At 40.3% G+C, this 87,278-nt stretch carries 61 protein-coding genes and 2 tRNA genes; 42 read left to right on the top strand and 21 right to left on the bottom strand.

The genetic code is table 11. The annotated features are described in order from the left end of the window. Positions 1–278: 278 nt before the first annotated feature. The 4 genes from mltB to MB14_RS18660 all read right to left on the bottom strand — a co-directional run bounded on the left by mltB (position 279) and on the right by MB14_RS18660 (position 3,648). Positions 279–1,253, bottom strand: coding sequence for a lytic murein transglycosylase B (mltB, locus tag MB14_RS18675; protein WP_062594311.1), 975 nt, complete (start codon positions 1,251–1,253; stop codon positions 279–281). A gap of 68 nt (positions 1,254–1,321) precedes the next feature. Further along, positions 1,322–2,548 carry a hypothetical protein gene (locus MB14_RS18670; protein WP_062594309.1) on the bottom strand — a complete coding sequence of 409 codons (1,227 nt, stop codon included), beginning with the start codon at positions 2,546–2,548 and terminating at the stop codon, positions 1,322–1,324. A 2-nt stretch (positions 2,549–2,550) separates the two neighbouring features. Next, entirely contained in the window at positions 2,551–2,850 is a 300-nt protein-coding gene (locus MB14_RS18665; RefSeq protein ID WP_062594308.1) for a hypothetical protein, read from the bottom strand. A 105-nt stretch (positions 2,851–2,955) separates the two neighbouring features. After that, positions 2,956–3,648, bottom strand: coding sequence for a LiaI-LiaF-like domain-containing protein (locus MB14_RS18660; RefSeq protein ID WP_062594306.1), 693 nt, complete (start codon positions 3,646–3,648; stop codon positions 2,956–2,958). 135 nt (positions 3,649–3,783) lie between these two features. On the opposite strand from MB14_RS18660, the gene MB14_RS18655 reads away from it, so the two are divergent. The 6 genes from MB14_RS18655 (at position 3,784) to MB14_RS18630 (ending at position 10,540) form a co-directional block, all read left to right on the top strand. Then, positions 3,784–3,867: transfer RNA gene (locus tag MB14_RS18655), tRNA-Leu, on the top strand. A 367-nt stretch (positions 3,868–4,234) separates the two neighbouring features. After that, positions 4,235–7,162 (top strand): COG1470 family protein, encoded by a 2,928-nt coding sequence (locus MB14_RS18650; RefSeq protein WP_132644146.1) that lies wholly within the window; start codon positions 4,235–4,237, stop codon positions 7,160–7,162. Between the two features lie 12 nt (positions 7,163–7,174). Beyond that, positions 7,175–8,011 (top strand): fimbrial biogenesis chaperone, encoded by an 837-nt coding sequence (locus MB14_RS18645; RefSeq protein ID WP_062594302.1) that lies wholly within the window; start codon positions 7,175–7,177, stop codon positions 8,009–8,011. Between the two features lie 162 nt (positions 8,012–8,173). Then, positions 8,174–8,767 carry a hypothetical protein gene (locus MB14_RS18640; RefSeq protein ID WP_053225118.1) on the top strand — a complete coding sequence of 198 codons (594 nt, stop codon included), beginning with the start codon at positions 8,174–8,176 and terminating at the stop codon, positions 8,765–8,767. A 109-nt stretch (positions 8,768–8,876) separates the two neighbouring features. After that, complete coding sequence (locus tag MB14_RS18635; RefSeq protein WP_062594300.1) at positions 8,877–9,431, top strand: hypothetical protein; 555 nt, start codon at positions 8,877–8,879, stop codon at positions 9,429–9,431. A gap of 56 nt (positions 9,432–9,487) precedes the next feature. After that, positions 9,488–10,540, top strand: a complete 1,053-nt coding sequence (locus MB14_RS18630; RefSeq protein ID WP_062594298.1) for a M42 family metallopeptidase — start codon at positions 9,488–9,490, stop codon at positions 10,538–10,540. Between the two features lie 55 nt (positions 10,541–10,595). Here MB14_RS18630 and MB14_RS18625 read toward each other — a convergent pair whose 3' ends face one another. From MB14_RS18625 to MB14_RS18600, 6 genes are all read right to left on the bottom strand, one after another. Next, a complete protein-coding gene (locus MB14_RS18625; protein WP_062594296.1) occupies positions 10,596–11,309 on the bottom strand; it encodes a hypothetical protein in 714 nt (237 codons plus the stop codon). Continuing rightward, complete coding sequence (locus MB14_RS18620; RefSeq protein ID WP_062594295.1) at positions 11,309–14,305, bottom strand: HsdM family class I SAM-dependent methyltransferase; 2,997 nt, start codon at positions 14,303–14,305, stop codon at positions 11,309–11,311. Before MB14_RS18620 ends, MB14_RS18625 begins: the two co-directional genes overlap by 1 nt. A gap of 196 nt (positions 14,306–14,501) precedes the next feature. Further along, positions 14,502–14,873, bottom strand: coding sequence for a fluoride efflux transporter CrcB (crcB, locus tag MB14_RS18615; protein WP_221405522.1), 372 nt, complete (start codon positions 14,871–14,873; stop codon positions 14,502–14,504). Continuing rightward, a complete protein-coding gene (locus tag MB14_RS18610; RefSeq protein ID WP_132644147.1) occupies positions 14,870–15,313 on the bottom strand; it encodes a hypothetical protein in 444 nt (147 codons plus the stop codon). Before MB14_RS18610 ends, crcB begins: the two co-directional genes overlap by 4 nt. Positions 15,314–15,316: 3 nt before the next feature. Beyond that, positions 15,317–15,910 (bottom strand): acyl carrier protein phosphodiesterase, encoded by a 594-nt coding sequence (locus MB14_RS18605; RefSeq protein WP_062594291.1) that lies wholly within the window; start codon positions 15,908–15,910, stop codon positions 15,317–15,319. A 49-nt stretch (positions 15,911–15,959) separates the two neighbouring features. Further along, positions 15,960–18,437 carry a DUF5916 domain-containing protein gene (locus MB14_RS18600; protein ID WP_132644148.1) on the bottom strand — a complete coding sequence of 826 codons (2,478 nt, stop codon included), beginning with the start codon at positions 18,435–18,437 and terminating at the stop codon, positions 15,960–15,962. Positions 18,438–18,732: 295 nt separating this feature from the next. Here MB14_RS18600 and MB14_RS18595 point away from each other — a divergent pair, with 295 nt between their 5' ends. Beyond that, complete coding sequence (locus MB14_RS18595) at positions 18,733–19,428, top strand: class I SAM-dependent methyltransferase (protein ID WP_062594317.1); 696 nt, start codon at positions 18,733–18,735, stop codon at positions 19,426–19,428. 120 nt (positions 19,429–19,548) lie between these two features. After that, the gene (locus tag MB14_RS18590; RefSeq protein ID WP_062594287.1) at positions 19,549–23,553 is read left to right on the top strand and encodes an AAA domain-containing protein; all 4,005 of its coding nucleotides are present in this window, start codon (positions 19,549–19,551) and stop codon (positions 23,551–23,553) included. Here the strand turns inward: MB14_RS18590 and MB14_RS18585 are convergent. Genes MB14_RS18585 through recQ form a run of 4 tightly spaced genes read right to left on the bottom strand, consistent with a single transcriptional unit; the run spans position 23,550 to position 28,753 of the window. Continuing rightward, positions 23,550–24,020, bottom strand: coding sequence for a gliding motility lipoprotein GldH (locus MB14_RS18585; RefSeq protein ID WP_084376154.1), 471 nt, complete (start codon positions 24,018–24,020; stop codon positions 23,550–23,552). The two genes, MB14_RS18590 and MB14_RS18585, sit on opposite strands and share 4 nt — an antisense overlap. Next, positions 24,017–25,207 (bottom strand): PSP1 domain-containing protein, encoded by a 1,191-nt coding sequence (locus tag MB14_RS18580; RefSeq protein ID WP_062594283.1) that lies wholly within the window; start codon positions 25,205–25,207, stop codon positions 24,017–24,019. Before MB14_RS18580 ends, MB14_RS18585 begins: the two co-directional genes overlap by 4 nt. Before the next feature lie 34 nt (positions 25,208–25,241). Continuing rightward, positions 25,242–26,531 (bottom strand): phosphoribosylamine--glycine ligase, encoded by a 1,290-nt coding sequence (gene purD, locus MB14_RS18575; RefSeq protein WP_062594281.1) that lies wholly within the window; start codon positions 26,529–26,531, stop codon positions 25,242–25,244. A gap of 32 nt (positions 26,532–26,563) precedes the next feature. Beyond that, the gene (gene recQ, locus MB14_RS18570; protein WP_062594279.1) at positions 26,564–28,753 is read right to left on the bottom strand and encodes a DNA helicase RecQ; all 2,190 of its coding nucleotides are present in this window, start codon (positions 28,751–28,753) and stop codon (positions 26,564–26,566) included. Positions 28,754–28,834: 81 nt separating this feature from the next. Between recQ and MB14_RS18565 the strand changes: the two genes are divergently transcribed. Together MB14_RS18565 and MB14_RS18560 are read left to right on the top strand one after the other, a co-directional pair. Continuing rightward, entirely contained in the window at positions 28,835–29,806 is a 972-nt protein-coding gene (locus tag MB14_RS18565) for a KpsF/GutQ family sugar-phosphate isomerase (RefSeq protein ID WP_062594277.1), read from the top strand. 1 nt (position 29,807) lies between these two features. After that, a complete protein-coding gene (locus MB14_RS18560; protein WP_062594275.1) occupies positions 29,808–30,878 on the top strand; it encodes a mannose-1-phosphate guanylyltransferase in 1,071 nt (356 codons plus the stop codon). Positions 30,879–30,953: 75 nt separating this feature from the next. Here the strand turns inward: MB14_RS18560 and rlmB are convergent, their stop codons facing one another. After that, a complete protein-coding gene (rlmB, locus tag MB14_RS18555; protein WP_084376152.1) occupies positions 30,954–31,697 on the bottom strand; it encodes a 23S rRNA (guanosine(2251)-2'-O)-methyltransferase RlmB in 744 nt (247 codons plus the stop codon). Then, positions 31,697–32,851, bottom strand: coding sequence for a GWxTD domain-containing protein (locus MB14_RS18550; RefSeq protein ID WP_062594271.1), 1,155 nt, complete (start codon positions 32,849–32,851; stop codon positions 31,697–31,699). The genes rlmB and MB14_RS18550 overlap by 1 nt, the downstream gene beginning before the upstream one ends. A gap of 166 nt (positions 32,852–33,017) precedes the next feature. Here MB14_RS18550 and MB14_RS18545 point away from each other — a divergent pair, with 166 nt between their 5' ends. Then, positions 33,018–33,791 carry a class I SAM-dependent methyltransferase gene (locus tag MB14_RS18545; RefSeq protein ID WP_062594269.1) on the top strand — a complete coding sequence of 258 codons (774 nt, stop codon included), beginning with the start codon at positions 33,018–33,020 and terminating at the stop codon, positions 33,789–33,791. Between the two features lie 29 nt (positions 33,792–33,820). On the opposite strand, the gene MB14_RS18540 is transcribed toward MB14_RS18545, so the two are convergent. After that, entirely contained in the window at positions 33,821–36,790 is a 2,970-nt protein-coding gene (locus tag MB14_RS18540) for a glycosyltransferase family 117 protein (RefSeq protein WP_062594267.1), read from the bottom strand. Between the two features lie 195 nt (positions 36,791–36,985). Beyond that, positions 36,986–37,630 carry a hypothetical protein gene (locus tag MB14_RS18535; RefSeq protein ID WP_062594265.1) on the bottom strand — a complete coding sequence of 215 codons (645 nt, stop codon included), beginning with the start codon at positions 37,628–37,630 and terminating at the stop codon, positions 36,986–36,988. A 128-nt stretch (positions 37,631–37,758) separates the two neighbouring features. On the opposite strand from MB14_RS18535, the gene MB14_RS18530 reads away from it, so the two are divergent. The 11 genes from MB14_RS18530 (at position 37,759) to MB14_RS18480 (ending at position 46,560) form a co-directional block, all read left to right on the top strand. Next, a complete protein-coding gene (locus MB14_RS18530; RefSeq protein ID WP_132644149.1) occupies positions 37,759–38,961 on the top strand; it encodes a tetratricopeptide repeat protein in 1,203 nt (400 codons plus the stop codon). 86 nt (positions 38,962–39,047) lie between these two features. Continuing rightward, the gene (locus tag MB14_RS18525) at positions 39,048–39,530 is read left to right on the top strand and encodes an Lrp/AsnC family transcriptional regulator (protein ID WP_053223876.1); all 483 of its coding nucleotides are present in this window, start codon (positions 39,048–39,050) and stop codon (positions 39,528–39,530) included. Positions 39,531–39,540: 10 nt separating this feature from the next. Then, positions 39,541–40,044 carry a phosphoribosyltransferase family protein gene (locus MB14_RS18520; protein WP_062594261.1) on the top strand — a complete coding sequence of 168 codons (504 nt, stop codon included), beginning with the start codon at positions 39,541–39,543 and terminating at the stop codon, positions 40,042–40,044. Between the two features lie 65 nt (positions 40,045–40,109). Continuing rightward, positions 40,110–40,943, top strand: coding sequence for a mechanosensitive ion channel family protein (locus MB14_RS18515; protein WP_062594259.1), 834 nt, complete (start codon positions 40,110–40,112; stop codon positions 40,941–40,943). 76 nt (positions 40,944–41,019) lie between these two features. Beyond that, complete coding sequence (panB, locus tag MB14_RS18510; protein ID WP_062594257.1) at positions 41,020–41,838, top strand: 3-methyl-2-oxobutanoate hydroxymethyltransferase; 819 nt, start codon at positions 41,020–41,022, stop codon at positions 41,836–41,838. 112 nt (positions 41,839–41,950) lie between these two features. Further along, positions 41,951–43,177, top strand: a complete 1,227-nt coding sequence (gene icd / locus MB14_RS18505) for an NADP-dependent isocitrate dehydrogenase (protein WP_062594255.1) — start codon at positions 41,951–41,953, stop codon at positions 43,175–43,177. Between the two features lie 52 nt (positions 43,178–43,229). After that, entirely contained in the window at positions 43,230–43,859 is a 630-nt protein-coding gene (locus MB14_RS18500; protein ID WP_062594253.1) for an LON peptidase substrate-binding domain-containing protein, read from the top strand. A 6-nt stretch (positions 43,860–43,865) separates the two neighbouring features. Next, positions 43,866–44,333: an NADH-quinone oxidoreductase subunit A gene (locus tag MB14_RS18495; RefSeq protein ID WP_062594251.1), complete on the top strand. Its 468-nt coding sequence runs from the start codon at positions 43,866–43,868 to the stop codon at positions 44,331–44,333. Further along, entirely contained in the window at positions 44,333–44,860 is a 528-nt protein-coding gene (nuoB, locus tag MB14_RS18490; protein WP_053223883.1) for an NADH-quinone oxidoreductase subunit NuoB, read from the top strand. Before MB14_RS18495 ends, nuoB begins: the two co-directional genes overlap by 1 nt. Next, complete coding sequence (locus MB14_RS18485) at positions 44,857–45,342, top strand: NADH-quinone oxidoreductase subunit C (protein ID WP_062594249.1); 486 nt, start codon at positions 44,857–44,859, stop codon at positions 45,340–45,342. The genes nuoB and MB14_RS18485 overlap by 4 nt, the downstream gene beginning before the upstream one ends. Continuing rightward, positions 45,343–46,560 carry an NADH-quinone oxidoreductase subunit D gene (locus tag MB14_RS18480; RefSeq protein WP_062594247.1) on the top strand — a complete coding sequence of 406 codons (1,218 nt, stop codon included), beginning with the start codon at positions 45,343–45,345 and terminating at the stop codon, positions 46,558–46,560. A 16-nt stretch (positions 46,561–46,576) separates the two neighbouring features. Here MB14_RS18480 and MB14_RS18475 read toward each other — a convergent pair whose 3' ends face one another. Then, a complete protein-coding gene (locus MB14_RS18475; RefSeq protein ID WP_062594245.1) occupies positions 46,577–47,314 on the bottom strand; it encodes an SH3 domain-containing protein in 738 nt (245 codons plus the stop codon). 72 nt (positions 47,315–47,386) lie between these two features. Here MB14_RS18475 and MB14_RS18470 point away from each other — a divergent pair. The 10 genes from MB14_RS18470 (at position 47,387) to MB14_RS18425 (ending at position 58,862) form a co-directional block, all read left to right on the top strand. Then, positions 47,387–47,459: transfer RNA gene (locus tag MB14_RS18470), tRNA-Lys, on the top strand. A gap of 247 nt (positions 47,460–47,706) precedes the next feature. Continuing rightward, positions 47,707–48,516, top strand: coding sequence for a glutamate racemase (murI, locus tag MB14_RS18465; protein WP_062594243.1), 810 nt, complete (start codon positions 47,707–47,709; stop codon positions 48,514–48,516). 132 nt (positions 48,517–48,648) lie between these two features. Further along, entirely contained in the window at positions 48,649–49,746 is a 1,098-nt protein-coding gene (locus MB14_RS18460; RefSeq protein ID WP_062594242.1) for a complex I subunit 1/NuoH family protein, read from the top strand. Then, a complete protein-coding gene (locus tag MB14_RS18870; RefSeq protein WP_084376150.1) occupies positions 49,743–50,774 on the top strand; it encodes a 4Fe-4S dicluster domain-containing protein in 1,032 nt (343 codons plus the stop codon). The genes MB14_RS18460 and MB14_RS18870 overlap by 4 nt, the downstream gene beginning before the upstream one ends. A gap of 3 nt (positions 50,775–50,777) precedes the next feature. Then, on the top strand, positions 50,778–51,305 hold the full coding sequence (locus MB14_RS18450) for an NADH-quinone oxidoreductase subunit J family protein (RefSeq protein WP_062594239.1): 528 nt from the start codon (positions 50,778–50,780) through the stop codon (positions 51,303–51,305). After that, positions 51,295–51,597, top strand: a complete 303-nt coding sequence (gene nuoK, locus MB14_RS18445) for an NADH-quinone oxidoreductase subunit NuoK (protein ID WP_053223890.1) — start codon at positions 51,295–51,297, stop codon at positions 51,595–51,597. Before MB14_RS18450 ends, nuoK begins: the two co-directional genes overlap by 11 nt. After that, entirely contained in the window at positions 51,594–53,732 is a 2,139-nt protein-coding gene (gene nuoL / locus MB14_RS18440) for an NADH-quinone oxidoreductase subunit L (protein ID WP_062594237.1), read from the top strand. The genes nuoK and nuoL overlap by 4 nt, the downstream gene beginning before the upstream one ends. 4 nt (positions 53,733–53,736) lie before the next feature. Further along, positions 53,737–55,452 carry a complex I subunit 4 family protein gene (locus MB14_RS18435; RefSeq protein WP_062594235.1) on the top strand — a complete coding sequence of 572 codons (1,716 nt, stop codon included), beginning with the start codon at positions 53,737–53,739 and terminating at the stop codon, positions 55,450–55,452. After that, the gene (locus MB14_RS18430; RefSeq protein ID WP_084376149.1) at positions 55,449–56,960 is read left to right on the top strand and encodes an NADH-quinone oxidoreductase subunit N; all 1,512 of its coding nucleotides are present in this window, start codon (positions 55,449–55,451) and stop codon (positions 56,958–56,960) included. The genes MB14_RS18435 and MB14_RS18430 overlap by 4 nt, the downstream gene beginning before the upstream one ends. Before the next feature lie 9 nt (positions 56,961–56,969). After that, the gene (locus MB14_RS18425) at positions 56,970–58,862 is read left to right on the top strand and encodes an amidophosphoribosyltransferase (protein ID WP_062594232.1); all 1,893 of its coding nucleotides are present in this window, start codon (positions 56,970–56,972) and stop codon (positions 58,860–58,862) included. A 23-nt stretch (positions 58,863–58,885) separates the two neighbouring features. On the opposite strand, the gene MB14_RS18420 is transcribed toward MB14_RS18425, so the two are convergent. Beyond that, positions 58,886–60,169 (bottom strand): DUF3472 domain-containing protein, encoded by a 1,284-nt coding sequence (locus MB14_RS18420; RefSeq protein WP_084376148.1) that lies wholly within the window; start codon positions 60,167–60,169, stop codon positions 58,886–58,888. Between the two features lie 462 nt (positions 60,170–60,631). On the opposite strand from MB14_RS18420, the gene MB14_RS18415 reads away from it, so the two are divergent. From MB14_RS18415 to MB14_RS18370, 10 genes are all read left to right on the top strand, one after another. Continuing rightward, on the top strand, positions 60,632–62,620 hold the full coding sequence (locus MB14_RS18415) for a histidine kinase dimerization/phosphoacceptor domain -containing protein (protein ID WP_165899507.1): 1,989 nt from the start codon (positions 60,632–60,634) through the stop codon (positions 62,618–62,620). After that, positions 62,620–63,345: a LytR/AlgR family response regulator transcription factor gene (locus tag MB14_RS18410; protein WP_062594228.1), complete on the top strand. Its 726-nt coding sequence runs from the start codon at positions 62,620–62,622 to the stop codon at positions 63,343–63,345. Before MB14_RS18415 ends, MB14_RS18410 begins: the two co-directional genes overlap by 1 nt. 460 nt (positions 63,346–63,805) lie before the next feature. Beyond that, entirely contained in the window at positions 63,806–78,679 is a 14,874-nt protein-coding gene (locus tag MB14_RS18405) for a BspA family leucine-rich repeat surface protein (RefSeq protein ID WP_062594226.1), read from the top strand. 11 nt (positions 78,680–78,690) lie between these two features. After that, the gene (locus MB14_RS18400) at positions 78,691–80,322 is read left to right on the top strand and encodes a PorP/SprF family type IX secretion system membrane protein (RefSeq protein WP_062594225.1); all 1,632 of its coding nucleotides are present in this window, start codon (positions 78,691–78,693) and stop codon (positions 80,320–80,322) included. A gap of 241 nt (positions 80,323–80,563) precedes the next feature. After that, on the top strand, positions 80,564–81,625 hold the full coding sequence (locus MB14_RS18395) for a DUF8744 domain-containing protein (RefSeq protein WP_132644150.1): 1,062 nt from the start codon (positions 80,564–80,566) through the stop codon (positions 81,623–81,625). Beyond that, complete coding sequence (locus MB14_RS18390) at positions 81,585–82,868, top strand: pyridoxal-dependent decarboxylase (RefSeq protein ID WP_311316245.1); 1,284 nt, start codon at positions 81,585–81,587, stop codon at positions 82,866–82,868. Before MB14_RS18395 ends, MB14_RS18390 begins: the two co-directional genes overlap by 41 nt. 69 nt (positions 82,869–82,937) lie before the next feature. Continuing rightward, positions 82,938–84,158 carry a sensor histidine kinase gene (locus MB14_RS18385; RefSeq protein ID WP_062594221.1) on the top strand — a complete coding sequence of 407 codons (1,221 nt, stop codon included), beginning with the start codon at positions 82,938–82,940 and terminating at the stop codon, positions 84,156–84,158. Between the two features lie 175 nt (positions 84,159–84,333). Further along, entirely contained in the window at positions 84,334–85,845 is a 1,512-nt protein-coding gene (gene atpD / locus MB14_RS18380; protein ID WP_062594219.1) for a F0F1 ATP synthase subunit beta, read from the top strand. 5 nt (positions 85,846–85,850) lie between these two features. Beyond that, positions 85,851–86,099 carry an ATP synthase F1 subunit epsilon gene (atpC, locus tag MB14_RS18375; protein WP_053223906.1) on the top strand — a complete coding sequence of 83 codons (249 nt, stop codon included), beginning with the start codon at positions 85,851–85,853 and terminating at the stop codon, positions 86,097–86,099. Positions 86,100–86,204: 105 nt separating this feature from the next. Further along, on the top strand, positions 86,205–86,795 hold the full coding sequence (locus tag MB14_RS18370) for a 2OG-Fe(II) oxygenase (RefSeq protein WP_062594217.1): 591 nt from the start codon (positions 86,205–86,207) through the stop codon (positions 86,793–86,795). Positions 86,796–86,801: 6 nt separating this feature from the next. Here MB14_RS18370 and MB14_RS18365 read toward each other — a convergent pair whose 3' ends face one another. Continuing rightward, positions 86,802–87,209: a TonB-dependent receptor plug domain-containing protein gene (locus tag MB14_RS18365; RefSeq protein ID WP_062594215.1), complete on the bottom strand. Its 408-nt coding sequence runs from the start codon at positions 87,207–87,209 to the stop codon at positions 86,802–86,804. Positions 87,210–87,278 lie beyond the last annotated feature (69 nt).

Genomic DNA, 87,278 nt, shown 5'->3' with positions numbered 1-87,278 from the left:
AAGGCCATCGCCCGCATGAAAGAAATCAGGAACGACACCCGATTCAAAAACAGCTGGGTGCATATTGTGAGGTTGAGTAGGTAAAAAGGGAAACCTAACAGACGCAGAAGAGGGATTACGTCAAAAATGGTGTAGTCCCTTTTTTTTAATCATTCACAATGAGCACTATAAAGGCACAAAAAACCCTGATCAGTTTAGATCAGGGTTTCTCTAGAAAATAGCCATGGCAAGTTAATATTGCTGCGAGTCATTTTCTCAATAGTACTTTCTCTGATTTCTTATTCAGCCTTACCTTTTTTAGCTTTGACAGCTTCAGCCAACTGATAAACCGCCATGGCGTAAAGTGGGCTATGATTGTAGCGCGTAATTACATAAAAGTTATTCATGCCAAACCAGTGTTCTTCTCCTTGTTCGTTTTCAAGAATAATCATAGTGGCAGGGCTATTGGCATTTAACTTTTCGACTGGCTGAAAACCAATAGCGGTATAGTCGCTTACTTTGTTTTTAGGTTTAAGTACCTGTTTATTTAAGTTAGTGATTTTGCGAGTCATAGTGGCCTTTGAAGTTATAGGCTCACCTTTCTCCCAACGATGCACTTTCAGGTAATTGGCTACCGAAGTAATGGCATCTTCTGGCGAATTGATTAAATCTCTTGTGCCGTTTTCCTCAAAACTTTTGGCATAGGCACGGTAACTAGTAGGCATAAATTGGCTGTATCCCATCGCCCCCGCATAAGAGCCTTTTGTGGTTTCAATGTCTAGTTTTTCTTCCTTAGCCAATATTAAGTAAGCTTCGAGTTCAGAAGTGAAAAACTTGGAGCGTTTAGGGTAACCGAAAGAGAGAGTGTAAAGAGCATCTAGTACTTTGTAGCTACCTTTAATTCTTCCGAAGTAAGTTTCTACTCCAATAATTCCTAGGATGATATGTTCTGGAACACCAGTGTCGGCACTCACTTTTGCTAAAGTTTCACCGTGTTCTTTCCAAAACTCTACCCCTGCGTTAATGCGTTCGTCAGTAATGAATATTTTTCGATAACGCCCCCAAGTCATGGTGCCTTCTGCTGGCTTCGATATTTTCTCAATAATATCGGCTTGATAGGTAGCCTTATTTAGAATGGCGTTGATTTCTTCGATCGGAACATTATTCTTTTCAGAAAATGACTTGGCAAAGTTGGCAACAGCAGAATCATCGATTTGAGCGAAAGCGCCAAACGAGATAAATAAAAGAGCAGTGAAAGTAAATGATTTGATCATGTTCGAATTTAGGCTTTTTCGAACTTCATTTACAAATTTAGAGCCAGAGAAAGATTTGAAGCAAGGCTTTACTTACCTGATCCCAACACCGATTCTAAATCGGCCAATAAACCAATCGTCAAATTGCTATCCGAGAAGTTATTAACATCCACTTGACCGTCTTTGTATTTAAACAGAGTTTTGAATGGTGACTTTGGAATGTCTACACCCAAGGCAATACTGTAATTGATTTTCAATTTCTGATCAGGATTAATGGCTTCGCTGAAGTCATAATAAGTGTTTGATTCTATAATGATAGAATAGTTATCGAATACAGGAATGTTATAATAAAGGTTAGCAAATACTTGACCAGATAGTTCGTTGCTAGATTCTGCTCCAACCCTCATGTTATCAAATTCTTTGTATACTTTTCCTCCTATATTCAGTACAGGCTTTAACCTAAGCCTATTGCTACCGTAGGTAAAATCGACCAAATTGCCTATAAGTTTTTCATAAGAGAAGTTGAAAGCCATTCTTCCGTTAGTGAAAGCTTGATTGCCCTCTACTCCAAATCTAGCCATCATTTGGGCTTCACTTGCTCCCGAAATATCAAAGTTTAAAGGGTAGATGTATAGGTAATTCAGTGAGTCTTTGGCATTGGTGCTTACTCTTCCTTTGGCATAAAAGACTAACGGTTTTTCATTACCTGCCTTACCTTTTGAGAGGTGATAAGACTGATGAAAACTGAAGTCTGCATTCAACTCCATTTTATTGATATCGCTTTCGCTTTTAGGGGTAAAACTCCAGTTGAATGAATTATTTGCATAAGCATATTCACCACCAAAAGCCCCAAAATAGGTTTCCATAAGGTCATCGGTAATCAAAATTTTTCCTAATGATTGGGCTTCTAGACTGGTTTTAGGAATGACTAGAGAACCCGAATTAAGGGTTAGAGAAATGTCAGAATTAGAGCTTAAATAAACATTACTTCCTAAATTTTGGAGCAACACTAAGTCAGATTTGCTCACCTTGGTTAATTCTACCTGAATGGCATTATTTTGAAAACGAGTTTTTACTTGGGCATCGGGGCTATTCAATAAAACAGGCTTGCCATTGGAGTAAAAGTTGATAGAATTTTTAATTGAATCATAAACAACCAATGAACGGATTTGATTAATAGGCGAACCGTTTCCCAAGTTGGAAATCACAATATTTACAGAAGGAGTTAAAGGAGTATTAACTACCGTAGTAAACGAATATTGGGCTTGTAAGCTAAGCCCAAAACATAAGGAGAGAATAATAAAGAGCTTTTTCATGATTAACGGGGGCCTGTGCTGTAGTTGTTTGTGGTATAATCAATGCAATCCTTCACGGTTGCCCAACCCGAAAAAATAGAAGGGTTCAGGATAATATCATACATGTATTGCGGGTAAGGAGTGCCTCCATCGGTAACAGGTATACCATTTAAGGTAGACTTTATCTTGTTAAGAAATACGGATTGGTGGGTAGGCTGGAAGTTGGTGAAGCTGAAATCCTCAATATCTCCGGTAAAATCGGCAACTGATAATAACGCAGGCTGAACCACCTGACTTTTGATAATATCCCTTGTTAATGACATGGTTGGCTGAGTTTGTGTGTCACTAATTTATAAATAAAACTTTAAGTTTTATTCGTTCAAGGAATAATTAACATTTAGATATTATGGAATGGGTAGTTGGCTTTTTTAGTTGGTAACTTCAGCTCCGCCAAAAATTGCTGTGCCGCGAATCAAAAGCTCTTTGTTTCCATCGGCCTGCGGATCTATCAGTTTTCTCTTATCCGACATTCCTCCAAAGATACCAGTGACGCTTACCTGTACACTCCAATCTTGAGGTACACGAATTTTCGAACCGCCAAACATATAGAATACATCTATTTCATTTCGGCCATCGGCCAGTTTGGCTTGGGTAAGATCAATCGTTGAGCCTCCAAAAATTGCGGTTAAGGAGCCACCTTTGAAATTGGAGCTATTGACTACCTTATCTCCACCACCAAAAATGGCTGTGTCATTTATTTTATTGGCATCTAAGTTTCCAGTATTTGGGTCGTATCTATCGTCTTTCGTTTCCTTATTTCGGTTTACAATGGCTATGCCAGCAACTACAAATACCAAAGGCCATAAATCAAATATGCTAACATCAAGGTTGAACCACTCATCAAGGTTTAACAAAACACCAATTCCCATAAGTATTCCGCCTGTTTTTACATTCTCTTTGTTAAGAATCAGAATGGCGCCAACAATAATCAAGATGTTTTCCCATTGAAAAATATATCGCCTGTAGTGCCACGAAATAATGTCGAGGTTATCTAATAGAAATACTGTACCGATCAATATAAAGATCAGTCCTACAATGGCATTTCTGTTCAGGTTGTTCATAAAAGCGATTTTTCAGAGTTTAAATGTAGAAAGGTTCCTGCCTATTTACAATTCGATTACATGCAAATGGTTTAGGCCTCTGTTTGAATTGAATCAAAACTTATCTACTTTTGCCATCCCTAATTTAAAAACCATGCGCACGTGGTGAAATTGGTAGACACGCCACCTTGAGGGGGTGGTGCATTAAGTTGTGTGGAAGTTCGAATCTTCTCGTGCGCACTCAAAGCCCTGATTTTATCGGGGCTTTTTCTTTTTCTATACTCCACTATTAGGGCTTTTCTTATTAGAGAAAATACAGACTAAATGTATTGTATTATCATATCATTACATTATTAAATCTAACAGGAATTTCTATGGAATGGGGTGCATTTACTTACTATTTGCTAGAGAGGGAGCCTAATTTAGATTTAGGCAGCGAAAAAATAATTTGATTTCACAGTTCTAAAAACGCAATTGGTAGTTAAAAATGCCCATTACACATTCTAAAGGCATTTTTCAACGAAAAGGTAAGTGCTTTTATTGTAGGAATTTCGAGAGAGTTTTCTATCTTTGACCATTACCTAACACCAAACGTGCTAACTCAATTGTGATCAACTGCTCTCTCAGGCTGTGGAGATTATTCTCCGTTACTGTGATTGGCGTACTGTTTCTGATAATTTGTACACAAACAAATGCTCAAACCAACAGTGTAGTCGCCAATGGATTCACGCTGACCTTTGTGAATGGAACTACCATTGGGTCGGTTGATGAAGTTGCCACTAACGTTCTTCGCGTAAAAAATGGCACTTCCCGAAGAGTAACTTTTAGCTTAGATGTTTCATCACCCGCAGGCTGGTCTACCCTTGCTAGCCGAGATAAGAATTACACCGTTGCCGCTAACGATTCTATTTTTATTCCAGTCCGTATTATCCCACAAAAAAATGCTGAAGGAAACGTAAATTACTTTGTAAATGCCTCCGCTGTTTCAAATCAAAATATATTACTGGCAAGCACGCCTTGGAATTTAGAAATCAAGAAATTCTCGCAATGGAGGGCCAATGTAGTAGATAAAGTGGCATATTTTCCTTCAACTGGCGATAGCACAAGTTTTAGGATTAATTTCACAAACACTGGCAACTCCAATGAGGATGTGTATGTGTTTTTTTCACCTCCGGTAAAAGTGAATATTACCGACAGCCAAGGTAATCCAATAGCCGAGAATGCTTTTTCGATGAACCTACCCGTTGGGGTTGATACTACTTTGCGATTTATTGCAAAACTGGCTAATGGAAAGGAGAAAGAAGATTTCTTTTCAGCTAAGCCAATGATGGAACAAGAGACTGACGAAGGAACTTACCGAGTACAAGTTCAAGTGAAAGACAATTCTGGCGGAAGTGCCAGTTCTGGCGGTAGAGTAGAGCTCTTAAGACTGGGTAATGAAATAAAGGCTGAAAGCGAAGAGGGTAATTCAAATATACCGATTACCATGGAGTTTAATTCTTATAATATTCTTTCACAATTCACAAACTTCAGTCTCGATCTTTATGGAGATACTGATTTAGCTTTAAACAAAAACCTCAGATACTACTACCAAACAATCATTTCGAACAGTGCTTACACTGGCACTCAGTTTTTAGGCTCATATCGTTTTGTTCAATATAGTACTCCCAAATACCAAGTAGCGGCAGGTGATATTGGAGATAACATGGAGATTCTACTGAATGGAACAGGGATTAAAGGCAATTACAGGTATGATAAATTTAATGTTGGTGGAATTTACGTTAGACGTCAACAAAATGGAAACCTTGAAAATTACCTCACAAATATTGGCGCTAGAGTAGGGTATAATGGAGGAAAGGGAATTCAGCTAGAAGCGCAGGCGGTTAGCCGAAAAGATGAGTTTAATGATATTGATGGAAGTTTGGCAACCGTGGAAGGGAGTTACAGAATAAGCCAAAGCCAGAGATTAAGTGTAAATGCTGGCTTTAGCCAAGAAAAGCATACCCAAAGCACCAATCCTTTTGAAACCACAGGCTATGGTTTTGGAGCTAGATATACGGTAACCTATAAGGGTATTAGTTTGGCATCTCAGGCCAGGTTAAACAGCCCTAACTTTTTATCGCAATACAGAGGAACCACTTCACTTAATGTAAATTTAAGATACCCATTTAAAGACGGTCAGTTTTTCAGCTTAAAAACAGATTTGAACTCAAGAAATGCTGAAATTTATAGCAAGGGCTTTCTTTTCCCTAAAAATGAATTTAAAAGAAACGTATACGAATTTCAATATGGCTGGAGTACCGAAAGCGGTAATTTCGTACTGTTCCCGCGAATTCATGACGATGAAGTTTTAGGCATTAAAACCTTTACTACAGGCGGGGGTGTTCTTTTTTCAAGTAACATGCAATCAAAATTTAGAATCTACTCTCGGTTCTATACTGGTTTTACCAAAGCAAAAGATTATGATGTAGATCCTTATTTAGTTGCCCGTTGGGAAAACACACTCCGTTATAAAAACCTCAATGTAACCGCAAGATATTATTATGGACCATATAATGTTTTAGATAACCTTAGGGTAGTAGAAGATGGTATCAACCCTCAGTCTGCTTACATTTCAGCTTTTGCCAATCTTAATTTCCGAAAAGCACGCCTTTCAGTTCGGCCTACTTTCAATGTTGGCTATGAATCAGTTCTAGCTCGTGTTCGCAGTAATTTCAGCCCTATGCTGACTTACTACTCTAAAAATGATTTTCAGTTTACCTTAACAGGCGAACTTTTCAGGATTAATCAAGGAGAAAGCCCGCTACCAAGTGTAAATGCTTTAGGCGATGGCGTTTTCAATACTTATACCCAAAGCAATTTTTTATTACGTTTTGGAATCAAAAAAACATTCAATGTTAAAAGGCCAGGTAGCAAGAGCCATGATTTGGAGGTTGTAGTGTTCAAAGATTTGAACGGAAATAACAGAAGAGATGTAGGGGAAGATTTTGTTAATGATGCCTTAATCACTGTTAACGATATGGCCTTAATGACTAATGATCAAGGGGTAGTGATTTTCAAAAACCTAACCCAAGGTGAGTACAAAATAAAATCGGATGTCTTGTCAAATGTAGAAGGTTGGTTTAAAGGAGATGGCCAAACCGTACTACTAGACAACGACCGCACTATTTTTATTCCTTTAAAACGTGGAGTACAAGTAAAAGGAAATATCATTCTTCAACAAGCCCAGTATTCAGCCCTTGGAACTGATGGAATGAACCTTTCAGGTATTCGAGTAAATATGACAGATAATCTAGGAAACAGTTATTCTGCTTTAAGTGGCCAAGGAGGAGAGTTTAATCTCTATGTTCCTTTTGGCTTATATACCCTTAAGGTGAACGAACAGGCCGTTGATGAACAGTTTCAGTTTGCTCAAAGTAGCTATACCCTAAATGTGAACAACGTAAATGTAAATTATCAGGTGACTTTTTACCTGATAGAAAAATCTAGAAGGGTGAATATTAAGAAATTCGACAATAAAGAAGACAATAAATAAATTGATGAGCTCATGAAAATTGAACGTAAATCAAAAAACAACAAACTGATTACTAAGTTGGCAATGGCCTGCTTACTTATGTTTGTGGTTTTTGAAGGCTATGGTCAAAAAATATCTACCTCACCTACAAGGCTGAATTTTAAAGTTTCACCTGGCGGAAGTGGCCGAGGAAGAATTACGGTATCCAATAACTCAGAAGAAACACAAACCTTCCAAGTAGACTTTGGTGACTTTGATGCTACAAGAGCAGGTAAAAGTCAGTTTTTGCAGAAAGGAGAATTACCTCGTTCATGTGCGGAATGGCTGAGCGCTGACCCTGCTTTTTTCGAATTGGCACCAGGCGAACAGCAAGAAGTAATGCTGGCTTTGGATGTGCCTCAAGATTCAACCGCATTAATGGCGCGCTGGGCGGTTGCTTATATTCGTATTGCCAATGAGCGTCAAGCACAACAGAAGGATAGTGACGGTTTGATTGTTAATTTAAATCAGTCGTATCGTTTTGGAGTGTACGTATTCCAAACTCCACCAAGTGTAACTTTTTCAAAAGGCGAAGTCATCGATTTTACGCATAAAGGAGAAGAGCTGGTATTGCGACTTAAAAATACCGGTGAAACTTTTCTTAAATGTAATTCCTATGCTGAAGTGACTAATCTTGGTAATGGAGAAACAAGACGTTTGGAATCTAAAAACTTTACCGTTTTACCCGCGAGCAATCGAGATGTACACTTTCAGATACCAAAAGATTTTCCGCCAGGCCGATATTCGGTACTTGGGGTATTAGACTACGGTAACCGAGACGAAGTGGCTGCTGCCGAAATTGAAATTACTATACCCGAAAAGGGTAAATAATTCTTTCATGGAAAAAATATTCACAGATAAAATCTGCCTTTCAGCCTTTCAGAGAGGTGTTTCTTTTAAAAATAAAGAAAAATTTCTTGTGAATAGTTTTAGATATGAAAATAAGTCCATATATTCACCTGTCAAAACTTTTAACCTAAACATTAAATACTCATGAAAAAAGTTGCTCAACTGAGAGTGCTGGCTATTGCCGCATTACTCGCTGTTACATCCGCTTTTCAAGCGAATGCTCAAGTCTTACCAGACGACAATGAATTCGTTTATGTAGCTATGGATCTTCAAGGTGTTCTTGATTTAACATTGGCTACAGATCCTAACGTGGAATTCACGTTCAACACAATCCCTAGTTATGTTAATGGTATTATTAAGCCAAACGTTACTGAACTTAGAGTAGAATCTACTGTTCCTTGGGATTTGTACGTACAAGCAGAAACTACTAACTGGGCTCAGTTACAAGCTTTCTCTAGTGCTGGTACTTCTACTGTTCCTTCTACTTTGTTAGAGGTAAGAGTAATTGATGGTGCTGGTACTTCTGCACTTACAAACTTTACTTCTCTTACCGATACTAGGTTAGATATTGTAGGAACTGTTGGTGCTGGTGACGGTATTGCTGCGGGTACTTACTTAACTACCCCAGATTCACACTTTTTCAGAGTAGACTACAGAATTGTACCTACTTTGACTGCTCAGTATCAAGCTGGTTTTTATGGCTTGAACGTGATTTACACACTAGCAGAAGATTTATAAGAAAGAAATTACTTTTTACTAAGACGTAGTAAAAGTTAGTTCGATTTATGTTGATTGGTAAAAAGAGGTAGCATATTGCTACCTCTTTTAATTTTATATACTTTTATACATGGTTAGAGGCTGGTGCTTCATATTTTTACTTTCACTTATCTCCTCTTTTGCTCGATCTCAAAGCCTTGACATCAACATTACAAGAGGGACAGACCTCAATTTTACTTTTAACACCATCCGGCAATACAACAATGGAATTATTCTAGCCGGAGCAACCGAAATTACAGTGGAATCTAGCGCTCAGTGGGATTTATATGTTGGCGCCCAAACCAATGTTCCAGGCAGATGGGATTTACTCGATTCTTACTCTAGTGCAGGCACTTCAAATGTTCCTGTTTCAATACTTGAGTTGAGGGCTTCTAGCCCAGGAGGAACCTCTCAACAGACTGCCTTTTTTCAGTTACAAGACAATTCGTCTCCTATTTTTCTTATTGGTTCGGCTGCCGATGATCCGCTGACGGCTAGTGGCATAGGTGCAAATGCTCCTGGCGACCCTAATAGCAATGCTTTTACACATCGGTTCAGAATTGATTATAAACTAACGCCTACTATGGGGTATAGCGCTGGTGTTTATTCTATGACGGTAGTGTTTACACTTGCCGAAGACCTTTAAATCCCTTTTTCTACTTTTAATTTAGCTCTATATTCGTGCATAAAATTGTACGTCATATGAGCATTAATGTATCCCTTCTGAAGAAAATTTGCGAAGAGGCTGGAGCGCCTGGTTTTGAAAAGAGAATTCGCGATTTGGTAATTAAAGAAGTTTCCCCTTTGGTAGATGAGTTGTCGGTAGATAATATGGGCAATGTAATAGCCATTAAAAAAGGAGTAAATAATCCTGAAGGGAAAAAGGCCATGGTGGCGGCTCATATGGATGAAATTGGTTTTATAGTAACCCATATAGATGATAATGGCTTTGTGCGTTTTCATACATTAGGTGGCTTCGACCCAAAAACCTTAACTGCCCAACGTGTAATTATTCATGGAAAAGAAGATGTGATTGGCGTAATGGGCAGTAAGCCTATTCATGTAATGTCGGCTGAAGAGCGTACTAAACTGGCCAAGCTATCAGACTATTTTATAGATTTAGGTAGACCTAAAGAGGAAGTAGAAAAGCTTATATCAATTGGCGACCCAATTACTAGAGAAAGGGAACTGATTGAAATGGGCGATTGTGTTAACTGCAAGTCCATCGATAATCGTGTTTCTGTTTTTATTTTGATAGAGGCTTTGAGAAATCTGAAAAACCAGCCTTATGATGTCTACGGAGTATTTACTGTACAGGAAGAAGTGGGCTTAAGAGGAGCAAACGTTTCTGCTCATACTATTAACCCCGATTTTGGTTTTGGTTTAGATACTACAATTGCCTTCGATTTACCGGGAGCGCAACCACACGAAAAAGTGACTGAATTAGGAAAGGGTACGGCCATCAAAATTATGGATGCTTCAACCATTTGCGATTACCGTATGGTGGAATTTATGAAGCAAACTGCCAATGCCGAGAACATTAAGTGGCAACCCGAAATACTTACTGCTGGTGGTACAGACACAGCAGGTGTTCAGCGTATGGGTAAAAATGGAGCTATTTCTGGAGCAGTTTCAATTCCAACACGTCACTTACATCAAGTAATTGAAATGGCACATAAAGATGATATTCAAGGATCAATTGACTTATTAATTGCTTGTTTAGAGAGTTTGGATGGCTATGATTGGAGTCATTAGCAGATGCTTTCTTATACTAAGCGTAATTTGGAATTGACTGACTCAGGGTTTAAACTTAGTCTACCAGAGTTATCCAAAAATGTAAAAGTTTGATTTTATCAGTTTTCGATTTTGCAGGAAGTCGAATATTATCAGATTGAAATTTTGCTAGTTGGTTACCGTTCTGAACAGTCAATCTTCTAAGCTTATCATCAACAATCCATTCACCCTGAGATGTTTTAACAAGCTCCTCAATCCAATCGTTGATTTGTAGAAACCAAAAGTCAAAATCTTCTTTTTGTACATATCCAATTATAGCTGCATACCCAAGCCTTTTGCCATGAATACCTTTCTTGAATCGTTCAATGCCACCAGTAGGTTTATCATGACCAATTACGTATTCCTTTTCTCGATTTTGACCAGGCGTTGGAAGCCTTTTTGCCTCAATGGAGAAAAACGAGTCAAACTCAGCATAGTTCCGATCTCCAACGGTGATTTGTTCTTCTCGTGAAAGAGTGCCTATATCTATTTGTGGACTCATTCCTGAACTGTGATTTTCTACATTCTCATGATGAAAGAAAAAGGGGTAAGGTCCAGCTACTCGATTAAAGTACTTACAAAGTTTATCAGTCAACGCTTTTTCACTTGCAGTAATTTCCCCTTTAACTTTCTCCGAGAAGCCAGAAAAGTGAGTTTCAATGAATTCAATAACAGCCTTTATGGATGCGTCAATTTCAACTCCTTCTGAAAGGTTTCCATTACCGATATTTTCAATTCGATCTGCTAACATCAATACCCCTGTTTTCTAAGGTCTGTAAATGTTTCGTCTGCATCTCGTAGAGCAATCGACTGGAGCCAATAGCGAAGCTTCTTAGGCTTAATCAGGTAAATGACGTTCCCCTCATACATTCTCACAATGCGGGTAAGTCTTAAACTTGCATTGAGGTTTTTTCTTACCAAAGCCTCAAGATGACTTTCGGCTTCATCAGCGTTGGAAAAGTCAATGTCAGGTTTGTTTTCACCGAAATAAAATGGGTAACAGATATAAGAATTGGTTTCGAAGTAATCGTGTGGTTTAATTGAAGGATAAACCTTTGATAAAATCCCACAATAGATTTTTGCAAATTTCTTCAGATCAGGAGTAGAAGCATCTTGAATTGATATTGCTGAGTTTTCTCCTTTTTGTTTGAATTCAATGAGGTAATCAACGGTATCGTCAATAAGAATTTTCTCTTGGGTAGAGAAACTTAGATTATTGTCTTCTGAATATGGTAGATTATCAATATCTCCTTTTAGAATAGAGGTTGACTTGTTAACCATGAATCTTCCAGAGATAGCGGCTAGATAAAACAAGTAAAACTTATTGTTCTTAAGTCTATCAGCAATTCTTATTAATTCGGAGCTTTCTGATGCATGGATGCCAATAATTTGGGATTTGAAAGATAAAAAATCATTGGAAAAATCTATAGGAATAGAAGTTTTACCGGCTACTTCTCCAATAAGCAGGTGTGGTGGTTCAAAAATTTCAGGTCTTTTTACCCAGTCACGTAAAAAATGTGTATCGCTCAAATTGTCGATTTTGGTCTCATCAATACCTTCATCTTTTAAGCCACCTTTCAATAGAGTCTTTCTACCTGTTAAAAATTTTGCTGTTGTAAACTTTTTATCAAGTTTTTGTAGCCTTTCTTGCTCTGATGGATTTAGCCCATCACTTAAACTTTGTAATCTTAGAAGTTCAACTATTTCTGATTGCTTTCCGGTTTTAAAGCCTTCCCGTATTACCCAATTATCATTTTCAATTTTTTTAGATAAATACTGTCCCAATGTTCGATCATGCTTAAATCTGCTCACAAGCTGATGTACTCTGAATCCCCCAATAAAATTTGATTTCCATATGAGAGGATCGTTTAAAGCTAACTGCCTCGGAACATGGTGAAAATCATAAGTGTCCAATTCAAAATAAAGCTTCTCTTTGTGAGGTTTGGTTCTACGTGCGGTAATATGTAGCACACCTCTTTCTTTAGCTTTTTCATTCTTAATGAAAATTGCAGCGGTGGCAACATCGCCATTTTTACCAAAAAGGATTCTACTGATATGCGTGAAATCTATTACCTGAGGAATATTATATTTCTCAAATAACAGTCTTCTAAAATCCGTTGATGAATTGTTATAAAGAAGTGGGCCAGATGGTTGAATCAAGCAGACTAAACCCAGTGGCTTACAAAGTTTAACTGATTGCTCAAGAAAAAGAAGTGACACCTGATTATCAGGTAATTTTATCTGTTTGGCCTTTTTAGATGAGTTTTTATTTACCTCTGATTCATTTCTTTGTAGTAGCGCCTTACTCTCAATAATTTTTGCAGGTTCTGTTAAGCTTGAATCAAATGGTGGATTGCCAATGATCAGATCAAATTCTTGTTGCAGTTTATTTGATGCTAATACATTAAAGAAGTCGTCATGAATAATATTTCGCTCATGAAGATTGTCAAATTTTAAATCTTCCCAGATTTGTAAAGGGGTTAACTCATCGCACAGGGCTAAGCTTAAACTGAAAATGGTCAAGTCAGCGGCATCTTTGTTCAATTCAACTCCAAAGATGTTTTCCCTGAGTAAACTTTTGAGCGTCTCTAATGATGGTCTGTCCCAACCATTATTTCTTCGCCATCTATGAATTAGCCTTCTATATGCACCTACAAGAAAAACTCCGGATCCACATGCTGGATCGAGAATTTTAAAGTCAGTAGCATCTGACTCTAGAGGCATGGATTCATCAAGGAGGAAATTGACTAAAAATGGAGGCGTGTAAACTACACCTCGTTGCTTCCCCAGAAATTCTTCATAGATATTACTAATTAGCTCTACTGGTAGATCATTAAACGAATAAAGTTTCCACAATACCCGTTGAAGCCCTTCTGCCTCACCTTCTAGAAACAAGCCAAATCTACTTAGATCAGCGGTTTTTAGGAACTCTCTGTCATCATGATCTACCTGAAATATTCCTCCATTGAAATGTTCTGCCAAGAAATCCAAAAGATTTAGATATGCTCCCTTCTTTTGAAAAACATCAGTAAATTTCTCTCCGTTGGGAATAAACTTGCTGAAAAAGTTACTTGGAAATACTTTTCTGCCTTCCTCGTCCTCGCGCTCTTCCAAATACCTTACAAGGATAGAGGTCACCATTACCTTTCTAGCAATATTGGCCGGTAGGACTTTCGTTTTGATGATGTCCCGTAATGCTTGCTTTAATTCAGTAAGTAATTTCTCATATGCGCTATTACTAAACTTAAACTGCTTGCTATACTTTGAGTCCTCCCAGAATGTTCCATTGTCAAAAGCCCTTCCAGAGAATTCATCATATTCTTGTTGAACAGCTTTAGAAACATCTGCAGCTAACTTTATAACCTTTAAGGGCTTATACTTTAGTTGATTTCCTTCCGATGGTCTTTCAAAACAATTAAAGATTCTTATGTCTTTTTTTGTAAGCACAAAGAACATTGGAACCTGAGCGGAACTGTAAAGTTGTTTGTGTAACTGAGTTAGCTCTTGTTCCTCAACCCCAATCTTATTTGTGAAGTCATAAATGAAAATTTGGGGGATTGAAGGTCTATTTTGAAACCTCCTGAAATACACAAAATCGGCTCTGTATTTCTTGGCGTTTTCAAGAGCTAAGTATTCTTCAGGAGCTATGTGGCCTTGATGGTTATGAACAGAGACAAGGCCTGAGGTATGATTGGAATCTCCAATCATTTCTAATTTTTTTAGCCCTTGCTCTAACATCTCATTCATAATGTGTAAAAATACTAAAATATATAGTGTTTATGACTATTTATTTTAGTAATCACAGTTTTATTTGAAACTCAGGTAAATATTAAAACCCAAAATTCGCTTTTCGAGAAACAATGTTAAGATAGTCCTTTTAAATTGTTTATTGGACAAGTTTGACAAATTCTAGAATTAGTCTTCGGTCATCCAAAATTACTAATCACTTCGCCAACTTCAAACCCAAGTAAGCAGCAATCATTCCCGCAAAAATACTGGCCGCTATATACAATAGTGCTTGTAGAGGTTTATTCTCAAGTAGGAACGTGTTGCCCTCATAAGCAAAGGTAGAAAAGGTGGTAAACCCACCACAGAACCCAGCAATAAGCAAAAGGTTGATTTGAGGAGAAAGGAGTTTTTCTTGTGTGGCCCAGCCCATCAATAGACCGATAAGGAGGCAGCCTGCAATATTTACTACAAAAGTACCGTAAGGAAATAAATTTGGGTATTTAGAATGAATAGTGTGTTGAATTACATACCGTAAGGCACTTCCTACTGCGCCACCTAGAGCTACAATGAGTGCGTTTTTCATCATTCTTTTACCTCTTTTTTGGGCGCCTTCTTTTTAATGTATTTGTATACTTTATCGTAATCGCTATTTTCTTGATTCGATATTTTTACGTAGCCTTTGTTTATGAAAACCAACTTCAGTTGCTTGTATTCAGTTTTATTAGTGTGAATAATAGTTTCTTGCCACGCCCCTAATTCAGATATTTCTTGTACAGATTTAAAGAACCTGAAAGGGTAATAAACATGAATCTGGTCGTAGCCAATTTTCAATACTTTATAATTGAAAATAAGCTTATAGAGCATGATGGAACAAACCACCAATAAAAAGCCTAATAGAATATACCTCCATGTACCCGATGGCTCTGCTAAAATTTGGCGCATAAAGTAAAGTGCCCCGATAACGGAAATTAGAGTGAAAACCGTTAGGGAAAAGATAGTCTTACGTTTGGGCTTAGAAATAATCATGTGTTACGAATTAATCAAATCTTCTCTGAATTCGCTAATGTGTAATTGAATGTCGGGGAAAAATAGCCTGAATTCTTCTTCGAACATCGAATAATTTCGTGTTAAGTCCTGAATTGATTCATCCATTTTCGAATCGAATTTGGTTCTTCTAGACAAACCTAAAAGCGCACGGTGAATTCCTTTTATTTCGGCATATGCCAAGAGCCAATTATTCGAAACCATATAAGGTAACATGTGTTGAGCACGAGAAGGCATTTGGTTTTGAAAGGCCAATAGTTGCTTAAAGTGATTTTCAGAAAAAGTTTTCAAATCATCGGAATGAAATTCGCTAAAGTTCTTGGCCAAAAAGTGGTCGTAGAACATGTCTACAATAACCCCAGAATAATGCCTGTACTTTTCCGAAAGACGTTTTTTGCTCTGGCTTACCACCTCATGCGAATCAGTAAACCGATCAATTTCACGATGAAGCAATACACCTTTGGCAATATCAGGTTCGTAGTCTTGGTATTGGCTTCCTTTCACAAAATCGCCTAAAAAATTGCCAATGGCTATTTTTGAGTGTGATCCTGAGAGATATAAATGTGCTAAATAATTGATGACCTTTTTATTAGGTCAGTAAGGTAACCACTCAATACTTGAATTACAATTAGCCTTTGGTGAAGATGTTTTTAATGTTCAAATAGTCGATAAAATAAACCATTCTAATGGTAATTGAATCCACATTTGGTGCTCCAAAAGTGTTGTTGAAGTTATCGAAGAAACGCAATTGAGTATCATAGTCGTTTGTACCTATGCTTCTTTTCCAAATAGCTTTAATTTCAGAACCGGGGGCAAATTGCCAATTGTATTCCATGTCTATATTAAAGGCATTGTAGTTTCTATTATCAACTAGTTCTCCTGAATCGATACCAGTGTAGTTTGTAGCTATGAGTTCGTCATCTTCAGTAAGTTCATAAAACTCTTTATAGTCTACACGACTCCAGTAGTGCCTCACTCTAAGCGTAAGCCCCATTCTATTGGTGAAAATGTAACTGCCGTTTAATGTATTGGTGAAGTTTCTTACTTCTCTTCTACCAAAAATTACAGACTCTAAATCACCAGTGCTACTATTGTAAAGCCTTCTAGCATATCCTCTTTCGTTGTCGCGGCTGCTTACGTCTATATTATGACTGATTTCAGCTCTTTCGCCAATTCTAACTCTCGCTGATAGATTTCCGGAGATGTCTTCTTGATCCCAGTCGGGCCTTCTTCCATACCTTAAGTTGGCCGACATTCGTACTTGCTTACGGCTGTCGGTATTTATATTTATTCTTCCACTATAATTACTTGGTTTTTTGAAAACATAGCCCGAAACCCTAGATTCAAAAAAGTCATTACTTATTCCTGGGCTTTGGTTGAATTCGGTACTTAGGCTCCAGAAGTTTTTAAGTTGTCCGTTAACATTTACGCTATACCTCCATGTAGAAAATTCGTGTGGTTCATATAGCTGTTCGTGGTTTGCGTTCAGTCTTATTCTGTAATTGTTAAATGCCCCAACTGGGCTAAATTGATTGAATGAGAAGTTTGCCCCATGTTCAATTTGGTTAGACTGGCGTAAAAAACCTAAATCGTTAATGTCGTAAGTGTCTGATTCAACATTTCTATTGATGCCATACTGAAACTGTCCTCGATTCTTATTAATACCAATATTGTATTTAATTCCTCCTTTGGTGCTCTTTATGTCATCTGAATAAGAAGCCACATTGCTATAGCCAAAAAAGCCTGAAGCACGCCAATTCCTATTGGCATCGTTAAGCGAAAAATTGAAGGCTGTTACATTAGCGTCATCTCCATTTTTTGCCCTTGTTACATTCGTATTCGTAAGTGTTACACTTGAGTTATTCTTTAGGTTTTGATCGAGAACAATGACGTTAAAATTGGTGAGTGGGTCTGCTTCCACCTGGGTTTTTTCACCGGTATCAATATTCTCTACTTCTAAATAAGTAGGTTTGGTAATGGCATTAAAGAACCCAATTCCCAAGCCTTTATTAGTTCGGCCTGTAATTTTACTCGCATTAATAAGCTGCGCGGCATCGGGTGAATAAACAACCGATTCCTTGTCGTTTAGCGCTCGGCTACGGTGGCCAAATGTGCCGCCTATTCTTCTAGAATAGAACAAACCAGCTTTATTAAAAAGCTCAACCCCTTCGGTAAAAAACGCTCTGTTTTCGTCAAATTTAACTTCGAAAGGACTAAGGTTAAGTACTTGTCTATCAGATCTTACTCCGCTAAAATCTGGAATAAGGGTCATGTCCAAAGTAAAGGCATCATTGATTCCGTACTTTATGTCCATACCTCCATTCAACCTTGGGTTGCTCATGCCTACTTCCGTAGACCTGTTTACAACTGTTGATACATAAGGGTATAAAAATAATCGGGTAGGAGGTTTTATATTCTTGATGTTTTTTATTACTCCAGCCTGATTTAAATAACCAGAAATTTCAGGGTCGATCGGACTCCAATAGGAGCTTTCATTTAAGGAAGTATTTTGGCGCATAAAGTTGATGCCCCAGTTCTGAACATCTTGAGAACTGAACCTCAATACCGCATAGGGTATTTTCATTTCCACAGTCCAGTACTCATCGCTAATTTTTACCGAAGAAAGCCAAACAGCATTCCAGCCTGAGTCGTTTCTCCAAATGCTTTCGTTGCCACCGTTGGAATAGCGGGTATCGTATTGAACACCAGCAACAGTAACGAAAATTCCTACGCCATTGAGCCCAGCATTATAAGGGTCAAAGCTCACGCCAAAATAATCAGAATTACCAATGTTGTCACGGTTAGTCAATAGGTTAAAAACGTCTTCTCTTTTGTCGTATAGCTGAGCTACCACATAAATTGCTTCATCATCATAAAGCATTCGCACTTCTGTCTTTTTGCTGGATGGCATTCCCGGATTTGGACTGTTTTGCACAAAATCCGTCACTAATGGGGCTAAACACCACACATCTTCATCCATTACACCATCTATGGTGATCTTCTCATTAGTTCTTACCGCCTCAAATGATTTCCGCTCCTGCTGAGCGTTTACACTTATTGACCAAACTAATACCAGAATTAAGGTCGTTAACTTATTGAAATTCAATGCTTTTTTGTTTGTATGTAATAACACACAAAGGTGGGTATTGTTGGTAGACTTATAAATTCAAATTATTTACGCACCTCATTTTTTGGTGTGAATGGTTTTGGTACACTAATTCCTGAGTTTAATTATATATGATTATTGTGTTCAAAAATGTGAATATCAGAAAGGATAGTCTTCAAAACTGAAACTATAAGAGCCTGCATGTGCGGACAAAGAAGAATAGAAGAGGCCAATTTTTATTGTGATGAAATTCTGAATATTCAGTCCTTTCATTTTCTTAATGTACTTTTATGCCATGGATGTTTACGGAAAGGCACTCAACGATTTTCACGCTGGAGTAGAAGATCAATCTCTCATACTTAATACCTCTTATGGTGAGTCGGAAGAAATGCCTGTTTGGTATTTTTTTAGAAGCTATGAAGAGATGCCAGAAATGGAGCAAATGGCACTTTCTATTGCCGATGGCGACATCCTGGATGTGGGTGCAGGAACAGGATGCCACGCCTTAGTATTGCAACAAATGGGTAAGAAGGTTACCGCTATCGATACCTCAAGCCATGCCGTAGACTTAATGAAAAAAGATGGCCTGAAAAACGCCATTCAAGCGGATTATTTCAAATTCAACCAAAAGAAATACGATACCATAATTCTACTGATGAATGGTATAGGCATGGTGGGTAAACTCAACCGATTGAAAACATTTTTAGATCATGCCAAAACCTTATTAAAACCTGAAGGACAGTTGATTTTTGACACTTCAGACATTAAATATTTGTATGAGGGACAAAATATACCAACGGACAAATACTATGGCGAAGTAAGCTTTCAATACGAATACCAAGGCGAAAAAGGGGAGTGGTTTGATTGGGTATATATTGATGAAGATACCCTTGCCGACATTGCTGAAGAGTGTGGTTGGTTTTTATACTACCTCCATAAAGACGAAAACGATCAGTATTTGGTCAGAATGATTCCTAAGGAATACAAATAATTCTTATCTAGACTTTTTTTATTGATGCTGGAAAGAATAAAATGCTTTTCCCAGCATTCTTTTTTTGAATAAAGAACCACCGATTTTACCCGAACCAAAGACTAATTCTTAAATTCGTTTATGCAGCACATTTTGCAATCCTACCTCAGGCGATTGACAAACCTTTCAGCGAACAACCGCTCGCTGGTGTTGCTCAAGCTTTTGTCCGATCAGTTCATCGATCTCCACGATTTTGATCATATGGACTTAAAGCCTTCTTTTCGGATTATAGAAGATATTATTGCCCAGAAAACCTCCATTCCGCTTATTCCAAATTCAGACGCTAGAGATGCGCGGTCTAACCAGCTGGCTACCCGATTGAGAAAAGTGAAAAGGAGGGAGCAGTTCCTTTTTGATGAAACAGGAGGAAAGGATTTGTATGTTGGTTGGCCCTTTGTGCAGGGCAAATTTAACGATGGCTCCATCGTTCGAGCCCCACTTATTTTCTTTCCAGTGAATCTGGAAATGAAAGACAATGAGTGGAGTCTAAAGCCAAGAACGGATGTGAACGTAACATTGAACAAAAGCTTTTTAATGGCTTATGCCCATTTTAATAATGTAAGCCTTGATGAAGATTTGCTCGAAAGGTCTTTTGATGATTTTGAAAAGGGAAGTACCGTGTTCAGAACCAGCCTGTATGATTTGCTCGAAGAAAGCAAAATCAGTATTCGATTCGGAAGCGCTATTTATGCCGATAAACTGAATCCATTTGCTGAATTTTCAAAAGCTGGATTTGAAAAAGATAATGACCTCGGTAAACTCAACTTGGTTTCAGAAGCTGTATTAGGCATTTTTCCTCAAGCCGATTCTTACCTTATGCCAGATTACGAACATATGCTGGCCAATCTAAAAGTGGATTCGCTGGAAGAATTCTTCGCTCAGAAAAACCTTTCAGAACAAAATGACTTTGGAGCCGACTTTGATCCGTACCGATACTTTCTGGATAAGGTAAAAGAAGAGGAAACTTTCACTCCTTTCAGAAAGGATGTCTTTCAAGAAAACGCAATCAAGGCGGTTAAAAAGGGAAATTCAATTGTAGTGCAAGGGCCTCCGGGTACCGGAAAATCACAATTGATTTGTAACCTGATGGCCGACTACATGGCCAGAGGAAGGAAAGTACTTTTGGTAAGCCAGAAACGAGCGGCTTTAGATGTGGTATATGAACGCCTTAAAGCAAAGGACATCACTGATTTTGTTGGCTTGGTGCATGATTTCAAGAATGATCGGAAAGAGATTTACTCGAAAATTTCGAACCAAATTTCTCGACTGAATGAATATAAAAGGAACAATACCAACTTAGACGCCATTCAACTCGATCGTGCGTTTAAGCAGGCCAGCCGAACCATTGATGATGTAACCGATACACTCGAAGATTATAAGAAGGCGCTGTTTGATGACACCGAAAGTGGCCTTTCTGTAAAGGAATTGTACCTCACTTCTGACCCCGAAATGGAGTCCATTCCTTTGGTGCAAGAGTACAACCAAATTGATTTCCGAGGCAATCAGTTTGAAAAGGAAATGACGCGTTATTTTGAGTATGCGCAGAAATTAAATGTGGAGGGGCATCCTTGGTCTGAAAGGGTTGACTTCTCTTCTTTTAAGGTTCAAGACCTCAAGAAAATGCTGGAATACCTAGATGAGATTCCTGTAGAAACCAGTCGATTGGCAGGGGAAGTGTCGGCCATAGTGGAGGAAAAGGTAGATTATGACACCTGCCGAAGAATGGCTGAAAATTTAGACAAGCTCAAAGACTTTAATGAATACCTGAAAAACGAAAAGATTTATGCCCTGCTAAAACCCATGATTGGTGTTCCGAATAAGGAGAGCGACTTGCTTTGGTTGGCCAACAATAGGGTTTTGATCAATAAATGTTTTGAAGGCGAAGGGGTAGAGAAGAGTTTAGAAACCAAAGCACTTGGAGAGGTTCAGACTTTATTGAAGAAAAGGGCAAATGCTCGAAGATCGATTATTAGGTCTATTAAGTGGAGTTTTTCCAAAGAGAAAATCCGATTGGCGAGAATTCTTGTGGCCAATGGGCTTTCCAATACCAAGGAAGATTTCAAAATTCTAGATCAACGCATTGATAACCGCTTGAACCTGCAACATCAAATTACAAAAATCAAATCGGTTGTTTGGATCGAAGCGGTGCCTAATTCTTTTCAACAGGAAGATTTAAATACATGGATTGATCAGCTAGAAATGGCACTAAGGGCCAAGTTGATTTTTGCTTCCTTTACTAATTTCAAAGAGTATTTCCCTGTAAATAAACTTACAGCCAAAGAAATAAAGTCAAGAATAAAGGCCATTCGCACCACCCTAAAGGATTTACCCAAAAAGAGGGAAGCGTGGAATAAGTATATTCTTCCGGTGCAGATAGACCAGCTGCTTCTTCCTTCCGATTTTCTTTCCCAACTAAAGCGAACACTCAAGCGCGATTTCGATTCTATCTGCGAGATGGATCAAATCAAAAGCTCATTAACAGAGGCTCGGCTTTCTGGGCTTAAAAGGTTGGAAGAATTGGGCACAAGAACCACTGCAGAATACATCGCCATTTTCGATAATAGCTTGCGCTTGGCTTGGATCGATCATATTGAAAGTAAACATCCGATTTTGAGGTCGGTATCTACTTTAAAATTTGAGCAGATGATTAGCGATCTTCAGGATGCCGAGGCGCAGAAACTGGAAACGAGCACTCAAATTTTGCTTCAAAAAGCGAGAGAAAAAACCTACGAGCCTGCGGAGTACAATCGCCTGAACAATATGATCACCTATCGGGACCTTGAGCATCAGGTAAATAAAAAGCGACAGATTTGGCCTTTGAGAAAATTGATCAATCATTTTTCGGAGGATATTTTTTCTTTGATGCCTTGTTGGATGGCCTCACCAGAATCCGTTTCGGCCATTTTTCCTATGGAAAGCTTTTTCGATTTGGTCATTTTTGACGAAGCCAGTCAGTGCTTTTCAGAAAGGGGCTTACCTGCTATTTATAGAGGAAAGCAATTGGTCATTGCTGGCGACAGTCAGCAATTGAGGCCGAATGATTTATACAGAGTAAAGTGGGAAGAAGAATCGGAGGAGATGGCACTGGAAGTAGAATCGCTTTTAGAATTGGCAAGCAAATTCTTAATGCAAGTGCAGCTTCAAGGCCATTACAGAAGTCAGTCACTGGCTTTGATTGATTTTTCGAACCAACATTTCTATAAAGGCAAGCTTCAGATGCTTCCTCATTTTAATCAAATCAATGATTCGAAACCTGCCATTGATTTCATCAAAATGGATGGGCTTTGGGAAAAGCAAACCAATATTCTTGAAGCTGACAAAGTAATTGAATTGCTCCTTCAACTCAAGAAGAGTGACACATCTAAATCGGTAGGGGTGGTTACTTTCAATGTGAGCCAGCAGCATTTGATTCAAGATAAAATTGAAGAGCACGGACTCAATGATTGGGAAGGGCTTTTTGTGAAGAACATCGAGAACGTTCAGGGGGATGAACGTGACATTATCATTTTCTCCACGGCTTACGGGCGTGATGTGAAAGGCAAAATCAACCTACATTTTGGCAGCCTCAATATGGCTGGCGGAGAGAATCGGTTGAATGTGGCCATTACAAGAGCGAAGGAAAAGGTAATGATTGTAACTTCTTTACTGCCAGAAGAAATGAAGGTAAGTCAGTTAAAAAATGAAGGCTCAAAGCTACTCAAGGCTTATTTGGAATATGCCAAAAAAGTATCCGAAGGCGAATATGAACCCACTGTCAATACCTCAAAAGCCTTTGGCCAAGATTGGTATTTGAAAAATAAACTGAAAGATTGGGAGAAAGACTTCCCCATAAAATTCACCGAGGAACTTCCTTTTGCCGACCTTTCTTTAAAGTGGAGGGGGAAATACAAAGGTGTTTTAATGACAGACGATAACGTATTTTATGAAAGCGCTACGGTTAAGGACAGTTTTGTTTACAAGCCATTTCTATTAGAGTCGAAAGAATGGAAATACAGGTTTGTGCATAGCCGAAATTTTTGGCAGAACCCTCAAGTCGTAAAAGAGAATATAGGCCGTTTGGTGGAGGCGGTTCAAGAATCAAACTAATTCGCAGCTTCCTCCACCCGAACCCCCACAGATGGAATTTCCTGCAAGTTAGCTTCGCGCATATATTGGGCTACTTTTATTTTGTAGGCCCCTGTTTTGGGAAAGGTGTAGGCAGGAAGAATCTCTATTTCGTGTTGAAAAATGCTATTGCCTTTGCCAGATGGCTTTCCTGTAATGGGGTCAAACAATTGAATATTGATTAACTCAGACTTGATTTCTGTGCCTTGTTCGTTCAGCAAGTAATAAGTGAGGTAGAGGTTTTGAGATTTAAAATCAATTGAATTACGAACGTTCAACAGTATTCTTTTGGGTTGGCTGTCTTCAATTTTAAACTCGAATTCAGGTATGGTATCCATATTCCAGACGGCAGCCTCAAAATCATACACCTCTTCGTAAATTTTGTACCGATCGCAGGCGCTTAATGCGGCCACCAAAGTTAACAGGCAAAGCCATTGTACTCGTCTCATTTTTCTGGCCTGTTATTTTTGTTCTTATTTCGGCTTCTATTCTTGTTACTCCTATTTCTGTTTTTGGAGTTAAGGTTTCTCTTTTTACCTCCTGGATTATTTGTTCCCTTGTCTTTTTGCTTGAACTTTTTGTCCATTTTTTCAAGGTCGCGGTTAATGCCCACATCGCTCAAATCTTTAATCTCAAGTTCGTCTAAGGTCAGGGTTTCAGGAATCACCCCTTTTTCATTCATTTCTTTTATCTCAGCCACTCTATGGGCATCAATAGGGTGCCAAGTGTTTTCGCCATCGTAGCCAAACCACATGATTTTTCTGAAAATGTCTGTTTTTTGAAGCTTGGCATCTCCTACCTTAGTTTTTAGCTTGGTCACTTCTGGAATATCTTCCAAAGCTTCCATATAAGTTTCAAGCTCGTAGTTGAGGCAACACTTTAGTCGGCCACACTGCCCAGAAAGTTTGCCCGGGTTTAAGCTTAGGTTTTGGTAACGAGCAGCACTGGTGCTCACACTTTTAAATTCGTTCAGCCAGGTAGAGCAGCACAATTCTCTTCCGCAAGAGCCTATTCCGCCCAAACGACCCGCCTCTTGCCTAAGGCTGATTTGTTTCATTTCGACACGGATTTTGAATTCACTGGCCAAAACTTTGATCAGTTCTCTAAAGTCAACGCGATCTTCTGCTGAATAGTAAAAAGTAGCTTTTGTATTGTCTGCCTGAAACTCAACATCGGTGAGTTTCATGTTCAGTTTCTGGTCTTGAATAATTTGACGAGTACGGAACATGGTAGGCATGTCGCGCTTTCTTACGCTGTCATATTTTTCAAGGTCTTTGAGCGTAGCTTTTCGATAAATCTTCTTGATTTCATCGTTGTTGGCTACTTTTTTCTTTTGCATTTGGAGCCTTACCAGTTCGCCCTGCATAGAAACATAACCCAAATGGTGGCCACTTGGTACATCTACAATAACGGCATCGCCAGTAACAAAATCTATGTTATCTGTATTACGGAAGAATTCCTTTCTGCCGTTTTTGAATCTAACCTCTACAATATCGAAAGTGTCTACAGCGGGCATGTCCATATTGGACAGCCAGTCGAAGACATTCATTTTGTTACAACCCCCGGTTGAACAGCCTCCGTTATTGTTGCAGCCAGAGACTTCCCCTTCGGTACTTACTCCACAACTACAGCTCATATATTATATTTAAGACCTTTCGGCCGTTAAATCGTTATTTTAATAATTTCAAAATGTCTTGGCCAATATCGGTTCTGTGATATTCGTCTTGCCAAGAAATTTTGTTCACCCCATTATACGCATTTTCAAGGGCTTTTTCTACCGATGCGCCCATGCCTGTAACCGCCAATACTCTACCGCCATTGGTCAATACTTGGTTAGAAGCGTTCAGTTGAGTTCCTGCATGAAAAACAGTGGCCTCATTTACCATTTCAATTCCTGAAATTTCTTTGCCTTTTTCATAAGCTTCAGGATAACCGCCTGCCACCATTACCACAGTAGTAGCCGTTTGAGGGCTAACACTGAAGCTCTTTTTATGGAGAGTTCCATTGGCTGAACCTTCTAAAATCTCTAATAGATCAGAGTCGATTCTAGACAATACGGACTGCGTTTCGGGGTCGCCCATTCGAACGTTATATTCAATTACGTAAGGCTCACCTTCCATATTCATTAAACCGATGAAAAGGAAGCCTTTGTAGTCGATGCCTTCTTGTTTCAAACCATTGATGGTTGGCTTAATCACTCTCTCTTCTACCTTAGTTAAAAACTCTTTGGTAGCGAAAGGGACAGGTGAAATGGCACCCATTCCTCCAGTATTTAAACCCGTATCTTTCTCTCCAATGCGTTTATAATCTTTGGCCTCGGGAAGAATTTTATAGTTAGAGCCATCGCTCAATACGAAAACTGACAGCTCGATTCCGTGTAAAAACTGCTCAACTACTACGCGACTTGATGCTTCACCAAACTTGGCATCTACCAGCATTTCTTTTAGCGTTTCACGAGCGTGTTCTGCGGTTTCGGAAATAATTACTCCCTTACCTGCAGCCAAACCATCAGCTTTTAACACGATAGGTGTTGGGTGACTCGAAACGTAATTGAGTCCTTCTTCCAGGGTGTCAATAGTAAAGGTTTTAGACTTTGCAGTTGGAACCCCATGGCGATTCATGAAGTCTTTCGAGAAGTCTTTACTGCCTTCCAATTGAGCACCAGCGGCTCCTGGCCCAACCAATAGCACATTCTTAAGCTGACTGTCTTTTTCAAAATAATCACGAATGCCATTTACCAAAGGGTCTTCTGGCCCAACAACTACTAAGTCAATCTGGTTTTCTATTACAAATTCACCGATGGTTTTAAAATCGGTTACTTTAATATTTACGTTTTCGGCAATGCTTGCTGTACCTGCATTTCCAGGGGCAACAAACAGTTTATTACAACGTGGGCTTTGCGAGATTTTCCAAGCAAAAGCATGTTCGCGTCCGCCACTGCCCAACACAAGAATGTTCATGAAATTTGAAGTTTTTGAAGCGGTAAAGGTAATTAATTTGCGTATTCTGAATGGAATTTTATTCTCACCAAACGAAGGTCTTCTTCAGAAACGTCTTCATCTGCGAATTCCTCAAGCGCCAACTGAATATCATCACTTTCAGCATTTAAGAAGTAATCGAGAATGTCTTCTTCACGATCTTCATCCATGATTTCTTCCAAATAGTAATCAAGGTTAAGCTTGGTGCCTGAAAAACAAATAATTTCCATTTCGTCCAACAAAGTCTCCATGGTCCAGCCTTTCATATCAGCTACTTCTTCCAGATCAATTTTTCTATCGATCTGCTGAATGATATAGATTTTGTTTTTGGATTTAGAACCAGACGATTTGATCACAACCACATCTTCCGTATCAATGTCGTTGTCTTCAACGTACTTATTGATGATTTTAAGGAATGGCGCGCCAAATTTTTTCACTTTACCCATTCCAATGCCATTTACATTGCTCAGTGCTTCTTCCGTAGTGGGATAAGTGGTAGCCATTTCTTGTAAAGATGGCTCTTGAACAATGGCGTATGGCGGTAAATCATGTTCTTTGGCTACTTTTCGTTGTTCTGCTTTTAGCAAATCAAAGAGTACTTTATCGTACGACTGACCAGTAGTGGTTTGGTGGGTCACTTCATTGCCATCATCTTCGCCCAAGTCTACATCACTAAAATCGTGATCTTTAGTGAGCTTAAATGAATATGGGTTTTTTAAGAAGTCTTTTCCTTTTTGCGTAAGCTTTAAAACTCCAACATTTTCAATGTCTTTGGCCAAGAATTCATAAAGTAAGGTTTGGCGTACAACAGATTTCCAGAAACTTTCCTCTTGGGTTTTTCCGGCTCCAAAAACCGGAAGCTTGTTGTGCTTATAGCTTTTAATATACTGATTCTGAGAGCCTCGAATTACATTTACAATGTGTCCTAAGCCAAACCTTTCGTCCGTTTCGGTTACAGCCTGAATGGCTGTTTTGATATAATCTTGCGCTTCGTATTCTTCGCGCTCATATTTACAGTTGTCGCACATGCCGCTTTCACGACATTGGGTGTCATCGTATTCTTCGCCAAAATAGTGGAGCAATTGTTTTCTCCTACACACTGTCGATTCCGAGTAATAACTCATTTCATCGAGCAGAATTTTGGAGTTTTCTTTCTCAGTAACTGGCTTGTCTTTGTTGAATTTCTCCAGCTTCATAATGTCTGAATAGCTGTAGAACATTATGCACTGACCTTCGAGGCCATCTCTACCCGCACGACCAGTTTCTTGGTAATAGCCTTCAAGTGATTTTGGTACATCGTAGTGGATAACAAACCTAACATCGGGTTTGTCAATTCCCATTCCAAAAGCAATGGTAGCTACAATTACATCTACTTCTTCATTAAGAAAATCATCTTGGTTTTTTATTCGAACCTCAGGATCGAAGCCTGCATGATAAGGTCTGGCGTTAAAGCCGTTTACTTGAAGAAAGTTTGCAATTTCTTCTACTTTTTTACGACTAAGGCAATAGATAATTCCCGATTTGCCTTTGTTTTCCCTCATGAACTTGATCAGTTGTTTTTTGATCGATTTCTTGGGTCTAACTTCGTAATAAAGGTTTTCGCGGTTGAATGACGACTTGAAAAGGTCGGCCTCTTCCATTTGCAGGTTACGCTGAATGTCTAGCTGTACTTTTGGAGTAGCTGTAGCGGTAAGCGCAATAATGGGTAAATCTCCTAACTGATCGATTATACTTTTAATTCTGCGGTATTCTGGTCTAAAGTCATGTCCCCATTCAGAAATACAGTGGGCTTCATCAATGGCCGCAAAAGAAATGTCCGCTTGCTTAAGAAACTCTACGTTTTCTTCTTTAGTAAGCGACTCTGGTGCTACATAAAGCAATTTTACTTCTCCAGCGAGAACTGCTTTTTTGAGTTTGTTGATCTGACTTTTTGTTAAAGTCGAATTCAAGAAACGGGCATTGATTCCCACAGCATTCATTTGATCTACCTGATTTTTCATCAGGGCAATCAAAGGCGATATTACAATGGCCGTTCCAGGCCTAACAATCGCTGGTAACTGATAACACATTGATTTACCCGCTCCAGTGGGCATAATCACGAAGGTATTTTTACCTGCGAGAATATTTTTTATGACTGGTTCTTGGTTGCCTCTAAAGGTATCGTAACCGAATACTTCTTTTAATTTTTTTCTTAATTCCTCCACACTTCCTATAAATATATCCAGTTTTAAAAAACGTTTGAGCGAATCCTTATCTTTGTCGCGTATGTTTCAAACGCCATTAAGTTGAAATTAGCAAAAAATATTCAAACTACAGCCAAAAATACTCTTCTCAAAGAAGCGGACGCTATTAGACAAATTTCTGAATTCATTGACGAGGGTTTTGAAGCCATCGTTTCATTGATTCTAAAATTAGAAGGAAGGGTGGTTATAACGGGGGTAGGAAAGAGCGCTATTGTTGCAAATAAGATTGTAGCGACCTTAAATTCCACAGGAACGCCTTCTCTTTTTATGCATGCCGCAGACGCCATTCATGGTGATTTGGGAATGGTACAACCAAATGATGCTGTAATTTGCATTTCCAAGAGTGGTAACACACCAGAAATAAAAGTGCTGGTTCCGCTAATAAAAAGAACGGGAGCAAAACTTATTGCCTTGGTGAGCAATCTGGATTCTGACTTAGCTAAACAAGCAGACCACGTATTGAATGCCACAATTGATAAGGAAGCTGATCCAAATAATTTGGCCCCCACCACCAGTACTACTGCGCATATGGCTTTGGGCGATGCCCTAGCTGTTTGTTTATTAGAGTGTCGAGGGTTTACCAGCGAAGATTTTGCAAAATACCACCCCGGAGGGTCATTGGGAAAACAGCTCTACTTGAAAGTAGAGGACATTTATCCTAAAAATGGTTTACCAATTGTGAAAGAAACAGATTTGGTAAAAGAGAGCATTCTTGAGATTTCTAAGAAACGTTTAGGGGCAACAGCCGTTGTGGATAATAATGGAAAACTGACGGGGATTTTTACTGATGGAGATATCAGGCGAATGATCGAGAAAGACATGAGTTTTGAGCACAGGACTGTGGCCGAGGTAATGACTAAAAACCCTAAAACGATAGTAAAAGGAGAATTTGCTTTGCGAGCCATGAACCAAATGAGAGAACATTCAATCAACCATTTGGTAGTTTTAGATGATGCTGAAAGTATCGTTGGGTTTATCCATATTCAGGATTTGATAAACGAAGGAATAGTATAGCATGGAACACAATTATGTAGTGATTATGGCTGGTGGCATTGGAAGTCGCTTCTGGCCGTACAGTCGTGCGAACAAACCCAAACAATTTTTAGATGTTTTGGGCACAGGTCGTACTTTGCTTCAAATGACTTACGACCGATTTTTGGCCGTATGTCCTGAAGAGAATTTCTACATAGTTACCAACAAGCGTTACCACGATTTAGTAAAAGAGCAGCTTCCCCTGCTTTCTGAAGACCAAATTCTTTTAGAGCCAATTGGAAGAAATACCGCTGTAGCTGTGGCCTATCCGGCTTTTAAAATCAAGAAAAAAGATCCAAAGGGAATAATGATTGTGGCGCCTTCAGACCATGTGGTTTTTAAGGAAAACCTGTTTAATAAAAACTTAAGCACGGCAATAAAAGCGGCAAGTGGATCTGATAAATTGATTACACTGGGCATAGTTCCCACTAGGCCTGAAACGGGCTATGGCTATATTCAGTACCATTCTAGCCCTTTGAAAAAGGTGAAAAAAGTAAAAACATTTACTGAAAAGCCAGAGCTTGAATTGGCTCAAAAATTTGTGGAGAGTGGTGATTTTGTATGGAACGCAGGAATTTTTATATGGTCTGTAGAAACTATAATTGCGGCTTTACATGAACACCTCACTGACTTAGCAATGATTTTTGAGGAAGGTAATGATGCTTACTATACCCCAGAAGAGCAAAAATTTATCAATAGTGCTTATGCTCAATGTAAGAGTATTTCCATTGATTACGGTATTATGGAAAAGGCCAGTAATGTTTTTATGGTGAAAGGCACTTTTGATTGGTCAGACTTGGGGAGTTGGGATTCCTTGCATGAAATTAAAGCCAAGGATGACAACGGTAATGTAGTAGATGCAAAGGCGCTTTTATACAACTCTAAAAATTGCTATGTAAAAGGCCCAACCGATACCTTAATTGTTGCGCAAGATTTAGATGGCTACCTTATTACGCAAAGTGATAATGTAGTGCTCATTTGTAAGAAGGATGCCGAGAAAAAATTCCGAGAATTTCTACACGATGCTAAAGCCAAAGGCGAAGAGTTTAGCTAGAGTTAAGTACTTAGGTCAAACAAAAATGGCTACTCTATATCAGGGTAGCCATTTTTGTTTTTATAAAACGAGCGCTTAACCGCGCTGTCTCACTACTTCGTATAAAACTACGGATGTTGCTACCGACACATTCAGCGACTCTATATTTCCTTTAATAGGAAGTTTACAAAGCTGATCGGCAAGCTTTAGATACTCAGGCGAAATGCCGTCTTCTTCAGAGCCCATTAACAAAGCAATAGGAACGGTAAGGTCATGTTGGTAAACCAAATCAGAGGCTTTTTCGGTACAGGCTAAAACGGTGATTCCGTTATCACGAATTTCTCTAAGGGTGGTTTTTAAATTATCGGCTCGGCAAACTGGAATAAAGTTTAAAGCACCTGCAGAAGTTTTCATGGCATCGCTACCCACTTGTGCATTTCCTCTCGATGGAATTACAATTCCATGGGCGCCTACACATTCTGCTGTTCGGGCAATGGCTCCAAAATTTCTGACATCGGTAATACGGTCTAATACAATCAAAAGAGGCACCTCACCTTTGCTGTAAGCTTCAGAAATAATATTATCTAATGATGCATATACTACTGATGAAACAAAGGCAACTGCTCCCTGATGGTTTTTTCGCGTAATGCGGTTCAGTTTTTCAATGGGTACTTTCTGAACCGGAATATTGAAGTCGCGCGCAGCGATTAACAATTCGGTGGTAAGTTCGTTTTTAACGTCTTTTTGTAGAAGTAGCTTATCTATTTCTTTACCAGCGTTTATGGCTTCGATTATTGCCCGACTTCCGTAAATGAAGTCATCTTTAGGTTGGTCTATCATCATTCAATTACTTTTCCGCTACGCCAGCTGGTCACAGCATCTACCCACGATTCTTTAAACTTACTTTCTCTAATTAAACGGTAAGTCAAAAGGTTATTTTCTTCTGAAACGATTTCGAAATTAAAGCGTATTCGGCCTCCATTTGGAGCAGCATATACCCATAATTCTTGTTCTTCATTACGGAATACTTGCAATGGGTTTCCGTAAATCTGGTATACCATTCCTCGATCGGTTTTCCAACCTTCTTTATTAGAAGTGAATAAATGGGCCGATTTTCGAAGTCTCCTGTAATAGTATTTCACAAAATCTTGGGCTATTCTTCCTCCATTTGAAATTCGAGTGGTAACAAAATTTTCGAAAGCCGACCGTGTATCTCTGGCAGTCCTCAAGGTTTTATATTCATCGTTGGTAGTAATAAAAATCAAAGGCTCCACCAACCTTTCAAACTGACCGAAGTACGGAAAAAAAGGATCAGTTACCAGAACTCCTAGGGTATTTGATGGATCCGTAGCTTCATTTATGATGTAATATCCAGGGGTTGAAAATTTCAGAACTTCATTTTCAACTGCGCCATACAAGGTATCAATCTCTATTTTAGAAGGAACTTGTATTCGCCCTTCATCAAAAGGAGGAATGGCAACCGCTTGATTATTGATCACGCCTTCTATTTGATATTTTCCTTCATTTCCGAAAACATTCACCAGCCTTACCGACTGATCTAGGTTAATGAAACGAGAGAAATAGGGTACATTTCTTTGTGCCTCAAAAATAAGGAAGGGTTGATTTTGAGTGCTTCTGCTCCTTTCAATCGGTATGTCGATCAAAAATTTTCTGCCTCGTAAAATATTGTTGACTTCTAATATAATGAGGTTTTGGTCAGCTGTTTTTTCAAATTCAAATGAATAAATAAACTCGCGGAAGCCTGTGGCTACTAATGTAGCAGAATCTAATCTGGTGGTAGAGTTTACGTGCTTTTCATCAATGTAGCTATCACGAACATCGTATTGAATTTCGTAATCACTAATTTTAACCACCCCGCTATTCAGAATAAAGCGAACATATACTTTTACTTTATTGCCGTTTTGGGCGAGTCTGTGGTCAATTAAAAATTCATGATCTGGGTTGTACAGAAAACTAACGTCTGCTGAACTCATTCGGCTTTGAGAATATAGCCACTGAACGCAGATTGTAAAAATTAAAGTGAATACGAGCCTTTTCATGCGGTGTAAAACTGACGACAAATGTAATCAAATTGTAGGGAATGCTGACTTGATTAGCTCATTGTAAGCTAAATGGTTTATTTTTGGGCAAAAGTTAAGCATGGCTACCTACACAACTGAAATCGCTTCAGACAAAATTGCATCTGATAACCCTATACATCAAAGATTATTAAGGGCCTATTATTTGGCTGTACCTTATATAAAGGGAGATTTATTGGAGTTAGGTTGTGGCGAAGGACGTGGTGTAGAACTGCTAGCGCCTTTGGGAGATAGCTACGTGGCTTTAGATAAAATTCAATCTGTAATTGACGAACTGAAGGGTAAATATCCTAAGCTAGATTTTCGTCAGGCAGTGTTTCCACCTTTTTCTGATTTAGCCGATAATAGTTTCGATTCTATAGTTTCGTTTCAAGTGATTGAACACGTAAAGAAGGATAAGGAGTTTTTGAAAGAAATCTACCGTGTGTTAAAACCAGGTGGTAAAGCCGTTTTGACTACCCCAAATATTAAGAAAACCCTGACCAGAAATCCTTGGCATGTGCGCGAATACACTGCTCAACAGTTAACGGATTTGGCTTCTGAAATTTTTACTAAAGTGGAAATGAAAGGGGTAACGGGCAATGAAAAAGTAATGGCTTATTACGAAGAAAATAAACGAGCGGTACAACGAATTACCCGCTTCGATATTTTCAATTTGCAATACAATTTGCCAGCGCCTTTACTTAGAATTCCTTACGATATTTTAAACAGACTGAACAGAAACAAGCTCAATAACGGAAACACAAAGCTTGTAAACGAAATCAGTCAGGAAGATTATCCCCTGACTGATGATGCAGATACTGCATTAGATTTATTTTTGATTTTAGAGAAATAACCGATTTCTCGGCTATTTCAATTCTTTATTTAGAAGTTACTTCTATCCATGGACAGCATAGTGTTTTGTCCATCGAGCATCTCTCTTAATCGTGCGGCTTGTTCTGGGTAGCCATATTGGCTAAAGATGGATTGTAAGTACTGAAGTCCATTTAAGTACTTTCTGAACTCGTAATCATAGCGCATCTTCTTTTGATGATAAGTAGCCATTTCGTTAAACATTTCGGCTATTTCCATCCCCATGGCAAGTGCTTTTTCTTCTTCGCCAATATTTAAATAAGCTTGAACAAAACTTACAGAAGCAATATCGTAAGGAAGCGACTCTTTAGGCATTACTTCCATACCATAGTCCAAAACAGTTTTTGCTCTGGTAGTATCCCCCTCAGTAATTAATGCATCCGCTAAGGTGGTAAACATAGACCTGTGGTTTTGAGCAAAACCTCTGTAGTCTCCGTTCAGGTTCGTACTTGGGTCGTCTAATCCCCTAAACTGGAACTTGTTCATCACATTATCATACATCAAATCTGTATTCACAATTTCTCTCATGCTTCCTGGTTTTTGGACAGGAAGAAGTCGATAGGCCATACCTTCTTGCACTAAGTAGTCATCCAAATCGAATGGAACCGAGCTTACCGAAGTGTAATTGAAGTAGATTGGTCTTTCCCAGTTATTGGTTGCAATCAAATCAAGCATCATCAGGTGCGCTTTCTCTAAGAAGTTCTCGCCTTGCTTAAAAGTAAACGTCATTCTATCCGTCTGATATTTCTTAAGACTGTTCGGGATAACTCCAAGTTTTTCTACTTGTGTGGAATCTACATTAAGGAAGAGTGAACGGGCTGGAACTGTATTGATTACTGTGCCTGAGCCAAGCTGCCTTTGAATCACTGGGCTCTTGCGCTGTACTAAGGAAATATAATCCTTTAGGTCAATCGCTTTGCCTTTGTATTGAGGGCGTTCGTCTACATATAAATAGTCGTTTGTGCCTTGACGGTAGCTTTCAATATCTAAAGAATAAGGGAAAGCCTCAGAGTCGTTCATTTTCACCTTGGTTTGGTCTACATACCAATCGGTGTTATAGTAACTCAGTACAATTACACGCACATCAGTTCTAAAGCCTTCTACTTCTTGTACATACCAAAGCGGAAAAGTGTCATTATCACCTCCAGTAAATAGTATGGCATTTGGAGCACATGAAGCCAAGAAGTTTCTTGCCGAATCTACAGAGAAGAACCTTCCAGTTCTGTCATGGTCATCCCAGTTTTCAGCGGCTAAAATAATTGGCGAAACTAGGCATAGCGCCAGCGCACCATAAGCTAGAGCCTTGCCGCGTTTCATTGCAGCACTACCAATGGCCAATACCGCAAAACCAATCCAAATAGCAAAGGCGTAGTACGAACCCGTGTAAATATAATCTCGTTCTCTTGGTTCTATTGGTGGCGAGTTCAGGTAGATTACTAGGGCCAATCCCGTAAGAATAAAGAACATCAGCGTAGCCGAAAAGCGTTTTGGGTCTCGGTTAAATTGAAAGAAGAAACCTATGAGGCCGAGAATCAACGGAATCATATAATACTGATTCCTCGATTTATTATTCTTAATAAAATCAGGAACATCTTTATTGCCATCAAAAGCGGTTAAGTAATCTGCATCTTGAATGTCGCTTTCCCTTCCAGAAAAATTGAACATAAAATAGCGCACATACATGTGCCCAATCTGATGCGAGAACATGAAAGCCAAGTTGTCTAAGAAAGTTGGTTTTTCACCTTCTCTCAAGCCAGTAATGGCCATATATTTTTGAATATGGGCAGGGGAAGAACTGTACATTCTTGGTAGAAACGTTGACCAAGCATCGTCATAGGTGGTTTCTACTTTATAATCAGAGATTTTGTACTCGTCATTATCTTTATAATATATAGGAGCACCTTGCTTTGTTTGTGGTTGTGGTGCATTGTAATATTGACCGTAAAGGAGAGGTCTGCTACCATACTGTTCTCTCTTAAGATAAGAGATGAAAGTCATTACATTTTCAGGATTGTTTTGGTCAATCGCAGGGTTGTCTTTAGAACGAATAAGGATTACCGCATAACAAGAATAACCTATCAACACAAAAGTGATTCCTAAGATCAAGGTGTTTAGGGTAACGTATTCTTTTCTTCTGGTCCATTTCAATCCAAACACAATGGCGGCAATGAGTAGGGCAATCATAAATAATGCGCCCGAACCAAATGGCAAGCCAAAGGTATTTACGAAGGTAATCTCAAACTTTCCGGCTAGTGTTGGAAGTCCAGGAATGATAAAGGAGTTGATGAGCATTACCAAAAACAATGAAATGCCCATTGCCGCGAAAGCACCTTTCCAAGTTGGGTTTTCGTATTTTTTGAAATAATAGATTAAGCCTAAAGCAGGTAAAGTAACCAAGCCTAAAAGGTGCGCACCTGTAGAAAGCCCAAGCATATAAAAGATCAAGACAATCCATTTATTTCTTCCACTTTCATCATCTACAATTTCCCATTTAAGCATGGCCCAAAACACAAAAGCGGTAAAGAATGAAGACATTCCATATACTTCGCCTTCTACTGCCGAAAACCAGAATGAATCAGTAAAGGCAAAGCTCATGGCGCCAACTACGCCTGCTCCAGCAAGTAATATTTTCTGAACATTGGTTTCGTTGCCCAACTCAGCATTGATCAATTTTCTGCCCAACATCACGATGGTCCAATACAGGAAAAGCACCGCAAAAGCACTAGAAACAGCACTTACCATGTTGATCCAATAAGCTACTTGAGTTACATCGCCAAAAGCAAAAAATGAGAACATTCGCCCAATAAGCATATAAAGTGGCGCGCCTGGAGGGTGAGAAACCTCTAGTTTATAGGCAATGGCAATAAACTCTCCTGAATCCCAAAAGCTCGCGGTTTCTTCGAGAGTCAAAATATAAACGATCAACGAAGCTATAAAAACCGCCCACCCAGTGAGATTATTGAATTTCTTAAAGTCTGTCATTTCAGTATTTTTAATGGCGAGTTCATTTCATAAAAACCAGAATGAACCAAGCGCCATGCGCAATTATAAACCTATTAGCAGGGCGTGAAATTAGTAAAATTTAGATTGTAGAAGGGTTAAATTTTATTAATACGGTGAATGGCAAGTTGCAATGTGAACTTGGGGCTGAAAACCGATCGAGTTTCGCAGTCCATTTTATTTATACACGCCTAAGTAAAACCAAAGCCAAAGCAAGAAAAGCGGAACATAAGAAGTGAATACAATGGCGTTGGCAATCGACTTCTTTTTGCGCGCAGCAAAATTAATTCCGTAGGTAAGCAGTATCCAGTAGCCCACTTCAAAAACATTGAGAGCCGAATTTACATACCAATACTTTTCGGGTACTTCTTCATGATTAAAGAAGTTCATATAAGACAAAGGTTCAAAAGCCTTTACATCCCAATAAGTAGGATCGGTATCAATAAAAAAGAACCAAAGAATAGTGAGTATTTCAGGTATGAAAAATATCATTTCAGCAAACATGGCAATCTGCCAGCATTGTTTGTAGCTCACTCTATACCCCCATAAAAAGCAGCCTGTCCATAAAATGAAGCCAATGAGCGTAAACTTCCATGCGTAAACCAAGGGCACGCCAATATATTTTAGCCCGGCAATTGCCTGAAAAACAAGCAGCTCCATGCCGTCCATAAACTTAAAAGCATTGATTTCGCTGATAATAAAAGTTTGTTGAATAAAGAGAAGTAGAAAAGAAATAACACAGATCAATATGAACACCATCGTTTTATTGATGGAAGTGTATTCCTTCATTTTTACTTCTAACGGTGTATATTCTCTTGGCATGGCAAAACAATTTCGACAAATCTACGATTAATGGCTAAAAGCAATAATAAAATTAGTTAAGCGTATTGTGAATCGACTGTGTGGCAGTACTTTTGCGCGTCTGTTGCACATAAATCAATTTGAAGGTTTTGAAGAAGGTAATTATAGGTGTATTCGTACTGTTTTTAGCGGTGCCGAATGTGATAAATGCGCAGGTTCAAAAGGAGAAGGTTTTGGGCGATACGGCCAAGTATCTGTTGCTCAACATGAACCTTCAGAAGGAAATTACAGATGCAGTTGACTATATGTATAACTTCGATTTTCGTAAAGCGGAAGTTGAGTTCAATTGGATAAAATACAATTTCCCAGAACACCCCCTCGGTTATTTCTTATATGGAATAAGTACTTGGTGGCAAATGATGCCCAATTTGGAAAAGGAATCTCCACTAGGAGATGAATTTTTGGCCCATATGGATACGGCTATAGCCAAGGCAGAAGCCATGATAGAAATTGATAAGGATAACATAGAAGCGAATTTCTTCTTAGCGGGTTCTTATGGTTTTCAAGGTCGATATCATTCTGAAAAAAAGAATTGGGGAAGAGCGACTAACGCAGGAAGACTTGCGCTAAAGTATTTAGAAAGAACACACGGCAACGAAAGTTTCAGCCCTGAAATCCTTTTTGGAGATGCCCTGTTCAACTATTATTCAGTTTGGATTAGAGAAGAATATCCGCTTTTAAGGCCTGTGTTGTTTTTCTTCCCAAAAGGCGATAAAAAGTTGGGCGTTGAACAAATGAAAACGGTAGCGACCAATGCTTTTTATACCAGGGTAGAGGCCATTTATTTTTTAATGCGTATCAAGGCATTTGAGTTGAACGAAACATTCGATGCCCTCAGATGGGCTGAATACATGAATGAGCAATACCCAAACAATCCGTATTTTCATCGCTTTTATGCCCAAATGCTTTATACAGCGGGTCAATTTCAAGATGCCGAAAGAGTTTCACTCGAAATTATGAGCAGAATAAAGGATGGTAGGATAGGCTATGAGGAAATGAGTGGCAGGTATGCCAGCTTCTTTTTGGCAGATATTAATCGGAAGAGAAACGAGTGGGATAAAGCAGAAGTTTATTATCTCCAAACCATTGCCTATTCAAATGCGTTGGAGCTTGAGGAATCTGGTTATCATATCTATTCCTTACTTCACTTATCAGAATATTATGTCCAAGAACAGCGGTACGATGAGGCCATACCTATGCTTGATAAAATAAGAGACAATACCAAGCGTAAAGAGGACACCAATAAAAAAGCCAGAGAGCTAGAAAAAGAAATTAAAAAGAATAAGCGTTGAAAATACTCCGTAGGTGTAATTTCATATTGCTTTTATTTTAACAAATAACTAGTATGCCGAATATTATTTCGTAAAAACACTTAGTAATGGGTCAAAATATCAAACTCGACAAAATTGACAGAAAGATCTTAGAGATACTTCAGTCTAATGCAAAAATTACCAATGCACAACTTTCCAAAGAAATTGGATTGTCTCCCGCTCCAACCTTAGAGAGAGTAAAAAAACTTGAGGTATCGGGAATCATCAAAAGTTACCACGCAAAACTCGATACCGATAAAATTGGTCTTGGTGTGAGCACCTTTGTATATGCTACTCTAAAGGGCCATAACAGGGGAAATATTGATGTTTTCTTAGAAGAGATTAACAAAATAGATGAAGTTATAGAATGCCATCACGTAACAGGTTCTGGCGATTTCGTTCTAAAAGTGATTGCTGCTGATATTTCAGCCTATCAAAAACTAATGCTCGAGAAAGTAAGCGATATATCTGTGGTAGATAACTTGCAGTCTATGGTCATACTCTCTACTTTTAAGGATAGCAAAGTAATGCCTCTATCCTCTACGGAGTAGGTAAAAGTTTATGTCAAAAGAGAAGAAGCAAATTTTAGATAAAAGCCAGATTGAACAAAAAATCAGGCGAATGGCCTACGAAATCTATGAGCAAAACCATGAGCTCAAAGAGATTATTTTGGTAGGAGTAGCTGAAAATGGGCTCAAAATTTCTTCAATGTTAAAGAAGGAGATAGAGTCGATTTCAAAAATTTCGGTACATGTGGCGAGGTTGAGCGTGGAAAAAGATGCTCCGGTACAGCCTCAGGTGCAGTTTTCTGACTTTCCTCAAATTGATCAGTTTACTATGGTTCTTGTTGATGATGTAATGAATTCAGGAAGAACCATGATTTATGCCCTCGATCCCTTCTTGAAAATGGGGGCAAAAAAAATACAAACTGCGGTTTTGGTAAATAGAAGTCACAAACGTTTTCCGATTTCGGTAGATTATAAAGGCCTTGAACTGGCCACTACCATTCAAGAACATATACAAGTGAATTTGACGGACTCTGATTTCTCCGCATATTTGTATTGATTTTTAATACACAGTCTAAGTTCAAGTTAGACCAGTAAAACCTTAAACGACTAATAAAAAACAAAATGGAATCTGATTTACAAGAAAGTGTAAAAGGAGTATGGGACCTTATAGTGGGTTATGTAGTAAGCTATGGCCTTCAGGTCTTGGGTGCGTTAATAACCCTAATAGTTGGTGTTTGGATAATCAAGCGACTTGTAAAGCTTGCTCATAAAACACTAATTAAAAGAGAGACTGACCCGATATTAATCCCAACCTTAGTGGGGGTAGTTAAAGTTGGTTTATATGCGGTTTTACTTTTTGCAGTTGTTGATCAAATTGGAATTGAAACCGCAAGTTTCTTGGCTGTTTTTGGTGCGGCTGGTTTAGCTATTGGTTTAGCGCTTCAAGGCAGTTTGGCCAATTTTGCTGGCGGAATTTTAGTATTAACACTTAAGCCTTTTAAGGCAGGTGATTATGTAGAAATAGACGGCACAGGAGGTTCAGTAAATGGAGTTTCTATTATGAATACTGTACTGAAAACACCCGATAATAAAACTATTTTCCTGCCTAATGGAAAAGTAGCAGGCGCCAATATTGTTAACTTCTCTATGGAAGAAAATCGTAGATGGGACAAGGTTTTTGGAATTGGATATGGAGATGATTTCGAAAAAGCTAAAGCCATTATTTTGAAAATCATAGAAAGTGATAGTCGCTTTTTAAAAGAACCAGCCCCAATGGTTAGGGTAGGAAATCTAGGAGACAGCAGTGTAGATATTACGGTGCGTGCTTGGGTAGAAACTCCTGAATATTGGAATGTAAACTGGGATATGATAGAGAAGGTGAAAAAAGCATTCGATGCTGAAGGAATTTCGATTCCTTTCCCACAAAGAGATGTACACATCTTCAATGAAAAATAACCGTAGATAGCCATCGCTATACTTTGCAAAACAAGAAGGGGTAAATGTTTATATTTACCCCTTTAATTTTATCGACATGTCAATACACAAATCGGAAATAAAGAAAATTACTACGCACCAACTTCAAGCCATGAAAGACCGTGGTGAGAAAATCTCCATGCTTACGGCTTACGATTACTCAATGGCTTCTTTGGTGGATGAAGCGGGTATAGATATAATACTCGTAGGCGATTCCGCCTCGAATGTAATGGCGGGACACGAAACTACTTTGCCAATTACACTTGATCAAATGATCTACCACGCCAGTTCTGTGGTAAGGGCTGTAAAGCGCGCTTTTGTAGCAGTTGATATTCCCTTTGGTTCATACCAGGGAAACAGTTCAGAAGCTTTGCGTTCTGCCATCAGAATTATGAAAGAATCTGGTGCACACAGTGTGAAAATGGAAGGCGGTGCCGAAATTAAGGAATCGGTCACTAGAATCTTGAGTGCGGGTGTTCCTGTAATGGGGCATTTGGGCCTAACACCTCAGTCTATTTATAAATTCGGAACCTATTCTGTAAGGGCAAAAGAAGAAGAAGAAGCTGATAAACTTATTGAAGATGCTAAGCTTTTAGAGGCCTGCGGTTGCTATGCAATCGTGCTCGAAAAAATTCCTGCCGAACTCGCCAAACGTGTTTCTGAAGAAATTAATATCCCAACCATTGGTATAGGGGCTGGTCCACATGTAGACGGTCAGGTGTTGGTAATCCACGATATGCTGGGCATTACCACCGAGTTTAAACCGCGTTTTTTAAGGCAGTATGCGGATTTGGGTACCACAATTAAAGATGCGGTGACCAATTACGTGAAAGACGTAAAAGCAAAAGACTTTCCTAACGATAAGGAAAGCTATTAAAAGCAGGTGTTTAAATTGAAGGGAAAGTCCAAATTGAGGAACTTTCAACCTAGATAATTTCTTACCTTAGCACGATTAACTCAAATTACGAATCAAATAACCGTTTAACGAAATGAGCGAACAAAAAATAACCATTAGTAACGGGGTTCTAAATGTACCCAACAACCCTACAGTTCCATTTATTGAAGGAGATGGCATTGGTGTAGATATTTGGCCAGCTGCCCAAAAGGTTTTGGATAGCGCTGTAGAGAAAGCTTACAGTGGTGCGAAAAGCATAGCTTGGAAAGAAGTTTTGGCTGGAGAAAAAGCCTTTAACCAAACAGGCGAATGGATGCCAGCTGCTACGCTAGATGCTTTTAGAGAGTATTTGGTAGGAATTAAAGGTCCATTAACTACTCCAGTTGGTGGCGGAATTCGTTCATTAAATGTTGCCCTTCGTCAAGAATTGGATTTGTACGCTTGTGTTCGTCCGGTAAGATGGTTTGAAGGAACACCTTCTCCAGTAAAAGAGCCAGGTCTTACTGATATGGTGATTTTTAGAGAAAACACTGAAGACATTTATGCAGGTATTGAGTTTGAAAAAGGAACTGAAGACGCTAAGAAATTAAATGATTTTCTAAAGTCAACTTTTCCTAAAAAATTCGACAAAGTAAGATTCCCTGAAACTGCGGGTTATGGTTTAAAACCAGTTTCAGAAGAAGGAACACATCGTTTGGTGAAAAGCGCCATCGATTATGCTTTCGAACAAAAAAGAGATTCTGTTACCCTAGTACACAAAGGTAACATCATGAAATTTACCGAAGGTGCTTTCAAAACTTGGGGCTACGAATTGGCTAAAAATAGCTACGGAGCTAAAGATTATGAAGGTGGACCTTGGCAGATCATTGAAAAGGATGGGCACAAAGTGATCATTAAAGATGTGATTGCCGATGCATTCCTTCAGCAAATCCTTTTAAGACCGGCTGAGTACTCAGTAATCGCCACATTGAACCTGAACGGGGACTATGTTTCTGATGCCTTGGCTGCCATTGTTGGCGGTATTGGTATAGCACCAGGTGCCAACATTAACTACATGACAGGGAATGCAATTTTTGAAGCGACCCACGGTACGGCTCCAAAATATGCAGGTCAGGACAAAGTGAATCCAGGTTCAGTAATTCTTTCTGGTGCTATGATGCTTGAGTATTTTGGCTGGCAAGAAGCGGCTAATTTGATTTACAAAGGTTTGGAAGCTTCGATTGCGAAAAAGCGAGTAACCTATGATTTCGAGCGACTGATGGACGGAGCAACACTCCTTAAATGCTCTGAATTTGGAGATGAAATAATTAAGAATATGTAAAACAATAAGCCCCGAAAGGGGCTTTTGTTTTTTCATACCAACCAATTGTATAATGGAAGAATTTCTCCCCTTTTTTCCTTTAAAGCTTGTCGTTTTTCCAGACGAAAAACTCAACCTTCACGTTTTTGAACCTCGTTATAAGCAGCTGATTAACGAATGTATAGCCGAAGGCAAAAGCTTCGGTATTCCTGTATTCGACACAGGGATTATGGAGTTTGGTTCTGAAATGATTGTTGAGAAGGTGGTTAAAAATTACGCCAACGGAGAAATGGATATTGTGACCCGCTGTACTCGGGTTTTCGAATTAGTTACTTTTCAAGAAATGGTGGCAGGAAAACTCTATGCAGGAGGAAAAGTTACTTTTATAGAGAACAATAAAGATGGAGAAATCGAACAATGGTCTCGATTAAAGGAGCTGGCCGCGCAATTGGTTGAGATTCTGAGGATGGATCATAAGCTCAATGTTGCGGATTTGACAGAAGAATATGAGCTGGTTCATAAATTGGGCTTATCTTTGGAACAAGAATACGATATGTTGCAAATGGAAAACCAGTCGCAGCGATACGAATTTTTGATCAGACATATGGAACTAGCTATTCCATTTGTGAAAGAAATGGAGCGCGCCAAAGAGCGCATCCAGTTAAATGGTCATTTCCAGCATATCGACCCATTGAAGTTTTAAATTAGAATGATAGAGCCTAACCTTACAGAATTCGGAACGGTATTGATTTTTATTTTAGGCGCCATCACCTTCGTGTCGGTAGGGCTTATTGCGGCCAGTATTATTCGCCCCAAAAAACCTAATTACGAAAAACTGACTACTTACGAGTCGGGTGAAGAAACCATTGGTACGGCTTGGGGACAGTTCAATATCAAATTTTACATTGTTGCCATTATCTTCTTGCTTTTCGAAGTGGAAATCATCTATCTATTTCCTTGGGCTGTAATTTTTGGAGATCAGGAATTGATCCAAGGCACTGATTATACTTGGGCTTGGTTCGCCATTACAGAAATGTTCATTTTCATCTTTATATTGGCTTTGGGTTTGGCTTATGCTTGGCGAAAAGGATATTTGGACTGGGTAAAGCCAGTCAACCGAGTTTCTGATTTCAAATCGCCAATTCCTGCAGAAGCATATCAAAAGTATAAAGACTAATGGGGCTTTTAGATCGAAACATACAGAAAGGTGGCATTGTCATTTCAAAGTTGGATGACCTCATCAACTGGGCACGACTGTCTTCCATGTGGCCTATGGCCTTTGGAACGGCCTGTTGCGCCATAGAATTTATGGGCGCTCAATCTACCCCCTATGATTTGGATCGGTTTGGTATTGTGCCTTTCGCAAGTCCGCGCCAAGCAGATGTAATGATTGTGGCGGGTACGGTCACCTTCAAAATGGCCGACCGTGTAAGAAGACTTTATGAGCAGATGGCTGAACCACGTTATGTCGTGTCCATGGGCTCATGTTCTAATTGTGGAGGCCCGTATTGGGAACATGGCTACCATGTAGTAAAAGGAGTAGATAGAATAATTCCTGTTGATGTGTATGTGCCGGGCTGCCCACCAAGGCCAGAAGCTTTGATTGGTGGTTTGCTGAAGCTTCAAGAAAAAATAAGGCAAGAAACCATTGTGGCACCAAAAGCCATTGAAAAGTTGTTGGAAAAGAAAGCCAAAGTAGCATGAATTTCGAGCAAATCTTAACCCATATTAAAACCAGTTTAGGAGAAGGAGTCATTCTTTCTACGGATGAAAATGCTTCGCCAAAGGCCATTATTATTCATGCTGAAAACTTGGTGGAGGTCATGGGTTTTCTTCAGAAGGATAATCAACTATACTTCGATTCGCTTTCCTGTATTACTGGCTTAGACAACGGCTCAGAAGCTAATACAATGGAGATGATTTATAACCTCTATTCTATTCCTTTCGATCACCATTTGATGGTGAAGGTAGAATTGTCAAGGGAAAAACCAGCCATCGATTCGCTTTGTGGTTTATGGAAAACTGCCGATTGGCAAGAGCGTGAAGTCTACGATATGTACGGTATTCATATCAACAATCATCCTGACCTGAGAAGGATTTTAATGCCAGCCGATTGGGAGGGTTTCCCGCTTAGAAAAGACTACCAAGAACAAGAGTACTATCGCGGAATTAAAGTAGAATATTAAGTGGCGAATCAGGTACAATATATTTTCGATCAGGAGAATTTGCGCAAGTCGGCTCCTCAAAAATTCAAGTCAGAAGATTTGAAAAGAGAGGAGATGATCATCAATATTGGCCCGCAACACCCTTCTACCCACGGGGTACTTCGTTTAGAGGTTTTAGCCAAAGGTGAAGAAGTTATTGAAGTGGTTCCTCATCTCGGTTACCTACACCGCTGCTTCGAAAAACATGCAGAGAAACTGCCTTATAATCAGATCATTCCTTTTGTAGATCGAATGGATTATTTGGCCGCAATGAACACCGAACATGCTTACGCAATGGGCGTTGAGCGCATGTTGGGTATCGATAAAATTATTCCAAAACGGGTAGAATACATCCGCGTTTTAGTAGCCGAATTGAACCGATTGGCCTCTCATTTTATTGCGCTAGGTTCCTACGGAATGGACATTGGTGCGGTTACCGCATTTTTCTGGATGACCCGCGACAGAGAGCATATTGTGCGTTTATTGGAGTGGGCCTCTGGTGCGCGAATGCTTTACAATTACATTTGGGTGGGTGGCTTGTTTTACGATTTGCCCGTAGGTTTTGAAGAAAGATGTCTTGAGTTTACTACTTACTTAAAGCCTAAAATAAAGGAGCTAGAAAGAGTAGTCATCGACAATAAAATATTTATTGACAGAACCGCCAATGTGGGCGTATTGCCTGTCGATTTAGCGATTAATTATGGCATCACTGGTCCAATGCTGCGTGGCTCTGGCCTGAAGTATGATTTACGAAAAGTAGATGGCTATTCAGTTTATCCAGAAATAGATTTTGATATACCTGTAGGCAAGGGCGAAGCCGGAACTCTAGGTGATTGTTGGGATAGAACTTGGGTGCGTGTTCAAGAGTGTTACGAGTCGGTAAAGATTATTGAGCAATGCTTAGAAAAACTAACAGGCGAGCATAAGAGAACCCGTGATTTCGATCCGCGAGCATTGGCGCCTAAGAAAATTAGACCTAAAGCCCAAGACTTCTACATTCGAGCCGAAAACCCAAAAGGTGAAACTGGCTTTTTCTTCCGTGCCGATGGAAGATCTGACGTGCCATTCCGTTGCAAAGCACGTGGTGCAAGTTTCGTAAACCTGTCTATTATCAATGAGCTCTCAAAGGGAGGTTTAATCTCCGATTTGATTGCGGTAATTGGTTCAATTGATATTGTTTTGGGAGAAGTAGATCGCTAAAAGGATGATTCACTCCCTAAGGCAATTCTTTAAGGTTGTTTTCCCTGATATAAGCCCGGCTGTTTTTCCATTTAATTTCAACCCAAATGTCCTTTTGACCCACAATTTCTACTTTGTGGCCTTCACCCGTAATTTCGATTAAATCGGCTCCAGCAGAAGGGCCACTCATTAAATAAGCATTGGCCGAAGTGATAATGCCTTTGGTAGCCAACTGCGAAAAGTTAAGCAAATAGGTGGCAAGTAAAAGCGTAAAAGCCAAGCCTATGGTAAGCCCGGCTGATCTTTCTTCAAGTTTTTTCTTCCTTTTCAAAATCATACTTAGAATAAGAACACCCAATGCAAGAGACACCAGCACAAAGTAATTCCGGTTTTCATCAAAGAACTTTAAAAAGAGGTTGAAGTCGTTCGTAGAGTAGCCTTCCAGATTATTTTGCTGCGCCATTTCATTCATTTTGGTGAGCACTTTTTTATCTGAAGTGAGCTTGTAATAGTTGTTCAAAGTGTAAAGAGCATTCCCTAAATCCTCTAAACTCTCATATATAAATGCCATCTTTAGGAGCATAGCAGGTGATGCAATCTGCTCTTCTCTCGCAATTTTTTCGTAGATGGTGAGTGATTGCGTATAGAGCTTCTTTTGAAACAAAGAATCTGCAATTTTTAAATCATTTGTAACTTCTTGAGAATAAGAAGGTTCTTGGAAATATAGAAGTCCCAGAAAAATGAATATCAGAATTTTAAAATTTCGCTCTTGCATTTAATTATTTACCTCTTACCTTTGCAGTCGCAATTAAGGAAAACGACCTTAATACAACAAGAAAAACATTTTGATTTGGTAGCTCAGTTGGTAGAGCATCTCCCTTTTAAGGAGAGGGTCCTGGGTTCGAGCCCCAGCCAGATCACTTCCTAAAGTCTCAGCGAAAGTTGAGACTTTTTTTATGCCCCTACTTCTTTGCTTGGTACTCGTGTTTTTTCCATGATTTAGCATCCCTAAAGATAGTAAGGCAAATGGCAGTCTACTTGCCTTTCACATTATTTAACGGCTGGTAAAAAAATAAACGGTCGGATTCCCTTCCTTCAGAAAGCCAATAATAATTTAGTGGAGCTGCGTTAAGTTTTTATTCGAAACAAATACCTTAGCAGTTATACATGACAAAAAATCAACCCATAGGAATTTTTGATAGCGGAATGGGAGGTCTTACCGTGGCGCATGCGGTAAAAAACCTGCTTCCCAATGAACAAATCATCTATTTTGGTGATAGTGCTCATTTACCTTATGGTGATAAGTCTGCAGCTACCATTCAGGCCTATTCGGTAAAAATTTGTGATGTGCTGCTGCAACAAGGCTGTAAGGTGATTTTGATTGCCTGCAACTCGGCTTCTGCGGCCGCTTATGAGCTCGTTAAAGCTTATGTGGGTAGCAAAGCACAAGTGCTTAATGTAATCGACCCTGTGGTGGCTTATGTGGCCGAGAAATACAATGACGAAGCTAACATTGGTCTGATAGGCACAAAGCAAACTGTGGGCTCTGGTGTTTATGAACGAAAGCTAAAAAGTGAAAACCTAAAAATTAACTTTGGAGCTTTAGCAACACCGCTTTTGGTGCCTATGATCGAAGAGGGCTTTTACAAAAATGATATTTCAGAGCAAATCATCAATCAGTACTTAGGAAGGGAAGAACTTGAAGGGATTGAAGCCTTGATTTTAGGTTGTACGCATTATCCTTTGATCAAAAAGCAGGTGTCGGCATTTTTTCAAGATAGAATCGAAGTGATTGATTCTTCCACCATAGTAGCCCAGGCTTTGCAAAATATGCTCCAAGAAAGCGACTTACTTGCCAATGAACGCTCTGGAAAGAACAGATTTTTGGTTTCTGATTTTACTCCTTCTTTTCAGGCTGCTGCCGAACTCTTTTTTCAAGAGGAAATCAAATTGGAGAAACACGTTTTGTGGGAGTAATTAGGTTAAAAAGGAAACATAAGTGAGGCTTGTTCTGAGTTAATAACTGATATCCTACACCACTTGTAGACTTTACTTTACGACTTAACGAATTATATACTTTCTTTGCAGTGAACAAGGGAAATTCGGATCGTGTACGCATTTTTATTCTTTTTAAATTTTGTGCTCATCTATACCATTTTTGCGGTGTATGCGGAAAGAAAAATCTCTGCATTCATTCAGGACAGGTATGGCCCAATGGAAACGGGCCCTTATGGTTTGCTCCAAACCGTTGCCGACTTGCTCAAATTGCTCCAAAAAGAAGATATTGTTCCTTTAGCAGCCGATAAAAGAATCTTCAAAGTAGCTCCACTCATCATTTTTACTTCGGTATTTGCTGGTTTTGCGGTGCTTCCGCTCACATCAGATTTTGGTGGTTCTCAAATCGAAACGGGAATTTTCTACTTGTTGGCCATCGTTTCGCTAGATGTGATTGGTATTTTAATGGCAGGTTGGGGTTCCAACAGTAAGTATGCCCTGCTGGGCGCCATGCGTTCTGTGGCTCAAATTATTTCTTATGAAATTCCGTTAGGGCTGTCCGTGGTTTGCGTCATCATGGTTTCTCAGTCGCTGAACTTACAAGAGATCGTTTATCAGCAAGGGATATTTATCAATGCGATAGACCCGAATGCTCAGAACTTCCTTTTCGGCATTAAGGCTTTAGGGATTGAAACCACTCATATTGGCGGCTTCCTGACTTGGAACATTTTCAGAATTCCATTTTTCTTCTTGGCTTACCTTATCTTTTTCATTGCCTCTTTGGCGGAAGCCAACCGTGCTCCCTTCGATATTCCAATTGCAGAATCGGAGTTGGTCGCTGGTTTCCATGTAGAATACTCTGGCTTTAGGTGGGCCATGATCATGCTTTCAGAATATGGTATGATGCTCTTGATTTCATTTTTGGGCGCAATATTATTTTGGGGTGGTTGGAACACTCCCCTGCCCAATATTGGTTCTGTGGCTTTGGCCGATTGGACCAGTGGCGAACCTGGCACGATTGCGGGACATTTATGGGGCGCATTTTGGTTGGTGTCCAAGGCTTTGCTTACCGTTGGTTTGCAAATTTGGATCCGCTGGACTTACCCTAGGTTAAGGCTAGATCAGCTTATGAATTTAAGCTGGAAATACCTGACTCCGGGCGCTATAATTTTGGTTTTGGTGAGTGCTTTGTGGAGATTGCTGATGATATGAGTAAGTACTGGAAAAATATCGCCATTGCTACAAAAACCTTGAAGGAGGGGCTCAAGGTTACTTTCGAGCACATGAAGGATGCGACTACTCAACGCGATATCTTGTATGTGGATGATGAAAATTACTTTGAGAAACAGAACGGAATTTTCGCCACACAATACCCTAAAGAAATTATTCCGGTGCCCGACAATGGGCGCTATAAGCTCCACAGTGAAATAGAAGACTGCATTGTCTGTGACAAGTGTGCTAAAATTTGTCCTGTAGACTGTATTGACATTGAGCCGGTAAGGGCGGTAGAAGAAATCGGGAAGACTTCCGATGGCACGCCAAAACGTATTCATGCCGCCAAATTCGATATCGATATGGCGAAATGCTGCTTCTGTGGCTTGTGCACTACCGTTTGCCCTACGGAATGCCTCACCATGACCAAGGAATACGATTTCAGTGCTTTCGATTTTGCCGAGCATAACTTTGCTTTTGGCGAAATGACACCGTTAGAGATTCTGGAGAAAAAGCAGGCTTTAGAAGAGTTCAACAAAAAGAAGGAAGAAGAGAAAGAGAAGATGGCAGCTTTGGCTAAAAGCAAACCAGCTTCAGCAACGGCTGCAAAACCCGCAGGAGTAAAGCCTGCTTTCAGGCCTAAGCCAATGAAGCCAAAGGCGGCTACAACTCCTACCGAAGAAAAAAAGGATGATGCACCTAAGCCAGTAAGGCCAAAAGTGGTGATGAAACCAAAAATTCAGGTCAAGAAAACAGAGGATTCAAAGGAAGAGGCTAAAGCAGGTGAGGCTCCAAAAGCTGCGAGGCCGAAAATCCCGATGAAGCCCAAAATTCCTGCGGCACCTAAAGCTGAGGCTTCGGAAGAAAAGCCTGTGCAACGTGTGGTGATTCGACCTAAAATTCATGTGAGGAAGAAAGAGGAGGAGGGTTCTTCGGAAGAAGCCAAGCCAAAACCTCGTCTGATAATGCGGCCAAAAATCCAGCCGAAAAAAAAGGATGATGAAGATAAAAATGAGACGAACGATTAACGGATGCCAATAGAGAACATTATATTCTATGCGTTTTTAGGACTTACGGGTCTTTCGGCATTGTTTATTCTCTTGTCGAAGAATATTCTGTATTCGGCATTTGCGCTGATCGCCACCTTTATTGGAATGGCGGGCATTTTCGTTTTGCTCGGTGCTGAATTTGTGGCCATTACCCAAATTTTGGTGTATGTGGGAGGTATTCTCATTTTGATGGTTTTTGGCATTATGCTCACCAACCGTCTATCGCAAGCCAAAGTGGAGACCGAGGTGTACAATAAGTTTTTTGGAATTTTAATCTCGGCCGGACTATTTTATATTCTGGCCAAAGCCATTGAAATGGCAGATTTTGCCAATATGGGTTGGATGAAAAATGCGCCTTCGGCACCTTCTAGTGTACAAGATTTAGGAATGAAAATCATGACGGATTATGTGCTGGTTTTTGAAGTCATAGGCATTTTACTTTTGCTCGCTTTAATTGGCGCTGTGCGCATTGCAGGAAATACAAGAGAGGAGGGAACCGATGCCGCTTAATACGATTTTACTGTTGGGTGCTGCCTTGTTCTGTATCGGTTTGGCCGTTGTGGTTACTCGTAAAAATGCCATTGCCGTTTTGATTGGTATTGAACTCATGTTGAATGCTGCCAACTTAAACTTAGTTGCTTTTAGCCGTTTTGATGCGGTAGAGTTGCAAGGCCAGATCTTTGCGCTTTTCGTCATTACTGTAGCCGCTGCCGAAGCCGCTGTTGCACTGGCAATCGTGATCAAAGTCTATCAACATTTCCAAACGGCCAATCTGGATAAAATCAATGAACTGAAAGGATGATTGATTTGAACGACATTATATCGACCACGGAATTTAACCCTCTGATCTATTGGGTCATCGCTTTGATGGCCATTCCGTTACTGTCGTTTTTCACAACCACTTTCCTAAAGAAAATTGCGCCCGTCTGGGGCACGATGTTATTGGGAATTAACCTTTTGATTTCTATTTACCTGGCTTCGCAATATTGGGACACTACTGGAGTCTCAATTCGCGGCAATTGGTTTAGTATTGGCGATACGCAACTCACTTACTCTTTCCTCATCGACCAACTGGCGCTGATTATGCTGGTGGTGGTCAACTTTATTTCAGTATTGGTGCATTTCTTTTCTATGGAATACATGCGCCATGATGAGAACAAGTCCCGTTATTTTGGTTTGCTTGGCCTGTTTACCTTCTCCATGTTGGGCATTATTCTGTTTTACGATTTGCTCTTCATTTTCATTTTTTGGGAACTGGTGGGTTTGTCGTCTTTCCTGCTTATTGGTTTTTGGTTCGAAAAGAAATCAGCTTCTCTAGCGGCTAACAAGGCCTTTATTATGAACCGCATTGGTGATTTAGGTTTCATCACTGGTTTGATGATTCTCTATTCGCAATTTCAAACTTTCGATTTAGAAGGCATAAAATCATTGACGGTACTCAGCAGTATTGAAGATGGAAATTGGGTGGCAGAATATTTCAAGAATGGCGAATTAGTCAGAAACAGCCTCGATGGCCGATGGCTCAGTGCAGCAGGAATTGCGCTGTTTTGTGGGGCCGTAGGTAAATCGGCTCAATTCCCATTACAAGTCTGGCTTCCCGATGCGATGGAAGGGCCAACGCCAGTTTCAGCTTTGATTCATGCGGCTACTATGGTGGCGGCAGGTGTGTTTATGATCGCCAGAATCTTTGTGATTTTAGATGCTCAGGCATTGGAGGTTGTAGCCGTTGTAGGTGCCATTACTGCTTTTATGGCTGCTGTTGCAGCTTTCTCTCAATTCGACATTAAAAAGGTTTTGGCCTATAGCACCATTTCACAATTGGGTTATATGGTTTTGGCCATGGGCGTGGGTGCTTACACCGCTGGACTTTTCCATTTGGTAACACATGCCATGTTTAAGGCAGGACTTTTCTTAAGTGCAGGAACCATCATTCACCAACTGCATCAGCTTGAGGGCAAGGATGTCAATTTCGATCCGCAAGACATGCGTGTGATGGGGGGGCTTCGGAAGTACATGCCAGTCACTTTCGTTTGCTTTTTGATTTGTGCATTGTCCTTGGCGGGTTTACCAGGTTTTTCTGGCTTCCTTTCAAAAGATGCCATTTTACTAAACACTGCGGTGTGGGTTGATGAAAAAGGAGGAGGCTTCTATTTTATTGAAGTGCTTGCCTTTGCCACGGTATTGATCACTGCTTTCTATACTTTCAGAATGATCTTCTTAGTGTTTACGGGTGGTTTTAGGTTACCTAAACTTATCCCAGCGAACGCTACGCTAAAGCCTTTAAAGGAAGGGAATGTGTTCTTGAAATTGCCAATGGTGTTATTGGCGATTGGTTCTCTGAGTGTAATTTTTGGTTTCGCGATGATGGCCGAAAATACTTGGTTTTATAGCCTAATTCAAGACCCAATTTTCTTGGTGCCGGAAAGTTATGCGGCATTCAACCTTATGGATTTGCCTCGTGAATGGTTCGAAAATTTGCATTTTCAGGTGGTAGCCATTTCAATTGGTTTGGCATTGTCGGGGATTATCATCGCCTATTTCTTATTCAAGCCAGGAGCAAAATATTCAGCTTCTTTTGCAGAAAAGCGCGAACCAATTGGTTTAGTTGGTCAGATTTCATTTTACCACTGGTATCAGAATGCGCTTTACGAAAAAGTTATATTGAAATTCATATTGTGGAAGGCGAAGCGTATTGCTTGGTTTGACCGTGTGATCTTAGACGGTTTCATCAATTTTATCGCCAAGTTTCAGGTGGTGTTTGCGCACCTCATTGCTTGGTTCGACAGGAATATCATTGATGGATTCGTACATTTGACGACTTATACCACAGGGCGGGTTGGGCAACTGACACGTTCGGTGCAGTCGGGTAATGTACAAGTATATATTATGGCTGCTTTGGCCTTTTTAATACTCATGTTAATCTGGCTTCTATTTTAGTGAAATGATAGAAAATCTTTTAACCTATATCATATTTACCCCGCTACTTGGAGCGCTTGTGGTCTTGTTTTTACCACAGTCTAAAACCAGTAGCTTCAAATGGGTTGCTCTTGGCGCATTGGGTGTTACACTTGTGTTATCCGTATTGGCAGTTACTAGTTTTGATGCTTCGGTAGAAGGACTTACCAATTCCGAAGATCAGCTTCAGATGGTGGATAAAGCCGAATGGTTTTCGGTGGAACTGGGTTCCCTCGGTAAATTCTCTGTCGATTATTTTGTAGGGGTTGATGGATTAAACCTGTCTTTATTGCTTTTGGCAGCCATTGTGCTTTTTATTGGCGCCATTTCTTCCTTTGGAATCAAACAAAAACAGAAGGGCTATTTTGGGTTGTACTTACTACTTTCGACTTCTGTTTTAGGTTGTTTTGTAGCGCTAGATTTCTTCCTTTTCTACCTCTTTTTCGAGTTTATGCTTTTGCCCATGTATTTCCTTATCGGAATTTGGGGCGGGCCAAAAAGAGAATACGCTGCCATTAAATTCTTCCTTTACACACTAGTCGGTTCTATTCTAATCCTGATTGTCATGATCGGACTTTACAATTCGGTTTACGATCCAGTAAAAACAGGTATGGAAGCAGGAGTGATTGAAAATGTTTTAGAGGCTTCTCCGGACATGATCAGTAGTATACAGTATGCGGTACAAGCTGGGCAAATGGAAAGTGAAAATATTGTGAAGTCATTCAACATGATTTCAATGGCGGATGATGCCAATTACCTGCCTGATTCATTTTTAGGTAAGAACAGTTATGGTGAAATTTTCGGCCAATCCGCCCGATGGATGGCATTCTTAGCCTTGTTGATCGGTTTTGCGATTAAGCTTCCGGCATTCCCATTCCATACTTGGTTACCCGATGCACACGTAGAAGCACCAACCGCAGTTTCGGTAGTGCTGGCAGGAATCCTCTTGAAAATTGGAGGTTATGGAATTATTCGGACGGCCTTTAGTTTCTTCCCTGATAGTGCATTTCATTATTCGTGGCTGATCGGCTTTTTTGGCTTGTTCTCCATTTTGTATGGCGCAATGAACGCTTTGGCGCAAAAAGATTTAAAGCGATTGATCGCTTACAGTTCCGTTTCTCATATGGGCTTTGTGCTACTAGGTTTAGCCGCCATGACAGTGGAGGGTGTCACTGGCGCGATTTATCAAATGTTCAGTCACGGATTAATATCGAGTATGCTCTTCCTTTTAGTAGGTGTATTGTACGATAGAACCCATGACCGTGGAATCGAAAACTATGGTGGGTTGGCTTCTAAAATGCCGAAATTCACCATTTTGATTACCATCGCTTTCTTTGCTTCCCTTGGACTACCTGGCTTCTCAGGCTTTATTGCCGAACTGATGGTGTTTATCGGAGCGTTTAAATCTTCAACCGTAATTGGCGCCATTCCATATTGGATGCCAGTGGTGGCTACTTTGGGTTTAGTATTAGGCGCAGGCTATTATTTGTGGACACTCCAGCGAATGTTCTTTGGCAAGTTTTGGGTGAAAGACAAGGCTTGGAGAGAGGTTTTGGTGGACTTAAATGCCAGAGAGTATGTGATGTTGGTTCCATTGGTAATCCTGATCATTTGGTTCGGTATTTACCCTGCCACTTTACTCGATCTCATCAATAACTCAGTGGAGGGTTTTACGCAACTTTTAATCCTTTCGGTTGAATGATGTTGCTGCAATCCAATATGGCACTCGGGCTGAAGGAACAAATTCAAGGCATTTCGGCTGATATTGCTTGGTTAGCGCCAGAAATTACTTTGGTCATCACAGCTGTGCTTTTGTTGATTTACGATCTGATTTTTAAGGAAAACAAGTCTGTTGGTTTGGCTGCCATTGCCTTTGTGGGCATGGCCTTTTCATTGGCTTTACTTATAGCTGGTTGGGGAAATGTTGAAGGAGATAGAATGCTTATGGGCGGAATGCTCCGTCTGGATGGAGCAGCTATCTACTTAAGAGCACTTTTCAGTATTGGCGGAATGATCGGTTTGGTGATGATGCTTCGCTGTAAGCAAAAAGAGAAGTTCTTTAAATCAAGCGAAACGCTATTGCTATTCTTCGGCTTGGTGTTGGGCACTTTCTTGATGACCATGTCCATTAATTTTTTAATGGTTTATGTGGCCATCGAACTGGTTTCTATCTGTTCTTATGTGCTCACGGGGCTTTTCAAAAGCAAAAGAAATTCTGAAGCAGCCATGAAATATTTGCTGTTTGGCGCTGTTGCTTCTGCGGTAATGATTTACGGAATGAGTTGGCTGTATGGCTTTACAGGTACATTAGATTTTACTTCAACTGCCTTTGCAGAAGGCATTTCTCAAGTAGCAATATTGCCGCTTTCATTGGCTTTAATAATGACGATTGGGGGCTTTGTCTTCAAACTAGGCGCCTTTCCTTTTCATATTTGGTCACCCGATGTGTACGAGGCCAGCCCAACACCAATTGTGGCTATTTTCTCTTCGTTACCGAAATTGGCAGCCTTGGCCATTTTGTTCCGCTTTGTGGCAAATCTTGATATAACCATAATTGATTGGCAGATATGGCTAGGCATTATTGCCATTGCCAGCATGACGGTGGGTAATTTTTCAGCCCTTTGGCAAAAAGATGTTAAACGAATGTTGGCCTATTCTTCCATTGCCCATGCGGGTTTTCTCTTGGTGGGAGTTTTAGCTTTTTCTGAAAGTGGATCAACTTCTGCTTTGTTCTACGGAAGTATCTATCTGTTAATGAATTTTGGGGCTTTCTTCTTAGTTCAGTTATTCGAAAATAATGAAGGCAAAACTTCTTTTGATGTCTTTAAAGGAATGGGCTCCAAAGTGCCCTATTTAGGAGTGTTGCTTCTTATTGTAATGATTTCGCTAACGGGCCTTCCACCTATGGCCGGGTTCAATGCCAAGCTTTATATTTTCTCAAGCCTTTGGGAATCTTGGCAAACAGTAGACTCTTCCATTTTAATTTGGGTTTTAATTTTTGGCTTGTTGAATACTGTTGTTTCTCTCTTTTTCTATTTAAAAATACCTTATTACATGTTTTTTAAAACTAGGGAAGAGGTTGAGAACCCTGTAATAGGAAGCTTAACTGATAAAATACTGGGCACTATTTTGGTTGCGCCCCTGTTATTGTTATTCTTTAAATCAGATTGGTTGTTGAACGTTTTGAATAGTATTAACTTTGCCCTTTGAATCGACTAAATGAGCGAACAGATTAAACACGAGTGCGGGATTGCTAAAATCCGTCTCAGAAAACCCCTCCAATACTACATCGACAAGTATGGCTCAGCCACCTACGCCATAAGTAAACTCTACATTATGATGCAAAAGCAAGCCAACCGTGGTCAAGACGGGGTTGGAGTGGCAAACATCAAGATTGGCGTAGACCCTGGAACCCGATACATTAGCCGTTACAGAACTATAAGTCAGCAGCCGATTACGAATATTTTTGGGAAAATTTCGAAGAAATTTGAAAAGGCCCAAAAGAAAGAAGGCTACAACCCTAAAGATGCCAAATGGCTGAAGGATAATATGGGTTTTACGGGTGAAGTTTGGTTAGGTCACCTTCGTTATGGAACACACGGCAAGAATAGTATTGAAAATTGTCACCCATTTCTGAGACAGAATAACTGGAGAAGCCGAAATTTAGTAATGGCGGGTAACTTCAACATGACTAACGTTGATGAGCTTTTCGACCTACTCCTAAAATTGGGACAGCATCCTAAAGAAAAAACCGATACGGTAACGGTAATGGAAAAGATCGGCCATTTTATGGACGAGGAAAACCAACGAATTTTTGAGAAATACAAAAAGAAAAAGAGTAATACCGAAATTACCGAGATTATAGAAAGTGAAATGAATATTCAGCGCGTGCTGAAGCGTTCATTCAAAGATTTTGATGGCGGTTACGCCATGGTAGGTTTGTTAGGGCATGGGGCATCTTTTGTGGTGCGCGATCCAAATGGAATTCGTCCAGCTTTCAAGTACATTGATGATGAAGTGATCGTAGTAGCCTCTGAAAAACAGGCCATTAAGGCCGCTTTCAATGTAAACTATTCCGACATTTCTGAAGTGGAGCCAGGACATGCCTTGATCGTACACAAGGATGGTGAATGGGATGAAGTGCCGATTATGAAGAAGCGTGAACTTAAGGCTTGTTCATTTGAAAGAATATATTTTTCAAAAGGTACCGATCCAGACATCTATCAGGAAAGGAAGGAACTTGGTAAGCTATTAATTCCTCAAATATTAAAAGCCGTTAATTTCGATTTAAAGAATACGGTTTTCTCTTATATACCCAATACTGCAGAAATTTCTTTCTTGGGTATGATGCAAGGGGTAGACGAATACCTGCTTCGCAAAAGAAAGGACATTATTATAGATGGCAAGCCGCATATTGATGATTTAGAGGAGCTGTTAAGCTTTCAGCCTCGGGTTGAAAAACTGGTAATTAAAGATGCCAAACTGCGAACGTTTATTGCTAGTGATGAAAGTCGCGACCAACTGGTAGCCAGTGTGTACGATACTACTTACGAAGTAATTAAGAAAAAAGTAGATACGATCGTAGTGGTAGATGACTCGATTGTTCGAGGAACTACTTTGGAAAAAAGTATTCTGAAAATGCTCGATTTGCTCGAGCCTAAAAAGATTGTGATTGTTTCTTCAGCACCTCAAATTCGCTACCCAGACTGTTATGGAATAGACATGTCTAAAATGAAGGAGTTTGTAGCCTTTAGGGCAATGCTTTTGTTGTTAGACGAAAAGTATGGTAAAGGTCATAATGAGCTTGAAAAAGCCTATGAAATGGCTGCGAAAAACATCGACAATAAAGAGCAGGTCAATTATATCAAAGGACTTTACGATCAGTTTAGTGATGATGAAATTTCGGCCAAGATTACTGAAATTGTTCGTCCTAAAGACATGAAAGCTGAGTTGGAAGTGGTTTATCAAACTGTTGACAACTTACATAAGGCTTGCCCTAACAATGCAGGTGATTGGTATTTTACTGGTAACTATCCAACCTCAGGTGGTCATCGGGTAGTGAATAAATCATTTATGAATTTCTACGAAGGAAAAGAAGGAAGGGCTTATTAAGCCCTTTTTTTATATCCGGTTTTTTAAGGCAACAAGCTAAAATCAATTTTAGGAGCCACTCGCAAAGGTTCACGTTCAATCATACTGTCAATGGTTGTCCAGCCAGTAAAGAAGCCACAGTTCTTCATAAAGAAAGAAGTGCCCTCTGCTCCACCGGTATAGTCCATTCTAGATTCTTTTCTGGCCGTAGCATCAGCGGTAAACTTTGCAGTGGTCATTTCATGCCAGTTGCCTTTAGTGTCATACACCCATTGGTTTGAGTAGAGTCCTTTCCTTGTTTGATTACCCGTTTCGGTATGGAAATTCTCTAAGAATGAATGTGGCCTTTTTACATAAGTATCCGTTTTAGGTCTTCTAAAAGAAGCAATCAATTCCCATTCTCCAATTTCAGGGGCAAAGAAATAGGCGGTATAATCAGTATTGTTATTTTCTGCTGGTTCAGCTTTTAAAAGAAAGCGATAGCTCGTCCCAGTCTTCCACATGTATTTGCGATAACTCTGTCCGCCTGATCCTTCATTGCCAAACTCGCCAGTATAAACACCATCACCATTTTTCAACATTTTAATCTGTTGGTCTTCAGGAATTTCTTTTGGATTATCGGTTTTAAACGGACTCCATACCGAGAAGAGGATCCTTCTTTCGTCAGCGCCATTCACTTGTATTCCAAAATAGCCTTCTGCAAATCCATTGGCCATAAAATAACTGCCCAATACATCTTCGCCTTCGGGTACATTGATTTCATTGTAGAAATAAAGCACGTCCGATGCCGCTTCGGGCACCTGATATGTCAGATGAACAGAAGGGCCTCTTCGCCCCCAATAAAAATCATCTTTGACGAAATATACTTTTCCTTCTGTAGCAGCCCCGCCAATTAGTATTTCAGAAATATCTATCGGTGTAGCGTTGTCATCTCCTGTGATTTCGAGCGTATGATAGCCCGGGTTTTCAATATTGAAAGTGGCAATTGAAACTAGTTCGAGTTCAGTATTGGAGAGTTTTACGGTTTTCCTTTCACAATTGAAACTGACATTTAAGGTAGTAGTGTTGGCCGCCTTTGCCTTCATCCCAATTTTTATTTCACCAATTGACTCAGTATAAAAATAGGTTTTTGCTGCGCTTTCATTTGGATTCCAGTCTTTCACACCATTATCAATTAGCGTCCTATCTTGCTGAGAATCCAGTCCTTCAACCCATGTATTTCCCTTAGTAGGTATGGCAATAGGTAATTCTTCTGCCGTGAATCTTTCGGCTTTTGGGGCGCATCCCACTGTGAAGAGAAGTAGTAATGCCAGAATTGATTTTTCCATGTGTCTATTATTAGGTTCTGAAATTAATATTTGATTACGAGTTTAAAAATGAAACTTACTATTTCAGTAAAGGCTCATCGTGATGTCTCCTTTCAAATAATGATTGAACTCAATCTCCCAATTTATTTCTAAGTAGCACTTGTTTCTATTTTCAAAGTGAGTGATCAAATAATTATAAAGGTTATAATGGTCTCGTAATGTAGTTTAGATAAGTATGTGTAAATGCTAATTCTTATTCGTTTTTAAAATGACTAACCTTTATGATGTTGAGCAACGAAAAAAAATGAGCTCTTCCATTTACAAAAATGAAATGTATCTTGAAATGGAATTCAAACTAGACTACTAACCATGCCTTTCTCTTTGAAGACATATTTAAGGGTATTTTGCTTTTTATCTTTATTGCTACCCTTCTCTAGCCTTTCTCAGAACCTGGATTCTCTTAGAGCAACGATTAGTGCTGATATGCACGATACCTTAAAAATCCAAACCTATTTAGAGTTAGGCAAGGCCTTTGAAAGAAATGATTTAGATTCAAGTTTAAGTTACTTGGATGAAGCCCTGCAGATTTCTGAAAGGCATTTTAGCGAGTTTCCGCAATTCAAAGGCTTTGTATTAAGGGCAAAAGCAGCAGCCTATTTGGCCAATGGAGACGAAGAATGTTTTGAGTACTACCTAGAAGCAATGGCCGTTTTTGAGTCTCTTGGGTGGAATGAAGAGCTGACACTGACACAGTATGAACTGGCAAAAGCTTATGATAGGGCATCACAATTTGATAATGCTATTGAGCAATATGAAGCGGTAATAAACAGAAATATAGAAGACGGTACTGAAGTTAGAATGGCTGCCTCTTATAATAATACAGGCTTGCTTTATTACTATTTAAGAGAGCTGGAAAAAGCTTCTGGAATTTTATTGGACGGAATTCGATATGTAAAAACAACACCAGATACTGTTAACCTCAGGGCCTTTTACATGAATTACGGTTTGGTACTGAAGGAGCAAAACAGATACGAATTGGCAAAGCAGTACATGCAAAGGGCTTTATTGATTAATGAGGCAATTGGAATCAAGGGGCAAGTAGCATTGGCCTATACCAATATTGGTCAGTTATTGATCAAGCAAGATAGTCTGGATAGGGCCTTTGAATCGCTCACAAAAGGATGGGAGATTTCAAAAGAAATTAATACTTCTGGTTGGCCAACGGCAGACTATTATAGGAATGTATCCACAATTGAATTTTATAGAGGAAACTATCAGCAGTCGCATGATTACATAGAGAAATCTGTGGCCAATCTTCCCGAAGGAACAGCCCCTCAGTCCAAAGGCGATGTTTATGGCAGTCTGGTGGAGAAAAAGCTGGTTTTGGCTGATTCTGTTTTTGCCAATAATCCAGCCAAGCAAAGTCAACTATGGAATGAGGCTTTGCCTTATGCCATAGAAGGATGGGAGTTGGCCAAACAGTCAGAAGCAGGTAATGTACGATATCGGTTGGCCTTGGGGCAAGCAAACCTTTATGCTAAGTTGAAGGATTACAAAAAAGCCTTTGAGTTTGGTAAACTGGCCTTAGAGATATCTCAAGATATTAACGATCAGGCCAAAACAGATGCCATAGCGCGTATGTCTGCCGAGTTTGAAACACAGCGAATTGAAGCGCAAAACAATTTACTTCAGGAAACCCAAAAACGACAAACAGCTCAGTTGAAGCAACAGCGATATCTCATTGCAGGTGCTCTGGTAGTATTGTTATTGATAGTTGCTATTATGCTTATTATTCAACGTAATGGACTTAAGCTTAAAAAGGCCAATGCGCAAGTAGAGAAGTCGTTGGAGCAAAAAGAGCTATTATTAAAAGAGATTCATCACAGGGTAAAAAACAACTTGCAAGTAGTTTCCAGTTTGCTCGATTTACAGTCGAGGGGAATTGAAGATGAAAAGGCCCTTTCTACGTTTATGGAAGGACAAAATAGAGTAAAGGCCATGGCGCTTATACACCAAAAGCTTTATCAAAACGAGGATTTGGCGACAATAGATTTTGCTGAATATGCGGAGCAGCTAATGACAGAACTAGCATCTATTTATGCTGGCTCTGCAAAAGTTAAAGGGTCCGTTAAATCTGCTCAGAAAGCTAATTTCGACATAGATACTGCTATACCATTAGGACTCATCTTGAATGAACTGATTTCAAATGCCTACAAATATGCCTTCCATGAAGGAGATGGGGAGTTAAGTATTTCGATTGAAGATTTGGGCAATGGGAAACATCAGTTGACAGTGAGTGACTCTGGCCTAGGTCTGCCGCAAGATTTCGACTTCACTAAAGCTAAAAGTTTGGGACTAAGATTAGTTAGGAGACTATCCAAACAGCTTTATGGTTCGGCTGAATATTATTACGAGCAAGGCAGTAAATTTATCATTACTTTCACCGATACATTAGAGAGAAAATCGGTTTAATGAGTCAGGTTAAAATCTTAGTTGTTGAAGACGAAATTGTAATAGCAGATAACATCTGTCTAATACTGGAAGACCTAGGTTATGAAGTTTTAGAACCAGCCATCAACTACGAGGAAGCAATAGAAACCATTGAGGCTGAAAAGCCCGATATCGCCATTCTGGATATTCAACTAGGAGGGAAGAAGGATGGAGTGGATCTGGCCTGGACCATTAAAGAACAGTTTGATTTTCCATTCATTTTCCTCACTTCCAATGCCGATGCAGGCACAATTGAACGAGTAAAAAAGGTTGCCCCTCCTGCTTACCTCGTTAAGCCTTTCAAGAAAGACGACCTTTATACTTCCATTGAGTTAGCCCTTCATAAATATGCTGAGCAAAAGAGTCAGACTAAAGTAGATGAAGAACTGCTCATCAAAGATGCCATCTTTATCAAGGAGAAAAATCTCTTTCATAAGATTAAACTAGAAGACATCCGTTTTCTAAAGAGCGATCATGTTTATGTGGAGGTTTATACGATTAAAGATCAAAAACACCTCATTCGTGGTAGCTTGACTGACCTCTCAGAAAGACTGCCCAATAATTTTTACCGCACCCATCGCAGTTTTACCATCAATGTGGATCATATGGACGCTATCAACTCAGCCTATGTATTGATGAATGGTGAACAAATCCCTATAGGAAAAAACTATCGTGACGACCTCCTGAAGAAGATTCGCGTGGAGTAAGCTCTTTACCGTCATCGCGAGGAGAAAGTTTGACATGTCAAACTTGTGACGTGGCAATCCGCCTCTTAAGAGCAGTGTAGTACAGAACTAACAACCTCACTGAACCCGTCATTGCGAGAAACCAGCTTCGCGCAGCAGAAGGTTGTGACGAAGCAATCTCCTGCTTTGTTGTGAACTGAGTCAAATTAGGTGATTGCTTCGGTCGTGCCTTCCTCGCAATGAACGAAACCCCGTAGGGATGTTCTACTTAGAACAAAAAAACACCCATTCAGAACAATTTCAGGTTTCTAAACTAACACTTCATTAACATCACATTCCCATTAGGGAACCTCAACACTGTCAACACTGATTTTGATCAAATAGATTTCTTTAGAAGACTTTCTTCCTCTCTATGGGAAGAGGTTTATCAACCATCCGCGCTTTCAGAACAAACCAGCCATAGTTCAGAACATAATTTTTCATGCGCGAAAAACTCAGAGTTTATTCGCTTCCAACTATTGAATACCGAAACATCAACTTTATGAGACGCTCAACTAATACCTCTTCAAAGAGTTCAAAGAATAATGGAGTCATCTATTCTTTTTTTGGACTTCTGTTATTCTTAAGCTTATCCATTCTTCCTATTACAGCAACTGCACAGTTTACTGAGCAAATAGGTCAGGATGTAATAGGGATAGGCGAAAGAGGGGAGCTGGGAGATGTTGTAAAATTCTCAGGAGATGGCACTACTTATATTACGGTCGAATACATTGAAGATGAAAACAACGATGTGGGGGTTGTCAGTGTTTATCAACAGCAGAGTGGCGCTTGGGTTTTGATGGGTTCGGCCATTAACACTGAAGATGTGGATGGTGAAATTGTGACTTTGGCTATCTCTGATGATGGTCAGACCATAGCTATTGGCAATGCCCATGATTCTACAGATCAGGAAAGAGAAGGTACGGTAAAGGTGTATGCCTTTACTGGTGGAGACTGGGTTCAACAAGGAAATATCTTAAGAGGAAATAACATCTATGATCATTTTGGAATAAGCATCGACTTTTCTGCAGATGCCACCTATCTGGTGGTCGGTGCTCATAGGCCAAAAGAAGAAACTGACGACCCTGACAATATCCGTGCGCGGGCTGGTTATGTAGAGACCTATAAAAAGGGTAATTCGGGGTGGAGTCAAGTAGGAAGTCAACTCTTGAGTGGTCTGAATGTAGATACTTTTGGCATGACGGTAAAGCTTTCGGGGGATGCTTCCCGATTATTCGTTTCCAATTGGGCAAATGCTGTTTCGAATGCAAATACTGTATATACCTATAAAAATGATAATGACACCTGGTCAGGAACGGGGTTCTTAGATGGTTCGGGAGGACTTCATGGATTTGACATCGCCACATCCTTTAATGGCGAAATACTGGCCATTGCAAGTTACTCTTCGTCTTCAACCGGTGCAGTCGATGTATATAAACTTAGAACTGATGCTCTGGGAAATCCGGAATGGACAGCGATGGGAAGTAGACTCGAAGGAGCAAGTGGAGAAGGTTTTGGAAACAGTATAGACCTTACCCCTGCAGGGTATACTTTGTTCGTTGGAGCGTCTAATTACCAAAACGAAACCACAGATGAAGTGGGTGCTGTCAAGGTCTACAATTTTAATGGAGGCGAGTGGGTAATGCAAGACTTGCAGATCACTGGTCAAATGGATGGAGACGTTCTGGGGCATGCCGTATCTGCATCAAGTGATGGGCTGATACTGGCCATCGGGGCTCCGGGTGTTGATGCCAACGGCATGGATAGGGTAGGATTGGTTAGGGTTCTGGCAGATTGCCCAGCCGGGGTCACCTGCACCACACAGGAAGTGGCGGTTTGCGGAGATTCTTATGATTTCTCGAATGGCACAAGTGCTACTACTGATGGTAGATATGATATTTTTGAAACCCCAACTGAAAGAGTCAGCTACCTGGTTACTTTTCAAAGTACCGAACAAGGTGTAGACGTTTTCCAAAACGCCACCATAGCCCAATCAGGCTCCGTTACTTACCAGGCCAATACCAATGCTACAGGAGTACTTTCTTTCGATAAGACACAGGATTTCTGGGTGAACTTAAATGCATTACAGGATGATTTAGATGGAAAAAGCCGCTCTGTCTTTATGTGGGTCAAGGCTGAAAATAATACTACTACTAATCAGGCACTCTTTGCCGTGAATGCGGCAAATGGAGATAACCTGTCTTTCATTTGGATTGATCCTAGTTCAGACAATCTGGAAGTAAACAGAGGAGGAAGCACCAACGAGTCTGCATCTTACAACATGGGAGGCAATGTATGGCACTATGTGGGCTGGACCTACGATCACAATTCAGGGGAAACGGTGACTTACGTAGATGGGATTGAAAATGATCGCTTCACTACTAGAACTTCTGTCCCTAATGTAACCGCACAATATTCATTGGGTCAGGAGTTTGATGGCAATAGTATTAGTGACCTCTATAATGGCGAGATGGCAGAAATCTCGGTATGGGATGAGGTGCTGACAGGAGCTGATATTAGGCAAGCCATGAAAGCCAGGATCAACAATGGTCACCCTAAGTATAACAACTTAGTAGGGTACTATTCTGTTTTTGGGGACTGTGATGATGCAACGGATGTTTTAAAAGACCACTCAGGCAAAGGCAATGATGGGGTAATGGTCAATGACTTCACGGTTGATTTTCAAAATGTGCAGTCTATTCCGGGCTTTAATGCCATTGACTGGTACGAAAATATCTCATGGAAGAAAGACGGTTCCGAAGTTTCAACTGCTCCAGTTTATACATTTGATGTAGCCGCAGGAAGTTATGAGTTTATAGCTACCAGAAGCTTTATTCAAAGCTCAGATTCATGGACACTGACTACTAACACTAATGCGACAACAGTAGACCTAATTGCAGATGAAACGCTTTGTGAAGACGACCCAATTACCAGAACGGTAAGTACCAGTGCGGTAAACTACCTCGATTTTGAAGAGGGCGAATTCAATCGCGTGGATATCAGTAATTCTTTGTCCAAAGATCTGGAGGGAAAAAGCTACTCGGCATTTATGTGGCTTAATAAAGAAAGTAGCATTGGTAGTGGGAATTTTGATGAAATATTGGTTTTTCAAGACGCTGATGTGAGTAACATGAGCCGGTTTTATATCCGTAGCAGTGAGCAATTGGCCTTGTGGGATGGTGTCAATAATTCAATATTCACGGCCGGTACTACCGCACTTGCTAACGATACCTGGTACTTTGTGGGGTATACCTACGATCAAACCACAGGACAGACAAAAGTATACGTAAATGGCATTGAAGACGGTACAGGTGTTTTGGACCTGAGCCTTAGTGCCAGCTGGTTTGCCACTATTGGTGCGAAACTCAACGATAATGGCTATGAACAAGAGATGGATGGCAAACTGGCCGAAATCACCATATGGGACAAAGTACTTACACAGGAAGAAATAGCCGACATTATGGCAACAGCACCAGCCCATAACTCCCCAAACCTGGTAGCAGCTTATGGTACTTTACCGGGCATTGCCGATAACCGGTTGCGAGACCTTACAAGTAATGGGCACGATGGGTTGATTTCTCATCCTGAGACTATGGTGATTACTACTGAAGAAGTGGAGCTGACCGATTATAACGCTCTGGCTAATAGTACCTTCTCATGGAAAAAGGGAGAAGCCGAGTTTGGCACCGATGCCACTGGCAACATTACGGTGGAAGAGGGTGTTACAGCTTATTCTGTAACTTATGGTACACCGCTGTTCCAAAAATCAGATGAATTTAGTCTTAGCTATACCAATTTGTTGCCTATGCAGCCAGTTGGAAAAACAGTTGTAGCATCTACCAATGTAACCTTAGAAGTAGAAGAAATACGCGGTGCGTCTTATCAATGGTATAAAAGAGAGGAAGGCTTTGACGATGTAAATATAACTGGAGAGTTGTTGTTAAGGGACATATATCGGTCACCAGATGGCACCATCTACAGCGCTACTTCAACAGCAGGTATTTATTATACAACCGATGAGGGAAATACTTGGGTTATCAGAAACACTGCTCATGGATTGCTTATAGATGATATTAAAGAGATAAAGATCTTTGATGATAATATCTATGCGGTGCAGGTAAATAAAGCTGTTAGTATTTCAAAAGATGGAGGTAACAGTTTCCAAACACTTTTTCAAGTTACCCCAAATGCCAGCGCTAATCTACCTCAGACTGTAATGAAAGCGGAAGATGGGACTATTTATATAGGAGCTCTAAACGGATTACATGTTTCTACTGACGGGGGGGCAAATTTCAGCAAACATTCGGATGTTACAGGAATGGTTGAAGTACTCTATGAGGTGGAAGGAACTCTTTACGTAGGAAGCCGTGAAGGGCTATTTATTTCAAATGATAATGGCGCTACTTTTATTCAGAAGACTATTACAGATGGTCTTGCCTTCAATAGTATTCGAGATGTTTATAAATCTGGAAATACGCTTTATGTAAGTACACAAACAGCGGATTTTAAAGATGGAGCTATTTCTATTTCTACGGATGCTGGTGAGTCTTTTACCAAAACCATTACAGAAGCCAATGGTTTTAACGGGCATCTCGTGAATGCCATTTACGAATTCGCTGGACAACTCTTTGTAGGTACAAGCAGAGGGCTCTTTGTATCTTCTGATCAAGGAGATTCATTTAGTCGATTTCCTTCTTCAGACCCATTTACGAAAGCCGTAAAGTCCCTTAATGAATATAATGGACAGTTGGAGGTGGGTACATTAGTAGGTCTTTCGATCTACAAAAGCAATCTTAGGCTTGAAGATCAAAATGGCGGATCAACTAACCTTATTGAGGGGGCAACAACCCACCAGTTGACCATCAGCAACGTAACATTAGAGCAGAACGGAAATATATATTTCGTGGAGGTTATAAAGGATGGTTGCAAGTCACAATCGGATGATGTTTTATTAACGGTCTTGGATGTTCCAGGAATTACATCCGTTACCCCAGCCGATGGTACTACGGATATTGCTATCGATACCGAATTGAGCATTGAGTTTAGCAGGCCTGTCTCCAAAGGCACAGGAGAGCTCAAAATAATTAATTATGCTACTGATGCCTTGGTGCAAACCTTCACAGCCGATGATTTAACCATTGATGGCACCACGGTTTCTATTGCCTCAGGTGTTTCGCTGGAATACGCCACGCAATACTATATCACACTTGATGCCGATTTGGTAAAAGGTGGCAACAATATAGGTAACCTTGCTTATGCCGATAAAGACACCTGGAGTTTCCATACAATTTGTGAAGACTTGGTACTTGGCCAACCGGAAGCCCAGTCAGCATTTGCAGGGGGCAGTATTACTTTCTCAGTGCCCGAGGTGGCCGGAGCGAGTTATCAGTGGTTCAAAAAAGAGTATAAATACAGTACCATTGACGCAGCGGATATTGGGTTTGATCACGGCATTGCTTTCTCCGGATATGCTGAGGGTAGTAATTATTACATGAGAGGTCATCAGAGTAAATCGTTTTATACCTCGGACTATGGTGAGACCTGGATAGACATTAGCACCAACAGAAGTGGTTCTTCCATCTATGCCGATGGCAATCAGGTTTATCAAGGGGGAACTGATGGAATTGCGCTTTCCTATGATGGTGGCAAAACCTTTAAAGAAATCAAAAAGGACGAAAACGGCTTAGAGGGAGGCAACGGAAGTCTCTGGGAAGTTGTTTTTGGAAAAGAAGACAGGGTATATGCATATTACAATGATGGCTTTTTTGTTTCGACAGACAGAGGAGAAAGCTTTGCCAAAAAAACGATAACGGCTGACGGTATACAGGCTGTTGCAGTAACACAGATTAGAGAGTACGATGGGGCGATGTACCTGACAGCCTATAATGGCCTGTATATCTCAAAAGATGGTGGCGATACCTTTACCAGAAAAACGACCGCCAATGGACTCTCATCAGATTATGTAAGTAATATTATAAAATATAATAATCTTTTATTCTTAGTGTCTACTTCTGGAACTGGTGCCAGTGCTGTCGATAGTATAGAATTATCTTATGATAATGGAGAGTCATTCACGTCCCTTTCTGAGTCAACTCTTGGTAGTACCGATATTAGAAACGTATCGATCGGACCAGATGGTAAACTGTATATAGCTACACCAGAAGGACTCAAAATCTCCAATAGCGAAGGAAGTTATGATTTGCTCAGTACGGCTAATGGCTTAAGCTCAAATGATGTCAAAAATGTTCAAGTGGGAAGTGATGGGACGATCTATGCTTTTACTAGTGAAGGGCTGACTGTGATTGAGAGTAGCATTGGTATGGAGGGTAGTTCAGATCTTACGGTACAGAATGCCATTTCCGGTGCCACAACCGCTTCCCTGACCATCAGCAACCTTACGGAAGACCTCGATCAAACCGAATACTTTGTAGTAGTGACTAAAGGAGATTGTGTGGAAATCTCGGATTTGGCTACCCTTACACTTTCGACTTGCCCGCCATTAATTACTTCACAGCCTACTGATCAGGCGGGTCTAGAAGGAACAAGCGTTACTTTTTCTATACCAGAAATTGCAGGTGCTGATTATCAATGGAATAGGATTGTGAATGAGGCTAATCCTGAGGCCATAAACACGAGTACGGGAGCTAATTTACCCAGAGATTTTCTACAATCATCTTATGCTGCAGATGGTAACTTACTGGTAGGAACCAGCGAAGGTCTAGGGATTTTAAGAGCCGATGCTTCTGAGTGGGAAATTGTGTCTACTACAACAAGTGAAAGCTTTCCAAATGACGATGTGGAAGATGTGTTTTATCATAATGGTAACATTTATGCCGCAACCAATCGAGGAGGTGTCGCCATTTTAAGAGAGGGTACCACTGATTGGGAAATAGTAGATCGATATACCGGAAATGGCTTCCCAAATTTAGGCTCAAATAATGCTACCACCTTTGTGAGTGTTGTTGATGGCGACTTGTATGTGGGGACGTTTTCTTATGGTTTAATGATACTAAAAGAAGGTTCCTCACAGTGGGAACAGCACAATACAAGGTCGGGTAGTGCCACTACTAATTTTCCAAACAATATCATCAATGACGTTTTTGTTCAGGATGAAGTCATCTATGTAGCGACACATGGAGGCTTGGCCATTTTAAGACCTGAAAGTAGTGAATGGGAGGTTCATAATGTAGATAGTGGCAATAACTATCCAAATAATTTAACAAGTTCTGTTTTTATAGATGAAGAAACCATTTATGCAGGTACATCTGGTGGTTTAGCCATCTTAAGAGCAGATGAATCCGCTTGGGAAGTTCACAATACAAGCAATGGCAATGGTTTTCCGAACAATAATGCCAACAAAGGTGCTTTATATGTTTACAATGGTACCGTTTATTATGCTGGCGGGGGTGCTGGTTTAGGTATTTTAAGACCTGAAGCTATGCAATGGGAAGTGATCAATAGTACTTCAGAAAACCCACTTCCTAATAATACAATCAAGAAAATGTCTTTTTCAGACGGTGTATTATATCTCGCTACAGGAAATGGTATTGGTTCTATACAACTCAGCGAGTCGATAGAAAACAATGCTAATGCTGATGCGAACGATCAAATGACTGGTGCAGATTCAAATAGCTTAACCATCAACAATATCACTACTGATACAGATCAAAGTGAATACTTTGTAATAGTCACCAAAGGAGACTGCGAAGAGAGATCTGAAACAGTCATGCTTAATGTTACAGAACCACTTCCTGCTCTTGATATCTCATCAACATCACCAAGTGCTACTGAAGATGCTGAAATTGAAAGAAATAATCTCTTCATTTACTTTGATGAGGAGATTGTAGCAGGGGAGGGTACACTTACAGTGTATAGGGCATCTGACGATAGCGAATTTGGTTCAGTAACTGCCGAGGATATGTCGATCGCCAATGCTGTCACAACGCCTTGGGTAAGAGCCACATTTGCCAATAACTGGGAAGCGAGCACGGAATACTATGTGCAGCTATCAGCAGGATTTATTAAAAACGCAGCTGGCACTAAGCTGATAGAAGCCATTGATGATAAAACCACCTTTACTTTCACCGGAGAGTCTTTTGCAGAAAACATCATTACCCGTTTCTTCCCATCTGCAGGGAGCAATACCTATGCGGCAGACTCCGAAGAAGACCTTGTGCTGTACACCAGCGAGAACGTGGGTATCAGCCGTGATCCCATTGGGGCATTCAGGATCTACAAAGCTTCGAATGATGAATTGGTCAAAACCATCGAGTTTGGTGGAGAGAATGATCGTGATCTCGACTATGGTGATGGTGAGCCACAGATTCGTTTTGAATTTGAAGAAGGCGAGTTAGAACCGGGTACAGAATACTATGTGCTACTGGATGATGGTTTTATTGTGACAGAAGAAAGGGCCCGCTATCATGTGGGTATATCTGATGCCAATAGCTGGCGATTTACCACATTGTCCCTTCCAAGTACGCCTATACTCACAAATACAAGCCCTGCAACAGTCGCTACTGATGTTAGCATAACAGCCAACATAACATTGACTTACAGCGAAAACGTTCAGACGTATGTGTACGGAGAAGGTGGAGATGCTGCAAACAATGTGGTGCTTTATGATGCCAATGATAATATAGTAGAGACTTTTGCTGCCAATACATTAAGCTTTAGCGGTTCAAAAGTGACCATCAACCCGACCAGCGATCTGGCCTACAATACAGCTTATTATGTATTGATAGACAATGAGGCATTCATCAGCAACAACGGGGTGAAGACTGAAGCTGTTACTGATCCAACCACAATCAGCTTTACAACTGCTGGCCAGCCAAACACTGCTCCGGTAGCCACCAACGTAACACTCTCTGGTAACCTGGAAGCCAATCAGCAACTGACCGGGAACTACGACTATTCAGATGTAGATACCGATGCAGAATCTGGTTCAACACTCCAGTGGTTCGTGGCAGATGATGCTTCTGGAGCTAACAGAACAGCCATCAGCGGGGCAACGGCTAGCACATTTACTTTGACTTCTTCTGAAGTAGGGAAGTTCATCACTTTTGGTGTTACGCCAAACGATGGATCAGACGCAGGATCACAGGCTTTCGCCACTTATGCAGGGCCAGTAGTGGCTGCTGTGGTGCCAACTATTGTAAGTACAGTACCAGCCGATGGGGCGATAGATTTGGCCAAAGACGCAAACCTCAGTTTCGTTTTAAGCGAATCAGTTACCAAAGGAACGGGTAATATTACCTTGACACCTGTAACGGGAACTGCAACTGTAATCGATGTGACTTCAGCAGAAGTAACCGTTTCAGGCACCAATGTTTCCATCGACCCAAGCACGGATTTACTGGAAGGACAATTCTACACGGTTACCTTCGATGCTGCTGCTTTTGTAGATGCAGATGGTAACAACTCGGCCGGATTGACTAGTCAATCCGCCTGGAACTTCACGGTTAAAGAAGCCAATGTAGCCCCTGTAGCTCAGGGGGTAAGTATTAAGAAATCTTTGGTTGTTGACGGGGTACTGGAAGGTTCGTACACGTATTCAGACGCAAATGACGATCCTGAATCGGGTACAACCTTCCAATGGTACCGTGCCGATAATTCTGCAGGTGCCAATAGAGTAGCTATTGCAGGAGCAACCACCAAAAGCTACACTGTTGTGAATGATGACAATGGCAAGTATGTAAGCTTTGAAGTAACGCCTAGCGATGGCACATTGACCGGAACGGCAGAAGAAAGCACATTCTTTGGGTCAATAGTAATTAACGATGGCTTTACCAATATTGCTCCAGCCTTTACCTCCGATGCCGTCACCACTGTGATGGACAACGAAACGTATACTTACACCGTCACCTATGAAGACCTGAACAATGATGTACCAATTCTATCCATAGAAGTTGGGCCTATTTGGCTTACAGCAAACGGATTTGTACTGAGTGGTAACCCTTCTTCCGCAGATGTGGGAGAACATTCAGTACAACTTGAGCTGGCAGATCAGTTCGATGATAAGACCTATCAGGAATTTACGATTACTGTTTTGGCAAGCAATACAGCACCTTCAGTAAATGGAGTGGAAGTCTCGGGCACAACCACCATCGATGAAGTTCTGACAGCCACCTATAACTTTATAGATGCCGAATCGGATGCGGATAATTCCAGCTTCAAATGGTATAGATCTGACGATAATTCAGGAACTGGTAAAACAGAAATAGCAGGAGCAAATACAATCAACTATGTATTAACGGCTGCCGATGCAGGCAAATATATCAGCTTTGAGGTGACACCGAATGATGGCAAAGTAAATGGCACCGCAATTGAAAGTGTGGCTGTAGGGCCTATAACCAAGAAAAGGCCAAGCCTTTCATTAAGTGCTATAGCCAAGACTTATGGAGATGCTGACTTTGATTTATTGGCTACCACCAACTCTTCCGGAGCAATCACCTACACCCTCAACAATGACCAGACCGGGGCGGCCATCAATGGTTCAACCGTTACTTTGGGCAATGTTGGTGAGATAACAGTAAATGTCAACCTCGCGGAAGATGCTGAATATGCTGCCCGTCAAGTGCAAGGCACTATCACAGTTGGTAAAAAAGCAATAGAACTGACCGCTACCAATCTCAGTAAAGAGGTAGGTGATTCAGACCCGACTTTACAGTTTACAGTGACCAATGGTTCTATTGTAGGTAGTGATGAAGTGGTGACCGTAAGCAGAGATGCTGGTGAAGCACCGGGCACTTATGCCATTAACCTGACTTACGGTGCCGATGCGACCAACTATGAAATAACGGCTGTTCCGGGAGTATTCACTATTTCACAAAGAAGCCTGACCATAACAGCCCAAGCAGCAACTAAAACCTATGGCGATGCTGATCCAGCCTTTAATTACAGCTTTACGCAAGGGGCTTTGCAAAATGGAGATGAACTCAGTGGAGCAATCACGAGAATTAATGGAGAAGATGTAGGTAGCTATGCCTTGGAAAGTAGCTTATTCAATCCTAACTACAACATAAGCTTTGTGAGTGCTGATCTGACTATAGAAAAAGCCGATTTGATTGCAACGGCAGACGATCAGACCAAATACCTGAGAGAGGCCAATCCTGAGCTTACCATTACCTATTCTGGTTTTGTAAATGGAGACTCTAAAGCCAATATCACGGAACCGACCATAGCCACAACTGCCAATGAGTCGAGCCCAGTGGGTACCTATGCCATCACACTGTCGGGAGGAGCGGCCTCCAACTATAACCTCAATTTGGTGAACGGAACCCTTGCCGTAGAGCAAAAACCATTCATTACCACTTGGGAGATAACCAGCAGAGATGTGAATCGTTCTAGAACACTCTTCAACACTTTGGGGAATCACACCTATCTCTACGACATCGATTGGGGAGATGGCACCGTTGAAACAAACCAGACGGGTGCAGCCTCACATACTTATGTGGCAGAGGGTACTTACACTGTTAAGGTAAGCGGGCAGTTTCCACAGTTTGAATTGTCTTTCTCTAGACTGAGGTCTGTTGAACAATGGGGTGATATTGAGTGGAAGAGTATGGAAGGAGCATTTATCGCTGCCGATTTCGATATCAACGCTACTGATGCTCCAAACCTTACGCAGGTCACTTCGATGAAACGAATGTTTGAGAGAACCTTCGTTGGTAATCCAGATTTAACCTCTTGGGATGTTTCTACGGTCACTGATATGTCTGAAATGTTCAAAGAGAGCGATTTCAATGGAAACATAAGTGGTTGGAATGTCAGTGCAGTAACCGACATGTCCTACATGTTTGCTCAGGCTGAAAAATTCAATTCATCCATCTCCAACTGGAATACATCCGCTGTTCAGGATATGTCTTATATGTTCAGCTATGCTCAGAGTTTTGATCAACCAATTGACGCTTGGGATGTAAGTTCGGTAACATCTATGTCGTCCATGTTTGCCGATGCTTCATTGTTCAATCAAGATCTCAATTCATGGAATGTCAGCAATGTAACTACCATGGAGAAGATGTTCGATAATGCAGAACTATTCAATGGAAATATCACTGGCTGGGATGTGAGCAGCGTCACTGACATGTCCAATATGTTTGATGACGCCAAGGTCTTCAACCAAGATATTGATGGTTGGGATGTGAGCAATGTCACAGAGATGAACGCCATGTTTAACGATGCGGATGGCTTCAATCAAGATTTGAATAGTTGGAATGTTAGTAAAGTGGAGACTTTCCAAGCCATGTTCCAGAATAACGATACGTTCAATGGATATATTAGCAACTGGGATGTCTCGAATGCCACAAAGCTGGAAAGGATGTTCGAAGATGCTCACTCTTTCAATAGAGACATAGGCAACTGGCAGCCGACCAATGCCGAAAACCTTACGGCCATGTTCAGAGATGCCAGATCATTTAACCAAGATATTGGCTCATGGAGGTTCCCTAATGCTGATAGGCTAAACCAGATGTTCTATGAGGCAGCGGCCTTTAATCAGGATATTTCAACGTGGGAGACTGGCAATATTGTAGACATGAGTTCCATGTTCGAAAATGCCGAGTCCTTTAATCAGAATATTGGGAACTGGGATGTAAGCTCAGTAACCAGTTTTGGCAGTATGTTCAGAGGAACGCGTGCCTTCAATCAAGACATCAGCGGCTGGGATATGAGTGCCGCTACGGGCATCAACAGCATGTTTAAGAATGCAGCAGTATTCAATCAGGATATAAGTGGATGGACATTCTCAGCCGATCTCAGCAGTATGAGCAGCGTTTTTGAAAACGCTACTGCATTCAATCAAAACCTGAGTAGCTGGGACGTGACGAATATTGATGGGATGTACGCAATCTTTAGCAACACGGGCATGTCGGTGACAAGTTACGATGCCACGCTTATTGGATGGGCTGCTCAGGAGGTAAAAGATGATGTGGAATTCGGAGTGGAAGGCTTACAATACTGTGCAGGTGCATCAGCGAGACAGTCCTTGATCGATAACTTCAACTGGACAATAGAGAACGACTCGCAGTCATGCACCGCCACCGTAACCATTGCCGATGTATCGGCCAATGAAGATGATGGTGCCATAACTGTTGCCCTTACCTCTGATGCCTTTGTAGTAGGTGGCTTTACTGTGGATGTAAGTACTGCTGACGGTACAGCCATTGCAGGAACAGACTATACGGCAGTTACTTCACAAACCATCACTTTTGCAGGAACAGTAGGAGAAACCCAGACCTTCACCATTACCCCAACAGCGGATTCTGATGTAGAGGGCAATGAAACACTGACCATAAGCATGAGCAACCTGGTAACTGGTGCTGATAACACAGTGACCATTACCGATGAGGCCACAATAACCATCCTAAACGATGATGTGCCAGTAGTTTCGTTCAACACAACGGCCCAAAGTAATGCAGAATCTCTGACCAACAGTAGCATTGTGGTGAACTTGGATCAGGCCGGTCTTTCTGCGGCAACAGTTGACTATACAGTAACAGGTACGGCCACAGGGGGGGGAGTTGATTACACCCTTGCTAATGGTACGGTCAGCTTTGCAGCAGGAGACTTAAGCAAAACGATAGACCTGACAATTGTTGACGATGCACTCATTGAGGAAAATGAGACGGTAGTGATTACCCTATCCAACGCCTCTGGTGCTAGCTTGGGTACCAATACGGTGTACACTTATACCATTGTGAACAACGATGCACAGGTGACCATTGAAGATGTGAGCCAGCTTGAAGATGGAGAGTCCTTCTTAGTGACAGCTACACTTGAAGGGACTATTGAAGGCGGATTTACGGTTGATTTATTGACTGCCGATGGCACGGCTACGGTGGCCGATGGAGACTACACCGCTGTTAGTGGTGCTACATTGACCTTCAGCGGAACAGATGGCGAGGTTCAAAAGCTGGATATTGCTCCAGGTGTAGATAGTAAACTCGAGGCCGATGAGACCTTTACAGTTTCATTGAGCAACCTAGCCGGAACCACAGCCAATGTTGTAATCACAGATCAGGCCATATTGACAATCAAGAATGACGATGCTGCGGCTGTAACCCTTGCAGAGGCCAGCGGAAATGAAGGAGGCGGAGCGATTACAATCACAGCCACTCTGGACAATGCGGTTCAGGGAGGATTTACGGTAGAAGTGAATACTGCTGATGGAACAGCAACACTAGCCGATAGCGACTACACAGCCGTTGTGGGTAAAACGTTGACCTTTGCCGGAACAGCCGGAGAAACACAAACCTTTACCGTAACTCCAATCAACGATCTGGTTATTGAGGCCAATGAAACATTGACTGTTTCAATGAGCAATATGAGCAGATCTTTGGCAGTAGATATAAGCGATGAGGCAACAGTAACCATTGTTAACGATGACTTCAACAATGCTCCAACCGACATCACTTTAAGTGAAAGTTCTATTGCAGAGAACAATACGTTGAATGCAGCTATCGGAACACTGACTACGGCCGATGCCGATGCTGGTAACACCCACACTTATGCATTGGTGAGTGGGGCAGGAGATACCGACAATGCCAGTTTCACGGTGGCCGGTTCAACCTTAAAGGCGAACAACACTTCGTTCAACTTTGAAGATAAAGCCAGCTACTCTGTTCGTATTGAAACCAACGATGGAGAAGGTGGAACCTTTGTCAAGGCCTTTGAAATTACGGTAACCAATGTAAACGAAGCACCATTTACGCTGAGCCTTACGAATGCCACCATTGAAGAAGCCGATGATGCTCAGGAAGTAGGTCTGCTTATGTCGCTCGACCCAGACAATGGAGACATCTTCACCTATAGTCTAGTGGCTGGTGCTGGCGATGATGACAATGCGCAGTTTGCCATTAGTGGCAACACCTTGAGCACAGCGGGAGCCATCGATTTTGAAGATGGGGCAAGCCGAAGCATTCGTGTGCAGGTAGCCGATGCAGGAGGGCTTACTTTTGAGCAAACCTTCAGTATAACCATTGAAGATGTGGTGGCCGAGCCGGTGAGGGAGTATACTCAGAACCAGCCGGGTGCCGATGTGAAAAACGTATTCTCGCCAAACGGTGATGGGGTCAATGAAACCTGGGTAATTGAAGACTTGCTCGACAACCCGTTCAACCAAGTGAAAATCTTTGCTCAGGGCGGAAAGCTCATCTATAGCAAAGTGAATTACTCTAACGATTGGGCAGGAACATTCAAGGAGAATCCGGTGCCAGATGGAACCTATTACTATGAGATTCTCATCTACGCAGATGCCCAGTCCACCACACCAGCCAGAACTATTAAAGGCTTCTTGACCATCATTAGAAACAGATAATCATCAAAGTCATGCATAAGCAAATGAAAAACTTCAGAAACAAATTCATCCTTGTCTTTACTATGGCTTTGATGGCAATAGGCGCAAAGGCACAACAAGTACCGCTGTTCAATCAATATTATTATTCAGGAAGCTTGGCTTATCCATCAGGCACAGTTTTTCAGGAGAACCGTTATGTAAGCTTTGTTTACAGAGACCAGTTTGGGGGTCTGGTGGGTTCTCCTAAGAACTTTGCTTTGGCTTACAGTACAGCAGTGAAAAACAAAACGGCCTTTAGTGGGAATATTACCACAGCCGACATTGGCTTTACTAGCCAGGTAAAAATATCTGGAGGAATTGGCTATAAGCTTTTTGGAGAAGGAAAAGAAGGCCTTTCGATTGGTGCACAGTTGGGGTTATCTCTATTTAGCTTGAATAAAGATAGGGTCAATCCTGAAAACCCAGTGGACAATGTTTTGCTTGATATTTTAGGCCAAAACGGATCTGTACTCAGCGTTGACTTGTCAGCCAGTTACCGAAAAGGAAAATTTGGGGTAGATGTTGCTATCCCAACCATAATCAACGAAAGCTTGTCGGACGATGCCTATACCCATATAAATGACGATAATGCCCCTGATTTTATTGGAGGAGTTCGATATCTGTTCGACATCAATCCAGATATTAATTTTACGCCTTATGGCGGAGTGAGAATCAGAGAGACAATTGGTGCAGAACTGGATATTATAGGCGAAATGAGTTTTAGAGATAAGTTCAGAGCCACTTTGGGTTATCGAGATAACTTTGGAGTTTCTATTGGCCTGGGGGTTCAAATTTTTCCGAAAATACTGTTTACTTACAATTATGACTTCGGTCAGAAAGACACTCCATTTTTGGCCGATGGCTTCAATGAGTTTGGGCTTCACCTTAAATTGGATACCAAAGTTAAAGAAGACTGTGCTCTAGCCGGAGAAGAAGTAGTGAACACGATTATTGACCAAGGTATTTATGATGAAAACTTGGTAAAACTAGAAGACCGAGAAAAGGCCCTTTGCTATTTCCGAGGCTTAGAAGAAGGCAAGCGGAAGGAAATAAACCTAAATGCTGAAGCCGCATATCAGGCGCTTTTCGCTAAAGTAAAGTCCGATGAGCTGGCCAAGTTAGAAAAAGAAAGGTTGGCCAAACTACAAGCCGAACAGCAGGAACAAGAACGTTTGAAAAGAGAAAGGGAAGCAATTGAAATAGAGCGTTTAAGATTGCAAGAAATTGAAAGATTGGCCAGAGAAGAAACGAAGAGAAAAGAGGCTGAAGCTCAGATTGCAAAAGTTTTAATTATGGCAACAGAGGAGATATCATTTGGTAGTGGCAGTAGCAATTTAACTGAAAGCTCATTGACTTCTTTAGATAAAGTGGCTGCTCTTTTTAGAGAAAACAACAATCTTAAATTGGCGATAAGAGGATATACTGACAATAGCGGGAATGCGGACTCTAACCTTCAATTATCCAAGGAAAGAGCAGATTCAGTAAAAGAGTATCTAATTTCAAAAGGAGTTACTGAAAATAGGATTTCTGCCGAAGGTTTTGGTATAGCCAATCCGAGAGCTGATAATAGTACTAAAGAAGGTAGGGCAAAAAACAGACGAGTAGAATTAGCTATAGTAAAATAGAAATACGCCTTTTGTGTCTACGGACTCATTGGTTATGAAATCGAAGATGACTGACTATATATTGGTTGAGGTAATATAGAGTCAAATTTAGAAAGCCACCCCTTGGGTGGTTTTTTACTTTATCAAACCTCTATTATAAGGTAGAACAGCTTTAACTTATGAGTCAAATCATCGATTTTGCTGACCAAAGTCACGAATGGTAATGAGGTTTTAAGATAGCTTTGAGAGTAATTCAGGATGAATGATGACTAAACGAATCGCTTTTATTCTTTTCGCAGTTATTGGACTTGTATTTGGCCTCTTGTCAGGTTGGTTGCGGATCGGTTGGGATATTCCGGTTTATGGTATGGCGGGTTTTCATGGCGTGTTAATGCTAGGTGGTTTTTTGGGTTCACTCATTTGTTTTGAAAAGGCGGTGGCTACTAAAAAGAACTGGGCTTTTTTTGCTCCGGCTTCTTCTGGCCTAAGTGTTTTGGCTTTTTTATTCAATCAAGCGGCTCTAGGTTATCTGCTTCAGATTGTAGCAAGCATTGGTTTAGTATTCATCTATATATTCTTGGCCAATAGGAGCAAAGAAAATTACACCCTATTGATGTTAATCGGAGCTATGTGTTGGCTTGCAGGAAATGTGCTGCTGTTTCAAACTCATTTTTATCCTACCGTATTCCCTTGGTGGATCGCTTTTATCCTTTTTACCATTGTGGGTGAAAGGTTAGAGTTATCGCGTTTTTTGCCTCTTAAAAAGTGGAGTAAATACCTATTGGTCGGATTGCTCATGGTGACTTTAATTGGGTTTATGCTGCCTTATCATGGTATGGGTAGAACTGTAGCGGCTTCGGGTATTGCGGGGTTAGCCTTATGGCTGCTTCGGTTTGATTTGGCTCGAATTCTTCTAAAAAAGAAAGGGCATTACTTATATACAGGCGTTTGTCTGACTTTGGACTACGTTTGGCTTTTTGCTTCTGGTTTATGCATGATCTTCGTTAATTCGGGTGCTTTTGCTTTCGATGCCCTTTTACACAGCTATTTTTTGGGCTTCGTCATTTCTATGATCTTCGCCCATGGCCCAATCATTTTTCCGAGTTTACTTAACAAAACGGGGCGTTGTTTTCATTCAATACTTTGGCTTTGCATGGTGGTTTTTCAGGCTTCAGTAGCCGTCAGAATTTTCGCAGATTTACAAGAGATCCCCCTTCTTAGAAAATGGGCTGGAATGATAAATGGCCTTATTATTCTAGTTTTCTTAGTTACAATGTTTGTCCTTGTTCAAAAAGGCAGAACTTTGGGGCAAAGTAGAAATTGAATTTATGTATTGGGAAAGTTACTCACATCAGAAAATTAAGAAAATCGTTTTTGACGCTTTAGAGCAAAATTTAGACTACAGAGAAAAACCAGTTTTAGGCTTGCCTGCCTCTTATTTGGATACCGAAGTATTTTATAATGATGCTCCATTTTTGAAAGATGCTCCTTTTCTTTCTGCTCTGATTGCCAACCCAAATCATATTGGCTGCCATACTTTAAATGAATCTGAAGCGGCTTTTGAGGGTACTCATAAAATTGAGAAGGAGCTGATAGACCTCTGCGCAAAACAAATTTTTGAAGGTGGGGATGAAGAGTTTGATGGTTATGTAGCTTCTGGCGGAACAGAGGCCAATATTCAAGCCATATGGATTTTGAAGCGCTATTTTGAGGTGGAATTTAATGCGAAGCCCAATGAAATTGGAGTTGTTTTTTCCGAAGACGCACATTATTCAATGCCGAAAGCTTGCAATCTGCTGAGTTTAAAATCTTACGTTTCTAAAGTAGACGACACAACCCGAAGGGTAACCAAATCGAGCATTGAGACTTGTGTTGAAAATGCTAAAAGGGATGGAATAAAACATTTCATTGTGATTATGAATATGTCCACTACCATGTTTGGTTCTGTGGATAATATTAATGAAATCACCGGCTGGCTCGATGACTTAAGAGCCAATTATATGGTACATATTGATGGTGCTTTTGGTGGCTATATTTATCCTTTCGCTACTGAAAACCTCGACTATACTTTTCAAAACCCAAAAATCAATTCCTTTACGTTAGACGGACATAAAATGCTTCAGTCGCCTTATGGTACGGGCATTTATTTAACCCGCAAAGGTTTTATGGATTATGCACTTACGGAAGAGGCTAATTATGTAAAGGGAAAGGATTACACTTTGGTAGGCAGTCGTTCTGGCGCCAATGCCATCGCTGTTTGGATGATAATGCGCACTTATGGTTCTGATGGTTGGAAAGCCAAGATTAAGCAGTTGCTCTCTAAAACCGACCGCCTTTGTGGAAACCTTGATGAGCGTGGTGTGGAATATTTTCGCAATCCAAAAATGAATATTGTAACCATTCGGGGTAAGTATGTATCTACTAGTTTAGCTAAAAAGTATATGCTTGTGCCCGATTCACATGGTTCGGATGTAAAGTGGTGGAAAATTGTAGTGATGGATCATGTTAGGCAAGGCGTGATCGACAGCTTTTTAAGTGATTTAGATGCAGAGTTGAAGCCCTTTTAGTAGAGAGCTTTCAATAAAGAATGGGGTGGTGGATATACATTGATTCATCTAATTTTCGTTACTTCCCATATGCAAAATCCGTTTAAGGGTTCTTTAGGAATAGACTTCTACACCAATCAATCCACTATAAAATATATTGTATTGGTAGTGGCGGCTATTATTGGAGTAGGTTCAATTATTTACACCACCCAACTGGTGAATATTCTAAAAGAAAGGGAAAGAGAGAATATTGAACTTTGGGCAAAAGCGGTTGAGTTTTCTACAATTGCCGATGGACCGTCCCTTAATTTCATTACTGATAATATCATTCGGCCCGATAACTCGCTTCCAGTTATAATTCTTGATTCGGCTACCAATGAAATTTTGACTACAAGAAATGTAGAGATCGATGGTTCTTTAAATCAAGATCAAATTGATGATTATTTGAATAAGGTACTCGGTCAAATGAAAGAAGAAAACGATCCTCAACCCATTTTAATAAGAGATAGACCTGGAAGTAAAATTGTAAGTATTCAATATGTCTATTTCCGAAATTCTCGGCTTTTACGGCAGTTGAGTGCCTATCCCTACATTCAACTTTCAGTAATTGCCATTTTTGCATTTATAGCCTATTTGGCTTTTAGTTACTCCAGAAAGGCAGAGCAAAATCGGGTTTGGGTAGGTTTGGCCAAAGAAACTGCACACCAACTGGGCACACCTCTTTCTTCATTAATGGCTTGGGTAGAGTATTTGAGAGAGCTTCCGCAAATGGAAAATAGACAGGACATTATCGCTGAACTGAATAAGGATGTACAACGACTCGAAATGATTACTTCTCGTTTTTCAAACATTGGTTCAAATACAATATTGAAAGACGAGGAAGTGTCTGAGGTAATTGAAGGAGTACTTACTTATTTAAAGCCACGTGTTTCTTCTAAAGTGTTGTTTGTTATGGATGCCGATTCACCACACTTAAAGGCCAAAATGAATCGTCCTCTGTTTGAGTGGGTCATCGAAAATATTGTAAAAAACGGAATAGACGCCATGAGTGGAATCGGTAAAATAAGCATTACCGTTGGGCAAGAGTCAGAAGGAATGGTGTTTATAGATATTGCCGATGATGGAAAAGGAATAGCGAAAGGCAAGATAAAGGAAGTGTTTAAGCCAGGGTTTACCACCAAAAAACGAGGTTGGGGCTTGGGTTTAACCTTAGTGAAGCGAATAATTGAAAATTACCATATGGGCAAAATTTATGTAAAATCATCTCATATCGATGTGGGAACAGTTTTCAGAATTTCACTCAAAAACTGACGTTTCCATTTGCATGGCCTATCTAATAATTATGCCATCTGGTTTTCAGTAATATTTATGCTCATATTTTGGTGTCCATTTTTTTTATAAGCCTTTGGTTTAATCGAGATTAGACCTACCTTTGCGCCAAGAAAAATAAACCGCATTTTTCCTATCTAGATATAAAAAATTAAGAATGGCAAATATTGGAAAGATCACCCAGGTAATTGGGCCAGTAGTAGATGTTAGTTTTGATTCAGAGGGATCTAAGTTACCAAACATCCTTGACGCATTAGAAGTAACCAAAGAAAACGGTCAAAAAATCGTTCTGGAGTGTCAGCAGCATTTAGGTGAAAACCGTGTAAGAACCATTGCGATGGATTCTTCTGAAGGTTTAACAAGAGGTACTGACGTTACCGATACTGGAAAACCAATCGCGATGCCAATTGGAGACGATATTAAAGGTCGTTTGTTCAATGTAGTAGGCGAGGCCATTGATGGTATCCCACAACCAAAAGGAGACAGAAGATTGCCTATTCACAGGCCTGCTCCTAAATTTGAAGATCTATCTACTTCAACCGAAGTATTGTTCACTGGAATTAAAGTAATCGACCTTATTGAGCCTTATGCAAAAGGGGGTAAGATTGGTTTGTTCGGTGGGGCTGGTGTTGGAAAAACAGTATTGATCCAAGAGCTTATCAACAACATTGCAAAAGGCCATGGTGGACTTTCTGTATTCGCTGGTGTTGGTGAAAGAACTAGAGAAGGAAATGATTTGCTTCGCGAAATGATTGAGTCAGGAATTGTAACCTATGGTGACGATTTCTTGCATTCAATGGAAGAAGGCGGTTGGGATCTTTCAAAAGTAGACCAAGAAAAATTAGCCGAGTCTAAAGCAACTTTCGTGTTCGGTCAAATGAACGAGCCTCCAGGTGCAAGAGCAAGAGTAGCCCTTTCAGGTCTTACTATTGCTGAGTACTTCCGTGATGGTGATGGCGAAGGACAAGGAAAAGATATATTATTCTTTATTGACAACATCTTCCGATTTACCCAAGCAGGTTCTGAGGTGTCGGCTCTTTTAGGTCGTATGCCATCAGCGGTAGGTTACCAACCAACATTGGCAACTGAAATGGGTGCTATGCAAGAAAGAATTACTTCAACCAAAAATGGTTCAATTACTTCAGTACAGGCCGTTTACGTTCCTGCGGATGATTTAACTGACCCTGCTCCGGCAACTACCTTTGCTCACTTGGATGCTACTACTGTACTTTCAAGAAAAATTGCTGAGCTAGGTATTTACCCAGCGGTAGATCCTTTGGATTCTACTTCTAGAATTTTGACTGCAGATATTCTTGGCGATGAGCACTACGATTGTGCACAGCGTGTAAAAGAAACACTTCAGCGTTATAAAGAACTTCAAGATATTATCGCCATCCTTGGTATGGACGAACTATCTGACGAAGATAAATTGATCGTATCACGTGCAAGACGTGTACAGAGATTCCTTTCTCAGCCATTCCACGTGGCAGAGCAGTTTACTGGTCTAAAAGGAGTTTTGGTAGACATTAAAGATACTATCAAAGGTTTCAACGAAATCATGGATGGTAAGCATGACGATCTTCCAGAAGCAGCTTTCAACCTTGTAGGAACAATCGAAGAAGCAAGAGCGAAAGGTGAGAAATTGATGGCTGAGGCTTCTAAATCATAATGACTATGTTACTCGAAATCGTAACACCAGATAAAAAAGTGTTTGAAGGCGAAGTGAGTTCTGCTACTTTCACTGGTGCAGAAGGCGAATTCCAAGTATTGTCGAATCACGCCCCTATGATCAGTGCTTTAGGTAAAGGTCGAGTAAGCATTACTGCCTCAGGTAAAGTAGAGAATTTGATCATTGACGGTGGTGTTGTTGAGGTTTTGAATAACAACGTAATCGTACTAGCTGAATCAGTTATAGAAGGTTAAGCAACCTTTTAAGAATATTTTAAAGGCCTCTTTGAGAAATCAGAGAGGCTTTTTTGTTTTATTGCGATAGAAAATAATAGCTTTGGCAAAAAACAAATTTCTATTATGTCTGTTACTTTTCCATTCGGTCTTCCTCAGAACCATAATTTTTCACAGTTTATTTATTACCATAATTTTTTGAATGCTGGAGAAATAGATATAGTAAGAGGGCTGTGGCAGCGTAATGAAGAGGTAGAGGCTAAGTTGAATAGTGGTGAAGAGGGTTTTGATGATGCTTTGCGAAAAACTAAAGTGGCCTTTATCGAACCTCAAAAGGAGAATCACTGGCTCTATGAGAAACTTGGTTCTTTGGCCATAAAGTGCAATCAAGAAAGGTATGGTTTTGAAATTTTAGGCTTTCATTATAACCTACAGCTTGCCAAATATGGAGAAGGAGACTTTTTTAACTGGCATTTAGACTTTGGAGTAGGTCCAATTTCTAATCGCAAGCTGAGTATATCCGTGCAGCTCTCCGATCCTAGCGAATATGAAGGAGGTGAACTTCAGTTTATGATTAATGATGAAATTATTAATGCACCTAAAGAGAAAGGGACAGTAATAATCTTCCCTTCCTTCATAATGCATAGGGTAACACCAATAACAAAAGGAACTCGTCAATCAATTGTAGGCTGGATTGCGGGTCCCCCTTATCGTTAATCAGGATTACTTAGCGTTGATTGTAGTAATTTGAACTACACCGTAAAGGCCTTCATCGCCATATCTTGAAGTGGCCTGCATACCTCTAATTGTTTTAATGCTTTTGACCATAACGGGAGTAAGTATGCCGTTTAGGTTAATTAGGGAACTGCCTACTGGGATTCCGTCTACAACAAACAAAGGCTCTCTGTTAGTAGCATTAGTGGTGTTGTAACCACTCATAAATACTTTAGCATTACTACCGCTCCCCATTACCCTTAGGCCTTGAACACTTTGAAGTACTTCTACTAAGTTATTGTATTGGGAATAATCTTTTACGGCCTTTTGTCTATTGGCAGTACCGGAGCTACTACTGCAAGCCACAAGTAATAAGCTGAAAGCTGTGGTTAAGAATAATAGTTGAAATTTTTTCATGGGTTTAAAATTTAGGAGGTAAAAAAAGGGCTCTCTAAAAATAGAGAGCCCTCAAGTTAAAGATAAATT

This window comes from Roseivirga ehrenbergii (genome assembly GCF_001593005.1).
GTDB classification, from domain to species: Bacteria; Bacteroidota; Bacteroidia; order Cytophagales; family Cyclobacteriaceae; genus Roseivirga; species Roseivirga ehrenbergii.
Note: the sequence above shows the minus strand (reverse complement) of the source record. Positions and strands in the feature narration are given on the sequence as shown.

Bases quoted from the DNA above. Each gene is read 5' to 3' on its own strand.
- MB14_RS18525 (WP_053223876.1), top strand. From the start codon at position 39,048: ATGGGTCAAAATATCAAACTCGACAAAATTGACAGAAAGATCTTAGAG.
- MB14_RS18420 (WP_084376148.1), bottom strand. From the start codon at position 60,169: ATGGAAAAATCAATTCTGGCATTACTACTTCTCTTCACAGTGGGATGC.
- rlmB (WP_084376152.1), bottom strand. From the start codon at position 31,697: ATGATAGACCAACCTAAAGATGACTTCATTTACGGAAGTCGGGCAATA.
- MB14_RS18410 (WP_062594228.1), top strand. From the start codon at position 62,620: ATGAGTCAGGTTAAAATCTTAGTTGTTGAAGACGAAATTGTAATAGCA.
- MB14_RS18400 (WP_062594225.1), top strand. From the start codon at position 78,691: ATGCATAAGCAAATGAAAAACTTCAGAAACAAATTCATCCTTGTCTTT.
- MB14_RS18495 (WP_062594251.1), top strand. From the start codon at position 43,866: ATGATAGAGCCTAACCTTACAGAATTCGGAACGGTATTGATTTTTATT.
- MB14_RS18405 (WP_062594226.1), top strand. From the start codon at position 63,806: ATGCGCGAAAAACTCAGAGTTTATTCGCTTCCAACTATTGAATACCGA.
- MB14_RS18625 (WP_062594296.1), bottom strand. From the start codon at position 11,309: ATGTTAGCAGATCGAATTGAAAATATCGGTAATGGAAACCTTTCAGAA.
- MB14_RS18635 (WP_062594300.1), top strand. From the start codon at position 8,877: ATGGTTAGAGGCTGGTGCTTCATATTTTTACTTTCACTTATCTCCTCT.
- MB14_RS18660 (WP_062594306.1), bottom strand. From the start codon at position 3,648: ATGAACAACCTGAACAGAAATGCCATTGTAGGACTGATCTTTATATTG.
- MB14_RS18595 (WP_062594317.1), top strand. From the start codon at position 18,733: ATGGATGTTTACGGAAAGGCACTCAACGATTTTCACGCTGGAGTAGAA.
- MB14_RS18670 (WP_062594309.1), bottom strand. From the start codon at position 2,548: ATGAAAAAGCTCTTTATTATTCTCTCCTTATGTTTTGGGCTTAGCTTA.
- MB14_RS18620 (WP_062594295.1), bottom strand. From the start codon at position 14,305: ATGAATGAGATGTTAGAGCAAGGGCTAAAAAAATTAGAAATGATTGGA.
- icd (WP_062594255.1), top strand. From the start codon at position 41,951: ATGAGCGAACAAAAAATAACCATTAGTAACGGGGTTCTAAATGTACCC.
- MB14_RS18435 (WP_062594235.1), top strand. From the start codon at position 53,737: ATGATAGAAAATCTTTTAACCTATATCATATTTACCCCGCTACTTGGA.
- MB14_RS18520 (WP_062594261.1), top strand. From the start codon at position 39,541: ATGTCAAAAGAGAAGAAGCAAATTTTAGATAAAAGCCAGATTGAACAA.
- MB14_RS18395 (WP_132644150.1), top strand. From the start codon at position 80,564: ATGATGACTAAACGAATCGCTTTTATTCTTTTCGCAGTTATTGGACTT.
- MB14_RS18580 (WP_062594283.1), bottom strand. From the start codon at position 25,207: ATGAGCTGTAGTTGTGGAGTAAGTACCGAAGGGGAAGTCTCTGGCTGC.
- MB14_RS18515 (WP_062594259.1), top strand. From the start codon at position 40,110: ATGGAATCTGATTTACAAGAAAGTGTAAAAGGAGTATGGGACCTTATA.
- MB14_RS18640 (WP_053225118.1), top strand. From the start codon at position 8,174: ATGAAAAAAGTTGCTCAACTGAGAGTGCTGGCTATTGCCGCATTACTC.
- purD (WP_062594281.1), bottom strand. From the start codon at position 26,531: ATGAACATTCTTGTGTTGGGCAGTGGCGGACGCGAACATGCTTTTGCT.
- MB14_RS18535 (WP_062594265.1), bottom strand. From the start codon at position 37,630: ATGCCAAGAGAATATACACCGTTAGAAGTAAAAATGAAGGAATACACT.
- MB14_RS18550 (WP_062594271.1), bottom strand. From the start codon at position 32,851: ATGAGTTCAGCAGACGTTAGTTTTCTGTACAACCCAGATCATGAATTT.
- murI (WP_062594243.1), top strand. From the start codon at position 47,707: ATGACAAAAAATCAACCCATAGGAATTTTTGATAGCGGAATGGGAGGT.
- MB14_RS18665 (WP_062594308.1), bottom strand. From the start codon at position 2,850: ATGTCATTAACAAGGGATATTATCAAAAGTCAGGTGGTTCAGCCTGCG.
- MB14_RS18560 (WP_062594275.1), top strand. From the start codon at position 29,808: ATGGAACACAATTATGTAGTGATTATGGCTGGTGGCATTGGAAGTCGC.
- MB14_RS18385 (WP_062594221.1), top strand. From the start codon at position 82,938: ATGCAAAATCCGTTTAAGGGTTCTTTAGGAATAGACTTCTACACCAAT.
- crcB (WP_221405522.1), bottom strand. From the start codon at position 14,873: ATGATGAAAAACGCACTCATTGTAGCTCTAGGTGGCGCAGTAGGAAGT.
- MB14_RS18430 (WP_084376149.1), top strand. From the start codon at position 55,449: ATGATGTTGCTGCAATCCAATATGGCACTCGGGCTGAAGGAACAAATT.
- MB14_RS18645 (WP_062594302.1), top strand. From the start codon at position 7,175: ATGAAAATTGAACGTAAATCAAAAAACAACAAACTGATTACTAAGTTG.
- MB14_RS18585 (WP_084376154.1), bottom strand. From the start codon at position 24,020: ATGAGACGAGTACAATGGCTTTGCCTGTTAACTTTGGTGGCCGCATTA.
- MB14_RS18870 (WP_084376150.1), top strand. From the start codon at position 49,743: ATGAGTAAGTACTGGAAAAATATCGCCATTGCTACAAAAACCTTGAAG.
- MB14_RS18485 (WP_062594249.1), top strand. From the start codon at position 44,857: ATGAATTTCGAGCAAATCTTAACCCATATTAAAACCAGTTTAGGAGAA.
- MB14_RS18425 (WP_062594232.1), top strand. From the start codon at position 56,970: ATGAGCGAACAGATTAAACACGAGTGCGGGATTGCTAAAATCCGTCTC.
- nuoB (WP_053223883.1), top strand. From the start codon at position 44,333: ATGGGGCTTTTAGATCGAAACATACAGAAAGGTGGCATTGTCATTTCA.
- MB14_RS18610 (WP_132644147.1), bottom strand. From the start codon at position 15,313: ATGATTATTTCTAAGCCCAAACGTAAGACTATCTTTTCCCTAACGGTT.
- MB14_RS18545 (WP_062594269.1), top strand. From the start codon at position 33,018: ATGGCTACCTACACAACTGAAATCGCTTCAGACAAAATTGCATCTGAT.
- nuoL (WP_062594237.1), top strand. From the start codon at position 51,594: ATGATTGATTTGAACGACATTATATCGACCACGGAATTTAACCCTCTG.
- atpC (WP_053223906.1), top strand. From the start codon at position 85,851: ATGTTACTCGAAATCGTAACACCAGATAAAAAAGTGTTTGAAGGCGAA.
- MB14_RS18365 (WP_062594215.1), bottom strand. From the start codon at position 87,209: ATGAAAAAATTTCAACTATTATTCTTAACCACAGCTTTCAGCTTATTA.
- MB14_RS18475 (WP_062594245.1), bottom strand. From the start codon at position 47,314: ATGCAAGAGCGAAATTTTAAAATTCTGATATTCATTTTTCTGGGACTT.
- atpD (WP_062594219.1), top strand. From the start codon at position 84,334: ATGGCAAATATTGGAAAGATCACCCAGGTAATTGGGCCAGTAGTAGAT.
- MB14_RS18370 (WP_062594217.1), top strand. From the start codon at position 86,205: ATGTCTGTTACTTTTCCATTCGGTCTTCCTCAGAACCATAATTTTTCA.
- MB14_RS18450 (WP_062594239.1), top strand. From the start codon at position 50,778: ATGCCAATAGAGAACATTATATTCTATGCGTTTTTAGGACTTACGGGT.
- panB (WP_062594257.1), top strand. From the start codon at position 41,020: ATGTCAATACACAAATCGGAAATAAAGAAAATTACTACGCACCAACTT.
- MB14_RS18590 (WP_062594287.1), top strand. From the start codon at position 19,549: ATGCAGCACATTTTGCAATCCTACCTCAGGCGATTGACAAACCTTTCA.
- MB14_RS18630 (WP_062594298.1), top strand. From the start codon at position 9,488: ATGAGCATTAATGTATCCCTTCTGAAGAAAATTTGCGAAGAGGCTGGA.
- nuoK (WP_053223890.1), top strand. From the start codon at position 51,295: ATGCCGCTTAATACGATTTTACTGTTGGGTGCTGCCTTGTTCTGTATC.
- MB14_RS18415 (WP_165899507.1), top strand. From the start codon at position 60,632: ATGCACGATACCTTAAAAATCCAAACCTATTTAGAGTTAGGCAAGGCC.
- MB14_RS18500 (WP_062594253.1), top strand. From the start codon at position 43,230: ATGGAAGAATTTCTCCCCTTTTTTCCTTTAAAGCTTGTCGTTTTTCCA.
- mltB (WP_062594311.1), bottom strand. From the start codon at position 1,253: ATGATCAAATCATTTACTTTCACTGCTCTTTTATTTATCTCGTTTGGC.
- MB14_RS18540 (WP_062594267.1), bottom strand. From the start codon at position 36,790: ATGACAGACTTTAAGAAATTCAATAATCTCACTGGGTGGGCGGTTTTT.